The 111,483-nt window shown below is 67.5% G+C and carries 106 protein-coding genes, 1 tRNA gene, 2 pseudogenes and 1 riboswitch (1 of these 110 only partly in view); of the genes and pseudogenes, 52 read left to right on the forward strand and 57 right to left on the reverse strand.

Going from position 1 to position 111,483, the window contains the following annotated elements:
• The first annotated feature begins 501 nt into the window (after window positions 1–501).
• The 3 genes from ACVJ6E_RS20730 to ACVJ6E_RS20740 all read left to right on the forward strand — a co-directional run bounded on the left by ACVJ6E_RS20730 (window position 502) and on the right by ACVJ6E_RS20740 (window position 3,442).
• Entirely contained in the window at window positions 502–1,314 is an 813-nt protein-coding gene (locus tag ACVJ6E_RS20730; RefSeq protein ID WP_120268547.1) for a glycosyltransferase family 2 protein, read from the forward strand.
• A 65-nt stretch (window positions 1,315–1,379) separates the two neighbouring features.
• Window positions 1,380–2,153, forward strand: a complete 774-nt coding sequence (locus ACVJ6E_RS20735; protein ID WP_120268546.1) for an FkbM family methyltransferase — start codon at window positions 1,380–1,382, stop codon at window positions 2,151–2,153.
• A gap of 29 nt (window positions 2,154–2,182) precedes the next feature.
• Window positions 2,183–3,442: a TIGR03862 family flavoprotein gene (locus ACVJ6E_RS20740; protein WP_120268545.1), complete on the forward strand. Its 1,260-nt coding sequence runs from the start codon at window positions 2,183–2,185 to the stop codon at window positions 3,440–3,442.
• A 103-nt stretch (window positions 3,443–3,545) separates the two neighbouring features.
• Here the strand turns inward: ACVJ6E_RS20740 and ACVJ6E_RS20745 are convergent, their stop codons facing one another.
• Complete coding sequence (locus tag ACVJ6E_RS20745) at window positions 3,546–3,887, reverse strand: BA14K family protein (protein ID WP_120268544.1); 342 nt, start codon at window positions 3,885–3,887, stop codon at window positions 3,546–3,548.
• A 271-nt stretch (window positions 3,888–4,158) separates the two neighbouring features.
• On the opposite strand from ACVJ6E_RS20745, the gene ACVJ6E_RS20750 reads away from it, so the two are divergent.
• The 7 genes from ACVJ6E_RS20750 (at window position 4,159) to ACVJ6E_RS20780 (ending at window position 10,411) form a co-directional block, all read left to right on the forward strand.
• Window positions 4,159–5,355 (forward strand): substrate-binding domain-containing protein, encoded by a 1,197-nt coding sequence (locus tag ACVJ6E_RS20750; protein WP_120268543.1) that lies wholly within the window; start codon window positions 4,159–4,161, stop codon window positions 5,353–5,355.
• A 152-nt stretch (window positions 5,356–5,507) separates the two neighbouring features.
• Window positions 5,508–6,311, forward strand: coding sequence for an ABC transporter ATP-binding protein (locus ACVJ6E_RS20755; RefSeq protein ID WP_120268542.1), 804 nt, complete (start codon window positions 5,508–5,510; stop codon window positions 6,309–6,311).
• On the forward strand, window positions 6,304–7,029 hold the full coding sequence (locus tag ACVJ6E_RS20760) for a branched-chain amino acid ABC transporter ATP-binding protein (protein ID WP_120268541.1): 726 nt from the start codon (window positions 6,304–6,306) through the stop codon (window positions 7,027–7,029). The genes ACVJ6E_RS20755 and ACVJ6E_RS20760 overlap by 8 nt, the downstream gene beginning before the upstream one ends.
• Window positions 7,030–7,070: 41 nt before the next feature.
• A complete protein-coding gene (locus tag ACVJ6E_RS20765; RefSeq protein ID WP_199681191.1) occupies window positions 7,071–8,054 on the forward strand; it encodes a branched-chain amino acid ABC transporter permease in 984 nt (327 codons plus the stop codon).
• Between the two features lie 7 nt (window positions 8,055–8,061).
• Window positions 8,062–9,120 carry a branched-chain amino acid ABC transporter permease gene (locus tag ACVJ6E_RS20770; protein WP_120268539.1) on the forward strand — a complete coding sequence of 353 codons (1,059 nt, stop codon included), beginning with the start codon at window positions 8,062–8,064 and terminating at the stop codon, window positions 9,118–9,120.
• Window positions 9,117–9,941, forward strand: a complete 825-nt coding sequence (locus tag ACVJ6E_RS20775) for an alpha/beta fold hydrolase (protein ID WP_120268538.1) — start codon at window positions 9,117–9,119, stop codon at window positions 9,939–9,941. Before ACVJ6E_RS20770 ends, ACVJ6E_RS20775 begins: the two co-directional genes overlap by 4 nt.
• Window positions 9,942–10,198: 257 nt before the next feature.
• The gene (locus tag ACVJ6E_RS20780) at window positions 10,199–10,411 is read left to right on the forward strand and encodes a cold-shock protein (RefSeq protein WP_067220344.1); all 213 of its coding nucleotides are present in this window, start codon (window positions 10,199–10,201) and stop codon (window positions 10,409–10,411) included.
• Between the two features lie 79 nt (window positions 10,412–10,490).
• Here ACVJ6E_RS20780 and ACVJ6E_RS20785 read toward each other — a convergent pair whose 3' ends face one another.
• The 5 genes from ACVJ6E_RS20785 to ACVJ6E_RS20805 are packed head-to-tail and all read right to left on the reverse strand — an operon-like array spanning window position 10,491 to window position 14,350.
• Complete coding sequence (locus ACVJ6E_RS20785) at window positions 10,491–10,859, reverse strand: hotdog family protein (protein WP_120268537.1); 369 nt, start codon at window positions 10,857–10,859, stop codon at window positions 10,491–10,493.
• Entirely contained in the window at window positions 10,856–11,239 is a 384-nt protein-coding gene (locus tag ACVJ6E_RS20790; protein ID WP_120268536.1) for a MaoC/PaaZ C-terminal domain-containing protein, read from the reverse strand. Before ACVJ6E_RS20790 ends, ACVJ6E_RS20785 begins: the two co-directional genes overlap by 4 nt.
• Entirely contained in the window at window positions 11,236–12,774 is a 1,539-nt protein-coding gene (locus ACVJ6E_RS20795) for an AMP-binding protein (protein ID WP_199681141.1), read from the reverse strand. Before ACVJ6E_RS20795 ends, ACVJ6E_RS20790 begins: the two co-directional genes overlap by 4 nt.
• Window positions 12,771–13,580: an enoyl-CoA hydratase/isomerase family protein gene (locus ACVJ6E_RS20800; protein WP_120268535.1), complete on the reverse strand. Its 810-nt coding sequence runs from the start codon at window positions 13,578–13,580 to the stop codon at window positions 12,771–12,773. Before ACVJ6E_RS20800 ends, ACVJ6E_RS20795 begins: the two co-directional genes overlap by 4 nt.
• Window positions 13,577–14,350, reverse strand: a complete 774-nt coding sequence (locus ACVJ6E_RS20805) for a TetR/AcrR family transcriptional regulator (RefSeq protein WP_491676523.1) — start codon at window positions 14,348–14,350, stop codon at window positions 13,577–13,579. Before ACVJ6E_RS20805 ends, ACVJ6E_RS20800 begins: the two co-directional genes overlap by 4 nt.
• A 659-nt stretch (window positions 14,351–15,009) precedes the next feature.
• Here ACVJ6E_RS20805 and ACVJ6E_RS20810 point away from each other — a divergent pair.
• Window positions 15,010–15,495, forward strand: coding sequence for an Rrf2 family transcriptional regulator (locus tag ACVJ6E_RS20810; RefSeq protein WP_120269218.1), 486 nt, complete (start codon window positions 15,010–15,012; stop codon window positions 15,493–15,495).
• Window positions 15,496–15,622: 127 nt separating this feature from the next.
• Here ACVJ6E_RS20810 and ACVJ6E_RS20815 read toward each other — a convergent pair whose 3' ends face one another.
• The 8 genes from ACVJ6E_RS20815 to kynU all read right to left on the reverse strand — a co-directional run bounded on the left by ACVJ6E_RS20815 (window position 15,623) and on the right by kynU (window position 23,320).
• The gene (locus ACVJ6E_RS20815) at window positions 15,623–16,822 is read right to left on the reverse strand and encodes an ABC transporter substrate-binding protein (RefSeq protein ID WP_120268534.1); all 1,200 of its coding nucleotides are present in this window, start codon (window positions 16,820–16,822) and stop codon (window positions 15,623–15,625) included.
• 187 nt (window positions 16,823–17,009) lie between these two features.
• Window positions 17,010–17,993: a branched-chain amino acid ABC transporter permease gene (locus ACVJ6E_RS20820; protein WP_120268533.1), complete on the reverse strand. Its 984-nt coding sequence runs from the start codon at window positions 17,991–17,993 to the stop codon at window positions 17,010–17,012.
• Between the two features lie 14 nt (window positions 17,994–18,007).
• Window positions 18,008–18,880 carry a branched-chain amino acid ABC transporter permease gene (locus tag ACVJ6E_RS20825; protein ID WP_120268532.1) on the reverse strand — a complete coding sequence of 291 codons (873 nt, stop codon included), beginning with the start codon at window positions 18,878–18,880 and terminating at the stop codon, window positions 18,008–18,010.
• 5 nt (window positions 18,881–18,885) lie between these two features.
• A complete protein-coding gene (locus ACVJ6E_RS20830; RefSeq protein ID WP_120268531.1) occupies window positions 18,886–19,593 on the reverse strand; it encodes an ABC transporter ATP-binding protein in 708 nt (235 codons plus the stop codon).
• Window positions 19,590–20,360, reverse strand: coding sequence for an ABC transporter ATP-binding protein (locus ACVJ6E_RS20835; RefSeq protein ID WP_120268530.1), 771 nt, complete (start codon window positions 20,358–20,360; stop codon window positions 19,590–19,592). Before ACVJ6E_RS20835 ends, ACVJ6E_RS20830 begins: the two co-directional genes overlap by 4 nt.
• Window positions 20,361–20,472: 112 nt before the next feature.
• The gene (kynB, locus tag ACVJ6E_RS20840; RefSeq protein ID WP_120268529.1) at window positions 20,473–21,102 is read right to left on the reverse strand and encodes an arylformamidase; all 630 of its coding nucleotides are present in this window, start codon (window positions 21,100–21,102) and stop codon (window positions 20,473–20,475) included.
• A 79-nt stretch (window positions 21,103–21,181) separates the two neighbouring features.
• Window positions 21,182–22,039: a tryptophan 2,3-dioxygenase gene (gene kynA / locus ACVJ6E_RS20845; protein WP_199681139.1), complete on the reverse strand. Its 858-nt coding sequence runs from the start codon at window positions 22,037–22,039 to the stop codon at window positions 21,182–21,184.
• 18 nt (window positions 22,040–22,057) lie between these two features.
• A complete protein-coding gene (gene kynU, locus ACVJ6E_RS20850) occupies window positions 22,058–23,320 on the reverse strand; it encodes a kynureninase (protein WP_120268527.1) in 1,263 nt (420 codons plus the stop codon).
• A gap of 153 nt (window positions 23,321–23,473) precedes the next feature.
• Here kynU and ACVJ6E_RS20855 point away from each other — a divergent pair, with 153 nt between their 5' ends.
• The gene (locus ACVJ6E_RS20855; protein ID WP_120268526.1) at window positions 23,474–24,181 is read left to right on the forward strand and encodes a GntR family transcriptional regulator; all 708 of its coding nucleotides are present in this window, start codon (window positions 23,474–23,476) and stop codon (window positions 24,179–24,181) included.
• A 181-nt stretch (window positions 24,182–24,362) separates the two neighbouring features.
• Window positions 24,363–25,745 (forward strand): L-serine ammonia-lyase, encoded by a 1,383-nt coding sequence (locus ACVJ6E_RS20860; protein WP_120268525.1) that lies wholly within the window; start codon window positions 24,363–24,365, stop codon window positions 25,743–25,745.
• Window positions 25,746–25,756: 11 nt separating this feature from the next.
• On the opposite strand, the gene ACVJ6E_RS20865 is transcribed toward ACVJ6E_RS20860, so the two are convergent.
• On the reverse strand, window positions 25,757–27,100 hold the full coding sequence (locus tag ACVJ6E_RS20865) for a Gfo/Idh/MocA family oxidoreductase (RefSeq protein ID WP_120268524.1): 1,344 nt from the start codon (window positions 27,098–27,100) through the stop codon (window positions 25,757–25,759).
• Window positions 27,101–27,193: 93 nt separating this feature from the next.
• On the opposite strand from ACVJ6E_RS20865, the gene ACVJ6E_RS20870 reads away from it, so the two are divergent.
• Window positions 27,194–27,850, forward strand: coding sequence for a thiamine diphosphokinase (locus ACVJ6E_RS20870; protein WP_120268523.1), 657 nt, complete (start codon window positions 27,194–27,196; stop codon window positions 27,848–27,850).
• Here ACVJ6E_RS20870 and ACVJ6E_RS20875 read toward each other — a convergent pair.
• The 11 genes from ACVJ6E_RS20875 to ACVJ6E_RS20925 form a co-directional block, all read right to left on the reverse strand.
• A complete protein-coding gene (locus tag ACVJ6E_RS20875) occupies window positions 27,847–28,629 on the reverse strand; it encodes an ABC transporter permease (RefSeq protein WP_067220304.1) in 783 nt (260 codons plus the stop codon). The genes ACVJ6E_RS20870 and ACVJ6E_RS20875 overlap by 4 nt on opposite strands.
• Complete coding sequence (locus ACVJ6E_RS20880; protein ID WP_208996682.1) at window positions 28,626–29,390, reverse strand: ABC transporter ATP-binding protein; 765 nt, start codon at window positions 29,388–29,390, stop codon at window positions 28,626–28,628. The genes ACVJ6E_RS20875 and ACVJ6E_RS20880 overlap by 4 nt, the downstream gene beginning before the upstream one ends.
• Window positions 29,387–30,115, reverse strand: coding sequence for a TenA family protein (locus tag ACVJ6E_RS20885; RefSeq protein ID WP_120268522.1), 729 nt, complete (start codon window positions 30,113–30,115; stop codon window positions 29,387–29,389). The genes ACVJ6E_RS20880 and ACVJ6E_RS20885 overlap by 4 nt, the downstream gene beginning before the upstream one ends.
• The gene (locus ACVJ6E_RS20890) at window positions 30,112–31,047 is read right to left on the reverse strand and encodes an ABC transporter substrate-binding protein (protein ID WP_120269216.1); all 936 of its coding nucleotides are present in this window, start codon (window positions 31,045–31,047) and stop codon (window positions 30,112–30,114) included. The genes ACVJ6E_RS20885 and ACVJ6E_RS20890 overlap by 4 nt, the downstream gene beginning before the upstream one ends.
• A gap of 32 nt (window positions 31,048–31,079) precedes the next feature.
• A complete protein-coding gene (locus tag ACVJ6E_RS20895) occupies window positions 31,080–31,682 on the reverse strand; it encodes a thiamine phosphate synthase (protein ID WP_120268521.1) in 603 nt (200 codons plus the stop codon).
• Window positions 31,679–32,452 (reverse strand): thiazole synthase, encoded by a 774-nt coding sequence (locus ACVJ6E_RS20900; protein WP_120268520.1) that lies wholly within the window; start codon window positions 32,450–32,452, stop codon window positions 31,679–31,681. The genes ACVJ6E_RS20895 and ACVJ6E_RS20900 overlap by 4 nt, the downstream gene beginning before the upstream one ends.
• A gap of 3 nt (window positions 32,453–32,455) precedes the next feature.
• Window positions 32,456–32,653, reverse strand: coding sequence for a sulfur carrier protein ThiS (gene thiS / locus ACVJ6E_RS20905; RefSeq protein ID WP_097175695.1), 198 nt, complete (start codon window positions 32,651–32,653; stop codon window positions 32,456–32,458).
• Window positions 32,622–33,632, reverse strand: a complete 1,011-nt coding sequence (thiO, locus tag ACVJ6E_RS20910; protein WP_120268519.1) for a glycine oxidase ThiO — start codon at window positions 33,630–33,632, stop codon at window positions 32,622–32,624. Before thiO ends, thiS begins: the two co-directional genes overlap by 32 nt.
• Window positions 33,629–34,489 carry a bifunctional hydroxymethylpyrimidine kinase/phosphomethylpyrimidine kinase gene (gene thiD / locus ACVJ6E_RS20915; protein WP_120268518.1) on the reverse strand — a complete coding sequence of 287 codons (861 nt, stop codon included), beginning with the start codon at window positions 34,487–34,489 and terminating at the stop codon, window positions 33,629–33,631. The genes thiO and thiD overlap by 4 nt, the downstream gene beginning before the upstream one ends.
• 135 nt (window positions 34,490–34,624) lie before the next feature.
• Window positions 34,625–34,728, reverse strand: a riboswitch (TPP riboswitch).
• A 46-nt stretch (window positions 34,729–34,774) separates the two neighbouring features.
• On the reverse strand, window positions 34,775–36,115 hold the full coding sequence (locus ACVJ6E_RS20920) for an HlyD family type I secretion periplasmic adaptor subunit (RefSeq protein WP_120268517.1): 1,341 nt from the start codon (window positions 36,113–36,115) through the stop codon (window positions 34,775–34,777).
• A gap of 1 nt (window position 36,116) precedes the next feature.
• Window positions 36,117–37,829 carry a type I secretion system permease/ATPase gene (locus tag ACVJ6E_RS20925; protein ID WP_120268516.1) on the reverse strand — a complete coding sequence of 571 codons (1,713 nt, stop codon included), beginning with the start codon at window positions 37,827–37,829 and terminating at the stop codon, window positions 36,117–36,119.
• A gap of 229 nt (window positions 37,830–38,058) precedes the next feature.
• On the opposite strand from ACVJ6E_RS20925, the gene ACVJ6E_RS20930 reads away from it, so the two are divergent.
• The 6 genes from ACVJ6E_RS20930 (at window position 38,059) to ACVJ6E_RS20955 (ending at window position 46,053) form a co-directional block, all read left to right on the forward strand.
• Window positions 38,059–38,946 (forward strand): hypothetical protein, encoded by an 888-nt coding sequence (locus ACVJ6E_RS20930; RefSeq protein ID WP_147421847.1) that lies wholly within the window; start codon window positions 38,059–38,061, stop codon window positions 38,944–38,946.
• Complete coding sequence (locus tag ACVJ6E_RS20935; protein WP_120268514.1) at window positions 38,943–40,361, forward strand: hypothetical protein; 1,419 nt, start codon at window positions 38,943–38,945, stop codon at window positions 40,359–40,361. Before ACVJ6E_RS20930 ends, ACVJ6E_RS20935 begins: the two co-directional genes overlap by 4 nt.
• A 15-nt stretch (window positions 40,362–40,376) precedes the next feature.
• Complete coding sequence (locus tag ACVJ6E_RS20940; protein WP_120268513.1) at window positions 40,377–41,762, forward strand: hypothetical protein; 1,386 nt, start codon at window positions 40,377–40,379, stop codon at window positions 41,760–41,762.
• A gap of 8 nt (window positions 41,763–41,770) precedes the next feature.
• On the forward strand, window positions 41,771–43,069 hold the full coding sequence (locus ACVJ6E_RS20945) for a trypsin-like serine protease (protein ID WP_120268512.1): 1,299 nt from the start codon (window positions 41,771–41,773) through the stop codon (window positions 43,067–43,069).
• A 66-nt stretch (window positions 43,070–43,135) separates the two neighbouring features.
• Window positions 43,136–44,311, forward strand: coding sequence for a S1 family peptidase (locus tag ACVJ6E_RS20950; RefSeq protein ID WP_120268511.1), 1,176 nt, complete (start codon window positions 43,136–43,138; stop codon window positions 44,309–44,311).
• A gap of 2 nt (window positions 44,312–44,313) precedes the next feature.
• Window positions 44,314–46,053, forward strand: coding sequence for a hypothetical protein (locus ACVJ6E_RS20955; protein ID WP_120268510.1), 1,740 nt, complete (start codon window positions 44,314–44,316; stop codon window positions 46,051–46,053).
• Here the strand turns inward: ACVJ6E_RS20955 and ACVJ6E_RS20960 are convergent.
• The 11 genes from ACVJ6E_RS20960 to ACVJ6E_RS21010 form a co-directional block, all read right to left on the reverse strand.
• Window positions 46,050–49,082, reverse strand: coding sequence for an AMP-binding protein (locus tag ACVJ6E_RS20960; protein ID WP_120268509.1), 3,033 nt, complete (start codon window positions 49,080–49,082; stop codon window positions 46,050–46,052). The genes ACVJ6E_RS20955 and ACVJ6E_RS20960 overlap by 4 nt on opposite strands.
• 323 nt (window positions 49,083–49,405) lie before the next feature.
• On the reverse strand, window positions 49,406–50,308 hold the full coding sequence (locus tag ACVJ6E_RS20965; protein ID WP_147421846.1) for a Pnap_2097 family protein: 903 nt from the start codon (window positions 50,306–50,308) through the stop codon (window positions 49,406–49,408).
• A gap of 92 nt (window positions 50,309–50,400) precedes the next feature.
• Window positions 50,401–51,210: a class II aldolase/adducin family protein gene (locus ACVJ6E_RS20970; protein WP_120268507.1), complete on the reverse strand. Its 810-nt coding sequence runs from the start codon at window positions 51,208–51,210 to the stop codon at window positions 50,401–50,403.
• Between the two features lie 64 nt (window positions 51,211–51,274).
• On the reverse strand, window positions 51,275–52,300 hold the full coding sequence (locus tag ACVJ6E_RS20975; protein ID WP_120268506.1) for a TauD/TfdA family dioxygenase: 1,026 nt from the start codon (window positions 52,298–52,300) through the stop codon (window positions 51,275–51,277).
• Window positions 52,301–52,339: 39 nt separating this feature from the next.
• A complete protein-coding gene (locus ACVJ6E_RS20980; RefSeq protein WP_067220273.1) occupies window positions 52,340–52,765 on the reverse strand; it encodes a PaaI family thioesterase in 426 nt (141 codons plus the stop codon).
• 76 nt (window positions 52,766–52,841) lie between these two features.
• Window positions 52,842–54,641, reverse strand: coding sequence for a fatty acyl-AMP ligase (locus ACVJ6E_RS20985; protein WP_120268505.1), 1,800 nt, complete (start codon window positions 54,639–54,641; stop codon window positions 52,842–52,844).
• Window positions 54,617–55,447, reverse strand: a complete 831-nt coding sequence (locus ACVJ6E_RS20990) for an alpha/beta fold hydrolase (protein ID WP_120268504.1) — start codon at window positions 55,445–55,447, stop codon at window positions 54,617–54,619. The genes ACVJ6E_RS20985 and ACVJ6E_RS20990 overlap by 25 nt, the downstream gene beginning before the upstream one ends.
• A complete protein-coding gene (locus tag ACVJ6E_RS20995; protein WP_147421845.1) occupies window positions 55,444–56,736 on the reverse strand; it encodes a cytochrome P450 in 1,293 nt (430 codons plus the stop codon). Before ACVJ6E_RS20995 ends, ACVJ6E_RS20990 begins: the two co-directional genes overlap by 4 nt.
• Window positions 56,737–56,853: 117 nt before the next feature.
• Window positions 56,854–57,741, reverse strand: coding sequence for an SAM-dependent methyltransferase (locus ACVJ6E_RS21000; RefSeq protein WP_067220263.1), 888 nt, complete (start codon window positions 57,739–57,741; stop codon window positions 56,854–56,856).
• An 11-nt stretch (window positions 57,742–57,752) separates the two neighbouring features.
• A complete protein-coding gene (locus tag ACVJ6E_RS21005) occupies window positions 57,753–58,040 on the reverse strand; it encodes an acyl carrier protein (protein ID WP_097175684.1) in 288 nt (95 codons plus the stop codon).
• A gap of 33 nt (window positions 58,041–58,073) precedes the next feature.
• Complete coding sequence (locus tag ACVJ6E_RS21010) at window positions 58,074–59,051, reverse strand: acyl-CoA desaturase (protein ID WP_199681137.1); 978 nt, start codon at window positions 59,049–59,051, stop codon at window positions 58,074–58,076.
• Window positions 59,052–59,520: 469 nt separating this feature from the next.
• Here ACVJ6E_RS21010 and ACVJ6E_RS21015 point away from each other — a divergent pair, with 469 nt between their 5' ends.
• The gene (locus ACVJ6E_RS21015) at window positions 59,521–60,174 is read left to right on the forward strand and encodes a LysE family translocator (protein WP_120268502.1); all 654 of its coding nucleotides are present in this window, start codon (window positions 59,521–59,523) and stop codon (window positions 60,172–60,174) included.
• Between the two features lie 78 nt (window positions 60,175–60,252).
• Here the strand turns inward: ACVJ6E_RS21015 and ACVJ6E_RS21020 are convergent, their stop codons facing one another.
• Both ACVJ6E_RS21020 and ACVJ6E_RS21025 read right to left on the reverse strand, forming a co-directional pair.
• On the reverse strand, window positions 60,253–60,867 hold the full coding sequence (locus ACVJ6E_RS21020; RefSeq protein ID WP_120268501.1) for a glutathione S-transferase: 615 nt from the start codon (window positions 60,865–60,867) through the stop codon (window positions 60,253–60,255).
• Between the two features lie 20 nt (window positions 60,868–60,887).
• Window positions 60,888–61,631, reverse strand: coding sequence for a GntR family transcriptional regulator (locus tag ACVJ6E_RS21025; RefSeq protein ID WP_120268500.1), 744 nt, complete (start codon window positions 61,629–61,631; stop codon window positions 60,888–60,890).
• 141 nt (window positions 61,632–61,772) lie between these two features.
• Between ACVJ6E_RS21025 and ACVJ6E_RS21030 the strand changes: the two genes are divergently transcribed.
• From ACVJ6E_RS21030 to ACVJ6E_RS21060, 7 genes are all read left to right on the forward strand, one after another.
• On the forward strand, window positions 61,773–62,531 hold the full coding sequence (locus ACVJ6E_RS21030) for an SDR family oxidoreductase (RefSeq protein ID WP_120268499.1): 759 nt from the start codon (window positions 61,773–61,775) through the stop codon (window positions 62,529–62,531).
• Between the two features lie 2 nt (window positions 62,532–62,533).
• Window positions 62,534–63,058: a TRAP transporter small permease subunit gene (locus tag ACVJ6E_RS21035; protein ID WP_088946094.1), complete on the forward strand. Its 525-nt coding sequence runs from the start codon at window positions 62,534–62,536 to the stop codon at window positions 63,056–63,058.
• 10 nt (window positions 63,059–63,068) lie between these two features.
• Entirely contained in the window at window positions 63,069–64,373 is a 1,305-nt protein-coding gene (locus ACVJ6E_RS21040; protein ID WP_067220246.1) for a TRAP transporter large permease, read from the forward strand.
• Window positions 64,374–64,442: 69 nt separating this feature from the next.
• On the forward strand, window positions 64,443–65,564 hold the full coding sequence (locus ACVJ6E_RS21045; protein WP_120268498.1) for a C4-dicarboxylate TRAP transporter substrate-binding protein: 1,122 nt from the start codon (window positions 64,443–64,445) through the stop codon (window positions 65,562–65,564).
• An 83-nt stretch (window positions 65,565–65,647) separates the two neighbouring features.
• Window positions 65,648–66,382, forward strand: coding sequence for an SDR family NAD(P)-dependent oxidoreductase (locus tag ACVJ6E_RS21050; protein WP_120268497.1), 735 nt, complete (start codon window positions 65,648–65,650; stop codon window positions 66,380–66,382).
• 26 nt (window positions 66,383–66,408) lie between these two features.
• Window positions 66,409–67,170 (forward strand): SDR family oxidoreductase, encoded by a 762-nt coding sequence (locus ACVJ6E_RS21055; RefSeq protein ID WP_120268496.1) that lies wholly within the window; start codon window positions 66,409–66,411, stop codon window positions 67,168–67,170.
• Complete coding sequence (locus tag ACVJ6E_RS21060) at window positions 67,167–68,867, forward strand: FAD-dependent oxidoreductase (RefSeq protein WP_120268495.1); 1,701 nt, start codon at window positions 67,167–67,169, stop codon at window positions 68,865–68,867. Before ACVJ6E_RS21055 ends, ACVJ6E_RS21060 begins: the two co-directional genes overlap by 4 nt.
• Before the next feature lie 86 nt (window positions 68,868–68,953).
• Here ACVJ6E_RS21060 and ACVJ6E_RS21065 read toward each other — a convergent pair whose 3' ends face one another.
• From ACVJ6E_RS21065 to fahA, 3 genes are read right to left on the reverse strand one after another with little or no spacing between them, the layout of a single operon-like run.
• Window positions 68,954–69,649: a fumarylacetoacetate hydrolase family protein gene (locus ACVJ6E_RS21065; protein WP_120268494.1), complete on the reverse strand. Its 696-nt coding sequence runs from the start codon at window positions 69,647–69,649 to the stop codon at window positions 68,954–68,956.
• 26 nt (window positions 69,650–69,675) lie between these two features.
• On the reverse strand, window positions 69,676–70,527 hold the full coding sequence (locus ACVJ6E_RS21070; protein ID WP_120268493.1) for a fumarylacetoacetate hydrolase family protein: 852 nt from the start codon (window positions 70,525–70,527) through the stop codon (window positions 69,676–69,678).
• Window positions 70,524–71,804 carry a fumarylacetoacetase gene (fahA, locus tag ACVJ6E_RS21075; protein ID WP_120268492.1) on the reverse strand — a complete coding sequence of 427 codons (1,281 nt, stop codon included), beginning with the start codon at window positions 71,802–71,804 and terminating at the stop codon, window positions 70,524–70,526. Before fahA ends, ACVJ6E_RS21070 begins: the two co-directional genes overlap by 4 nt.
• A 259-nt stretch (window positions 71,805–72,063) precedes the next feature.
• Here fahA and ACVJ6E_RS21080 point away from each other — a divergent pair, with 259 nt between their 5' ends.
• The 7 genes from ACVJ6E_RS21080 to ACVJ6E_RS21110 all read left to right on the forward strand — a co-directional run bounded on the left by ACVJ6E_RS21080 (window position 72,064) and on the right by ACVJ6E_RS21110 (window position 79,788).
• Window positions 72,064–73,689 (forward strand): ABC transporter substrate-binding protein, encoded by a 1,626-nt coding sequence (locus ACVJ6E_RS21080; RefSeq protein ID WP_120268491.1) that lies wholly within the window; start codon window positions 72,064–72,066, stop codon window positions 73,687–73,689.
• Window positions 73,690–73,799: 110 nt separating this feature from the next.
• Window positions 73,800–74,765 (forward strand): ABC transporter permease, encoded by a 966-nt coding sequence (locus ACVJ6E_RS21085; RefSeq protein ID WP_120268490.1) that lies wholly within the window; start codon window positions 73,800–73,802, stop codon window positions 74,763–74,765.
• Window positions 74,762–75,667 (forward strand): ABC transporter permease, encoded by a 906-nt coding sequence (locus ACVJ6E_RS21090; RefSeq protein ID WP_120268489.1) that lies wholly within the window; start codon window positions 74,762–74,764, stop codon window positions 75,665–75,667. Before ACVJ6E_RS21085 ends, ACVJ6E_RS21090 begins: the two co-directional genes overlap by 4 nt.
• The gene (locus ACVJ6E_RS21095; protein WP_120268488.1) at window positions 75,667–76,770 is read left to right on the forward strand and encodes an ABC transporter ATP-binding protein; all 1,104 of its coding nucleotides are present in this window, start codon (window positions 75,667–75,669) and stop codon (window positions 76,768–76,770) included. The genes ACVJ6E_RS21090 and ACVJ6E_RS21095 overlap by 1 nt, the downstream gene beginning before the upstream one ends.
• On the forward strand, window positions 76,767–77,861 hold the full coding sequence (locus ACVJ6E_RS21100) for an oligopeptide/dipeptide ABC transporter ATP-binding protein (protein WP_120268487.1): 1,095 nt from the start codon (window positions 76,767–76,769) through the stop codon (window positions 77,859–77,861). Before ACVJ6E_RS21095 ends, ACVJ6E_RS21100 begins: the two co-directional genes overlap by 4 nt.
• An 18-nt stretch (window positions 77,862–77,879) precedes the next feature.
• Window positions 77,880–79,046, forward strand: a complete 1,167-nt coding sequence (locus ACVJ6E_RS21105; protein ID WP_120268486.1) for an alpha/beta hydrolase — start codon at window positions 77,880–77,882, stop codon at window positions 79,044–79,046.
• Window positions 79,047–79,068: 22 nt separating this feature from the next.
• Window positions 79,069–79,788: a GntR family transcriptional regulator gene (locus tag ACVJ6E_RS21110; protein ID WP_158592666.1), complete on the forward strand. Its 720-nt coding sequence runs from the start codon at window positions 79,069–79,071 to the stop codon at window positions 79,786–79,788.
• Window positions 79,789–79,840: 52 nt separating this feature from the next.
• Here ACVJ6E_RS21110 and ACVJ6E_RS21115 read toward each other — a convergent pair whose 3' ends face one another.
• Window positions 79,841–81,025: an MFS transporter gene (locus tag ACVJ6E_RS21115; protein ID WP_120269214.1), complete on the reverse strand. Its 1,185-nt coding sequence runs from the start codon at window positions 81,023–81,025 to the stop codon at window positions 79,841–79,843.
• A 187-nt stretch (window positions 81,026–81,212) separates the two neighbouring features.
• Here ACVJ6E_RS21115 and ACVJ6E_RS21120 point away from each other — a divergent pair, with 187 nt between their 5' ends.
• A complete protein-coding gene (locus tag ACVJ6E_RS21120; protein ID WP_120268484.1) occupies window positions 81,213–82,121 on the forward strand; it encodes a LysR family transcriptional regulator in 909 nt (302 codons plus the stop codon).
• A 14-nt stretch (window positions 82,122–82,135) separates the two neighbouring features.
• Here the strand turns inward: ACVJ6E_RS21120 and ACVJ6E_RS21125 are convergent, their stop codons facing one another.
• Both ACVJ6E_RS21125 and ACVJ6E_RS21130 read right to left on the reverse strand, forming a co-directional pair.
• Window positions 82,136–82,471: a hypothetical protein gene (locus tag ACVJ6E_RS21125; protein ID WP_120268483.1), complete on the reverse strand. Its 336-nt coding sequence runs from the start codon at window positions 82,469–82,471 to the stop codon at window positions 82,136–82,138.
• A gap of 29 nt (window positions 82,472–82,500) precedes the next feature.
• On the reverse strand, window positions 82,501–83,244 hold the full coding sequence (locus tag ACVJ6E_RS21130) for a sulfite exporter TauE/SafE family protein (RefSeq protein WP_120268482.1): 744 nt from the start codon (window positions 83,242–83,244) through the stop codon (window positions 82,501–82,503).
• A gap of 87 nt (window positions 83,245–83,331) precedes the next feature.
• On the opposite strand from ACVJ6E_RS21130, the gene ACVJ6E_RS21135 reads away from it, so the two are divergent.
• Window positions 83,332–84,228 (forward strand): LysR family transcriptional regulator, encoded by an 897-nt coding sequence (locus ACVJ6E_RS21135; RefSeq protein WP_120268481.1) that lies wholly within the window; start codon window positions 83,332–83,334, stop codon window positions 84,226–84,228.
• 135 nt (window positions 84,229–84,363) lie between these two features.
• Window positions 84,364–85,434 (forward strand): D-alanine--D-alanine ligase family protein, encoded by a 1,071-nt coding sequence (locus tag ACVJ6E_RS21140; protein ID WP_120268480.1) that lies wholly within the window; start codon window positions 84,364–84,366, stop codon window positions 85,432–85,434.
• Window positions 85,435–85,500: 66 nt separating this feature from the next.
• On the opposite strand, the gene ACVJ6E_RS21145 is transcribed toward ACVJ6E_RS21140, so the two are convergent.
• Window positions 85,501–86,178, reverse strand: a complete 678-nt coding sequence (locus ACVJ6E_RS21145) for a ZinT family metal-binding protein (protein ID WP_491676529.1) — start codon at window positions 86,176–86,178, stop codon at window positions 85,501–85,503.
• A 1,430-nt stretch (window positions 86,179–87,608) separates the two neighbouring features.
• Here ACVJ6E_RS21145 and ACVJ6E_RS21150 point away from each other — a divergent pair.
• Window positions 87,609–88,043 carry a hypothetical protein gene (locus ACVJ6E_RS21150; RefSeq protein WP_147421844.1) on the forward strand — a complete coding sequence of 145 codons (435 nt, stop codon included), beginning with the start codon at window positions 87,609–87,611 and terminating at the stop codon, window positions 88,041–88,043.
• Here ACVJ6E_RS21150 and ACVJ6E_RS21155 read toward each other — a convergent pair.
• Window positions 87,999–88,442, reverse strand: a complete 444-nt coding sequence (locus ACVJ6E_RS21155; protein ID WP_120268477.1) for an Rrf2 family transcriptional regulator — start codon at window positions 88,440–88,442, stop codon at window positions 87,999–88,001. The genes ACVJ6E_RS21150 and ACVJ6E_RS21155 overlap by 45 nt on opposite strands.
• Window positions 88,443–88,626: 184 nt before the next feature.
• Here ACVJ6E_RS21155 and ACVJ6E_RS21160 point away from each other — a divergent pair, with 184 nt between their 5' ends.
• Together ACVJ6E_RS21160 and ACVJ6E_RS21165 are read left to right on the forward strand one after the other, a co-directional pair.
• The gene (locus ACVJ6E_RS21160) at window positions 88,627–89,307 is read left to right on the forward strand and encodes a class I SAM-dependent methyltransferase (protein ID WP_120268476.1); all 681 of its coding nucleotides are present in this window, start codon (window positions 88,627–88,629) and stop codon (window positions 89,305–89,307) included.
• 159 nt (window positions 89,308–89,466) lie between these two features.
• A complete protein-coding gene (locus tag ACVJ6E_RS21165; RefSeq protein ID WP_120268475.1) occupies window positions 89,467–90,105 on the forward strand; it encodes a DNA alkylation repair protein in 639 nt (212 codons plus the stop codon).
• Between the two features lie 26 nt (window positions 90,106–90,131).
• Here ACVJ6E_RS21165 and ACVJ6E_RS21170 read toward each other — a convergent pair whose 3' ends face one another.
• Window positions 90,132–91,238, reverse strand: coding sequence for an ATP-binding protein (locus ACVJ6E_RS21170; RefSeq protein ID WP_120268474.1), 1,107 nt, complete (start codon window positions 91,236–91,238; stop codon window positions 90,132–90,134).
• 4 nt (window positions 91,239–91,242) lie between these two features.
• Window positions 91,243–91,914 carry a response regulator gene (locus ACVJ6E_RS21175; RefSeq protein ID WP_120269213.1) on the reverse strand — a complete coding sequence of 224 codons (672 nt, stop codon included), beginning with the start codon at window positions 91,912–91,914 and terminating at the stop codon, window positions 91,243–91,245.
• Window positions 91,915–92,079: 165 nt separating this feature from the next.
• Between ACVJ6E_RS21175 and ACVJ6E_RS21180 the strand changes: the two genes are divergently transcribed.
• The 3 genes from ACVJ6E_RS21180 to ACVJ6E_RS21190 are packed head-to-tail and all read left to right on the forward strand — an operon-like array spanning window position 92,080 to window position 96,995.
• Window positions 92,080–93,258, forward strand: coding sequence for an efflux RND transporter periplasmic adaptor subunit (locus ACVJ6E_RS21180; protein ID WP_491676524.1), 1,179 nt, complete (start codon window positions 92,080–92,082; stop codon window positions 93,256–93,258).
• Between the two features lie 12 nt (window positions 93,259–93,270).
• On the forward strand, window positions 93,271–96,438 hold the full coding sequence (locus tag ACVJ6E_RS21185) for a multidrug efflux RND transporter permease subunit (protein WP_120268472.1): 3,168 nt from the start codon (window positions 93,271–93,273) through the stop codon (window positions 96,436–96,438).
• Window positions 96,435–96,995, forward strand: a complete 561-nt coding sequence (locus tag ACVJ6E_RS21190; protein ID WP_120268471.1) for a GNAT family N-acetyltransferase — start codon at window positions 96,435–96,437, stop codon at window positions 96,993–96,995. The genes ACVJ6E_RS21185 and ACVJ6E_RS21190 overlap by 4 nt, the downstream gene beginning before the upstream one ends.
• Before the next feature lie 15 nt (window positions 96,996–97,010).
• Here the strand turns inward: ACVJ6E_RS21190 and ACVJ6E_RS21195 are convergent, their stop codons facing one another.
• The 8 genes and pseudogenes from ACVJ6E_RS21195 to ACVJ6E_RS21230 form a co-directional block, all read right to left on the reverse strand.
• Window positions 97,011–97,154 carry a hypothetical protein gene (locus ACVJ6E_RS21195; RefSeq protein WP_491676525.1) on the reverse strand — a complete coding sequence of 48 codons (144 nt, stop codon included), beginning with the start codon at window positions 97,152–97,154 and terminating at the stop codon, window positions 97,011–97,013.
• Window positions 97,155–97,205: 51 nt separating this feature from the next.
• A pseudogene (locus ACVJ6E_RS21200) lies at window positions 97,206–97,364 on the reverse strand (GNAT family N-acetyltransferase); the annotation flags it as partial.
• Window positions 97,349–97,897, reverse strand: a pseudogene (locus tag ACVJ6E_RS21205) (M24 family metallopeptidase); the annotation flags it as partial. The pseudogenes ACVJ6E_RS21205 and ACVJ6E_RS21200, both read right to left, overlap by 16 nt.
• A 299-nt stretch (window positions 97,898–98,196) precedes the next feature.
• Window positions 98,197–98,273, reverse strand: a tRNA-Arg gene (locus tag ACVJ6E_RS21210).
• A 190-nt stretch (window positions 98,274–98,463) separates the two neighbouring features.
• On the reverse strand, window positions 98,464–100,038 hold the full coding sequence (locus ACVJ6E_RS21215; protein WP_208996681.1) for a sensor histidine kinase: 1,575 nt from the start codon (window positions 100,036–100,038) through the stop codon (window positions 98,464–98,466).
• Window positions 100,039–100,142: 104 nt separating this feature from the next.
• Window positions 100,143–101,573, reverse strand: a complete 1,431-nt coding sequence (locus ACVJ6E_RS21220; RefSeq protein WP_120268470.1) for an FAD-dependent oxidoreductase — start codon at window positions 101,571–101,573, stop codon at window positions 100,143–100,145.
• A 60-nt stretch (window positions 101,574–101,633) separates the two neighbouring features.
• Window positions 101,634–102,428, reverse strand: coding sequence for a TVP38/TMEM64 family protein (locus tag ACVJ6E_RS21225; protein ID WP_120269211.1), 795 nt, complete (start codon window positions 102,426–102,428; stop codon window positions 101,634–101,636).
• 43 nt (window positions 102,429–102,471) lie between these two features.
• Window positions 102,472–103,308, reverse strand: coding sequence for a DUF547 domain-containing protein (locus ACVJ6E_RS21230; RefSeq protein ID WP_120268469.1), 837 nt, complete (start codon window positions 103,306–103,308; stop codon window positions 102,472–102,474).
• Window positions 103,309–103,709: 401 nt separating this feature from the next.
• Between ACVJ6E_RS21230 and rpmH the strand changes: the two genes are divergently transcribed.
• The 8 genes from rpmH to ACVJ6E_RS21270 form a co-directional block, all read left to right on the forward strand.
• On the forward strand, window positions 103,710–103,844 hold the full coding sequence (rpmH, locus tag ACVJ6E_RS21235) for a 50S ribosomal protein L34 (RefSeq protein ID WP_067220180.1): 135 nt from the start codon (window positions 103,710–103,712) through the stop codon (window positions 103,842–103,844).
• Between the two features lie 36 nt (window positions 103,845–103,880).
• A complete protein-coding gene (gene rnpA, locus ACVJ6E_RS21240) occupies window positions 103,881–104,327 on the forward strand; it encodes a ribonuclease P protein component (protein WP_491676526.1) in 447 nt (148 codons plus the stop codon).
• Window positions 104,328–104,345: 18 nt separating this feature from the next.
• Complete coding sequence (gene yidC / locus ACVJ6E_RS21245; RefSeq protein WP_120268468.1) at window positions 104,346–106,211, forward strand: membrane protein insertase YidC; 1,866 nt, start codon at window positions 104,346–104,348, stop codon at window positions 106,209–106,211.
• A 300-nt stretch (window positions 106,212–106,511) separates the two neighbouring features.
• Entirely contained in the window at window positions 106,512–107,150 is a 639-nt protein-coding gene (locus ACVJ6E_RS21250) for a CatB-related O-acetyltransferase (protein ID WP_120268467.1), read from the forward strand.
• Window positions 107,151–107,191: 41 nt separating this feature from the next.
• On the forward strand, window positions 107,192–107,902 hold the full coding sequence (gene yihA / locus ACVJ6E_RS21255) for a ribosome biogenesis GTP-binding protein YihA/YsxC (RefSeq protein ID WP_491676530.1): 711 nt from the start codon (window positions 107,192–107,194) through the stop codon (window positions 107,900–107,902).
• Between the two features lie 241 nt (window positions 107,903–108,143).
• On the forward strand, window positions 108,144–110,339 hold the full coding sequence (locus ACVJ6E_RS21260; protein WP_158592665.1) for a sensor domain-containing diguanylate cyclase: 2,196 nt from the start codon (window positions 108,144–108,146) through the stop codon (window positions 110,337–110,339).
• A gap of 112 nt (window positions 110,340–110,451) precedes the next feature.
• Window positions 110,452–111,366: an acetylglutamate kinase gene (argB, locus tag ACVJ6E_RS21265; RefSeq protein ID WP_371811344.1), complete on the forward strand. Its 915-nt coding sequence runs from the start codon at window positions 110,452–110,454 to the stop codon at window positions 111,364–111,366.
• Window positions 111,363–111,483, forward strand: the beginning of a protein-coding gene (locus tag ACVJ6E_RS21270) for a pyrimidine 5'-nucleotidase (RefSeq protein WP_120268464.1). It continues 617 nt past the right edge of the window; only the first 121 of its 738 coding nucleotides appear in the window; the start codon lies at window positions 111,363–111,365; its stop codon lies beyond the right edge, outside the window. The genes argB and ACVJ6E_RS21270 overlap by 4 nt, the downstream gene beginning before the upstream one ends.

The following is a 111,483-nucleotide window of genomic DNA, read 5'->3' on the forward strand; positions in this document are numbered from 1 at the left end:
ACCGGCTCCGGAGCCACCGGGAGATCGGCGGCCTGAGCGCCCGTGGCTGCCATGGCAGCAGCGGAAGCGCCGAGCAGGATGCTCTTGATGTTCATTTCCTGACCTCGTCGTTATTCCCTGTGTGACCTAGCGGCCAACGGGAGATGAAGAGTTGAGCAAGCTTCCCCGCGAGCTCGATCCTTTTCTAAGCGAGGCCGTCGGCGGCTAGCAACCGGCAAATACCCGAAAGCGGCACTCGACGGACACAGTGTGTCTTTGTGGTGACACCCCGTTAAGCCTCTGTTAGCAAATGACCGAGGTTTCCTGCGGTTCTGCCGTTTTCGGCCGCCGGCGCGGCTTTTCGGCCTTCCGCGCCATGCTGCGCTGCGAGAGCCTTGAAGCGGCCCCTCGCGACCCGTAAAGAGGGCCCGAATGCCGCATCGGCGTGCTTTTGCAGGCAGGCCCTGCCTCGATTCGTGGCAGTCAAGACGCCCACAGGGCTGGAAACGGGGACGTGAACGGATGCAGACGACAGCTGGCGGGACGCCCGTCGCCATATCGGTCTTCATCATTGCCCACAACGAGGCCGACCGCATCGCCCGCGCCATCGACAGCGTCGCCGGATTCGCCGACGAGGTCGTCGTGGTCGACAGCGGCTCCACCGACGGGACGCAGGACCTCGCGCGCGCGCATGGTGCGCGCGTCATAGAGAATGCCTGGCCGGGCTACGGACAACAGAAGCGCTTCGGCGAGGACCAGTGCCGCAACGACTGGATCTTCAACCTGGATGCGGACGAGGCGGCAACGCCCGCGCTGGCGCGCGAGATCGCGCAACTGGCCGCCTCCGGCGCGCTGACCTCGGCGCCGTTCTGGGACGTGGCGATCAAGGACGTCTTCGCCCATGAGGACGGTCCGGCGCCCTGGGCCTATGGCTATATCCAGATCCGCCTTTACGACCGGCGCGCGGGACGCTTTTCCGATTCGCCAGTGCACGACACGGTGCGCCCGCCGGACGGCGCAAGGCGCGCGCGCCTGAAGGGAGCGATGGAGCACCGTTCGATTCGCTCCGTCGCCTTCCACGTGGAGAAGATGAACCGCTACTCAACGATGCAGGCCGAGGACATGGCCGCGCGCGGCCGGCGGATCGCCCGCTGGCGCATCGCCACCGAATTCCCCCTCGCCTTCCTGAAGGCCTATGCGATCCGCCGCTATGCCCTCTATGGCTGGTGGGGGATCGTGATCTCCGTCAATTTCGCCTATACGAGGTTCCTGCGGCTTGCGAAGGCCTATGAGCGGGAGCTTTGCGAGCGGGCCGAACAGCGCCGGCGGAGCTGAGGCCCGCCCCTTCGGCGAGGCACCTTGCAGGACACATATAGATAAAGAGAGCCGGTGGCACCCAGATGCATAGCGTGACGATCCGCGACATTTCCTTCCAGGTGAACGATGCGCGCCCCGGCTTCTGGCGGCAGGCGGAAAACGGCAACTGGGAAAAGCCGACCTACGACATTCTCGACGCCTGCGTCGACGAGGACACCGTCTGCCTCGACTTCGGCGCCTGGGTCGGCCCGACCGTGCTCTACGAGGCGCAGCGCGCGCGCAAGGTCATCGCCTTCGAGCCGGACCCGGCGGCGGCCGACGAACTGGAGGCGAATCTCGCGCTCAACCCGGCGATCAAGGACAAGGTCACGGTTCTGCGCAAGGCGGTGTGGACGCAGAGCGGCAGCCGCAAGATGGCCGCCAAGACCGCGCCGGGCGATTCGATGTCCTCCTTCGTGCACAAGGACGCCAGCGTCACCTTCGACGTCGACTGCATCTCCGTGGAGGAGATCGCCGCGATGATCGGGCCGAAGGACAAGCTGTTCATCAAGATGGACATCGAGGGTGCGGAATACGACGTGGCGCCGATGCTGGCGCCGCTCCTGCAGCGCGAGCGGGTCGACTGCTTCGTCTCGTTCCATCCGCGCTTTGCGGCCGGCGGACATCCGCGCTTCCACAAGACCTTCGGCATGACGCGCCGGGTGTTCCAGACCTTCCGCGGCTTCAATCTCACCCGCGTCGGGCGCAAGTCGCTGCTGCCCGCCGGCGACGTAAAGCTGCTGGCAAAGCTCGGCCTGTGGCTGTTCGAGGCCAAGCGCGGCTTCCTGTTCTCCAAGGGCCGGGCACCGCTGCGCTGAGCGCACGGGCCGAAACGGGACACGCAGACATGAGCGAGAGCGGCACGCGGGCGGTCCCGCAGGTGGTCGTCGTCGGCGCCGGACCGGCCGGGCTGATCGCCGCCGACCGGCTGTCGGCAGCAGGCCTTGCCGTCACCATCGCTGAGCGCATGCCCTCGCCTGCGCGCAAGCTGCTGATGGCCGGGCGCGGCGGGCTGAACCTCACCCATGGCGAGGAGATGCCGGTCTTCCTCTCCCGCTACCGGGACGCGGAAGCGCAGCTGGCGCCGGCGATCGCCGCCTTCGACCCGGCAGCGCTGAGAGCCTGGTGCGCGGAGCTCGGCATCGAGACCTTCGTCGGTTCGAGCGGACGGGTGTTCCCGGTCCAGATGAAGGCCTCGCCGCTGGTGCGGGCGCTGCTGGCGCGGCTCGCCGCGCGCGGCGTGCAGCTCAACACACGCTGGACCTGGACGGGGCTGGAGAAGACAGGACCGGAGGCGAGCGCGGAAGCCCCGCCGCGCTGGCGCCTCTCCTTCGAAACGCCGGACGGGGCAAAGGACATCGAGGCCGATGCGGTACTGCTGGCGCTCGGCGGGGCAAGCTGGCCGCGCCTTGGCAGCGACGGCGGCTGGGTGCCGATGCTCAAACGGCACGGCGTGGCGGTGACGCCGCTGACGCCGGCGAATGCGGGCGTTCTCATCGACTGGTCGGAGCTGCTGAAGGAGCGCTTCGCCGGAACGCCGCTGAAGCGAATCGCGGTGAGCACGGGCGATACGCGCGTTGCCGGCGAGGCGATGATCACCGCGCGCGGGCTGGAGGGCGGCGCGGTCTATGCGCTGTCGGCGGAGCTGCGCGCAGCCTTCGAGGCACACGGGTCGGCGCAGCTGGTGCTCGACCTGCGCCCCGACCTCGACGAGGCGGCGCTCGCGACGCGGCTTGCCCGCCCGCGCGGCAAGCAGTCGCTCTCAAACCACCTGCGCAAGGTGGCCGGCCTGCCCCCAAGCGCCATCGCGCTGCTGTGGGAGACGGGCGAGCGCACCAGCGACCCGCTCGAGCTGGCCCGCCGGATCAAGGGGCTGGCGCTGACCGCGACGGGGTTCTCCGGCATGGACCGGGCGATCTCCACGGCCGGCGGCATCGCGTGGAGCGAGATCGGCGCGGATTTCGGCCTTAGCAAGCTGCCGGGCGTCCATGTCGCAGGCGAGATGATCGACTGGGAAGCCCCGACGGGCGGCTACCTGCTGCAGGCGTCCTTCGCCAGCGGCGTTGCGGCGGCGGACGGCATCGCCCGGACACTGGTTGGCCGGTAGCCCTCCCCTACGCAAAACGGAAAAAGGCCGGCAAAGGCCGGCCCTCTTCAGATCCCCAGCTAGGGGTGTTCCGCCTGGTGTGGCGAACTTCAGCTTCGGGTGACTAGCGGCAGAACTGGTAGCGCCCCGAATAGGTGCGGAAGTAGCCGGTGTCCGGGTTGAACGAACGGTACTTCGACGAGCAGTAGCTGTACCATTCCGGCGTCCACGGGGCCGGGCGACCATAGTAGACCGGGGCCGGTTCGTAGCGCGGGGCCGGCTCGTAGTAGCGCGGCTGCGACAGGGCGGAGCCGATCACCGCACCGGCAACGAATCCGCCGGCGGCGGCCCAGCCGTTATTGTGGTGCCAGCCCTTCTTGGCCTCGGCGCCGGTGGTGCCGGATGCCAGAACCGCACCGGTGGTCAGGGCGACTGCAAGACTTGTGGCTGCGATCTTCTTGAACATGACTTCATTCCCTCTGCTTGATGCTTCTTACTGATCCCTATGACGCCGCTTTTCCCTGCGTCCATGATCAGAAGATAGCCGGGTTTTGCCAAGACAACTGTGATGGCGATCACGGGATGACGCATCCCGGGAGCCGCCTTCTTCGCGGCCCTGCGAGGGCTGCCGCCCGGCTGAATTGACATGAAACATGAATCATGCGTCATATAACGATGGCGATACGGACCGGCGGGCTGGAGGAGCGGCCCGCGATCCGCGCCACAGGGAGGACACCATGATCAGACATGCCACCGCGGCCGCGCTGCTCGCCGCAGCCCTTGCCGCCGCGCCGCTGGGCGCCGGGGCACAGGCCGAGGACATCCGCATCGCCCATGTCTACGGCAAGACCGGCGCGCTGGAGGCCTATGCCAAGCAGTCGCATATCGGCTTCATGATGGGGCTGGAATACGCGACGGACGGGACGATGGAGATCGACGGCCGCAAGATCGTCGTCATCGAGAAGGACACCCAGCTGAAGCCGGATATCGGCCGCGCCGCGCTGGCCGAGGCCTATGGCGACGACGACGTGCATCTGGCCGTCGGCCCGGTGTCCTCGGGCGTCGCGCTGGCGATGCTGCCGGTCGCCGAGGAATACGGCAAGCTGCTCCTGGTCGAGCCGGCGGTGGCCGATTCCATCACCGGCGAGAACTGGAACCGCTACGTCTTCCGCACGGGACGCAACTCCTCGCAGGACGCCATCGCCAACGCGGTCGCGCTCGGCAAGGACGGCGTCACCATTGCCACGCTGGCGCAGGACTACGCCTTCGGCCGCGACGGCGTCGCCGCCTTCCGCGAGGCGCTGGCCGGTACCGGCGCCAAGCTCGCCTTCGAGGAATACGCCCCGACCGACACCCAGGACTTCACCGCCAGCGCCCAGCGCATCTTCGACGCGATGAAGGACATCGAGGGACGCAAGTTCCTGTTCGTGATCTGGGCCGGCGCCAACAACCCGATCGGCAAGATCAAGGCGATGGAGCCGGAGCGCTTCGGGATCGAGATCGCCACCGGCGGCAACATCCTGGCGGCGATGAAGGCCTACAAGGCGCTGCCGGGCATGGAGGGCGCCACCTATTACTACCACGACATCCCGAAGAACCCGGCGAACGACTGGCTGGTCTCCGAGCACGAGAAGCGCCACGGCTCGCCGCCGGACTTCTTCACCGCCGGCGGCATGTCGGCCGCCATCGCCGTCGTCGAGGGCATCCGCAAGGCGGGGTCGACCGACACGGAAGACCTGATCGCGGCGATGGAGGGCATGTCCTTCGAAACGCCGAAGGGCACGATGACCTTCCGCGCGGAGGATCACCAGGCGTTGCAGTCCATGTACCACTTCAAGATCCGGGTCGACCCGGAGGTCGAATGGGGCATTCCGGAACTGGTGCGCGAGCTGAAGATCGAGGACATGAACATCCCGATCCGCAACACGCGCTGACGCTCTGGCGTGGCGGGTTTGGAATACGCGCCGTTTCGGCGGCACTCCCAAAGCGTGTTCCAAAGTCCGCCACGCGAGGCGGCCCGGCCCCTTCGCCGCGGCCGGGCCGCCCGAACCTTCCAACACCGAGCCTTTCCCGGAGCCGCCCCCTCATGCGCGAACCGCCCGTTCTTGCGACCGAGGACCTGACGATCCGCTTCGGCGGCCATGTCGCGGTCGACGCGGTGACCTGCGCCTTCGAGCGCGGCACGCTGACCGCCATCGTCGGACCCAACGGTGCCGGCAAGACCACCTATTTCAACCTCGTCTCGGGCCAACTGAAGGCCAGCGCCGGCACGGTGCGCCTCAACGGCGAGGACATCACGCGCCTTGGTGTCGCCGACCGCTGCGAGCGCGGCATCGGCCGGGCGTTCCAGCTGACCAACCTGTTTCCCAGCCTCAGCGTGCGCGAGAACGTGCGGCTGGTGGCGCAATCGCGCGCGCGGCGCGGCTTCGACCTGTTCTCGCGGGCAAGCTCGCATGTGGAACTGATCGAGCGGGCCGAGCACGTGCTGGCCGAGGTCCGGCTCGCCGACAAGCGCGACGTCACCGTCTCCGCCTTGCCGCATGGCGACCAGCGCAAGCTGGAGGTCGCGCTGATGATCGCGCTCGGCGCGCAGGTGCTGATGTTCGACGAACCGACCGCCGGCATGAGCGTCGACGAGGTGCCGGTGATCCTCGACCTGATCCGGGAGCTGAAGGCCGACAAGGACCGAACGATCCTCCTCGTCGAGCACAAGATGGACGTGATCCGCACGCTGGCCGACCGCATCGTCGTGCTGCACAACGGCGCGCTGGTCGCCGACGGCGAGCCGGGCGAGGTGATGCGCTCGGCCATCGTGCAGGAAGCCTATCTCGGCAAGGCGCCAGATACCGCGACACCTGAAACAGCCGCAACGGAGACAGCCCATGGCTGACGCGCTGCTGACGCTGGAGGGCGTCCACACCCATATCGGCCCCTATCACATCCTGCATGAGGTGAGCTTCGCGGTGCCGCGCGGCGGGGTGACCATGCTGCTGGGGCGCAACGGCGCCGGCAAGTCGACGACGCTGCGCACCATCATGGGCCTGTGGAAGGCGAGCCGGGGCACCATCACGTTCGACGGGCGGCCGATCCAGGCGCTGGCAACCCCCGACATCGCCCGCGCCGGCATCGCCTATGTGCCGGAGAACATGGGCATCTTCGCCGACCTGACGGTGGCGGAGAACATGCGCCTTGCCGCCACGAGCGGGCCGTTCGACGAAAAGCGCCTCGCCTGGATCAAGGAGCTGTTTCCGCCCATCGGCACGTTCTGGGACAAGGCCGCCGGCACGCTGTCGGGCGGGCAGAAGCAGATGCTCTCGGTCGCCCGGGCGATCATCGAACCGCGCCGGCTGATCCTGATCGACGAACCGAGCAAGGGCCTGGCGCCGGCGATCATCGCCGCGATGACGGCGGCCCTGAAGCAACTGAAAGACACCGACACCACGATCCTGCTGGTGGAGCAGAACTTCGCCATGGCCTCGGCGCTCGGCGACACGGTGGCGGTGATGGATGACGGGCGCATCGTCCATGCGGGCGCGATGGCGGAGCTTGCCGCCGACGCGTCGCTGCAGGAAAAGCTGATGGGCCTCAGCCTGGAGGTGCACCAGTGAGCGAAACCGCGATCCGCCCCCGTCTGGTCGGGCCGACGGCGATGGAACGGCTCGGCAAAGCGGCGCCGCTGCTGCTGGCGCCGGTGCTGGCGCTCGTCGGGCTTGTCGCCGTCGGCGATCCGTCCGTCTGGCTGACGCTGACGGTCGCCGGGCTCGCCATGGGGTTGATGATCTTCATCATGGCCTCGGGGCTCACCGTCGTCTTCGGCCTGATGGACGTGATCAATTTCGGCCATGGCGCCTTCGTCTCGGTCGGCGCCTTCGTCGGCTTCACGGTGCTCGCCTGGCTGTCCGGCTGGACACAGAACCCGGCCGTGGTGCTGAACCTTGCCGCCGTGTTCCTGGCGATCCTCGCCTCCATGGCGGTGACGGGCGCGCTCGGGCTCGCCTTCGAGCGGGTGATCGTCAAGCCGGTCTACGGCCACCACCTGAAGCAGATCCTCGTCACCATGGGCGGACTGATCGTCGCCCAGCAGCTGATCCACGTGGTCTGGGGGCCGGACGCGATCCATGTCGCCCGCCCGCCCTCGCTGCAGGGCTCGTTCATCGTCGGCGAGGCGGCCATCGAGAAATACCGCATGCTGGCGGTGGCCATCGGGCTGGTGCTGTTCGTCGCCATGCGCCACGTGCTGCGGGCGACCAAGCTCGGCCTGCTGGTGCGGGCCGGGGTGGAAAACGGCGAAATGGTCGAGGCGCTCGGTTACCGGATCAACCGGCTGTTCCTGCTGGTGTTCATGGCAGGTTCCGCGCTCGCCGGCCTCGGCGGCATCATGTGGGGCCTCTATCAGGAGACGATCACCGCGCATATGGGCTCGGAGATCATGGTGCTGGTCTTCGTCGTGGTGATCATCGGCGGGCTCGGCTCCATCGAGGGCTGCTTCATCGGCGCGCTGCTGGTGGGTCTCCTGTCCAACTACATGGCGTTCCTGGCGCCCAAGGTGGCGCTGGTCTCCACCATCGCGCTGATGGTCGGCGTGCTGATGTGGCGGCCGCAGGGCCTCTACCCCGTGGTCAAGGCAAAGTAGGCGCAAGATGATCGACACCCTCCTTTCCGGCGACCGCCCGCACAGCCGGCCGCTCGCGCTGCTGCTGGTCGCAATCGGCCTCTGCCTTGCCTTTGCGCCGTTCCTGTTTCCCGGCACCAAGCCGCTGGATACGGCCGCGCGCATCTGCATCTTCATCGTGCTGGTGGCGAGCTACGACCTGCTGCTCGGCTATACCGGCATCGTCTCCTTCGCCCATACGATGTTCTTCGGCATAGGCGCCTATGGCGTGGCGCTGGCGCTCGGCAGTCTCGGCGCCTCGTTCCTGGCGATCCTCGTCGGCGTGCTGGCCGGAACGGTGCTGTCCTGCGCACTCGCGCTCGCCATCGGCCTGTTCTCCCTGCGGGTGAAGGCGATCTTCTTCGCCATGGTCACGCTGGCGGTCGCCAGCGCCTTCGCCGTGCTGGTCTCCCAGCTGTCGTCGATCACCGGCGGCGAGGACGGGTTGACCTACCGGATCCCGCGCGAGCTGACGCCGGCCTTTCGCCTGACCGACATGCGCATCTTCGACGTGCGGATCGACGGACGGTTGCTTGCCTATTACCTCGTCTTCTTCAGCGCCCTGGTGCTGTTCCTCGTGATGCTGCGCATCGTCAACTCGCCCTTCGGCTCCACGCTGAAGGCCGTGCGCGACAATGCCTTCCGCGCCGAGGCGATCGGCTACCGGGTGGTGCTCTATCGCACCACGGCGACGGTGCTGTCCGCCGCCATGGCGAGCCTTGCCGGCGCGCTGCTGGCGATCTGGATCCGCTACACGGGACCGGCGACGACCCTGTCCATGGAGATCATGATCGACATCCTCCTGATGGTGGTGATCGGCGGCATGGGCACCATGTACGGGGCGGTGATCGGCGCGAGCCTGTTCATTCTTGCCCAGACCTATCTGCAGAGCCTGATGGCCAGCGCCGAGGCGGCAACGCGCGGCCTGCCGCTGCTGCCCGACCTGGTGGCGCCGGAACGCTGGCTGCTGTGGCTCGGCACGCTGTTCATCCTGTCGGTCTATTTCTTCCCGGACGGCATCGTCGGCCGGCTGAGGAACCGTGGATGAGCAGGCTGCATCTGCACCGGGCCGGCCGGCGACGGCCGGGCGTGCCCATCCTGATCCTGCTGCACGGCTGGTCCTGCCATGGCGGCTTCTTCGCGCCGCAGCTGGAGGCCCTTGGCGGCCTCACCGAGGTGATTGCCCCCGACCTGCCCGGCCACGGCAAGACCGCCGATGCGGTGACGCCCAGCATCGAGGCGGGCGCGGACGCGCTGGCCACAACGATGCAGCAGGAGGGCATCGACGAGGCGGTGCTGGTCGGCTGGTCGATGGGCGCGCTCGTTGCCTGGTCGATGATCGAGCGCCACGGCAGCGACCGGCTGGCCACCCTGGTGGTGGAAGATATGGCGCCGCGGGTGATCAACGGGCCGGACTGGACGCTGGGCACGCTGAACGGCCTCGACGGGCCGCGCAACGCGGTGTTCCTCAAGGCCATCGAGAGCCAGTGGCCGCTGCTGGCGCCGGCGACCGCCCGGCGGAGCTTCGCGCTGGACGCGCAAAAGGAGCTGGTCGAGTTCGCCGAGAGAGAGATGCGCAAGGCGAGCCCGCGGCTGCTCGCGGCCATGTGGCGCTCGCTCACCACCCAGGATTTCCGCCCGCTGACGCCGCGCATCGACGTGCCCGTGGTGCTGGCGCGGGGCGCGCGCAGCCAGCTCTACAGCCTCGCCGCCGCCGAGTGGCAGGCGGCGCACCTGCCCCATGCCCGCATCGAGACCTTCGCGCAGTCCGGCCACTCGCCGCATCTGGAGGAAGCGAGCAGGTTCAATGACATGCTGGCGGGCCTGATCGAGCGCCGGGGACGCGCGCAAGGCGCTGCAAACGCATGACGAACCGCTGCGGACGCTGCGGCGGCGCTTGCCGGTCTCAGGGTTTTCGCATACACTTCGCCCGGTCGGTTTTCGGACCGGCCCCAGCGGGCTTGAAAATTCGAACCCGGTTAAGAAAGTTTCGGTATGCGGCGCTTCCTGGTCCAGTCGACCGGTTCTGTCGAACAGAACTGCCTTTCCCGTTTCTGAATGCCACGCTCGCGCAAGCAAGCGCGCTTACTTGCGCTTAACTATCGACACGGGACAGGAGTTCTCCCATGCGCCAGACCGGCACCCTGAAGTTCTTCAACCATGATCGTGGCTTCGGCTTCGTGACCCCGGCCGAGGGCGGCAAGGACGTGTTCGTCCACATCACCGCTTTCGAGCGTTCGGGCCTGGCCGTGCCGGCCGAGGGCACCACGCTCACCTTCGTGACCGAGGAAGACCGTCGCGGTCGCGGCCTCCAGGCCGCCCAGCTCGAGCTCGCCTAACGACGAGACGGGCCGTTCCGCGAGGAACCGGTTTTAACGCCGCCGGCACCGCCGGCGGCGTTTTTCGTTGTGGAGGCCCTCAGGCGGCAACCGCATCCTCGACATAGACCAGCGCGCGGCCCTCGCACACGCGCCGCCCGTCCTCGCCGAGGCACACGGTCTCAAGGTCGACGAGGTGCTTTTCCGGGCGCAGGCGCGTGACCGTGACGCGTGCCGTCAGCATCTCGCCGAAGCCCGCGGGCGAGAGGAACCGCATCTCCTGCTTCAGGTAGTTGGTGCCGAAGCCCGGCAGCCGGACGCCGAGCAGATAGGAGAAGAGCCCGCCGATCAGCGGCTGCGGCACCTCCTGCGGGAGCGTGTCCATGCCGGCAAGACCGGCGAAGACGGCAGCATCCGAGGCCGGGAAGCGGCGGCTCACCTCGGCGCTGCGGCCGATTTCCAGCTTCATCGTCCCGCCTCCAGCCTGCACTGACCGACAAGCACGGGTGCCCCGTCTGCAACCCGCGAAATGGTGATCGCGACCTCGCCGGCCTCGCCGGTACCGGCTTGCGAGAAGGCGAGTTCCAGCTCCTCCTCCGCATAGGCGGGATTGGGGAACATCAGCGCCTGCACCACGTGGCGGTGCTCCGGATAGCGCTGCCGCAGCAGGGCCCAGAGGCGCGAATAGAGCAGCATGCCGTGCGAGACGGTGCGCCCGAAGCGGGTGCGCGCCGAAAACTCCGCATCGACATGGATCGGGTTGTCGTCGCCCGACAGTTCCGCGAAAGCGTCGAAATCCGCCTGTGTCGGCACCCAGCGCGCCGTCCATTCGTCCCTTGCCGTGGTCACCGGCCACTCTCCCCATGCAGCGTTCTCAGGATGTGTTTCTGCACCTTGCCGGCGGCGGTGCGCGGCAGGTCGTCCACGACCTGGAAGCTGCGCGGCACCTTGTAGCCGGCGAGCCGCTCGCGGCACCAACGGGTCAGCGCGGCGACATCGATCGCCACGCCGGGGCGGGCGATCAGCCAGGCGGCGCCGACCTCGCCCCACTTCTCGTCCGGCACGCCGATCACCACCGCGTCGAGCACGTCCTCATGGGCGACCAGCACCCGCTCGACCTCGGCCGGATAGACGTTCTCGCCGCCGGAGATGTACATGTCCTTGATGCGGTCGACGATGTAGTAGTAGCCGTCGGCATCGCGGCGGGCGACATCGCCCGACAGCAGCCAGCCGCCCGGCGCGAAGGCCGCGGCGCTTGCCTGCGGATTGCCGAAATAGCCGGGCGTGACGCCGGGCCCGCGGATCTGCAGCTCGCCCTCGCCTTCCCCTTCGACCACATCGCCGGTGACGGAAACAAGGCGCACCTCGGCCAGGATCTGCGCCTTGCCGACGGAGCCGATCTTGCGCGGCGCATTCTCCGGATCGGACAGGAACACCGTCGGCCCGGTCTCGGTCATGCCCATGCCGTTGCACACGGTGACGCCCCGCGCCAGATAGGTCTCAAGCAAGGGCGCGGGCATCGGCGCGCCGCCGCAGCCGAGCGAGCGCAGGGCGGAAAAGTCCGTTTCGCCAAAGCCCGGCTCCAGCGCGATCGCCTGATAGATCGCCGGCACGCCGAAGAAGGCGGTGAGCCGGCCGGCACCGATCAACCGCAGCACCGCCGGGGCATCGAACTTGCGCAGGACGATGCTCTCGCCGCCGGCAAGGAACAGCGGCAGGGTCATCAGATTGATGCCGGCCGTGTGGAACAGCGGCAGGAAGTTGACCGCGCGGTCGGTGCCGGAAAGGCCGGTCGCCTGGGTGTAGTTGACCGCATTGGCCCAGGCCATTTCCGCCGTCTGGATCACCAGTTTCGGCGTGCCGGTGGTGCCGGAGGTGGCCAGCAGGTACCAGGGCCGGCCGGCCTCGACCCGCATGTCGCCGAGCGGCGCCCAGGAAAGGTCTGCGGCAAGCCCGTCGAGATGCAGCGCCTCGCCCGCAACGGGCGCATCGGCAAAGCCGACAAGATCCAGCCCGAGACCACCGGCAAGCGCCTGAGCGGTCGCCGCCGTTGCGTCGTCATGCAGCAGCAGCCGCGCGCCGGAGGCGGCAACGACCGGCGCAAGCTCGGCCGGCGGCTGGCGCCAGTTGAGCGGCAGCAGCACGATGCCGGTCTTCTGCGCGGCGAAGAGCAGGACGAAGAAATCCGCATGATTGTGGCTCAGGACGGCGACACGCTCGCCGGCAGCAATCCCGCGCGCCAGCAGGGCGCGGGCGGAGCGGTTGGCCTTTGCCTCGACCTCGGCGAAGGTCAGCTGCGCGCCGGTCTCGTGATCGGTGAAGGCGATGCGCGCGGGCGTCAGCTCGGCGCGCTTGGCCGCCATGTCGGTGACCCAGGACATCATCGCCGCCCCTCCCTGGCCATCATCGCCAGCGCGAGGAAGGCCTCCATCCGCGCCCGCGTTTCGGGACGGGCGATCAGCGCCAGGAAGCCCTGAAGCTCGCGCTCCAGCGCCTCGGCGGCGGCGGCCCGGCGCTCCCTGTTCCAGACATTGGCGCGGGTCATGGCGAGGGTGCCGGGGTCCATTTCGGTAAGGGAGGCGGTCAGCGCAGCGACGCGCGCCTCCAGCTCGGCGCGCGGGCAGATCTCGCTCGCCAGACCAAGGCGCAGGCAATCGGAGGCGGTGAGGCGCTGGTTGCGATACTGCACCTCCAGCGCCCGCGCGGTGCCGATGCGGCCCGGCAGCAGCGCGGTCCAGCCGCCATCGGGCGCAAAGCCCATCTGCGCATAATAGGGCTGGAGAAACGCGTCCTCGCTCATCACCACCATGTCGGCGGCCAGCATCAGGCCGGCCGAGCCGCCGGTGACCGGACCGTTCACGGCGGCGATCACCGGCATGGGAAAGGCGAGAAGATCGAGGATCGCCGCATTGAGCGCGCCGACGATCTCGCGCGCGAAGCGCAGCAGGGCCTCGCGGTCGCAGGCAAGCTCGGCGAAGCGGGCAACATCGCCGCCGGCGGAAAAGGCCCGGCCGTGCCCGGTCAACACGAGTGCCGGGGCCTCGGCCCGCCGTGCCTCGTCGATCCGTTCGCGCAAGGCGGCCAGCAGTTCGGGCACCAGCGCATTGCCGCGCCCGGGACGGTCCAGCGTCAGCCAGACGGCATCCTCCCGCCGGTCGAAATGCACCGGGGCGGCAGCGGCGGCGCTCATTCGCCGTCCCTTGCGCCGACCTTCAGGCCGTTCTCGATGAGATCGTGGGCCACCTCGACCATGGTGTCGACCGGAATGTCGCCGCCGAACACAACCTGGAACTCGCCGAGCGAGCGGGCGATGCCCATCAGCGTCCAGGCGCGGATCTCGGCATCGCCGGGGCGGATGGTGCCGGCGCTTGCGGCTCGCTCCAGCCCCTCGCGATAACCTTCGGCGAAGGTGCGAAAGTAGGCGAGATAGGCGTCGCGGTCGACGAACTGCGCCTCCTGGACGATGCGGTAAAGCTCGGGATGGGCGGAGACGAAGGCGAGGAAGGCGCGCAGGCCCTCGCGCTCGGCCTGAAGACGGTCCGCGTAACCGGACGTGGCCTCGCTGATCGCATGGCGCAGCATGCGGCCCATTTCGGCGACGAGTTCGGAGAAGACCTCGTCCTTGCTGGCGAAATAGATGTAGAACGTGCCCTGCGCGACGCCGGCCTCACGGGTGATGGAGCCGATGGAAGCCTCGTTGAAGCCCTGACGGCCGATGACACGCTCGGCAGCCTCGAGGATCGCCCGACGGGTGGCCGCACCGCGCGCGGTTTTCGGCATGCCGGAGGCGGCCTCCTCGCCGCCGGTGGCGACGGCACTTGCCGGAACAGCTCCCGTTGCGTCATTCTTGGGCGCGCGCGGCTTGCCGACGCCCGCCCCGGCCGGAGCCTTGCGTCCACGCGCGGCGGTGCCGCGGCCTGCGGCCTGCCCCGCGCCCCTGCCCGTTCTCGCTTCGCCCACGACGTCCCCCCCGTGTAATATGAATTATGAATCACTATTCATGTTCTGGGAGCGAGTTTCAAGCGCAAAGCAAGGGAGAGGATGGAGCGAGGGAACGGTGGAAACGATCCTCCGACGTGAACCCTACCCGCAGGATGTCATCCCGGTTTCGGCGAAGTCGAAGACCGGGATCCAGTAATCCCGGAACGGTTTTGCCCGAGCCTCGGCGCTGCCGCTGGACCACCGGTGGCGGCTGGCTTGGCGCCGCCATCTGTTCCGGCGGATACTGGATACCTGCCTTCGCAGGTATGACAGCCTTGGGGATGGCAATGCGTTCCCGCCTCACCCCGGCTGAGGGTGCCAATGGGTCCCGGGTCGCGGCTGCGCCTTGCCCGGGATGACCTTCCGAGGCAGAGGCACGGCCTCGCATCCCTTCTGCCGTCACCCCGGACGAGCATCGCGAGATCGGGGCCTATGGGCTTCCAGAGCGAAGGAGAGCCGCATCACCCTTCACATTATTTCGCGTTCTGTAGACTACACTGCCCTTCCCTCACTCTCCCGTCCCCTCCCACCCCAATCGGACGTAGCGGCATAAAGGCGTTGCAAAAGTTGAATTACATCGTCATGTTTTTCCATCAAAGCCGTTGACGTTCCCGCCCCGGCACCGCATATCTATGCACATGCGCCTGACCCAGCAGACCAACTACGCTGTCCGCACCCTCATCTACTGTGCGGCAAATCCCGGATCCCCGAGCCGTGTCGCGGATATCGCGGCCAGCTTCGAGATGTCGGAGACGCATCTCTTCAAGATCCTGAAGGTTCTTGTCGACGGTGGCTTCGTGCGCACCCTGCGCGGCCGCAACGGCGGCATCCTGCTCGCGCGCCCGGCGGCGGAAATTTCCGTCGGCGAGGTGGTGCGCGCAGCGGAAGAGAGCTTCCTGCTCGCGGAGTGCTTCGAATCGGGCCGCAAGGACTGCCCGCTGATCACGTCCTGCGGCTTCAACGGGTTGCTGCACGAGGCGCTCGAAGCCTTCATGATGGTGCTCGATTCCCACACCATCGCCGAGCTGGCCGAGGACCGCACCGAGATCCGCTTCCTGCTGAAGATGGATGGCGAGATCGCAACCTCCGGCAAGATGGCGAGCCTGCAGGGCGCCGGCGCCTGAGGCGCATAACAATTTCCTGATCGCGAAATGAAAACGGCGGCCCCTCGCAGGGCCGCCGTTTCGCGTTTCTACTCCCCGCCAAGGGGAGGATCCGACCGGGACGCGAGCGCCCCGGTCGGACGAAGGCTTACTTCATCTCCGAGACGACCTCGAACGCGTTGCCCGACACCTTGAACAGGGCATAGGCGCCCGGAACGTCGCCGGCCTCGTCGAAGTTGTGGTCGCCGGCCGCGCCCTTGTAGTCGATGGCCTTGCCGGCCGCGATCAGCTCCTTGGCCTTGGCCCATTCGCCCGGCAGGATCGGCTCGCCTTCGCCGTTGGAGATCTCGCGCAGGGAAGCGGCCACCTTGGCCTTGTCGCCGCCCGCCTTCTCGATGGCGAGCGCCAGCATGAAGGCCGCATCGTAGGACGTGGTCACGAAGATCGCGCTCGGGTCGCCGCCGACATCGGAGAAGGCCTTGCTGAAGGCATCCAGCGACGTGGACTGCTCGCCGACCGGAGCCGAGGCGAGGAAGGTCTCGAGGTTCTCGGCGCCGAGCTCCTTGATCGGCGCATCGGACTTCATGCCGTCGGCGCCGATGAAGTTCTCGAAAAAGCCGTTTTCCAGCGCCTGGCGCAGCATGGTCAGGCCCGAGCCGTCGCCGTAGTCGAGGATGACCAGCGTGTCGGCGCCGCCGGATGCCAGATCCGCAAGGTTCGAGCGGTAGGAGGCCTTCTCGCCCTCATGCGCGGCGAAACCGGCGATCTCGCCGCCCTTCTCCTCGAACTCGGCGCGGAACGACTCGGCAAGGCCCTTGCCGTAATCGTTGTTGAGATAGGCGACCGCCACCTTCTTGGTGCCGCGCTCCAGCAGGGTGCGGGCGAGCGCCCGGCCCTGATAGTCGTCGGAGGGCACGGTGCGGAACACGGTGTCGTTGTCCTGCAGCGAGGTGATCTCCGGCGAGGTGCCGGACGGGGTGACGATGGCTATGCCGGCCGGGATCGTCACCGAGTTGGCGGCGGCGAGCACCGCGCCCGAGCAATGCGGGCCGACGATGGCGACGACGCCCTCGATGTTGACCGCTTTGGTGGCCGCGTCGGTGGCGTTCTGCGGGTTGCAGGCGCTGTCGCCGACCACGCCGACCAGCTTCTGGCCGTCGAGAACGCCGCCGGCATCGTTCACCTGCTTGATGGCGAGATTGGCGCTGTCGATCATCGCCGGCGCCATCGCCGCGATCGGACCGGAAACACCGCCGAGCAGACCGATCTTCACGTCCGCATGGGCGGGCGCCGCGAGCGCCGTCGCTCCCAGGAGAGCCGCAGCCGCGGCAATACGGAACGTCCTCATGATAAACCTCCACCTTATGGTTATCCGCCCGGGATGAAATCTCCCCGGCCGTTCTCTGTCTCGCGGCAGGCGCTCCCCGCGGGCCATGCGGCCCTGCCCGGAACGGCGCCTTCCGCGCTTGCGGCAGCCGGAGGCCCGGCTGCCCGGTGGCGGCAGTTTCAACCGAAACGCGCCGCCCTCACAAGCCTCAATCGGACGCCGCCGGCGGGCGTGCACCGCTTGCCGCAGGGTCCGGCTTGCGGCCCCTCCCCTGCGGTTCGGGCAAAAGCCCCTCGGGCCGGAAGCGCAGCACCACCTGCAGCATCAGGCCGATCAGGAAGACGCGCAGGTACTTGGCCTTCACGGCATATTCGTGCGGCAAACGGTCCGTGACGATCTCCGACATGGACCAGATGATCCAGACCACCGCAACGCCGAGGATGGCGCCGCGATTGTTGCCCGACCCGCCGAGGATCAGCATGATCCACACGAGGAAGGTCGCGACCATCGGGTCGATCGCCTCGGGCGTGATCGTGCGGTTGAAATGGGCGAAGAGCGCGCCGCCCAGCCCCATCAGCGCCGAGCCGAAGATGAAGGCCTCGAGCCGCCGGTAGGGCACGTCCTTGCCCATGGCGCGGGCGGCGTCCTCGTTGTCGCGGATGGCACGCATCATCCGCCCCCAGGGCGAGGCGAACTGCCGCTCGACCAAGAGGTAGGCGACGAGCAGCACGCCGGCGACGATGGCGAGATAGGCCAGCTGCGACATGGTGTAGGCCAGATCGCCGAAGGGACGCGGGATGTTGGTGATGCCGCGCGCGGCGTTGGTCAGCCAGCCTTCCGACTTGACGACGAGGCGGATGATCTCGGCGACGCCGATGGTGGCAATGGCCAGATAGTCGGAGCGCAGGCGCAGACAGATCTTGCCGATGGGCCAGGCGATCAGGCCGGCGGCCACCATCGCCCCCAGCCAGCCGACCGGAACCGGCAGATCGAAGCCGCCGACGCGCCCGTCCACGAAGGGCGTGGTCAGGATCGCCGAGGTGTAGGCGCCGACGGCGAAGAAGCCGGCGATGCCCGCGTTGAAGAGGCCGGTATAGCCCCACTGGATGTTCAGCCCCAGCGCCAGCAGCGCATAGATGCCGATGAAGATCGCCATGAAGACGGCGTAGTTGACGAAGCCGAGCCATTCCATCGCGCGCGACCTCCTTACAGGACCTTGCCCTTGAGCAGGCCGGTCGGCCGCACAAGGAGCATCAACAGCAGGATGGCGAAGGCGGTGGCCGCCTTGTACTCGGTCGGCAGGAACAGGGCCGACATTTCCTCGGCGATGCCGACGATCAGGCCGCCGAGCACCGCGCCCTCGACCCGGCCGACACCACCCAGGATCGCCGCGGCGAACATCGGCAGCAGCATGGTCCAGCCCATCATCGCCTTCAGCTCGTAATTGAGGCCGAGGAAGACGCCGGCCGCGCCGCACAGCCCGCCGACGATGAGCCAGGTCAGCACCACGACCTTGCGGTTGTCGACGCCCGACAGGAGCGCAAGGTCCGGATTGTCGGACATGGCCCGCATGGCCTTGCCCCACTTGCTGTACTTGAGGAAGAGCTGCAGGGCCGCGACGAGAGCGATCATCGCCAGCACGGTGACGATCTCGCGGTCGCGAATGCGGATGCCGAACCAGTTCTCGGGCCGCACGATGCCGCGCGTATAGGTCTGGGAATCGACGCCCCACACGATCTGCACCACGGCGCGCACCATCAGGGCGACGCCGAGCGAGGCCATCACCGTGACGATCTTCGGACGCTCCCGCAGATAGGCGTAGAACGCCTTGTCGATGCCGACGGCAACGGCGGCGGTCGCCAGCACTGCAATCGGCAGCGCGACATAGGGAGACACGCCGCCCAGCGTGACCACGGCCAGCGCCAGGAAAGCGCCGAGGGTGGCCAGGTCGCCATGGGCGAGATGCGCATAGCGCAGGATCGCGAAGACCAGCGTGATGCCGACCGCGCCGAGCGCATAGATCGAGCCGACGACGATGCCCGGCACCAGATAGAAGTTGATCAGTTCCATCGCATCCATGTCGGTCAGCCTCCCAGGAACATGGCGGCGACATCCTCGTCGGCGAGGAGTTCGGCGCCCGTCCCCTCGTGACGGTTGGCGCCGGCGGCCAGCACATAGCCGCGGTCGGCGAAGGCCAGCGCCTGCTTGGCGTGCTGCTCGACAAGCAGGATCGTCACCCCGGTGTCGCGCACGTCGCGGCAGATCTGGAAGATCTGCTCCATGTATTTCGGCGAAAGCCCCGCCGTCGGCTCGTCGAGCAGCAGCAGCTTGGGCTCCAGCATGAGCGCCCGGCCCATGGCGACCATCTGGCGCTGGCCGCCGGACAGGTTGCCGGCGAGCGCCTTGCGCCGCTCCTTCAGGTCCGGGAACAGGGCATAGACCCGGTCATAGGCGGCCGACAGGTCGCCGGAGCGCAGGAAGGCGCCCATTTCCAGGTTCTCGTGCACCGTCATCTCGCGGAAGACGTTGTTGACCTGCGGCACGTAGCAGACGCCGGCCTCGACGATGCGGTTGGGTTCAAGGCCGGTGATGTCGGCGCCGTCCACGCGGATCGAGCCGCCGCGCACATGCAGCAGGCCGAAGATCGCCTTCATCGCCGTCGACTTGCCGGCCCCGTTCGGGCCGACGATGACGACGATCTCGGAATTCGCCGCGCGCAGGGTCACGCCCTGCAGGATGTCCGCCTCGCCATAGCCGCCGACGACATCGCGCATGTCGAGAATGTCGTTCATGCGGCGTCTCCCACGCTCTCGCCGAGATAGGCTTCCAGCACCCGCGGGTCGGAGCGAACGGAGGAGAAGTCGCCCTGGATCAGCACGCGCCCCTCGGCCATGCAGATGACCGGGTCGCAGAGCTTCTCGATCATCTCCATGTCGTGTTCGATGAGGACGAAGGTGTAGCCGCGCTCGCGGTTGAGAATGGCGATCTTCTCCTCCAGCTTGCGCAGCAGCGTGCGGTTGACGCCGGCGGCCGGCTCGTCGAGCAGCACCAGCTTGGCATCCGTCATCATGGTGCGGCCGAGCTCCAGCAGCTTCTTCTGGCCGCCCGACAGGTTGCCGGCGCGCTCGTCCGCAACATGGGAGAGCTCCAGGAAGGCCAGCGTCTCGATCGCGCGGGCACGCACGCGCTCCTCGTCGGCGCGCACCCGGCCCGGCGACAGCCAGTTGGCCAGCAGGCCCTCGCCCGACTGGCGCGGCGGCACCATCATCAGGTTCTCCAGCGCCGTCAGCCGGTGAAACTCGTGCGGGATCTGGAAGGTGCGCACCAGGCCGAGATGGAACCGCCGGTCGGTGGAAAGATCGGTGACGTCGCGCCCGAGATAGCGGATGCGCCCGGATGTCGGCGGGAAGGCGCCGGCCACCAGATTGAACATCGTCGTCTTGCCGGCGCCATTGGGACCGATCAGCCCGGTGATCGTCCCCTCGCGCACGGAAAAGGAGCACCCGTCGACGGCCCTGAAGCCGCCATAGGTCATCACGAGGTCCTCGACCTCAAGCATCGTGTCCTGTCCGCTCATCGTACCCTCGCCAGGACCTCCCCGGTCCGATGTGGCGGCCTTTCCGGCCGCTCTCCCTGCCGGTGTTTTTTCCGCGCGCCCCTGGGTCAAGCCCCTAGAGGCGCCGCAACAGGGCGCGCACCGGCGCCGCGTCCAGCCCTTCTAGCTTCAATGGCAGGGCGATCAACTCATAATCCCCGGTTTCGACATGCCGTAGGGCGAGATTCTCCAGAATCCGCATGTCGTGACGCCGAAATGCCATATGGGCCGGCAGGTCCTTCGAGGTCTCGGGATCGACCGAAGGGACATCGACGCCGACAAGGCGCACGCCGCGGGAGGCAAGCAGCTCCACCGTCTCGGGGCTGAGCGCACGAAAGCCCTCGGGCCAGATCTGCGGATCGAGCGACTCGGCAAGGCGCAGCAGCACGCGCGGCGGCGCGCCGTCCAGATGTTCCTCGATTTCCCGGGGCAGGCAGAGCGGGCCCTCCCCCCGCGCATCGATCACCCGCGCGGGACCGATGAAGTCCTCCAGCGGCAGGGCGTCGATGGAGGCCCCGTCCGCATCGTAATGGAGCGGCGCATCGGCATGGGCGCCGCAATGGGTGGAGAAGGAAACCGACGTGACATTGACCGGACAGCCGGGGCCGATGGCGAAGGTTCTCTCCACCCGGTAGGGCGCATCGCCCGGAAACACCGCAGCACCAGGGCGCAGCGGCGGCGTGATGTCGATCAGTCCCGTCGGCATGAAGTCCTCCCCATGACCCCGTCCCCATCGGCCTCTCCCAAGGCCGGCCTTGCCTGATACGGCATATAGCGCGCCGTTCTCACATGTCGGCGCGGATCTCCCACAATTCCGGAAACAGCACCACTTCCAGCATGCGGCGCAGATACATGACGCCGGACGTGCCTCCGGTGCCGCGCTTGAAGCCGATGATGCGTTCGACCGTGGTGACGTGATTGAAGCGCCAGCGACGGAAATAGTCCTCGAAGTCCACCAGCTTCTCGGCAAGGTCGTAGAGCGACCAATAGCGATGCGGGTCGCGATAGACCTCCAGCCAGGCGAGGCGGACGCTGTCGTTGCGCTCGTAGGGCTGCGAGATGTCGCGGGTCAGATGCGCCTCGTCGATCGGCAGGCCCGAACGCGCAAGCAGGCGGATCGCCTCGTCGTAGATGCTGGTGTCGCGGCGGATCTGGTCGAGCCAGTGGTGCACGCGCGGCACATGCGCATGCGGGCGCATCATCGCCGCGTTCTTGTTGCCGGCGAGAAACTCGATGGCCCGGTACTGGTGCGACTGGAAGCCGGAGGACTGGCCGAGGTCGCCGCGGAACAGGGTGTATTCCGAGGGCGTCATGGTGCGCAGGACCTGCCAGGCGCCGGTCAGCTGTTCGAAGATCCGCGAGACGCGGGTCAGCATCTTGAAGGCCGGCTGCAGGTCGTCGGCGGCAATGCGCCCCTTGGCCGCGGCCAGCTCGTGGATGGCGAGCTTCATCCACAGTTCCGAGGTCTGATGCTGGATGATGAACAGCATCTCGTCATGGGCCTCGGACAGCGGGTTCTGCGCCGTCAGGATGCGACTCAGGCTGAGATAGTCGCCATAGGACATGCGACCGTCGAATTCCATCTCCGCGCCGTCCTCGGCCGGATCGAAAGGCCCGCTCGCGTAAGGACTACCCGTCGTCATCTCTCCCCCCCTTCCCGCTCATGTGACCTTGGCCCGCCGGTGGAACTCCGGCCGGTCCCAGGCCCGCGTCTCCACGATCTCCTGAAGGATGTCGCAAGCGGCCATCACGTCGGCATGGGAGAGGTAGAGCGGGGTGAAGCCGAAGCGGGCGATGTCGGGCGCACGGAAATCGCCGATGACGCCGCGGGCGATCAGTGCCTGCATCAGGGCATAGCCATGCTCGAAACGGAACGAGACCTGGCTGCCGCGCGCCTGCGGATCGCGCGGGCTGGCCAGTTCCAGCTCCGGACAGCGGCGCTCGACCTCGGCGCGGAACAGCTCGGACAGCGAGATCGACTTGGCGCGCAGCACGCCCATATCGACGCCGTCGAAGGCGGCAAGCGCCGCCTCCAGCGCCACCAGCGAGAGGATCGGCGGCGTGCCGACCCGCATGCGGCCGATGCCGGCATCGGCGCGGTAGTCGAGATCGAAGGCGAAGGGCGCGGCGTGGCCCATCCAGCCGGTCAGCGGCGGTGCGACATGATCGAGATGGCGCTGCGCGACATAGAGGAAGGCCGGGGCGCCGGGACCGCCGTTCAGATATTTGTAGCCGCAACCGACAGCGAAATCCGCGCCGGCTGCATCCAGCTCCACCGGCAGGGCACCGGCCGAGTGGGCAAGATCCCAGATGGTCAGCGCGCCGGCGGCATGCGCCATCGCGGTGATCGCCGCCATGTCGTGCAGGCGGCCGCTGCGATAGTCGACCTGGGTCAGCATGACGACGGCGACATCCTCGCCGATGGCCGCCTCGACCTCTTCCGGCGCGACGATCTTCAGCTCGTGGCCCTGGCCGAGCAAGTCGCGCAGGCCCTGCGCCATGTAAAGGTCGGTCGGGAAATTGCCGCTGTCAGAGAGGATCACCTTGCGGTCAGGGCGCAGCGCCAGCGCAGCGGCCAAAACCTTGAACACGTTGACCGAGGTGCTGTCGCAGGCCGTCACCTGTCCCGGCGCAGCGCCAATGATGCGCGCGATACGGTCGCCGACGCGCTGCGGCAGGTCGATCCAACCATGCTCGTTCCAGGCGCGGATAAGGCTCTCGCCCCATTCCTTCGTCACCGCCTCGGCAAGGCGGGCGGGCACGGCCCTGGGCAGCACGCCGAGGGAATTGCCGTCGAGATAGATCACACCCTCGGGTATCGAAAAGAGCTCGCGCCTGTCCTTAAGCGGGTCGTTGCGATCGAGTGCGGCGATGTCGGGAGCCTTCCCAAAGGCTCCGCCGGCCGCGTCCTGGCCTGTCAGCATGTCCGTCTCCTGTCGCCTCGCAGAAAAGGCGCTCCGTTCTGTCGCCGGCGATCCTAACAGTGTGGACGAGGAGTGCCAAGAATTATATATAATTGTATTGATTATATCGAAGTGCCGATCCACCCCGGATCCGGCGACAGAGCGCGGGAGCCCATGGCGAAGACCGAGGAAGCCTACGAGCGGCTGAAGGCCGACCTGCTGCGCAGCCGCATCGCGCCGGGCGCGCCGCTTGTCGTTGCCGGCCTGAAGGCGCGCTACGGCCTCGGCTGGACGCCGCTGCGCGAGGCGCTGTCGCGGCTGGAGGCGGAAGGGCTGGTGATCTCCGAGCACAATCGCGGCTACCGGGTCGCACCGGTCTCCGCCGCCGCGATCCGCGACCTGCAGCTCGCCCGCCGCACGGTGGAAGAGGCGCTGCTGGTGCGCTCCATCGAGGCGGGCGATGCGGACTGGGAGGCGCGGATCGTCGCCGCCCATCACCGCCTGTCGCTGACGCCCGCGCCCCAACCCGGCATCGACGATGCCGGCATGTCGCTGTGGGAAGAGCGGCACGACGCCTTCCACGCCGCGCTGCTGTCGGCCGGGCGCTCCGAGAGCCTGTCGCGTTTCCAGCAGCAGATCACCGAGCAGCTGCAGCGCCATCACCGGCACATGCTGTTCGACCCGCAAACCCGCCACGGCCTGCCGCAGGCGGCGATGGCCGACTTCCGCGCCCTGGTAGAACGCACGCTCGGCCTTGCCCATCACACGGCCTTGATGGAGGCGGCGCTGGCGCGCGACAGCGCCCGTGCGGTGGCGCTGCTGGCCGAGCACATCGGCTTTTCGCTGGCCGTCTACGCCTTCCTGTGGCCTGAAGACGCCTGAGGGGGACGCCTGAGCCGCGACACGCGGCCTTGCGAAAGCGACAGCGATTTTGCCTTAACCGTCACCGCCCCCGGCAACGGGTGACACGAGCCGCTTCCCGACGCATGATCGCGACCGCGCGACGGGTTCGGGAGAGGCTTGCGCGCACCGGCGACACCGCCGGCGGTTTCGGGAGGATCAATTGTTCATCAGCGTCTTCGACATCTTCAAGATCGGGATCGGCCCGTCGTCCTCGCACACGATGGGGCCTATGGTGGCAGGGGCCCGCTTCCTCGATCTGCTGCGCGCGCAGGGCTTGAAGCCGGCGCGTCTTGCCGTGTCGCTGCACGGCTCGCTCGCCTTCACCGGCAAGGGCCACGCCAGCGACCGGGCGATCTGCCTCGGACTGCTCGGCCATGATCCCGCGACCATCGACCCCGACTGCGTGGAGGAGGAGATCGCCCGGCTGACGCAGGACAAGCGCCTGGCCGTCGAAGGCGTCGGCCACATGGACTTCGATCCGGCCACCGATCTCGTCTTCGACTACGGCCCGCCGCTGCCGGGCCATGCCAACGGCATGATCTTCCGCGCCTTCGATGCGGACGGCGCCGTGCTGGCGGAGGAAACGCTCTATTCGGTCGGCGGCGGCTTCGTCGTCAGCGAAGCGGAGCTTGCCGCGCAGAACGAGCCGATGGCCGCGACGGTGGAAACGGGCGTCCCCTTCCCCTTCAAGAGCGCAGCGGAAATGCTGCAAATGGGCCGCGACAGCGGTCTGCCCATCGCCGAGATGAAGCGGCGCAACGAGGTGGCACGTACCCCCGACGGCGACCTGGATGCCGGGCTCGACCGCATCTGGAGCGTGATGAACGCCTGCCTGGAGCGCGGGCTGTCGCGCGGCGGCACCCTGCCCGGCGGACTGAACGTCAAGCGCCGGGCGCACCAGATCCACGCCAAGCTGGTGGGCGAGGCCGGGCAGAACCGCCCCTTCCAGCATACGGTGATGGACTGGCTGGGCGTCTATGCGATGGCGGTGAACGAGGAAAATGCGGCCGGCGGAACGCTGGTCACCGCGCCGACGAACGGGGCGGCGGGCGTGGTGCCGGCGGTGCTGCGCTACTATCTCGACCACTGCCCGGACTGCAATCAGGAAGGCATCCGCTCCTTCCTGCTGGTGGCGGCCGCGATCGGCGGCATCATCAAGGCGAATGCCTCGATCTCGGGGGCGGAGGTCGGCTGCCAGGGCGAGGTCGGATCGGCCTCGGCGATGGCCGCGGCAGGCCTGTGCGCGGCGCTCGGCGGCACCAACGAGCAGGTGGAGAACGCGGCCGAGATCGCGCTCGAGCACCATCTCGGCATGACCTGCGATCCTATCGGCGGGCTGGTGCAGGTGCCCTGCATCGAGCGCAACGCCTTCGGCGCGGTCAAGGCGGTGACCGCCGCCTCCCTGTCCCTGAGGGGCGACGGCGTCCATTTCGTGCCGCTGGACAGCTGCATCGAGACGATGCGGCAGACCGGCCTCGACATGACCGACAAGTACAAGGAAACCTCGAAAGGCGGACTTGCGGTCAATGTCGTGGCCTGCTGAGGGCCGACGCGTCAGCCGGCGCTGAAGGCCGCTTCCATCTCGCGGCGGATGCGAACGGCGGTCTGGGTCGTGTCGATGGCGACATCGTCCCAGCGCAGCATCTCGCCTTCGGCGATGTCGCGCACCAGCTTGACATGAGCGGCAAGGCCGAGCGGCAGCAGCCCGCGATCCAGCGACACGGAGGCCGGCTGCTGCTTGCCCCACACGGTCGCGCCGCCCTCGCCGTCCAGCATCTCGCCGGCCTTGAGGTTGCGCTTGGCGGTCGCCACCACGTCGGCGACGAAGCCGCGCGGCATGCCGGTCGGCTCCTTGCGCAGCACGGCGGAGGCGACCGACAGGCCGAGCTCCATGCCGATCATGTGGGTCGGGCGATAGAGCGCGGCATAGCGGCCGGTCTCGTCCTCCAGCATGTGATATTCGCGGAAACACTGGCGGGCGTAGTCCGTCTCGCCCTCGATCACCACGAAGGTGCCCATGGCCAGGTGATGCGGCACGTCGGCGCCATCGCGCGTCAGCGAGGAGACGACCTCGGTGGTGCCGGTGATCGGCAGGGTGCCACCGGCTTCCTTAGGCCGCAGCACGGTGGACAGCTCGAAGCGGCTGGCCGGCGGGAAGGACAATCCGTCCGGCTGGGGCAACAGGCCGGTGGCGTTGCAAACCGCCGTCATCTCGATGCCCGACTTGGTGCCGTCGAGGAACGAGTTGAACATCTTCGGATTGATCAGGCTGCGGTCGGTGATGCCGAGATACTGGACCAGAACGTCCCAGACCGTCTCCGGCGTCAGCTGGTGATAGGTCGGAAGGTAGCGGGTGCCCTTGCCCGCGCACACGACCTTGAAGCCGCAGGCGCGCGCCCAGTCGACATGTTCGCAGATCAGCGCCGGCTGGTCGCCCCAGGCCAGCGAGTAGACGACGCCGGCCTGCTCGGCCCGGCGGGCGAGCAGCGGTCCGGCCAGCACGTCGGCCTCGACATTGACCATCACCACATGCTTGCCGGCCTCGATCACCGCCAGCGCATGGCGGATGCCGACCGACGGATCGCCGGTCGCCTCGATCACCACCTCGATGCGCCCGTCGGCGAGCACGGCGGCAAGATCGTCGGTGACGAAGGTTGCACCGCTGGTGCAGGCATCGTCCAGCGACATCGCCCGCGACTGCTCGTCCGGCCAGCCGCAGGTCGCCAGCGTGCGGCGCGCGCGCGCAGGATCCAGATCGACGATGGCGGTGACATGGACACCGACCGTCAGGCGCGCCTGGGTCAGGTACATGGAGCCGAACTTTCCGGCGCCGATCAGCGCGACACGCACCGGACGGCCCGTCTCCGCGCGGTGGGCAAGCATGTTGGACAGATTCATGAAGTCCTCCCTTTTGCGCGAGCATGGACGGGAAAAAACCGATAATACAAGGCTGATTTCGCAATAAGTCATATCGGACAGGAGGCTTGACCGATGATCGGAACGATGCCGTTCCTGATCCTGCTCGGCGGGGATCTCGACCCGACGCCGCGGCTTCTGCGGCAGATCGCCGGCGCGCGCACCATTGCGGCCGACGGCGGCATCCGTCATGCGGGACCTCTCGGCGTGCGCCCGGAGCTGTGGGTCGGCGACTTCGACTCCAGCGGCAGCGACATGGCGGCCGCGTGGCGCGACGTGCCGCGCCAGAGCCACCCGCCGGCAAAAGACATGACCGACGGCGAGCTGGCGGCGGCGGAGGCCATCGCCCGCGGCGCCAGCGGGCTGGTGATCGCCGGCGTCTTCGGCGGCGCGCGCTCGGACCACGCCATGGGCAACCTGCTGCAGGGGGCCGCGCTCCGGGCCCGCGGCATTCCCGTACTGATGACCAGCGGCGACGAGGAAGGCTGGCCGCTGCTGCCGGGCGAGCAGGAGATCGACCTGCCCGCCGGCTCGCTGTTTTCGGTGCTCGCGCTGTCAGATCTGGCCGGCCTGACGCTGCGCGGCGTCGAGTGGCCGCTCACGAGCCGCGACGTGCCGATGGGCTCGTCCCTCACCCTCTCCAACCGGGTGGCGGGAAGCGAGGGCCTGAGGGTCGGGCTCGGGCGCGGCAACGCGGTGTTGCTCGCCCGGCCCCATCCGGACGGTCTTTAGAGCGTATCGAGGCTCTCGCGCGACCAGGACGTCATCCGCCGCGTTGCCCACGAGACCAGCGCGTAGAGCGCCACCGCGAAGGCCGCCAGCACGAAGAGGCTGGCGAACATCAGGTCGGTCTTCGCGCGCCCATTGGCCAGCAGCATCAGGTAGCCGAGGCCGTTGGACGCCCCCACCCATTCGCCGATCACCGCGCCGATGGGCGCATAGACGGCGGCAAGCCGGAGCCCCGACCCGAAGGCCGGCAGACCCGCCGGCAGGCGGATGTGCAGCAGGGTGCGCGTGGGTGTTGCGCCCATGGTGCGGGCAAGGTCGAGCAGGCCCGGATCGGTGCGGCGCAACCCGTCATAGAAGGTGGAGACCACCGGGAAATAGATGATCAGCAGCGCCATGGCAATCTTCGAGGCCATGCCGTAGCCGAGCCACAGGGTCAGCAGCGGCGCCAGCGCGAAGACCGGCACGGCCTGGCTGAACACCATGATCGGCAAGGCGATACGGCGCGCGGCCGGCGAGACCATCAGATGCAGCGCCGTGGCGGCGCCGAGCAGGGCGCCGAAGACGAGGCCGATCAGCACCTCGGCGATGGTGACCAGCGCGTGGTCGGCAATCAGGCCGATATTGTCGGCAAGCGTCACCGCCACCCGCCAGGGGCCCGGCAGGATGAAGGGCGGGACGCCGCTCATCCAGACGATGGCCTGCCACAGCGACAGGGCCACCGCGACCGCGACGAGCGCATCGCGCAGCCGTTGCATCGGCGTCAGACGGCTGGGTGCGCTCATGCCGGCCTCCCCCGCAAGGCGTGGAACAGGCGCGCCTGCATTTCCATCGTCTCGGGCGCGTCCACCTCGCGGATCGGCGGCGAGGCGGGGGCCTCGACCCGCGCCAGCCCCTCCTCGGAGAGGATGAAGAGATGGTGGCCGAGACGAACGGCCTCGGCCGGATCGTGGGTGACGAGCAACACGGTGCGACCTTCCAGAACCTCGAAGGCAAGTTCCTGCATCTCGGCCCGCGTGCGGGCGTCGAGCGCGGCGAACGGTTCGTCGAGCAGCACGATGGGCCGGTCTTCCATCAACACGCGGGCAAGCGCCACGCGCTGGCGCATGCCGCCGGAAAGGCTCGCCGGGCGCTTGTCGACATGGCCGGCAAGGCCGACGCGCTCGATCAGGGCGCGGGCGCGGGCAAGGTCGGGCGCCTCGCCGCGCAGCCGCGCGCCGAGCGTCACATTGCCGAGCACATCGAGCCAGGGCGCCAGAAGATCGGACTGGGCCATGAAGGCGATGCGGGTTGCGACCGGAGCGCCGTCGCTCGCCGAGAGTTCCCCCTCGAACGTGCCGCCGGTGTCGAGCCCCGCAAGCAGGCGCAGGACCGTAGACTTGCCGACGCCGGACGGGCCGAGCAGGCAGGTCCAGCTGCCGGCAGAGATCGGGAGATCGAGACCGGAGAACAGCGGCCGCCCGGCGTGGTGGAAGTCGCCCGTCAGCCGCAGCGCCGGCGCCGAAGCGGGCGCCGGAGCCTGAGCGGGCGCGGGTGCCTTGCTCACGTCAGATCCGGGGCGACGGTCGGGCCGCGCAGCCCCATTTCCCAGAAGCCGATTTCCAGCCGCGTAGCGGTGCGGAAGCGCTTCGACAGGCTGGCCCAGCGCGGCAGGGCGGCAGGAGCATCGCCGAGCCGCCCGCGCACGGAGGTCTCGATCAATTCGCCGACGCTGGCGCAAAGGCCCTGGTAGTCCTCACCCGCATAGGTGTCGATCCACTGCCGGTACGGCGTGTCGGCTGCCCCCTCGCGGGCAAGCCGCGCGCCGATCTCGCCATAGCCCATGACGCAAGGCGCCAGCGCAGCGACGAGATCGAGGAAGTCACCCGACATGCCGGCATCCAGCACGAAGCGCGTATAAGCGAGGTTCTCCCGCTCCTCGGCGGCGGCAAGCAGGGCCGCCTCCGAGATGCCGGCCTTGCCGCAGATGTCGACATGCAGGCTCATCTCGGTGTTCATCAGCCCGTCGACGATGGAGGAGGCAAAGCGCGCTTCAGCAATCGTCTCGGACTTCACCACCGCCAGCGCCCAAGCGCGGGCGAAGTGGAACAGGAAGATGTAGTCCTGCGTCAGGTAGTGCAGGAAGATCTCCCGCGGCAGCGTGCCGGCGCCGAGCTGCTCGACGAAGGCATGGTGCGTGTAGGCCTGCCAGTCGCCGGCCGCCTCCTGGCGCCAGGCGCCGTAGACCGGCGAGCCGTAGGCCGCCTCAACGATCCTCTCCGCGCCGCTCATTGGACGTTCACGTCGATGGCGAGGTCGGACACCGGGCGGATAGTCTCGATCAGGCCGTGCTCCTTGAGGAACTCCTCGAAACGGGCGTAGCGGCCATGGTCGAGCGCGGCCGGACGCAGGGCGAAGCGACGGATCGTGTCGGCCCAGGAGCGCTTGTTGAGCTCGTCGTTCAGCTCCGGCGCGGTGCCGGCATAAATCTCGAAGCTCTCTTCCGGATGGTTGACGATGTACTGGGTGGCGCGCTCGGTCGCGGCGAGGAAGCGGACGATCTTCGCCTTGTCCATCAGCTCCGGATTGGCAACGTAGATCAACTCGTCATAGGACGGCATGCCCTCTTCCTCGATGAAGAAGCAGCGGCCCTTCACGCCCTCGATGGCCATCTGGTGCAGCTCGACATTGCGATAGGCGCCGATGACCGCGTCGACCTGCCCGGACATGACGGACGGGGCGAGCGACCAGTTGACGTTGACCATCTCGATGTCGTCCATCGTCAGCCCGTGGCGGGAGAGCACGGCGCGCATCTGCGCCTCCTCGACGCCGGCGACGGAGTAGCCGACCTTGCGGCCCTTGAGGTCGGCGATGGTCTTCACCGGGCCGTCGTCCTTGACCATCAGGCAGTTGAGCGGCGAGGCGATCAGCGTGCCGACGCGCTTGAGCGGCAGGCCTTCGGCGACCTGCAGGTGGATCTGCGGCTGGTAGGAGACCGCAAGGTCCGCCTTGCCGGCGGCGACCAGCTTCGGCGGCGCAGACGGATCCGCCGGGGCGACGACCTCGACGTCGAGGCCTTCGTCGGCGAAGAAGCCTTTCTCCTTAGCGATGATGATCGGGCCGTGATCGGGGTTCACGTACCAGTCGAGCAGCAGCGTCATCTTGTCGGCGGCAACGGCCGGCAGGGCGACGAGAAGGGCGAGAACGAAAGTCAGGATACGCATTGGTGACGAACCTCGGCTGAAGGTGTGCAAGATCAGGCGCGCGTTGCCGCGAGCCATTGCCGGACCCGGTCCTCGGGATCCTGGTTGAGGGTGATGTCGGTGACGACGGAGACGATGTCGGCACCGGCGGCGAAGGCACCGGCGGCGCGCTCCACGCTCATGCCGCCGATGGCGACGAGCGGGATGTCGCCGATCCGGCGCTTCCAGTCGCCGAGCTTTTCCAGCCCCTGCGGCGCCCACTTCATCTTCTTCAGGATGGTCGGATAGACCGGCCCGAGCGCGATGTAGTCCGGCGAAACGGCAAGCGCGGTTTCAAGCTCTTCACCGTCATGGCTGGAGAGGCCAAGGCCGAGCCCGGCGCGGCGGATCGAGCCGACATCGGCATCGGCAAGGTCTTCCTGGCCGAGATGAACGAAGCGGCAGCCCTCCTCGATAGCGAGCTGCCAATAGTCGTTGACCACCAGCAGACAGTCATTCGCAAGGCAGGTCGCTTCAGCGGCACGGATCTGCGCGCGCAGTTCCGCCGGGCTGCGGTCCTTGATCCGCAGCTGCACGAGCCGCACGCCGAGCGGCACGATGCGGTCGATCCAGGCGGCGCTGTCGACGATGGGATAGAAGCGGTCGAAGGCGGTCATTCCAGAAAAGCCTTTCCGAGAACCGGCGTGGACGGGGCGGCCATGTCGCGCGGCTCCATCGCCCCGGCCGTGTAGGCGAGGCGTCCGGCCTCCACGGCCTGTGCGAAGGCACGAGCCATGGCGACCGGATCGCCGGCCTTGGCCACCGCCGTGTTGAGCAGCACCGCGTCGTAGCCGAGCTCCATGGCGGCCGCCGCATGGGAGGGCACGCCGAGGCCGGCATCGACCACCAGCGGAATGTCCGGGAAATGCGCGCGAAGGGAGCGCAGGCCGTAGACGTTGTTGAGCCCGCGGGCCGAGCCGATGGGCGCGCCCCAGGGCATCAGGACCTCGCAGCCGGCCTCGACGAGCCGCTCGGCAACGCCGAGATCCTCGGTGCAGTAGGGGAACACCTGGAACCCCTCGCCCGAGAGGATGCGCGCCGCCTCGACAAGGCCGAAGACGTCGGGGGCCAGCGTCTCTGCGTCATGGATGACCTCGAGCTTGATCCAGGGCGTGCCGAACACCTCACGCGCCATCTTTGCCGTGGTTACCGCCTCGCGCACCGAATGGCAGCCGGCGGTGTTGGGCAGGACGCGCACGCCGAGGTCGCGGATGAAGCCCCAGAAATCCTGCCCCGCGCGGGCCGAGCCGGACTCGCGCCGCAGCGATACGGTGACGATATCGCAGGCAGAGGCCCGCACCGCCTCGGCCATGATCGCCGGGGAGGGATAGAGCGAGGTGCCGAGCAGCATCGGGCTCTCGATGGTTTCGCCATAGAAGACGGGCATGGGTCAGCCTCCCTGCATGGGGGCGAGGATCTCGACCCGGTCGCCGTCGCGCACCTGCGTGTCGGCGCGCTCCTCTGCCGGGACGAAATCGCCATTGAGGGCGGTGGCGACGATGGCGTCGCCATAGTCAAGCGCCTCGAGGATCGCGGCCAGCGACCCCGGCGCAAGCTCAAGCGGAGCGCCGTTGACGGTTATGGCCATGGAAGAACTCCGGTTCGATTTCAGGGTGGAGAAGCAGATCGGCCGCCTGCTGGGCCAGTGCCGGCGACAGCAGATAGCCGTGCCGATAGGTGCCGTTGGCCCGCAGGATGCGGCCGTCGCGCAACAGGCGCGGCAGGTTGTCGGGGAAGGCCGGGCGCGCATCGACGCCGGTCTCCAGGATCTCGGCCTCGGCGAAGGCCGGCGTCAGCGTGTAGGCGGAGCCGAGCAGCTCCATCATCGAGCGGGCGGTGATGCGCCAGCGCTCGCCGCTTTCGATCATGGTGGCACCGACCATGAAGACGCCCTCGCCGCGCGGCACTACGTAAAGCGGGATGCGCGGATGCAGCAGGCGCACGGGCCGGGACAGCGACACGTCCGGCGCATGCAGGACCAGCATCTCGCCCTTGACCCCGCGCAGTTCCGGCACGTCGGCCGCAGCGCCCAGGCCCCGGCAATCGATCACGCGGTCGCCCGGCGCATCCTGCGGCAGCATGTCCGTCGCAAAGCGCAGGTCGGCGCCCAGCCCCTGCAGCCGAGCCACGAGATCGGCCAGCGCCCGGCGCGGATCGAGATGTCCTTCGCCGGCAAAGAACAGCCCCTGGCGGAAGCGGCCCGCAAGGTCCGGCTCCAGCTCGGCGATGCGCTCGCCGTCGACCGCCTCATGGCATTCGGTCATCCGTGCGAAGCGGCGCAGGTCCGCCGTATCGCGCGGCGGGGCAACCACCAGGCTGCCGTTGAGGACGACGCCGCCGACGCGCTGCGACCACCAGGAGATGGCGTCGCGGCCGAGCCGCACCACCGGCTCCTCGGCGCTCTCGCCCTCGCACCAGGGGGCGAGCATGCCGCCCGCCCACCAGGAGCAGGAGGTCGGGCCCGGTGCCTCGGCACGTTCGAACAGCGTCACCTCCTGCCCGCGCTCGGCAAGTACGGTGGCAACGCAGAGGCCGACGACGCCGCCGCCGATGACAGAGATCTTCATCGTGCATCCTCCCGCCACAGGGCATGGAAGTGATGCACCGGGCCGTGGCCGGAGCCGACGTGCAGCGTGTCGGCGGCGGCGATGGCCGCGTGCAGCCAGGAATGAGCTTCGGCGACAGCACGGGCGAGCGGAAGGCCTCTGGCCAGACCGGCGGCGATGGCCGAGGAGAGCGTGCAGCCGGTCCCATGGGTGTTGCGGGTGTGAAGCCGCTCCGCCGTGAAGGCGAGCGGCGGCTCGCCGGCGGCGAGCAGGAGGTCGGTGCACTCGGCCCCTTCCCCGTGGCCACCCTTCATCAGGACGGCGCCGGGACCGAGCGCCAGCAGCGCGCGGCCCTGGCGCTCCGCCTCGCCGGTGTCGCGCAGCGGTGCCTCGCCGAGCAGGCTGGCGGCTTCCGGCAGGTTCGGCGTGATCAGCGTTGCGCGCGGCAGCAGCTGCTCCTTCAGCGCGGCGATCGCTTCCTCGCGCAGGAGCTTGGCGCCGGACTTGGCGACGATGACCGGATCGACGACCACGGGTCCCGCATAGCCGGCAAGCGCGGCGGCCACACAGGTGACGATCTCCGGCGAGGACAGCATGCCGATCTTCACCGCGCCGACGTCGAGATCATCGAGAACGGCGACGATCTGTCCGGTGACCACGTCGAGCGGGATGTCGTGGATATGGGTCACGGCGCGGGTGTTCTGCGCAGTGATCGCCGTGATCGCGCTGGCGCCATAAACGCCGAGTGCGGAAAAGGTCTTGAGATCCGCCTGAATGCCGGCGCCGCCGCTGCTGTCCGAGCCGGCGATGGTCAGCGCGATGGCCGGGCCCTTGCCCGATCCGCCCGCGGCGTAGTCCGGTTTCGTGTCCCTTGCCACGACGTTCCCCGTTCCTGCCGGGCGCGGCTCCGACGAAGGGAAGCGACGCGCCGCGTGAAAGGCACGATCCGGACTGCGGTTTCGGGAAGACGGATGGCCGCGACGATCTTGCGGCAGAGCCCGGCCTTGCGGCCGTTCGGGCTTGCATTCGTTCCCTACGCCGGCATGACCCGGATCAGGTTCAGTGGGTTGACGCGGTTCGCGTCTCTCAGCCGGTTAAGGCACCCCAACGAATTTTGCGGCACGATAGGAGGGAAGGAAGGGGACGTCAAGCGGGGGGCGGGCTCACCGCTCGCGAAGGGCGTGGGCGATCTGATCGGTCACCGGACGCACCAGATAGGACAGTACCGTGCGGTCCTCGGTCGTGATGAAGGCCTCCGCCGGCATGCCGGGCACCAGAAGCTCGCCATCGAGACGCGCCAGCTCCTCGTCCGGAATGACGAGACGGGCGATGAAGTAGCGGGCGCCGGTCACATTGTCCCGGGCCAGATCGGCCGAGATGGTGCGCACGCGGGCGGCAAGCTCAGGCGTCGTGCGCTGGTCGAAGCCGGGAAAGCGGACACGCGCCTCCTGCCCCGGCACGATCTGCGAGATGTCGCGCGGCTGCACCTGCGCCTCGATCACCAGAAGGTCTCCCTGTGGCACGATCAGCATCAAGGTCTCGCCCTGGCCGACGACGCCGCCGATCGTGTGCACCGCGAGTTGGTGGACCGTGCCGGCGTGGGGACTGCGCACCTCGACGCGGCGGAGCTGGTCCTCAGCCGCGATCTTCTGCTCCTCCAGCCGGGCGATGCGGGCACGGGTGTCCTGCAGCTGTTCCAGCACCTCGGCGCGGGACTGCTCGTCGATCTGCAGCATCAGGATGCGCCGCTCGCTGATCGCCTCGTTGACCTCGGCGATCTTGGCGACGAGGCCGCCATGCTCGCCCTTGAGCCGCGTGCGGTCGCGCTGCAGGGCAGTGACGCGGGCACGCGCGACGAGGCGCTTTTCGAGAAGCCCCATGAGGTCCTTCAGCTCGTCCTCGATGAGGGCGATCTCCTCGCCCTTGGCGGCAAGCTGCGCGTCAAGCCCCTCGATCTGCCGACGATACTGGACGATCTGCTCGCCCAGCTGGTCCTTGCGGCCGCTGACGGACTTGCGCCGTGCGTCCATCAGGCTCTTCTGGCTGTCCTCGACAAGCGCCAGCTGGTCCTCGTCGACAAGCTCGCGAGCCCGTTCGTTGAAGGCGATTTCCTCGCTCTCGTCGCGCTCGGCGACCAGGCGGGCTTCCTGCGCATACAGGTCGACAAGCTGGCGCGTCACCACGGCCAGATTGGCGCGGGTCACCGTGTCGTCGAGACGCACCAGGAGATCGCCGGCCGAAACGCGGTCGCCGTTCTGCACGGCGATCTCGCGGACAATGCCGCCTTCCTGATGCTGGATACGGCGAACATTCGTTTCCACCACGACGACGGCGGGCGCGACCACCGCGCCGGAAATGCGGGCGAGTGCCGCCCATCCGCCGAACCCGCCGAGCAGCAGCACGGCGACCAGCAGCGAGACGAGCAGATGGCGGCGGACGCTGCGGCTCAGCTGGCGGTCGACATGACCGGCACCGGCAGAGCGGTCGGTTTCGCGAGGGGCCATCTCACGCCACTCCCGACTGCGGCACCGGCGCGACGACGCGCTTCAGCACCTCGTCCTTCGGGCCGAAGGCCGCCATGCGGCCATCGCGCAGGCACAGAACCTTGTCGACAGCGGCGATCGCACTGGGCCGATGGGCGATGACGACGACGACGGACCCCGCGGCGCGCATGTCGCGCATCGCCCGCGTCAGGGCCGCCTCGCCGTCGGAATCAAGGTTCGAATTGGGCTCGTCGAGAACCACCAGGAACGGCTTGCGGAACAGCGCGCGGGCGAGCGCGATGCGCTGCTGCTGTCCGCCGGACAGGACCATGCCTTCCGAGCCGATGAGCGTGTTGTAGCCTTCCGGCAGGCCGGTGATGAAGTCGTGGATGTCGGCCATGCGGGCCGCCTCGATCACCGCCTCGTCTTCCCCCTCCTGCTCGAAACGGGCGATGTTCTCCGCCACCGTCCCGTCGAACAGCTGCACGTCCTGCGGCAGATATCCGATGATGCGGCCCCGTCGAGACGGCGGCCATTGCGAAAGCTCCGCGCCATCGAGGCGAACGGAGCCATGCAGCGGCGGCACCAGGCCGACAAGGGCGCGGGCCAGCGTGGACTTGCCCGACCCGGAGGGGCCGATGATGCCGAGCCCGTCGCCGGCGGAAAGCTCCAGCGCGACGCCCTGCACCACGGGACGCGGCACGCCCGCCGGGCCGCAGGCGAGCTGCTCGACCGTCAGGGAACGCTGCGGCAGCGGCAGCTCCAGGCGCTCGATCTCCGGCTCCGACAGTTGGGCGAACACCTCGCGCAGGCGGCGACGGCCAAGACGGGCCGCTGCGAAGGGGCGCCATTGGGCCACCGCCTGCTCCACCGGGGCAAGCGCGCGGGAGGTGAGAATGGACCCGGCGATGACGACGCCCGGCGTCACCTCGCCCAGGATCGCCAGCCAGGCACCGAGACCGAGCACAGCGGATTGCAGCAGGAAGCGTACGGTCTTGATCGCCGTTGCGAAGAAGCCGGACCAGTCCTGCGCCCGGCGCTGGACATCGAGAAAGGCCTCGTTCTCCCGCTCCCAGCGCTGCGTCAGGGGGCCATCCATCGCCATGGCGCCCAGCGCCTCGGCATTGCGGCGGCCGGCCTCCTCGACCGCCGCACGGCGGCTGGCGGCGCGCGCGGCCTCCGTGGCCGGCTTGCGCGAGGTCGCCTCGTTGAGGCCGATCAGGACGCAGATCAGTGCGGCACCGCCGACGGCGAGCCAGCCGAGCAGCGGGTGAAACAGGAAAAGCAGGGCAAAATAGACCGGCATCCAGGGCAGGTCGAAGATCGCCGCCGGTCCGGGGCCGGACATGAATGTGCGAACGGCGTCGAGATCCTGCACCGGCCGCAGTTTCGCCGCGCCGGCGCCCATGCGCAGCGGCAGCCGGGACGAGATCGCGAAGGCGAGGCCGGAAAGCTGGGCATCGATCCGCTGGCCGATGCGCGCCAGGATACGGGAGCGCAGCCCCTCCAGAATGCCGAAAACGGCATAGAGCACCAGCGCGAACCCGCTGATCACCAGCAGCGTCGGCACGGAACCGCTGGCCAGGACCCGATCATAGACCTGCAGCATGTAAACGGGGCCGGTCAGCATCAGGAGGTTGACCAGAAGACTGACCACCGCCACGCCGAAAAGCGCAGACCTCACGCTGCGGAAGACCCGGTCCACCACCGTTGCGCCCGCCGGCGCCCGCGTCATCGACTTTTCCTTACGCAAGTTCCAGCCCCAGCCCACGTCACTATAGCACCCGATATCGTGGTCGCATGCCACGCTATCCGACGGGAAACTAGCACTTTCTGGCCGCAACCGGGGGCATTTTTTAGGCCCTCTCGGCAACCGCCCCTTCCGGATGGGCAAGAGATTCAGATTGAGTTTTCACCACAAACTGACCTAGGGTTGCGCATTGCACTTTAAGGATTTGTTTACCATGGCGCTACGGGGGGTGGTTGCCGGCGTCTTTTTTCTGGCCGTTCTTAACGGCAACGCCGGTGCAAACGACGACAAAGACTGCGCGCCGCCGGACGTGCGGGCGGTGGTCTGCGACGAACAGTCGAAGAAATACAGGGAAGCGCGAAACGACGCCGGGCCCGCTCAGGCCACGGGCGCGAAAGCTCCCGATGCGCCGCCGGCCGAGCCTGCGAGCCCGCCGCCACCCGCGAAGACGGCTGGGCCGCTGACGGGGCTTGCCGAAGCCGGCGCGCTGATGGTGCGGCTCAAGGAAGGCTCGGCCCGCGCCCAGGCCTGCCACAACGATATCATCAAGCTGCTGACCCCGTCGGAGGCGGCGTTCGCCGCCAGTTGCAAATGCGAGGGAACGAGCGAGATCAAGGCCGACGCCCCAGCCGACGAAAAACTCTCCAAGCGATTGTCGAACCTGCAGCTTCTCTCCGCGTGCCTGGAGGACGCGACGCAGAACACCCATGCTCTTGCGGCCAGCCTTGCAACTGGCGCCCCTCCTCCCCCCGCCGATCTCCTCCCGCCTCAACTGGAAATTCTCGGCGCCTGGGCCGGCGACCGGGCCATCCAGAACCTCAGATGCGAGAGCTCCACGGTGACCAACTGGGTGCGCTCGAAGTGCCTTTTCGACCCGGTCAAGCCGGGCGGCGACGTCAGCAGCAGCAATGCCTTGAAACGACGGACCGAGGTTGCGGCCTGCCAGATCGCCAATGTCGACATCACCACCGTGTGCGGAGGCTATGACCCCAATCCGCAAGGCGAACGGCTCATCAGCGTCTTCTTCCGCTGCGGCCCCGGAGGCCAGCAGCTCAGAGCCAGCATCGTCAGCGGCGGCACCTTGACACTGGTCTGCCCATGAGCGGGACCGAAACCACCTGGAGCGCGCGCTTGGCGCGCGACGGATGCGCGGCGCCCGCGCGCCGGTGGCGCCTTGCCGCGCTGCTGGTCGCGACAGCCGCCGCCCTTTCCGGCTGCGCCGTCGCGGGATCGCAGTTTCTCGACGAGACGCATGCCGTCGCCTGCCGCTCGGCGAGCCTTGGCAGCTACGCGCTGCCGCGCTCCGTGCTGCAGATCGCCGTGGTCGAGACGACGGACGGCGGAGGGAAACAACGCATCCTGGATGGTCCGAATGTGCGGGCCGTTGCCGATCCGCGCCATGTCTACTGCCTCGACTATCTCGCGAGCCCGACCTCCGACGACATCGTCGACGTGAAGAAGACCAATGGCGGCCTGCTGACGCTTGTTGCCACCGACATCATCGACAGGAGCCGCGAGATCGCCGTCACCCTGACGCGGGCGGCCTTCACGCTCGCCACGGGTCTGCGGTCGCAGACGCTGGGCTCCGATACAACGCGCAGCGTGCCATTCCGCTACGAGGTCGACCCGTTCGACCATGCCGACATGGCGGCGATGAACGAGCGGCTTTCCTCGCTCGGCTTCTGCCTGATCAATCCGGGCTGGTCCTTCGACCCGGACCGGGCCGGCATCGACGCCTATTGCGACGCGCCGGAAAAGACGGCGCGACACGCTCCGCCGAAATGGGTCGCGGCCCAGAGGCGGCAGGGCGCAGGACGTCGCGGCGCCCTTTTGCCGACCACGCCACTGGCGCCGAAGGTGACCGACACGAGGCTGCTGTCCGGCATCCTCTACCGGCCGCGCCTCGATCATACGCTGCTGGTACTGGAAAAGCGCGCGCATCGCCGCTGGGAGCTGACCCGGCGCGAGCGGCTGTTGCTGGAAAACGTCTCGCCGATCCTCTCGGTCGGGGTGAGCCGCGCCTTCTTCTCCGACCGGATCACGATATTGCGGTTCGACAACGGCGTGCTCGGCAATGTCTGCATCTACAAGGGCAGCGAACTGGAAGCGGCCGCGACCGTCCCGTTCCTGGTGGCGAGCGCCCTCGTCGCCCTGCCGGCGACGCTGATCCAGGTGAAGATCAACACCGCGCAGGACCGCGAACGGCTGGCCGAGCTCGAGACTTACCTTGCCGAGTTGCAGACCGAGATGATCGCCGCTCTGGCGGAAGACCGCGAACCGCGACTGGGCTCCGCCCCCTCCACCGGAAGCGCCAGCGCTTTGCCGACGGCGGTCGCGGACGCGAAATTCAACGAAATCCTGAAAGCCGCGAAACTGGACGGAGAGCGCAAGACCGCCCGCGAGAAATGGCGGAAGCAGGCGTTCTTCTCCGACAAGGCGACGGATTACTACGGCTGCCCCGCGGCACTCGCCGGCCCATCGGTCGATCCGGTGGCCGGCTTTTCGAACCCGAAATGACAGGCGAGGCACAGGATGATTTCCACTCGCATATTCGCAAGGGCGCAGGAACAGGGACACGGTCGACGCCTGATCATCAGTGCCCTTGCCGCTCTTGCCGCGCTCGCGACCGCCGCCTGCAGCATGGTCGGCACGCAGGACTATGAGACCGGCGGCGCCACCGCCACGAACGGGTGCCACGGCAGCGCGGGCTCGTATTTCCTGCCGAAGACCTACCTCAACATCTCGGTCGAGGAGACGGGTCCGACCGACGTGCGCGTCCAGACGCTCACGCCCGTGCGGCTTCCGGACCGGCGGCGCAGCTACTGCCTCGACTTTCTCGGCTCACCGACCTCCAACGACAAGCTCGCCATCGTCAAGACAGCAAGCCAGCTCCTGTCCAAGATCACCGCGAATGCCGAGGACAGGTCGGAAGAGATCCTCAAGACGATCGCCGACACCGGCTTTGCGCTGGCCAAGGCCGCGGCCCTGCGCAGCGAAGCGGGACTTCAGGCAGCCGGGCTGAAACGCAGATACAAGGATACGTTCGACCCGTTCGATCCGGCATCCATGCGGGTGCTCAACGACAACCTCAGGAGCTTCGGCCTGTGCGTCGTCGTGCCCGGACAGGACGAGGTCGTGTCGCTCGCGCATCTGTCGTCCGTGTGCGAGCGCAAGCTCAGCCGCCGCGAGCGCGACCGGCTTCTGCTCGGCTCAGGCAGCACGGGCGAACTTGCCTACCGGGAAGGCGGCGGCGCCGCGCTGCCGGCCGCCAGCTACAATCGCGGCATCCTCTATCGGCCTCGCCTGCCCTATGCGGTCTATGTGCTGACGCAGAAGAACCGCAAGCTCGCCGGCGGCTGGCAGATCCTCGACAAGTCGATGATCGCCATGGAGAACGAGGCGCCGATCCTGTCCGTCGGCGTCAATCGCACCTTCTTCGCGACCCGCACCACCACCCTGGATTTCGAAGAGGGAATGCTGCGGGACGTTACAATCGAAAAGACCAGCGAGCTTGAATCCTTCGTCAAGGTTCCGCTCCACATCGCCCAGGCCATCGTCAACCTGCCGGCCCAGATCATCCAGCTTAAGATCAATATCGGGAGCGGCGAGGCAAACCTCATTCGTGCGCGTGCCGATCTCATCTCCGCGGAAGCGCAACTGATCACCGCCCTTGCGGCCCTCAGGGAAGCGCGAGAGGGAACCGGTGGAAGCGGCAGCGGAGGCGGTGGAGCGACCGACGCGCAGACGGTGGCCGCCGGGCTGGCCCTGTCCTCGGGGGGAGGCGTGCAGGCCTGCATCGCGCGCTGCAGCAGCTTTGGCGGCAGCGACAGCTGCGAGGCGATCTGCGCGTGCCAGCTGCTGTGCTCTGGGCGCGGCGACACGCCGGACTGCGCCCGCTATTGCTCGGTCGGACAGTAGGGGTTGCGATGGCCGGCCCCGCCCTCCTGCGTCTGGTGTGCTGCGTCGCGGCGATTGCCGGCGGGGCTTTGCTGCCGAGCGGGCCGGCACGGGCGCAAATGTCGGTCGAGCGAGAATTCCGCGACACTCTTGGCGACCTGAACGCACTGAGAGACCAGTTGGGCGAGGACTACGCGTCCGGCGCGCAGAAGATCGAGACATTCTCGGATCGTGGAAGCCAGACATTCACCAGCCCCGAGACCTACAGGGCGATATTCAACGACTGGATGAAACGGGGGGGACCAAGCCAGGGGCGCGACATCGAGACCGCGCTCGACCGCGATCCGCTGGTGCAGAACCGTCTGAGCGCGCCGCGGGACAGCAGCCTCACCCCCTTTGTCGTCGGCATCGGGGCTCGCATCGTCGGGCAAAATGCACAGACGGCAGGACAGCGGTTCCGCGAAACCGTGGCCATTCTCCAGACACGGGGCGCCGGCGAGGACGATGCCGCGCTTTCCGGTCTTTGCACCGGCGTGCTGGTGAGCGATCTGACTGTGCTGACCGCCGCCCATTGCGTCTGCGATCTCGATCTGCTGTCGGCGGATGGCCGGGCGACTGCCGTGGTCGTCTACGATTCCGTTGCCGACCGGCGCGGCAAGTATCTGCTTGCCCCGATCGCCAAGCCTCGGTCCCGCTACGAGTACGGGCCATTGCTGGCGGGCCAGCGGTCGAGCCGTATCGACCGTACCCGGCAACCTGCCCTGCTCGACCCCGCCTTTTGCGCAGCGCTCTCGCAGGGGCGCCTGCTGAAGGGGAGCGACCTGGCGCTGATCTATCTCGATCCCGACCGGACGGCCATGGACAGCCCCGCGGACAAGCCGGAATTCGTCGATCTCATCCACGATCGCGCAAAGGCCCATTTCGCCCCGCTGGAGCTGCTGACCTCCCCCGCCCTGCAGCACATGACCGTCGTGGGCTTCGGGATCTCCGATTTCATCTCCGACGACCGCCGCTACTGGGGAAAGGTCGGGGTACGCGTGCCGGTCGCGGATCCGACCTGTGGCAGGGCCTATGCCCAGGCCAACTACGACTGCGCGCCGGGGCGGGAGGCCGTGCTCGTCGACGGACATACCGGCGGCGATACGTGTCAGGGAGACAGCGGCGGGCCGGCCTTCATCCGGTATTTCGGAGCCTATTACGTTGCCGGGATCACCTCGCGCGCCGCCACAGGAGGACGGTGCGGTGAAGGCGGCATCTACACGTTGATCACGCCGCAGGTGATGGCCTGGATCAACTGGCGCAAGCGCGTCGGCGATCCGGCGTTCTGACCGGCAAGCTGGGCGGATATCGAGACAGGGAACGGAAACCGCGAGACAGCGCAAAGGGGGATCGCAATGGACGCGGAAAGGACATCGGCATGCGGGCTGAAACGTGTTGTTGCGGCCCTGCTTCTGGCGACCTTGTTTCCGGCTGCAAGCGCGACGGCCAACGGGACGGGCAATACCGAAAAGGCCCCCTCGACCGAACCACCGCTCGTCCTCGCGCTGGATGCCTTCCTGGAGCGCGAGCGGTCCCGGCCGGAGGCGGACCTGCCCAGCGCGGCCTTCGCCCCGCCCTTGCCCGATCCGACGGATTTCACGCCCCTGCCGCCGGCTCCGGGCATGACGATCATCGGCGGACTGCCCGCACAGCCGGGCAGCCTGCGGGACATGGTCCGCCTGACGATGGTGCTGAAACATGGAGCCAGTCCCGCCAGGGAAGCGACAGAGTGCAGCGGCGTGCTGGTGCACCCGCAACTGGTGCTGACCGCCGCCCATTGCCTGATCCCGAAAGACCTCAACTTCTATCTCAGCGAAGTCACCGTCTGGTACGGACACCACCGCCGGGACCAGCAGCGCGCGCTTTCGCTCCCTCACCCGGCATCCTCGATGCTGATCGCCGGGCGCTACAGGCGACTTCAGCCGGAGCTGGGTTTCGATCTTGCGGCGCTCCACCTGCCGGAACCGCTTTCCGGCTCCGAAGTCATGCCGGTGCGCCTCGCCGATGACGAGATGCTGGAGAAGGACAGGCTGCATTTCTTCACCGCCGGCTGGGGCAAGACAGTGGAGACGGACAACGACCGGCTGACGAGCCCGCAGTGGCTTCTCTATGCCCGGCTGATGCTGCTGGATGCCGGCGAGCAGCCGGTCCCGCCCCATCAGCGGGACACGTGGCTGGAGCTGCTGTCCGGACCGCTTGTCAGCGGCGGCAGCGGGTCGGACGAGCCGATGTCTCGCGCCTGTGTCGGCGACAGCGGAGGCGGCTTTTATGCGGCACCGGTCCAGGATATCGGCCCCGCCATCGCCGCCGCCGCCGGACCGCGCCTGATCGGCCTGACCAGCTTCGGACGAAACGCGGATTTTTCGCCCGGAACAGGCGCGGCAGGCGATGACCCGAGCTTCTGCCTGCACCCACGCACGCTCAGCCACTTCACCAACCTCCTGGCCTACCATTCCGAGATCGCAGGAATGGCATCCGCTTTCGGCATCGATCCCAGCGAGATCGGGCTTGCTGGCGGGACGGAGCAATGACCATGAAGATCTTCAGGGACTACCCTCGTCGTCTGCTTCCGCCCGTCATCGTCATGAGCGTGCTTGTCCTGCTGCTCGGTGCCGGACGTGCTGCGGGCCAGGAGCAATTCCGCCAGGAGCTGCAAAACACCCGACAGTTCCAGGAGCAACTCCGGGAGCTGCGCGAACTGCGGGGCCTGGAAGGGTTGCGAAACCCCGGAGCCCTGCCCGGCCTCAATGGGAGCAGCGCGCAGCCCTGGCTGCAGAACGGCTGGCAGCCGCCTGCCGTCGTCGGGCAGCACGGCCAGCTGCTGCCGCAAACGGAGAGCTTGCGCCAGCAGAGCGAGACCTTGCTGCAGCGGCTCGATCCGCAACTGGCCCGCCGGCTGAGCAATTTCCCTTCCGCGGAACCGGGCCTCGACCGGCTGTCGCAATTCCGCGTCCGGCTCGAGGAACACCTGCAGCTGCAAGACGAGCCGGAGCGGGCGTTGCGGCTGACCGCGGCCGACTTTGCCCGGGAGGGCTTCTCGTTGCGGCGCGAGGGGCTGTTGCCTTCGGCCTCCGCCCCGCTCGACAATCGCGAGATCGCCAATCTCCTTGCCGCGTCCGGCCCGCGTCAGGTCACCGTCGGCGAGTATCACGAGTTCCTGCGCCAGGTGCTCCAGGCAGAGCCCGGAACACCGGTCCTGGAGCAGCTCGGTCCCGACGGGTTTCCCTTCGCGGACGCAAGGTATTTCTCGATCATCGGCACAGTCGACATCCACAAGATGATCATCGGCGACGACGGCATTGCCGGTGTCGCCATGGAAGGTTCCGCCCGAATGGCTGCCGCCGCGACGTTCGGCGAGATAACCGCCTGCGACGTCGGTGCAACGACGAGCTATCGTATCGCCTGTCCGGGCCCGAGCCACGCGGAACGCCTGCAGCGGATGGCCGGCGCGGTGGCCCTCGTCACCGAGGCCGGTTTCGTGCGCCGCTCAGGCGGCGACATGCTGCTCGACCTGCTGCCTGCCGAACACTGCAAGTTCCAGTCGCGCAGCCATTGCTCGGGCTTTCTCGATGTCGACCGCAGGCACGTTTGGACCGCAGCGCATTGCCTCGCCAATCTTCATCTGATCGACACCCCGGGAACCGGCCGCAGCGAGCTGCCGGACATCGGCGAAACCATCGCCTGTCCGCCCGGAGCAGGCTTTCGGGCCGTGTTCGGCCTTGCCGCGCGAATCGGCGAGGAGCAGCCGCTTGCGCCCGGCAGCGTCTATGGCTGCCGGGCGGTGACGCGCACGAGCCACGATACGGTCAAGGTCCAGCTCGATACGGACACGGACGTCCCGCAGCAGCTCGCGGCCTCCGGCATGCCCGTCTATTCCGCGCAACGCGCGGCCGGCGGCGATATTCCGCCGGGCACGCGGCTGGCCGGCTTCGGCTTCCCCCATACCGCCCGTCTCGCCATGCTGGCCAACGGCGCGGTGCACCCATCGTCCTCCTGCACGGCGACGATCTCGTCCAACAGTTCCAAGGATCGCGAGAACCCGCTGCCGATCGACAGCCAGAAACCCGAGGCCGACTACCTGTGCATCTCCACCGACACGCTCTCGGGGGCCTCCGGCGGGCCGGTGCTGGCCGCCCTGCCGGACGGCGAGGTCGCGGTGGTGGGGATCGTGTCGCGGGCCTACCGGGTGGAACTGGCGGAAGAGTGCAAGAGCACGAGCGAGGAGAGCGACCGGCTCAACCTCGCCTCCCGGATTTTCCCCCTGCCGCGCTAGGAGCACTGCGCCGCGCGGCGACCCATCTCGATTTCCGCCAGGTCCTCGCTTTCGGCCTCCGCCAGTTCCCGCGAGATCGTTTCGCGCATATGCGCGGCAATCGACTGGATGTCGCTGTCGGAAAACGCCTTGGAGCGGTAGAGAAACCGCAGCACGCAGCCATCGCTGTAGGTCCGCGCGAAGACCAGCGCCTCATGCGGCAGCGAGGCGCGGATAACCTGCGAACGCGCATCGAGGGAAAGACCGGCGGGCATCGCCTCGCTGACGTCGTAGCCATCGAGCGCGAAGCTGACGCCCGTGACCGGGTGGACATGCTCGTCTTCCGGCTCGCCGACCAGACGGGCAAGATCGCGGAAGCACACGTCCTGATGCCCGGGCGCGGCCTCCAGCATGCGCGACAGCTTGGCGACAATGGTCGACGTGCTCTGCCCCGCCCCGTTGATCCGCAGCGGGACGGCGCTGAACAGCAGGCCCAGCGTGTCGAGCAGTTCGGGGCGATAGCGCCCATGGGTGGTGACCCGGATGATCAGGTCCGAGACCCCGGAATGGGCGGCCATCGCCCGGTAGAAATGCGCCATCAGATAGGGAAAGACGCTTGCGTTGAGCGCACGAGCGCGGGCAAGCAGCGCGCCGTGATCAACGCCGAGCGGCAAGGTCAGCATACGCGCCGAGAGATTCCTGCGGTCGAGGCCGGAGACGAAGCGCGGCATCGGCGGTGCACCGTCGATATGCGCGTGCCAGAAGGCGGTGGCGCGGGCCCGGCTCTCGCCAGCCTCGGCGGCGATGGCCGCGCGGAAGGGGCTGCGCACCGGCACCGGCGCCCCGGCCAGCGCATCCTCGATGTCGCGGCGGATATATTCGCGCGACATGCCGTCGCTGATGAGGTGATGCATGGACAGGACGAGACGTCCCGCGCCCGAGGGGCTGGTCAGCAGCAGGATCCGGAAGGGCCGCACCCCGTCGAGATCGAAGGTCCGCTCGCCGAAGGCAGTAGACAGAGGATCGAACTCGGCATCGTCGGCCGTGACCTCCTCGAAATCGGCCGGGCCGAAACCGTTCGAGACCATGGTCTGCAGCAGCGTGTCGCCATCCCGGCGGAAGCGCAGGTGGAAGCAGTCGTTGAGTTCGATGAGGCGCAGCAAGACGCGCTTCAGCCGCTCGGCCTCGGCAGCACGGAACGGCATCTGCAGGGTCATGTTGATGGCAGCGCCGAAGATGTCCTTGCAGAAGATGTCGTAGATCGTCTGCTGACGGCTGGTGAGCGGCCGGTGGTCCCCGTCCGCCACGTCGAAGGATGCGGGGGCTTGGACCTCGTTCCCGTCTGCCGTCCCCTCACGCAGCTCCCCGCCATTGGCGAGGAGCCAGGCGGCAATGGCTCGCGGCGTGCCCGCCTCGTAGAAGCGCGACTGGGGAATGGCGATGCCGAAGGCCGTCTCCAGCTGCAAGGCGATCAGGCCGAACATCAGCGAATTGCCGCCAAGGCCGATGAAATCCGTATCGAGGCCGCAGGGGCGGCGCAGCACCCGCGAGATCACCTTCTGGACGTGGCGCTCGGCCGGGTCGCCATGGATGTCGCCGGAGAGGTCTCCTTGTCCGGCCGCGAGCAAGGCGGCTGCGTCCGCGACGAGCGCCTTGCGGTCGACCTTGCCGTTCAAGGTGACGGGGAAGCTGGCAAGATGCGTGTAGAGCGAGGGCATCACCGCCGGATGCAAAGCGTCCGAAAGGCGCGCGCGCAGGGCCGGTTCCCGGTCCGGGGCGCCCTGCCAGAACAGGGCCAGCGTCTCGCCCGGCACCTCGGGGGGCGACAGCTTGACCGCGACCGCCCGCTCGACACCCTCGCATCCTTCGGCAAGGCGCTCCACCTCGCCGGCCTCGATGCGAATGCCGTTGACCTTCATCTGGTTGTCGAGACGGCCGAGCAGGAAGAGATCACCGCCGATGACCTCGCCCCGGTCGCCCGTACGATAGGCGTACCAGCCGGGCCGGACCTGCGGAAACGGATCGGCGCCGCCGTCGCGCTGGCGATAGCCGTTGGTCAGATGCGGCGAGGCGAGCACGATCTCGCCGTTGTCGGCGAGTTCGAACGTCACGTCGTCGGCGATGGGGCGGCCCACGGGATAGAGCGTCCCGTTTGTCGGACAGTCTTCGTCGATCAGGCGGCAGAACTTCGCCATCGTGCCCTCGGACGGGCCGTAGAGATTGTAGATGCGTCCGCCATAGCGGCCGCGCAAAGCGGCAACCAGCGGCACTTTCAGCGGCTCGCCGGCGAAGAACAGCGCCTTGACGTCGAGCTTCGGCAGATCGCCGGAGGTAAGCCACGCGGACACGATTGACGGCACCACATGGGCGATGTCGATCCGCTCGCTCGTCAGCCATTGCCAGCCGGAGGCGATGTTGAACCCGGCTTCCGCATCCGGAATGACCAGCGTGCCCCCCGTCACCAGCGGCAACAGCAGGTCGCGATACATCACGTCGAAGGACAGCGGCGTCAGCCAGGAGACGCGCGGCACCTCGCAGAAGCTGCCGACAAGACCCGACTGCCAGGCCATGAAATGGTCGATGCCCTCCATCGTGCCCTCGATGGCCTTGGGCTCGCCGGTGGTGCCGGAGGTGAAGGCGATGTAGGCGGCCTGACGCGGGGCGCGCGGCGCGATGCAGCCGCGCGCGTCCGGCTTCGGCGCCTTGCCGTCCAGCTCGGCGACGATGCCGGCGATCTCCTGGTGGTCGCTCAAGGCGTCGCACCAGTCGAGAAGGGCCTGCTGGCGGGCGAGCGGCAAGCGCCCGTCGACCGGAACGGCAACATCGCCCGATGCCATGGCGGCGAGAATGCCGACGCCGGACTCGATCGAGGGGCGCCCATTTATCCCGACAAGCCCGCGGGCCGAGCGGGACAGACCCTGGCGGCCGGCCCTGCGGATCGCCTCGTACAGGCCGGCATAGGTCAGCTGGCGGGCGCCCTCTTCCATCGCGACGCGGTCACCTTGACCGAAGGCAAGCTCCTCGATCCGCCGCAACACCGAATATGTCATGCCCTTCTCCCGATGACCGCAACCAAACCCTTCTGCAGGACGTAGGAAACCGCGATGCAAGACGGCATCAATTCGGCCCTCAAGCGCTCTGAACGGGTTTTTTCTTGAAAGAGTTTGAGATTACAGATGTTCCGCACTTATGCCGGATCTGAAGAGGGGTATCACGACAACGTGGCGATGTAAATTTTCCCTATCACCAACCGTTGTTCGCACTCCGTATTTCAGGAAATGCAACTTCTGGATGGGAACAAAGCCCCCCTGCCGGGCGAGCGCGCCGTTCGCCTGGCCGCTCCTCGCCCGGGTGCCCTTGTCCGGTCAGATGGTCAACAGTCGGGCCGGTCGGCGCAGCCGACTTCCTGCCGGGCGGCCACGCGCCGCGATCCGGCCACTTCGACGCGGCTGCGCACGCTCAGGACATCCGCCATGTGCTTGCCGTCGGTCGCCCGGGTGACCCGGCAACGGTGCCGCCACAACAGGTCGTCCCGCTCGAAGTCGACGAGCTCGATGGAGATGGCTTCGCCGGGATCGATATTGGCGTGATAGGCGACACTGCGCCAACGGGTGATGGCGTTGCGCGCAAAGTCCGGGTCGACGTTCCACTCCGCCCGGTCCACGAAGGCCGGGACATTGGCGAAGTAGAGAAAGCCAGCCCCGTTGAAGTCCTGCGAGGGACAGGGGAAGAACAGTTGCGGCCGATGATCGGCGGCAACGATCGCCCCCTCGTCCCAGGCCCACAAGGTGCCGTCGACACCGCCGTTCGCCAGGTCCGGCTTGCTGGCCTCGGAGACCGGCGGCAGACCCTGGATCTCGACGCGGACCACCGACCGGTTCGACGTCTGGCCGTTGCGGTGAACGAAGACCGAGACCATGCGCACCACACCGAGCAGGGCACCGCCGATGCTCAGCCGGTGTTCGCTCTGCACCTGGGTGCGCGACAGGCGGAACAGGCTGGAGCGGATCACCAGCGTGTCGTTTTCCTTGGCCAGATCGAAGCGCGCGCCCTCGATCCGCACGGAGCGGAACGCGGCATAGACCGTGTGCCCGGCCTCGTCATAGAAGTCGGGAAAGTCGTATTCCGCCATGCGCGCGAGCTGGATCCAGTGGCGATGGCCCAGCTCCTTCAGCAGCCAGGCCTCCGACAGTCCGCTGAAGGCCAGATGCGGCATGCCGAGATGGACCCGGTGGGTGCTCGCCCAGCCTGTCGCCCGTTCCCGGTGGGACGCCACCCCTGGCCCGGACCGGGGCCGGTTTCTCTCTTGCAGTGTCACGGGACATGATCCTCCGCGATTTCGGGGTCGGCAGGCCGGCGGGACGCCGCCTATTCGAGCCGGTCGGTTCCGGTATCCCTGGCCCAGAGCGGGCCACGATCACGGCGCACCTTGCGCACCATCGCGTCGAAGAGCTTGGCGGCGAAGGCATCGCCCGCGACCAGCTCTTCTGCCGCCGCCGCGCTGCGGAGCCGCACCTCGTCGGTGAGAGGGGTATTGGCACCGGGCAGCATGCCGGCCTGGCACTGGATCTCGGCCGCGCGCTGCGCGTTGTAGAGCAGCCAGAAGGTGCGCGGCACGTCGCGCTCGCCGACCGCAATGCCGTGGTTGCGGAGCACCAGAACGTTCTTGTCGCCAAGGCTGGCGACCATGCGCGGACGCTCGTCGGCAAAGACCGTCACGCCCTCGAAGGCGTGGTAGCCAACGCGGCCGAAGAGCTGCGCACCATAGAAGTCGTCATAGGTGAAGCCGCCTTCCTTCAGCGCGATCGCGGAAATCGGCGTCGTGTGCGTGTGGGCGATGCAGTGGATGTCGTCGCGCGCCTCGTGGATCGCCCCGTGCAGGGCAAAGCCCGTCCGGTTGGCCGGATAGTCCGACGGCTCGACCAGGTTGCCCTCCACGTCGACCTTCACGAGATTGTCCGGCGTGATCTCCTCGTAGTGCAGCCCGAAGGGATTGACGAGGTAGTGGCGGTTGGGGCCCGGAACACGCAAGGAGATGTGGTTGAAGATCATCTCGGTCCAGCCGAGATAGGCAACGAGATGATAGAACTCGGCAAGCTGGACGCGCATGCGCCGCTCCTCGGCGGCCATCTCGTCCTGCGCCTCGCCGGATTTTGTGCTGGAAACCGTCTTCAGCATGGCTGTCTCCCGTTCGGATGGGGCTCGACCCGGCGGGCGCGCCGCCGGACCTTGGGCACGAGGGTCAGTGGGCGTGCTGGATCAGCGCGGTCAGAACGCTGCGGTCGCCGGAGAAGCGCTTGCGGCCATGAGCGACAAGGATGTTGTCGAGGACGAGCACGTCGCCCTTCTGCCACTGCACCGGCTTCTCGTTCTCCAGCAGCACGTCGTAGATGTGCAGCACGTCCTCGGCCGCGATCTCCGTGCCGTCGCCGTAACGCATGTGGTCGAGAAGCTGCGGCGCCTCCTCGAGCGCGCGGGCCAACCGGTCGGCGGCCTCGGTGCGGCCGTCGAGCCGGGCCCATTTCAGCGCGGAGACGGGCGAGAAGATGTGCACCTGGTTGAACCAGACATCGTCGCCGGAGCGCGGGTGCTGCCGGGTGGTGGGCCGCACCTCCTGCCACAGCTGCATCGATCCGTCGTCCAGCCACTCGTAGCGCCAGCCAGACTTGGCGGCGACCTTCTCGGCGTCCTCGCGCCTGTCGGTGGCGAAAACCTCGTGCCAGGTCTTGGGCACGCCCGGCCGGGAGGCGACCTTCTCCGGCAGCGGCAGGTTGCGGCAGAGCTGCACGCCGCCATGGACCTCGAAGCGCTCGCGGACCTTCGGGTCGATGGCCCGGGTGATCGCGCGCATGTCGCCGATGGTCGTCTGCCCGCCCTCTTCCGGCGGCCGCTCGCAGAAGAAGGAGATGCGGTCGGGCGAATTGTCCGTGTAGGACATTTCCTGGTGCAGCGGGATCGAGTAGGACCCGGGGATCTCGGTCGCGGTCATGATCCGGCCGTTGACGACCTTGCGCGGCGAGGTGCCGCCGACATAGTCCATCAGATCGGGCGCGACCACGTCGAGGACCTTCTGGTAGTCGCTGGACGTGTGAACGCAGTCGAACCCGCGCAGCAGGACGCCGCCGTTCTCGTCGAGCTGGGCGGAAATCCGCTCCTTGGATTCGGCAAGATAGGCGGCGAGCTCGTCGAGGCTGAAACGGGCGCCGTCGCGCGGCGACCAGACCACGATCGGGACATCGGGACCGAGAGTGCTTTCAACGTGCTGCATGACGCGAACTCCTGGTTGGGGTGGGTCGGAAGGCCGGCCTTACGGCTTGACCTGGAAGATCGTGGCGAGCGCCGTCGCCACCAGCTTCTTGCGCGTGCCCGAAAGGGCGTAGACATCGGCGCGGCAGACGGCATGGCGTCCGCCGTAGTTGAGGACCTGGCCGTGGCCGACCAGCGTCTGGCCGACGGCGGGAGCGAACATGTTGAGCTTGTATTCGGAGGTCACGACATCGCCGGCGACGGAGGCGGCCGCCCAGGCGCAGGCGCTGTCGGCCAGAAACCCGATGATGGCGCCATGGCCGAAGCCGTGATGCTGGGTCAGCTCGCGGCGCATGGGAATGCTGATTTCCACCTCGCCGTAGCGATAGGTATCGAGGCTCGCCCCGACCCATACCGCGAAAGGCGTCTTGCCGATCACCGCTCCAATCTCGTCGCGCGAGAGAACCGGCAGTTTTTCCTCGGACATGGACCTGTCTTCACCTCGTCACGTTTGCAAAAAATCCGCGGACCGGACGGGCCTTGCCGGCCCGGTCCGCATTCGGTCAGTCGTCGCCGCTCGCCGCCTTTGCCGGTTCGGCCTCGGCAGCCTGGGACGGCCGGCGGGCAAGGATCGCGAGCGTCTCGTCGAGGTAGCGCTTGCGGGTCTCGGCCCGGCGGATCTTGCCGCTCGAGGTCTTGGGGATGGAGCCCGGCTCCAGCAGGATGATCTTGTGGAAGGTGACATCGGCCTCGCGCAGGATCTCCTGGCGGATCGCCCGCGTCGCCGCGTCGATATCGATCGACTGGCGATTGCCGATCCGCACTTCCTGGGCAAGCACCAAGGTCTGAATGCCGCTGTCGGGATCCTCGACCGCGAAGGCTGCGCCGGAATTGTTCTTCAGGCCCGGCCAGGCACGCTCCGCCACATATTCGATGTCCTGCGGGTAGACGTTGTGGCCGCGGACGATGATCAGGTCCTTGTGGCGGCCCGTGACATAGAGCTCGCCCTCCAGCACGAAGCCGAGGTCGCCGGTGCGAAGATAGCGCTCGCCGTCTTCCTCGCCGGCAATTCGGGCATGGAAGGTGCGCTGCGAGACCTCCTCATTGTCGAAATATCCGAGCGGCACATGCGGGCCGGCGACCCAGATCTCGCCGATCTCGCCATCGGGCATGGCGTCGAAGGTCTCCGGATCGACGATGCGCAGCGTCTCGTCGCGCAGCGCCCTGCCGCAGCCGATCGCCTGCGTCTCGTCCTTCTCGTCGCTCGGTGCGGCGGCCGCGCCCCGCGCCAGTCCCACCCGGCTCACCGGCCGCAGGATCGGCACCTCGCTCCGGCTGCCGCCGGTGATCAGCAGCGTCGCCTCCGCCATACCGAAGCAGGGGTAGAAGGTCTCGGGACGGAAGCCGATGCCGGAAAAGGCCTCGGTGAAGCGCTGCAGGGTGCCGGCGCGCACCGGCTCGGCGCTGTTGAACGCAAGCTTCCACGACGACAGGTCGAGGCCGGCATCGATGATCAGGTCGCGGCGCTCGATGCACAGATCGTAGGCGTAGTTCGGCCCGCCGCTGACCACCGCGCGATAATCGCTGATCGCCTTCGGCCACAGCCAGGGCCGGTGGGCGAAGAGATTGGGTGACATCAGGATGCAGAACGTGCCGAGATAGAACGGCTCCAGCACGTTCGCGATCAGCCCCATGTCGTGATAGAGCGGCGCCCAGCCGACATAGGTCGGATTGTCGTCGTTGCCGAAGGCCTCGGCCATCATCTCCAGGTTGGCAGCCAGATTGGCATGGCTGACCATCACGCCGCGCGGCACCGAGGTGGAGCCGGACGTGTACTGGATGAAGGCGAGTTCGTGCGGCAGCGCCTCATGCGGGTCGGCGGTTGGCGCAGACCCGCCTTCATCGAGATCGATGGCAATGAAGGTAGCGTCCCGGTAGCTCGGCAGCGGGCTCAACTGGGCGCGGACGAGCGAGGCCTGGTCGAGATTGCTGAACACCACGGCGGCGGCGGCATTCTCGGCGATGGCATGCACCGTGTTGCGCAGGCGCGAGCCCTTGAGAGGCACCATCGGCACCGGCACCACGCCGGCGAAATGGCAAGCGAAGAAGGCAACCACGAAGGCAAGTCCGGTCGGGAACATCAGGATCGCCCGGTCGCCGGGGCGCGTGTGCTGCCGTAGGCGCTGGCCGTAGATGCGCGCCAGCCGGTGCAGCTCGGCGTAGGTCAGCGCCTCCTGCTCGACATTCTCCGGGCCGAGATAGAGGAAGGCCCGGTCGTCCGGCCGCGCGGCCGCGTAGGAATCGAGGAGCCCCCAAAGGGTGGGAACGCTGACGCTGCTCAGATCCCGGCTCTTGTCCAGCATGGTCTCTCCTCCGGAAGGGGCATGGGGCGGGCGGACGTGCCCGCGGGTTCGAATTCGGCCCAGCGGGCCAGGGTCCTGATTAGGATCGCCTCAAGGCGGCGCGTCCCGTCGGCATCGAAGAAATGCGCGCCCGGCAGCTCGCCGCAGGTGAAACTGCCGGTGGTGTGGGCCGACCACTCGATGAGCTCGCGCAGCGACATGATCGGATCGTCGGAGCCCTTCACCGCCAGCATCGGGCAGTCGAGCGGCGGCTGGCCGGCATAGCGATAGATGTCGGACAGCTGCAGGTCGGCGCGAATGACGGGCAGCACCTGACGCAGCCAGTCCTCCTTGCCGCGCATATGCTCCGGCACGCCGCCAAGGCGATGGAGCGCGGCAACCAGCTCATCATCGGGAAGACTGAACAGCTCGCCGTGGCTGAGCTGGCAATGGGGCGCGCGGCGACTGGCGACGACAAGGCCGGCGGGCATGTCCTCGCCGATCAGCCGCAGGAAGCGGGTCAGCTCGAAGGCGATCAGCGCACCTAAGCTGTGACCGTAGAAGACGAAAGGCCGCCGGGATCCCGCGCGGGATTTCAGGAAGTTGCGGACCAGGCCGGGGACCAGGGCACCGGCCCATTTCGGCAGGACGTGGCAGGTCTCCGCCGTACGACCGGGAAGCTGCACCCGGTGCAGCGCGACTTCCGCGGGAAACTTCGACTGCCAGGCCGCAAAGGAGTGGCGGCTGCCACCGGCATGGTGGAACACGTAGAGATCGACCGCCGCCCGTGCGCGGTCGCTGACAAAGATTTCGGCCCTCGCGCTCACGCCGTCCCCCGTTGCGTGGAGAAGCGGATGTCCAGCCGCTCAGGGCCGCGCAGGATCAGGCTGTTGGCCTGCCAGCGGCGCTCGGGATCGACGCGCTCGAAATCGCCGTAGCCGTTCAGCAGCACCTTGAGGAAGGCATCGCCCTGGACACGGGCGAGCAGTGCGCCGAGGCAGGAATGCATGCCGAAGCCGAAGCCGATATGCGCCGTGCCCTTGCGGTCGAAGCGCAGCTCGTCGGGAGCCTCGAACACCTCGCCGTCGCGATTGGCCGAGCCGAGGCAGAGCAGGATCTGCTCGCCGGCGGAGATGTCGATGCCGCCGACCGTGCAGTCCTCGACGGCGAGGCGTTTGGTGAACTGCAGCGGCGTCTCGTAGCGGGTGACTTCCTCGATCGCGGAGCGGATCGACGCCGCATCGTCTCCCAGCGCCTCGAACTTTTCGCGGTGATCGAGGATGGCATCGACGAGATTGCCGATGAGGCACTGGGTCGTCTCGGTGCCGGCGACGAAGGACATGACGCAGGCGAAGGCGATCTCCTCCTCCGTCAGGCCGGCGCCATCCACCTGCGCCTCGCACAGGCGGGCGATGATCGTGTCCTTGCCCGACTTGCGGATGCGGGCCGCATGCTCGCCGAAGTAGCCGGTCAGCTCGCGCATGCTGCTCGCCGCCTTCTGGAAGGCGGAGCGGTTCATCATGCCCGGGTCGAGCAGGTAGCGCACGGCGTGGACCTTCTCGGCAATGCCGGGGCGGGCCTCATCATCCACCGCCATCCAGTCGCACAGGATGTCGATGGGCAGCGGCACGGCGATGTCCGCCATGATGTCGCAGCCGCCGCGGGCGGCATGGGTCGCAAGCAGGCGCTCGATCCGGTCGGTCAGCACCGGCAGGAGAGCGTTGATCGCCTCGTTGGAATAGGCCTGGTTGACCAGCCGGCGCAGGCGCATGTGCTCCGGATTGTCCGTGAAGACGATGGAGGTCTGCAGGAAGCGCAGCATCTGGCCATAGTCCTCGAACCGAAGGCGGGCGGCCTGCTTGACCACCGTGTCGGGGATCAGGCGGACGCTGAACTTGCGGCTGCGCATGACGGCGAGCACGTCCTCGTAGCGCGACAGGATGAGCGTGCCCTTGGTGCGCAGGATCGGAGCCTCGCGGCGCAGGCGCGCATAGACCGGATAGGGATCGGCACGGAAGGCCGGGTCGAGCGGGTTGAAGACGATGTCCTGGCCTGCCGGCACGCGGGCAGCAGCGCTGCCTGCACGGGGTTCTGCTGCTGGGGCGGTGACGGTCATGGCACGGTTCCCTGTTGCTGGACGCGGGCAAGACGGGGTCGCCCGGCGGCACGGCTTGCGCCGCCGGTGGTGTTCGACGCGGGCAGCGGGCCGGCGAATAGGCCGGCCCGGTTCCACTCACATCCTCGAGGTTTCGGAAACCGGACGGTCGGTCGGACGCAGCGAGATGCGCAGCAGGCCGATCTTGCCCGTGTAGAAGCCGATGGAGGTCTGCTTGAGATAACGCTCGTAGCGCTCGGTGACGGTCTCGCCGACCAGCTTCACCGCCTCGTCGCGCCGCCGGCGCAGGTTGCGCGCCCACGCATCGTAGGTGCGGGCATAGTGCAGGCGGTGGTTGACCAGATAGGTCACCTCCATCACCCCGTCCGCCGCCGCGGCGATCTCGTCCAGCCGCGGCAGGTCGGCGGCCGGGAAGATCTCCTCGTTGATGAACTGGCTGGCTTCCTCGTTGCGCATGGTGCCGTAGACGAAGGTCTGCAGCGACATGCGCCCGCCGGGCGTCAGCCACTTGGAACAGGTGGCGAAGAAGTCGCGATAGGTCTCGATCTTCACCTCGCGGCTGTCCTCGGGCTTGGCGAAATGCTCGAAGGCGCCGACAGAGATGATGCTGTCATAGGGACGGTCGGGCTTGTGCTGGGTCCAGCTCTCGAGGCGCACCTCGATCTGCGGGATGCCGAAGCTGCGCACATTGTCCGCCTGGTCCTCGCTCAGCGTCAGGCCGACGATCCGCTTCAGGCCGGAATAGCTGCTGGCCTTGCGCACCAGCGCGCCCCAGCCGCAGCCGACGTCGAGCAGGGATTCCGCCTTGTCCGCCCGGGCTTCGCGCAGGTGATGGTCGATCTTGCGCTGCTGGGCGGCGGCCAGCGTGTCGTCCTCACCCTCCCACAGGGCGCTGGAGTAGGTGAGCGACTCGTCGAGCCACAGGCGGTAGAAGTCGCGGCTGACATCGTAGTGGTACTGGACCGCGGCCATCGAGCCGCCGTAGTCGGGCTGTTCCGTCTTCATGGTCTCTGCCCTCATCCTGCCGTAGCGTGCTGGCGCTCGGCCTCACGGGCGACACCGGAGGCGATGTTGTCGAGCGTTTCCGCCTCGAACAGGATCGCCAGCGGGATCTCGACGCCGAGCCAGGTCTCCAGGTCCATCGCCAACGCCGTGGTCAGGGCGGAGTCGAGACCGAGGGAATCGAGGCCGTCGCTGCCCTTGATGGACGCCTGGTCCATTCCGAGCACGTTGGAGATGTAGGTCTTGAGCCAGGCAAATACGGCGGCCTCGTCGACCTTTTCCGCGATCTGAACGTGATCCATTGGAACTCCTCCTCTTCCTGCAAGTGCGTCGGGTCAGGCGCTGCGAATTTCCCGGCGCTCGATCTGCTCCTTCGTCGGGACCTTGATGTCCCAGGCCTGACCGAAGAGAGCGAGCAAGCGGATGACCCAGTAACCGGGATCGATGCGGTACCAGGCGAGCCCGAAGGACGCGGAACCGGGGAAGGCGTGGTGGTTGTGGTGCCAGGACTCGCCGAAGATGAAGGGGGCGAGCCAGCTGATGTTGGTGCTCTGGTCGTCGGTGACGAAGCGGCGGCGGCCAATCAGGTGGCACAGAGAGTTGAGCGCGAAGATGCCCTGCTCGACGATGAACATGCGCACCATGCCGCCCCACAGGAAGCCGGTCAGGGCCCCCATCCAGGACTGGCTCACCAGCCCGCCGATCACGGTCGGAATGAGCAGGCCGAGGATGATCCAAGTGTAGTAATGACGGTTCACCCAGATCATCACCCGGTCCTTGAGCAGGTCCGGCGCGTAGTGCACGACATTGGGATAGGGATGCGCCACCATCCAGGTGAAGTGCGCATGGATGAAGCCCTTGATCTTCCCCGAAAAACCGCTGCCATGCAGGTTCGGCGAATGCAGGTCGCCTTCCTGGTCGCCCAGCTCGTGGTGACGCCGGTGCATCGCTGTCCAGGAGATCACGCCGCCCTGCCCCGCCATCGAGCCGAAGATGCCGAGAGCGGCGCGAACAGGCGCCGACGCCTTGAAGCTGCGATGGGTGAAGAGGCGGTGGTAGCCGATCGAGATCCCGAGCCCGCTCAGCGTCCAGAACACGAAGAACAGCGTCAGGTCGGCGGTCGTGATCGGGTGAAAGAACAGCAACACGATCGCACAGGCGGTACCGAGGATCGGCAGCACATCGAACAGGAAAAAGTGCATCCTCTGCATCTTGTGCAGGTGCGGACTGTCGATGACCTTCTGGCGCGGCTGCCCGGGCAGTTGCGCCTGCTGGAACATCTGATGAGCGATCTGGTCGCCTCTGTTGAGCATCACTCTTCCTCCAATCGCAGCCCGCAAGTCGCCGGAACGGACCGTCGGATGACCTGTGTACATGAAGTATTTCTCGCACAAATACATCGTATTCGAACGAAAAATAGCTATTTATCACTTGATCACGCTAACAGTGAGGATGTTTTTGCCGAAATTCTTTAAATATATCGAGTGAGTCACTTCAAATATGAAGACCATTACAAGAAAGTTGAAGAATGATTCCTTACGTAAATTTATCAATATCGTCATTATTTACGATATTGATTTCTTCTTTGTCGCGAAGAAGTGTTTCACGCGTCACGCGATGCAGCCCCCACCCCGCGATCGGACCGCGTAGAGAAACGAGCCGGCCATCAAGCCACGCGAACAAGAGAAACACCGCAATCCAGGCTTGCATCAACCGCTGGCAGCCCTGTAAAGCAGGCGCCGCGGAACGCCCCTTCCTCCCGCTCGAGAGCTCCGGCCGGCCATGACTTACGATGACGCGAACATGCTCTCGGCGTTTCTCATCTATATCGTCGGAGCGGCCAGCCCCGGGCTCGGCAACATGACGATCGCGACCACGGCGATCCGGCAGGGTCGCCCCTCGGGCTTTGCGGTAATGGCCGGGGTGATGGCCGCCGGGCAGACCTGGGCGCTGCTTGCGGCCTTCGGCCTGTCCTCGGTGCTGGTCGCCATGCCGGCGGCGATGATGGCCGTGGGCGTGGCCGGCGGCGGTTATCTCGTCTGGCTGGCGTGGAAGACCTTTCGCCAGTGGAAACCCTCGACGGGACCGACCCGGGATCAGGAGGCGGGGCAGAACGGCGCCCGGATCGGGCTCGCCGGCCATTTCCGGCGCGGTTTCCTGATCCAGATCCTCAATCCCAAGGCGAGCGTCGGCTGGATCCTCATCATCACAGCCGGGGTACGGCCGGAGTCGCCCTGGTACGCGCCCCTGGTGATCGTGCTCGGCTGTCTCGTCCTCGGCCTGTGTATCTTCTCGGCCTATGTGCTGCTGTTTTCCTCGCGCGTGCTGAACCGCGAGGAAGTCGCGAACTCGACCGGCTTCCGCTATGCGCTGGCGGCCGTCTACGGCCTGTCCGGCCTGTGGCTGATCGTCGACAGCCTGAAAATCTCAGCCTGACACAACAAAAAAGGCGCGGACCGTTTCCGGATCCGCGCCCCTGATCGATGAGCCGGCGGTGCGCCAGCGCTTGTGGGCTCAGCCCTTCGGCATCGTCGCCTGCATGGATGGGCGCTCCGAGACGATCTTGAACCACGCCGCAAGGCCCGGATGGGCGCTGCGCCAATCCTTGTCCGGGAACCGGAAGTCGAGATAGCCGAGGGTGCAGGCCGCGGCGATCGACCCCATCGACAGCGGTCCCTGCAGGTGCGACAGCCAGGTCGTCTCCAGCGCATCGAGGCCGCTGTCGATCTTCTCCATCTGGCCGCGATGCCAGTCGTCCCAGTAGAGCGCTTCGGGCCGCATGATCTTCTCGTAGCGGGCGAGCAGCGCCGCATCGAGGATCGAATCGGCCAGCGCCTCCAGCGTCATGACGGCAAAGCGCTCGTTGCCCTCGGTCGGCACCAGCACCGGCGAGGCGGCCTGCGCATCCACATAGGCGCAAATCACGCGGCTGTCGTAGATCGCGGACCCGTCGTCCAGCAGCATGGTCGGCACCTTGCCGGACGGGTTGCTGGCGACGATGGTCTTGTCGCGGTTGACCGGGTTGGCCGCCGAGCCGAGCAGTTCGATCCGGTCCACGACGCCCTTCTCGTGGGCAACGACCATGACCTTACGCACATAAGGCGAGGCGGGGGAGAAATAGAGCTTCATCAACACTCTCCAGTAGGGTTTCAGAAATGTCCGGCCTGTGCCTGGCTCGCCTGGCGCAGCGCGGCTTCCGGGTCGGCCTCCAGCCGGTCGGCAAGGAGCTGGCCGGCGAATATGACATGTTCGCTCATCAGGTTCTGCGCCCGCGTACCGTCCCTGTCGCCCAGCGCCTTGAGAATACGGCGGTGGTCGTCGTGGGAGCGGTGGATGACCTCGAAATCGTCCCAGAGAATCACGCGGTCGGAAACGAGCGGCACGTTGTGAGACTGATGGACGAAGCGGCCGATCCAGCGGTTGCCGGCCGCGCCGATGATGGTCTCGTGGAACTCCACGTTCATGCGTCGGTAGGACGGCAGCTGATCGGGATCGAGCCGCCCGACGGACAGGATCGCATCGCCCTCGTCGACCAGCGCCTCCATACGCACGAGCTGCGCCTTGTTCAGCCCCGCCTCCGCCGCCAGCCGGCAGGCAAGCCCTTCCAGGTTCGCCCGGACGGTGAAGGCCTGGCGGATGTCGGCGACCAGGAAACGGCGGATGCGATAGCCGCGATTGGGTTCGTAGTCGATCAGGCCGTCCTGGGCGAGCCGGGCCAGCGCGGTGCGCAGGGGCGTGCGCGAAACGCCAAGAATTTCCGCGAGCTGGTCCTGATGCAGCCGTTCGCCGGGCGCGAAGCGGCCTTCCAGGATCATCTCGCGAATGGCGGTCGCCGCTGCATCCGCGCTGGTGACGTCGGCTGTCGGTGCCGGTGCCTGATCGAGTGGTGTCATGGATCCAAAATGACCTGTTTCACGCGACGTGACAAGCGTGACCTCTCAGGAATTTATCCAAAACAATCGAAAATCGGCTGAAACTAGATTGACAGTCGCGATAATGTATCCAATCCTGAGGCGAAATAAGGGAGGGTACGGATGGCACTCACAGCGTTCGTCACCGGCGCGGCAGGCGGTATAGGCCGCGCTGTCGCCAAGCGGCTCGCCGCAGACGGTTTCTCGATCATTGCCACCGACATGGATGCCGACCGGGCGCACGAGCTTGTCGCCTCGCTGCCGGGCGCCGGCCATGTCGGGCTCGCGCTCGACGTCAGCAGCGAAGAGGCGGTGATCGCCTGTCTTCGCGAGGTCGAAGCGGACATCGCACCGGTCAACGTGCTGGTGGCCGCCGCCGGCATCCTGATCCTCGACGAAAACGGCCAGCGCCGCCCACTCACCGAGACCAGCTTCGAGGAGTGGGACAAGACGCAGACGATCAACAGCACCGGCACGTTCCTGCTGCTGCGCGAATATCTGCGCCACCGCACCCGTGCCCCGCTGGATCACGCGCGCTTCGTCGGCTTTTCCTCCGTCGCGGCACAGCTCGGCGGCTACCGCTCCAGCTCGGCCTATATCGCCAGCAAGAGCGCGATCCTCGGCCTCATCAAGGCCGGTGCCCGCGAGGCGGCGCCCCTCGGCGTCACCGTCAACGCGGTCGCTCCCGGCCTGATCGACGCGCCGATGCTGCGCCTGTCGCTCGATCCTTCCCAGGACGCTGAGATTTCCCGCAACATCCCGATGGGCCGGATCGGCACGCCGGAGGATGTGGCCGGAGCCGTCTCCTATCTCGCCGGTCCGGACGGTGCCTATGTGACCGGCGCCACGCTGGACATCAACGGCGGCTACCGGATGCAATGACCATGCTGGAGCGCGCCCTCAACCAGATCGCAGCCCTGCTTGCCGGGCTCGCAGCCCTCGCCCTGCTGGCGATGATGCTGCACGTGACGGCGGACGTCGCGGGCAAGTACTTCCTCAACGCCCCGATCCCGGGCACCGCCGAGGTCGTGGCCAGCTACTACATGATCTCGGTCGTGTTCCTGCCGCTGGCCTGGCTTGAGGTGAAGAACGGCCCGATCGTCGTGGAGCTGTTCTTCGACATGGCCAACCCCACGGCGCGGCGCGTGATGCTGCTGCTCGGCACGCTGCTGTCGCTTGCCGTCTACGGGCTGATCGCCTGGCTTTCCTGGCAGCCGGCCATCTATGCCTGGGAAATCGGCGAGATCGTCGAAGGCGCATGGAAGGTCGTCGTCTGGCCGACCAAGTTCCTGCTGCCGCTCGGCCTCGGCCTTGCGTGCCTTGCCCAGTTCACCCGCCTCGTGCTGATCCTCTCCGGCCGCGATGTCCTGCCGGCGGAAGACCAGCCCCAGCACGCAGATCCAGTCTGAGGCCCCGATCATGGACCGTCTCGAAATCGGTTTCGTCGGCATCGTCCTGACGCTCGTCCTCATCGGCCTGCGCGTTCCCATCGGCGTTGCCATGGGCGCGGTCGCCATCGGCGGCATCTTCGCCATGCTCGGTGCCATGCCGGCCATCGGCATCGTCAAGGCCGTGCCTTACGAGCTCGTCGGCGACTGGAACCTGTCGGCAGTGCCGATGTTCCTGCTGATGGGCTACATCGCCTCGGGCGCCGGGCTCACCAAGGGCCTGTTCGCCGCGGCCCGCGTGTTCCTCAACCGGGTGCCGGGCGGTCTCGCCTCCGCGACCGTCGCCTCCAGCGCGCTGTTCGCCTCGGCCAGCGGGTCGAGCGTCGCAACCGCCGCCGCCTTCTCGCGCATCGCCATCCCGGAAATGCTGAAGGCCGGCTATGCTCCCTCGCTCGCGGCCGGTTCGGTCGCGGCCGCCGGCACGCTGGGGTCGCTGATCCCGCCGAGCGTCCTGCTGATCGTCTTCGGCCTGATGATGGACGTGTCGATCAGCGAGCTGTTCATCGCCGGCCTCATCCCCGGCCTGCTGTCGGCCGTGATGTTCGTCGGCATGATCTCGCTGCGCACCATGCTCAATCCCCAGCTGGCGCCCAAGAGCGACGAGGTCTACAGCTGGGCGGAGAAGCTCGAGCTGATCAAGGACGTGTGGCCGCTGCCGGTGCTGATCGCCGGCGTGCTCGGCGGCATCTTCACCGGCATCTTCACGGCCACCGAGGCCGGCGCCATCGGCGCGTTCCTCGCCTGCATCATCGCCGCGGCCCGTCGCCAGCTCGATATCCGGGTGATGCGCTGCGCGCTGATCGACACCGCACTCGGCACCGCGGCGATCTTCATCATCGTCGTCGGCGCGGCCCTGTTCGCCCGCTTCATCGCCCTGTCGACGGTGCCGGTCTGGGTCACCAACTTCTTCGACGGCTACAGCGCCCTCACCGTGATCCTGATGATCGGCGCGCTCTACCTGGTGCTCGGCTGCTTCCTGGAAAGCATCTCGATCATGCTGCTGACCCTGCCGGTGCTGGCGCCGATGCTGGCCCTGCTCGGCGTCGACCTGATCTGGTTCGGCATCCTGACCGTCAAGCTGCTGGAGATCGGCCTCGTCACGCCGCCGGTCGGGATGAACGTCTACGTCATCCGATCCAGTCTCGGCAGCACCATACCCCTCGGCCAGATCTTTGCCGGCGTCAGCTGGTTCATCCTGGCCGACTTCATCACGCTGGCCCTGCTGATCGCCTTCCCGGCCATCAGCCTGTGGCTGCCCGCAATCATGGCGAACTGACCCCCAAACACCTCGTTCGCCTGATCCGATCGGCGCCCGACAAGAAGCGCCGGAACATGGGAGGAAGACATGAAGAAACTGCTCGCCCTTGCGACCCTGACTGCCGGCCTGATGGGCTCGGCCGCCTATGCGGACGTGTACCAGGCCACCAACTGGATGGCTCCGGTCCACATCCTCAACGAGGAGACCTACCAGAAGTTCTCCAAGGACGTGGCGGCCGCGACCGATAGCGCCATCACCTTCGAGGTCTATTCCAGCGGCGCGCTGGTGCCGGCCAAGTCGACCATGCAGGCGATCCGCGACGGCGTCGCCCAGCTCGGCATCGTCTATCCGGGCTACACCCCCTCGGAGCTGCCGCTCAACAACGTGCTCAACGACCTCGTCTTCGTTTCCGATGACGATATCGCCTCGGCCTTCGCCTATACCGAAATGGGCATGACCAACGCGCGCATCGTCGGCGAGTGGAAGAAGAACGGCGGCATCTTCGCCGGCGGCTACTCCACCCCGGTCTACAACTTCATCTGCGTGAAGCCGATCCGCGCGGCCGCCGATGCCAAGGGCCTGAAGATCCGCACCGCCGGCGGCGCCCAGACTTCCTGGGTCGAAAATCTCGGCGGCGTTCCGGTCTCCGTGCCGATCGGCGACGTCTATTCCGGCCTCAGCCGCGGCTCCATCGACTGCACCATGTCGGACCCGACCAACCTCGACAAGGGCAACAAGTTCTGGGAAGTCGCCAAGTCCGTGACGACCCTGCCGATGGGCGTGGTGCTGGGCGCCAACTACGTGATCAACCCGGGCTTCTGGAAGGGGCTTGCCCCCGAACAGCGCCGCGTGCTGCTCGACAACATGGCCATTGGCAATGCCCGTGCGCAGGTCGCCTATCACGTCGGCGTCGCCGCGGCGATGAAAGGCTCCAAGGAGCGCGGCCTTGAGATCATCGAGCCGTCCGAGGACCTCAGCGCCAAGCTGAAGGAGTTCCAGACCAACTTCGTCGCAGGCCTGCCGAAGAAGTCCATGGACGACCGCAAGGTCGAGGATCCGACCGACCTCATCGAGGAGTTCCAGGCACTTCAGACGAAGTGGAAGGGGCTGCTTGAAGGGGTCGACCGCACCGACGCCGACGCGCTGGCCAAGATCCTCCAGGAGAACCTGTACTCGAAGATCGACGAGAACAGCTTCGGCCTGAACTGACGCTCCTGCGGCGGGTGCCGGACCTCTCCCCACGGTGCCCGCCGCTTTTTTGCCTCCCCTTTCGACCTGACGGATCATTGCCAATGACACAGAACCCCATCGCCATCGTGACCGGCGGCGGCGCGGGAATTGGCGCGGCCATTTCCCGTGTCCTTGCCGAGAACGGCCATCAGGTCATCGTCGCCGATCTTGCCGCGGACAACGCGGAAGCCGTCGCCTCCGCCATCCGCGCAAGCGGCGGCAGCGCCCGCGCCCATGCGCTGGACGTCACGGATGCGGCTGCCGTCGCCCGCCTCGCCGAGGAGGCCGGCGACGTGCGCCTGCTCGTCAATAATGCCGGCATCTTCAACGTGAAGGGCTTCTTCGAGCTGGCGCCCGATGATTTCCGGCGGATGTACGAGGTCAACCTCGTCGCCCTGTTCGACCTGTCGCAGAAGATCGCCGCGCGCATGCAACCGGGCGGCGCCATCGTCAACATCGCCTCGCGGGCGATGCTGGGCGCGCGCCACTACGCCCATTACGTCGCCTCCAAGGCGGCCGTCGCAGGCCTGACCCGCGCCATGGCGCTCGACCTTTCCGAACGCAAGATCCGCGTCAACGCGGTCGCCCCCGGCGTCATCGAGACCGACATGCTGAAGGCGCGCTCGGACACCGACCTTGACGGTCTGCGGGCGCAGCAGCCGATGGGCCAGCTCGGCGCGCCGGACGACATCGCCCATGCCGTCGCCTTTCTCGGCTCGCCTCAGGCGGGCTTCATCACGGGTCAGGTGCTGCTTGTCGACGGTGGCCGCTCGCTCGGCGGCACCACCAGCTTCTGACCATCCCCCGACCCGAGGACGGGATCATGGACACCAATCGTTTCTCTGGCCGCCTGGCCATCGTCACGGGCGCAGCCTCCGGCATCGGCTTCGCCATCGCCGAACGCCTTGCCGCGCAAGGAGCAACCGTCATCGCCGTCGACCGCGACGCGGACGGTCTGTCCCGACTGCCGGAAGGCATCGAGACGGTGACGGCCGACGTCACCGATCCGGCGCTGCCCGACACTCTTTCCAATGCTCTTGCCGGGCGCCCGCTCGCCATTCTGGTCAACAATGCCGGAGTGGGCGGGGGCGGCCGCGCCGACGAGACCAGCGCCGAGGACGTGCGGCGCTATTTCGAGATCAACGTGCTGCCGGTCTTCATGCTCAGCAAGTTCGCAATCGGCGAGATGCGCCGCACCGGCGGCGGTGCCATCGTCAACATCGCCTCGATCTACGCCATCGTCGGAGCGACCGGCAGCGCCGGCTACAGCACCAGCAAGGCCGCCGTCGACGGCATGACCCGCCAGATGGCGACCGACTTCGGGCCGGAGAACATCCGCGTCAACGCGGTCGCTCCCGGCCTCATCGAAACGCCGCTGACCGCCGAGCGGATCCGCACGGAGACCTGGCGCAAGCATGTCTTCATCGAGCAGGCGCCGCTGCGCCGGGTCGGAACGCCGGGCGAGGTGGCCGACGCCGTCGCCTTCCTCGCCAGCGACGAAGCCGCCTTCATCACCGGCGCGACGCTTCGCGTCGACGGCGGCTGGGCCGTCGGCCGCTACCCCCGCCCGGGAGATGTCGCATGACACGGAACGATCCGGTCCTGAAGGATGCGTACGACCTGATCGTCGTCGGCTCGGGGGCCGCCGGCATGGCGGCCGCCATCGCCGCACGGCTTGCCGGGCTCGAGGTTGCGATCATCGAGAAATCGGCCCATTTCGGCGGCTCGACGGCGGTTTCCGGCGGGGCGATCTGGATCCCCGACAATCCGAAGATGCGCGCCGGCGGCATGAGTGACGACAGGCAGGAGGCCTTCCGCTACATCGAGGCCGAGACCGGCAACCGGCTCAACGCCGATGTCGTACACGCCTTTCTCGACAACGGCCCGCGCATGGTCGACTTCTTCGAGAAGCACACCGCCCTGCAGTTCGACTACCGGGCCTACTCGCCCGACTATCATCCGGACACGCCGGGCGCCGCGCTCGGCGGCCGCGTGCTGGACGCCAAGGACTATGACGGCCGCCGGCTCGGCCGCTGGTTCGCGAAGCTGCGCCCGCCCATCGCCGATTTCACCATCTTCGGCGGGCTGCTGCTGAACCGCTTCGACATCGGCCATTTCATGAAGATGACGCGCTCGCTGCCTTCCGCGATGCATGCAGCGCGGCTGATGGCCCGGCATCTTCGCGACCGGCTGACCCATCCGCGCGGCACCCGTCTGGTGCTCGGGCAGGCCGTCGCCGGCCGGCTGGCCGAAAGCGTGCTGGCGCTCGACATCCCGATCTTCCTGGAAACGCCGCTTGCCGGTATCCGCCGCACCGACGGCCGGGTCGACGGCGTGGACGTCACCCATGACGGCGCAACACGCACGCTCACCGCGCGGCGCGGCGTGGTGCTGGCGGCCGGCGGGTTTCCGCAGAACGCGGCCCGGCGCAAGCAGGTGATGCCGCATGTCGCAGCCGGCGCCCCGCACTATTCCATGTCCCCCGCCGACAGCACCGGCGACACGCTGGACCTTGCAACGAAGGTCGGCGCTGCGATCACCGAAGGCAACAGCAACGCCGCGTTCTGGACGCCGGTCTCGCTGCTGCCGGGCAAGGGCGGCCCCCGCCCCTTCCCTCACCTCTTTCTCGACCGGGCAAAGCCCGGCGTCATCGCGGTGGGTCCCGACGGCAAGCGCTTCGCCAACGAGGCGACGTCCTATCACGACTTCGTCCAGGCGATGCTGTCGAGCGGCAATACCTCGGCCTGGCTGGTCTGCGATCACCGTGCGCTGCGGCGCTACGGCATGGGCGCGGTGCGTCCGTTCCCCGCACCGTTCGGCCATCACCTGCGCTCAGGCTACCTGAAGCGCGGCCGCGATGCGGCGGAGCTCGCCCGCGCCATGAACGTGCAGGAAGCCGCGCTGGCTCAGACCATCGCCGGCTTCAACACGGATGCGGCCGAGGGCACCGACCGTGCGTTCGGCAAGGGATCGACCGCCTACCAGACCTATCTGGGCGATGCGGAAAACGCTCCCAATCCCTGCCTGCGACCGCTCGACCAGACGCCCCTCTATGCCATCGAGATCTTCCCCGGCGACATCGGCACCAGCATCGGCCTGTCGGCGAACGGGCGCGGCGAGGTTCTCGCCACCGACGGCACGCCGATCCCCGGCCTCTATACCTGCGGCAACGACATGAACTCGATCATGGCCGGCAGCTATCCAGGTGCGGGCATCACGCTCGGCCCCGCCCTCACCTTCGGCTATATCGTCGGCCACACCGCGGCTGGGCTGGAGCCCTGAGCGGCTCGGCAAGACGCTGAAACGACTGCGGCCTGCCCCGGTTTCCGGAGCAGGCCGCAATGCGTTCGGGCAGACTGTGGCTGCGTTCAGCCGCGCGGTCCGATTGTCGTCGTCACCGGCGCAAGGCCGGAAATCTCGACACGGCAGACATCGCCCGGCACCATCGCGCCGACGCCGGCCGGCGTGCCGGTGTAGACGAGATCGCCGGGGCGGATGGTCACGGACGAAGACAGTGCGGCGATGATCTCCGGCACCGACCAGATCAGCAGGTCGAGCGTTGCATCCTGGCGGGTCTCGCCGTTGACCGTGAGCTGCACGCGGGTCTCGTCCGGCAGCGCCTTGCCCGGCATCGGAGTGATCTCGCCGCAAACGGCGGAACGATCGAACGCCTTGCTCCAGTCCCACGGGCGACCGCGGTCGCGCAGCGCGATCTGGATGTCGCGGCGTGTCAGGTCGTTGCCGGTCGCATAGCCGTAGACATGCTCCAGCGCCTTTTCGACCGGAATGTCCGCGCCTTCCTTGCCGATGGCGATCACCAGTTCGGCCTCGTGGTGGAAGTTCTCGGTCAGCGGCGGATAAGCGACCGTCTCGCCGTCCTGCACCAGCGCATCGGCCGGCTTGGTGAAGAAAAACGGCGGCTCGCGCTCCGGCTGAAAGCCCATCTCGCGAATGTGGTCGGCGTAGTTGCGGCCGACACAGAAGATCCGGCGTACCGGAAACCGCCCAGCCTCACCGGCGACCGGCAGGCTGCTGACCGGTGTCGGCTCAAAGATGTAATCCATGGTCTTTCCTTCCCTCGTCATCGCGGTCAGCGGACCGCGACCGTCATGGTTCCGATGCTGCTGATCTTGGCGCGCATCTCGTCGCCGGCCTTCACCTCGCTGACGCCTTCGGGCGTGCCGGTGAACAGCAGGTCGCCCGGCATCAGGGTGTAGAAGGACGAGGCGCGCTCGATCAGCGTCGCAAGATCGCGGATGAGGTCCGCGGTGCGGGCCTTCTGGCGCGTCACGCCGTTCACGCTCAGCTCCAGGTCCAGGTCGGACGGGTCGGCGATCTCGTCCGCCGTCACCATCCAGGGGCCGAGCACCGAGTAGCTGTCGCAGGACTTGCGCATGCTGCGCTCCTGCGTGCCGCGCACGGTCATGTCCAGCCCGATCGCATAGCCGGCGACATGGTCCAGCGCGGTCTCCCGCGACACCCGGTCGGCCTTGCGGCCGATTACCGCGACCAGTTCGACCTCGTGGTCGTTGCGGACCTCCGGGAACCGGATCGTCACCGGCTCGCCGGCGCCGATCAGCGAGCTCGTTGCCTTGAGGAAGAGGCCCGCCTTGTCGATCGGCATGATGTTGGTGCCGTGATGGATGTTCGGGTCTTCCAGCGCCTCGTCGAGATGCAGGCGGTAGTTCACCGGCGCGCCGATGATCTTGCGCGGCGAAGCGACCGGCGGCAGCAGGCGCACGCTGGCGAGCGGCACGGCAGGCGTCTCGTCGGCCAGCGCCTCCATCTTCGGGCGCAGCCCGTCCAGCGCGGCGATCAGCGGGTCATGATCGGGCAGCGGATAGGTGTGGGACGGCAGGTCCTCCAGCACGGCGGAGACGTCGTGAACGCCCTCTCCACGCACCACGCCCAGGCGGTTTTCTCCAAAACGACACAGTTTCATTGTCCGGTCCTCCCGACCTTTTGCGGCGCGGGCAGGATCGTTCCCTCGCACCGTCCGAATCCGATCCGCTGGCCGTTCACCTCGCCCCAGCCGGTCAGCGTCACGCTGTCGCCGTCCTCCAGGAAGACACGCGAGCCGCCGGCGGACAGCTCCACCGGGTCGCGGCCGCCCCAGGTCTGTTCCATCAGGCAGCCGAAGGCCTCGCGCTCCGGCCCGGAGATGGTGCCGGATCCGAGCAGGTCGCCGGTCTGCATCCGGCAGCCGCACAGGGCGTGATGGGTCAGCAGTTGCGGTGCGCAGTAGTAGAGATGCCTGGTGTTGGTGCGCACGATACGACTCGGCGCACCGCCCTCGGGCGTCAGATGCGCCTCCAGCGTCAGGTCGAAGAAATAGTCCTCCGGCTCCTGCAGATAGGGCAGAAGCGGGGTGTCGCGCTCAGGCGGGCCGCAGCGGAACGGCTCGAGCGCCGCACGGGTCACGACCCAGGGGCTGATCGAGGTGGCGAAGGCCTTGGACTGGAACGGCCCGAGCGGCTGGCCCTCCCAGCGCTGGATGTCGCGCGCCGACCAGTCGTTGAGCAGCACGAAGCCGAACAGGTGCTCCCACGCCTCGGCGACCGACAGGGTCTCGCCCATCTGCGTCGGCAGGGCCACGACGGCACCGAACTCGACCTCGATGTCCAGCCGGCGGCAGGCGGTCAGCTCGGGCATCTCGGCGCCCTCGCTCCGCACCTGGCCAAGCGGCCGGCGCACCGGCGTGCCCGAGACGACGACGGTGGACACCCGGCCGTTGTAGCCGATGGGCATGTGCGGCCAGTTCGGCGTCAGCGCATTCTGCGGGCCGCGCAGGATCGAGCCGGAATTGAAGGCGTGCTGGCGACCGGCATAGAAATCCGTGTAGCCGGTGACGCGGAACGGCAGATGCATGCGCACCTCGCTCATCAGCGGAAGGGCCGAGGCGCGGAGCGCCGCATTGTCGCGCAGGTCCGGCGAGCCGTCCTCGGCGAGCAGGTCGGTCAGGCGGGCGCGCAGGGCAGCCCAGGCCTTCGGACCGGCCGCCATGAAGCTGTTGATGCCAGGCTCGTCAAGACCCCAGCCGCCGGCGGCCTCGCCGAGCAGGCCGGATGCCGCCAGCGCGGCAAGGTCGACCACATGATCGCCGATGGCGACACCGCAGCGCGGAGCGTCCCCGCCACGCGAAAACACCCCGTATGGCAGATTCGCCAAGGGAAAGTCTCCTGAGGGCGAATTGGCCCCAGGCACCCAAGAAGATTGCATTTTTTCCTCCCAAAGACGCTGCCCAAAGGGTGTTTGCCCCCTGTCCGTCCTCCGGCTTGCGCCAGCTGGCAACGTTGTATTGCATTCACTTTTGACATTGATGGCAGGAAATCAAGATCGAAATCATTGACAGTCGGCATTTTCGTATACACTTTTGATCAGCACCTACCGAAACGAGGGATCCGAAACGCGCGGCAAAGCCGCAACGTTCCGGTCTCGAGGAGGAAACAAGGCAAGGTGCGTGGGAGGAAACAACGCTATGACTGCCAAGATCAGGCGGTTGGCCGCGACGCTGTCGCTGTCGACCGGTATTGCTGCGCTTTGCGCGCCCGCCATGGCCCAGGATCTCGGAGAGCCGGTTCCCCAGCTCCAGATCGCCTATTACGCGGCCGACATGGGCCCGATGTACGAACAGTCCGCACGCGTTCTGAGCGAGGAGTGGGCCAAGCTCGGCCTGTCCTTCCAGATGCAGCCGGTCCAGTTCAGCAGCTTCATCTCCAACATCATGGTCGGCGGCGGCCTCGAGGACATGGCCGTCTTCACCGTCGGCGCGGACCCGGATCGCGTGGATCCAACCTATTGGCTTCATGACCTCGGCGCCTGCGGCGCCCGGCGCAACGGCGCCAAGTGGTGCGACGAAGCCTATACCGAGATGGTCAAGAAGCAGCGCGAACTGGTGAACCAGGACGAGCGCCTGGCGCTGGTGCACGAGGCCCAGAAGTATTTCCACGATGTCGCGCCCTGGTGGCCGGCGACGAACACCGTCTACGGCATCCTGTGGAACAGCGACAAGTGGGACAACGTCACCAGCCCGGCGCCGGTCGCCGCGCATGAGGGCCTGGTCGATCCGTGGCTTTCGGCCAAGCCGAAGACCGACGACCGCATCCTCGACTGGGCGCATTACGAGGACGTGACCACCTACAACCCGATGGCCGAAGAAGGCGCCGTGGGCTGGGTGCGTTTCATCTTCGACACGTTCGCCAAGAACAACTCCAAGGGCGAGACCGTGCCGTGGGCCGCCGCCGCATGGGAGTTCACCGATCCCCAGACGGTGAAGGTCACCTTGCGCGAAGGCATGAAGTTCCACGATGGCGAGGCCGTGAACGCGGATGACGCCGTCTTCACGATCAACACCGTGGTCGAGCTGCAGCCGCCGGCAATGTCCTCGCGCATCGCCAACCTGGCCGGCGCGGAGAAGGTCGACGATCTCACCTTCAACGTGAAGCTGAAGGCTCCTGACGCGTCCTTCGTGACGACCGTCCTCACCTACCTGTTCATCCTGCCCGAGCATCACTGGGCGAACTATGAAGGCGACAAGGTCGCTCGCGATGTCGTCGCCGACGGCGCCGTGATCGGCTCCGGTCCCTTCAAGTTCAAGAGCTGGCGGGTCAACGAGACGCATGAGCTCGAGACCTTCACCGAGCACTTCCACGCTGCCGAATATGACGGCGTGCGTCGTCTGGCGCTCGGCCAGGCGGATGCGATCCGCTCGGCCATGCTCTCGGGCACCGGCGATATCGCCAGCATGGTGCTGCCGGTTGCCGCGATGAGCGACCTTGCCGCGCAGAACAACCATCTCGACTTCCTCGAGATCCCCTCGCACGGCTCCATGCTCATCTGGCTGAACAACCAGAAGGCCCCGTTCACCGACCCTGCGTTCCGCAAGGCGTTGCGCGTTGCCACCGCCAAGCAGCGGGCTGCGATCGAAGGCTGGCTCGGCTTCGCCGTCCCGGCCGGCGAAGGCCCGGTGCCGGTCCAGCTCGGCATGTGGCACAACTCCGAGCTGCCGCAGGTTCCCTTCGACGTCGACGCCGCCCGCAAGATCCTCGAGGACGCGGGTTACGGCTGGGACGGACAGGGCCGCCTGCACTTCCCCAAGAAGTAAGCCATCCCGGACCGGGGCGTTCCGCGCCCCGGCTCCCCGACTGACTTGACCACCCCGCCGCGCCCTGTCGCGGCGGGGCACGGTCCCGCACAAGCCAGCCCGAGTAAGCCATGCGCGCCTATATCCTTCGACGTCTCGCCCAGAGCGTGCTCGTCGTATGGGCCGTCACGACGATCATGTTCTTCATGTTCCGCGTGATGCCCGCCGACCCGACCGCGATCCTGCTGGAGCGCGGCCTCACCGACGAAGCGCGCCAGGCGCTGCTGGAACAGTGGGGCCTGACCGGCACCATGTGGGACCAGTATCTCGCCTATCTGGGCAACCTTCTCCAGGGCGATTTCGGCTCCTCCTTCTTCTACCGCAAGCCGGTGTGGGAAGTTCTGTGGCCGCTGATCGTCAACACCCTGTGGATCGCCGTTCCCGGCCTGCTGCTGGGCGCCGCCCTCGGCGCGGCCATCGGCACGGCCGTCGGCTGGGCCCGGCGCGGCGGCAAGCTGGAGCGCTCAGGCATCTTTCTTGCCACCGTCATCCGCGGCGTGCCCAACTTCGTCATCGGCATCGCGCTGCTCACCGTGTTTTCCTCGACGCTCGGCTGGTTCCCCGGCTTCGGCATGGGCGATCCGGGCGAGACGACGGGTTTTGCCCGCTACTTCACCCTCGACTTCCTGCATCACCTGGCGCTGCCGCTGATCGCGGTCATCATCTACTTCATGCCCGAGAACCTGCTGTTGATGCGCTCGGGCGTCGTGGAGAACCGGACGGAGGACTATATCGAGCTGGTCCGCGCCAAGGGCGTGCCGCAGCGGCGTGTCGCCTGGCATGCCGCGCGCAACTCGATGCTGCCGCTGATCACCTGGCTGTTTCCGGCACTGGCCGAGACCATCGCCGGCATCGTGGTCATCGAGATCGTCTTCTCCTGGCCGGGCGTGGGACGCGAGCTCGTGCTCGCCGTGACCCGCCAGGACTACCCGCTCGCCCAGGCGGCCTTCTTCCTTCTCGCCGTGATGATCGTGCTGGCCAACCTCGCCGCCGACCTCGTCTACGGCAAGCTCGATCCCAGGGTTGTCTACAAATGACGCAAGTTCCCGATCAGGGCGCCATTCGAGGGCGCAGCCTCTTCAGCTCGGCGCGAGAGTCGTTCCGCCTGCTGATGGAGGACAATTTCGCGGTCGTGGGCGTGGCGATCCTCGCGATCTTCATCCTGCTGGCCATCATCGGCCCCTGGCTCGCGCCGTTCGAGCCGTTCAAGGCGATGATGACCGAAAGCGGACGGCTCAACCGCCTGTCGCCGCCCAATGCCACCCATCTGCTCGGCACCACCGCCTTCGGCAACGACGTGCTCAGCCAGTTCCTGCACGGCTTCCGCGTGGCGCTGATCGTCGGCCTGGTCGCGGCCGTCGCCGTCGGGTTCATCTCCACGGTGTTCGGCGTGCTGTCGGGCTATTTCGGCGGCTATGTCGACGACTTCCTGATGCGCCTCACCGACATCGCGCTGTCGATCCCGACCCTGCCCTTCGCCATCGTCGCGGTGGCTCTGCTGGGGCCGAGCATCGAGAACATCATTCTCGTCATCACGATCCTGTTCTGGCGCAACGGCGCGCGCATCATCCGCTCCGCCGTCCTGACGGAGCGCGAGCGCGTCTACGTGAAATGGGCGCGCGCCGCCGGTGCATCGCACTTCCACATCATCATGCGGCACATCCTGCCGAACATCGTGCGCATCGTCTTCCTGTGGGTGACGATGTCGGTCGCCTTCGCGATCCTGACGGAGGCGAGCCTCTCCTTTCTCGGCCTCGGCGACCCGACGGTGGTGAGCTGGGGGCAGATGCTGAACACCGCCTTCAGCAGCGGCAACCTGCGCACCGCCTGGTGGTGGGTGGTGCCGCCGTCGCTGGCGCTGGTGCTGCTCGTCTCCTCGCTCTACCTCATCGGCCGCGCCTATGAGGAACAGACCAACCCGCGGCTGAGGAGGCGCTGATGGCCGGATCCGCCAACACCCGCTCCCCCGCGCTCGCGAAGGATCTTGCCCGGCTCGACGAACGGCTTTCGGCAAAGCCGGCCGCCCACCTGAAGGTGAACGGCCTGTCCATCGGCTACTCGACCCTGCGCGGACGCTTCCACGCGGTGGAGGATGTCAGCTTCGAGGTACGCGCCGGCACCAATCTCGGCCTTGTCGGCGAGAGCGGCTGCGGTAAGAGCACCGTGGTCAAGGCCCTGATGGGCCTCTTGCCGGAGTTCACCGGCATTTCCGGCGAGGCGCTGCTCGACGGCGAGAACATCCTCGGCCTGTCGGATGCGGAGCTCGAGCCCATCCGCTGGAACCGCATCTCGCTCATCACCCAGAGTGCGATGAACTCGCTCGACCCCGTCTATTGCATCGGCGACCAGATCTGCGAGGCGATCCTCGCGCATGAGAAGGTCGGCAAGGCGGTCGCCTGGGCGCGGGCGGAAGAGATGTTCGCCCTCGTCGGCCTGCCGGCGGCACGCCTCTACGAGTTCCCGCACCAGTTCTCCGGCGGCATGCGCCAGCGCGCGGTCATCGCCATGGCGCTGGCGCTCAATGCCGGCATGCTGCTGGCCGACGAGCCGACCACCGCGCTCGACCCGATCATGCAGTCGCAGATCATGTCGCGCATCCGCGGCATCCACGAGCACATGCGCCGCTCGATGATCCTCGTCACCCACGACATCGCCGTGGTGGCGGAGACCTGCGAGACGGTCGTGGTGATGTATGCGGGCAAGGTCGCGGAGAGCGGGCCGACGGCCGACGTGCTGGAGCGCCCCTTGCACCCCTACACAATGGGCCTGCAGAACGCCTTCCCGCGTCTGCCGGTGCGCGGCCAGCCGCGCCAGCCGCTGATCTCGATCCCCGGCACGGTGCCGAACCTGCTGCTGCCGCCCTCGGGCTGCCGCTTCGCCAGCCGCTGCCCGTTCGCGACGGACCTGTGCCGCACCACGGCACCGCAAGTCCACAAGGTCGGCGAGCAGTCGGCGGCATGCCATTACACCGACCGGGCCGACGAGTTCCGCGCGGCCGCTGCCCGCCCCGAAACCTGGCGCAACATGAGGGTAGGCGCATGACCGACACCACCGCCACTCGCCCGGTGATCGAGGCCCGCAACCTCAAGACCCATTTCCAGGGCCGCACCGGCATCTTCACCGCTTTGGCCGGCGTCACGCCGCCGGTCGCCCGGGCGCTCGACGGCGTCGACATCGCCATCCGCGAGAAGGAGATCGTCGGCCTGGTCGGGGAATCGGGTTGCGGCAAGTCCACGCTCGGCATGTCGCTGGTGCGCATGTACCAGCCCACCTCCGGCAGCATCACCTTCCGCGAGGATGACATCACCCATGTCGAGGGGCGCAAGCTGAAGGACTACCGCCGCCAGGCGCAGATCATCTTCCAGGATCCCTACAGCTCGCTCAATCCGCGCCTGACCATCGGCCAGATCATCGAAGAGCCGCTCGTCATCCACGGCATCGGCTCGGCAGCAGAACGCCGTACCAAGGTCGAGCGGGCGCTCGATCTGGTGCGGATTCCGGCAGCGGAAAACATCCACCGCTTCCCCAGCGATCTGTCGGGCGGCCAGCGCCAGCGCATCGCCATCGCCCGGGCGCTCGTGCTCGAGCCGCGCTTCATCGTCGCCGACGAGCCGGTGTCGATGCTGGACGTGTCGATCCAGGCGAGCGTGCTGGAACTGCTCGACGAGCTGTCGCGCGAGCTTGGCCTTGCCGTTCTTTACATTTCCCACGACATCGCGACCGTCGGCTACATCTGCAAGCATGTGGCGGTGATGTATCTCGGCCGCATCGTCGAGGAAGGCCGGGCCGAGGACATTCTGGCCCAGCCGCTGCATCCCTACACCCAGCGCTTGATGGCGGCGATCCCGCGCATGGACCCGGCCGAAGCGCCCGAGCGGGTGGAACTGCGCGGCGATGTTCCCTCGCCGATGAACGTGCCGCCGGGCTGCCGCTTCTCGTCCCGCTGCCCCTATGCGACCGAGCTGTGCCGGGCGGTGGAGCCGGACCTCACCGACCAGCCGGGCGGTCAGCGGGTGCGCTGCCACATCCACGACGACAGCGCTGCCAAGGCCCGGCCGGAGCTGGAACGCCCGCAAGCGGGCCGCATCACCGAAACGGAAGATGCCGGACTGCTGGCGCAGACCGCCGGCTGAGCGACAGGACAAGAAGCGATGAGCAACCTCGCCTTCGACTGGAAACACATCGCCTTCACGGCGAAGCAGGCCTTCACCGAAACCTACGGCTTCAACGGCTCGCAGGGCATGACCCATCTGGAAGGAGTGCTGATCCGCCCGGTGGATCGTCCCTCGCGCACGCTGCTCGTCTTCATGCACCCCTCCTCCACCCTGCAGTTGCTGCCGCTGCCGCGGGCCATGGCCGAGCTCGGCTTCCATGTCCTGTGTGCCGGCAGCCGCTACCAGCGCAACGACACCGCGCTGATCATGGAAAACGTGCTGCTCGATCTCGGTGCCTATATCCGTGCGGCCAGGGAAGACTGGGGTTATGAGCGCATCGTCCTGTGCGGATGGAGCGGCGGCGGATCGCTGACCATGCTCTACCAGTCGCAGGCCGAGCGGCCGACCATCACGCACACGCCGGCCGGCGATCCCGTCGACGTGGCCGGCGCCGGGCTGATCCCGGCCGATGCGGTGCTCAGCCTTGCCGCCCACGCCTCGCGCGCGGTGCTGCTGCAGGAATGGCTCGACCCGTCGATGCGCAACGAGACCGATCCCGACGACCGCGACCCGGAACTCGACCTCTACCTGCCGGGCTACGAGGCCCGCACCGAGCCTTATTCGCCGGAGTTCGTCGCCCGCTACCGGGCCGCGCAGGCCGCGCGCATGGAGCGCATCACCAACGGCGTGCTGGAGCGGCTCGATGACCTGCGCCGGCGCGGCGGCAAGGAGATGGAGCGCGCCTTCGTCACCTACCGCACCATGGCCGACCCGCGCTTCCTCGACCCGACGCTTGAGCCGAACGGTCGCAAGCCGGGCTGGAGCTATCTCGGCCACCCGGAAACGGTGAACAGCGGCCCGGCGGGCCTTGGCCGGTTCTCGACCCTGCGCAGCTGGCTGTCGCAATGGTCGCCGGCCCATTCGCGGGCCAACTCGCTGATCACCGCCCGTCATATCAGCGTGCCGTTCCTTGCCATCGAATGCGGCGCGGACGATGCCGTGCCACAGCCCCACACGGCCGCGGTCTTTGCCGCCGTCGGCTCCGCCGACCGCGAGATGAAGCTCGTGGAGGGCGCCAATCATTACTTCGTCAATCAGCCCGAAAGGCTTGCCACAGCAACCGGCATCGTGTCGGAATGGCTGAGGACGCGAGGTTACGACTAGCTACAACCGGATCGGAATGGCCATGGCGGGCGATATCTACGACAGGATCAGGGCGCTGATCGCCTCCGGGGCCTATCTCGGCGGCGATGTCCTTCCCGAAAGCGAGCTTGCCGCCCGCCTCGGCGTCAGTCGCACGCCCATCCGCGAGGCGTTGCGCCGCCTGCAGGCCGAGGGCGTGATCCGGCGCGAGGCCTATCGCCGGGCGGTGGTGGTCGATGTCGACCCCAACGAGGTCATCCATATCTTCACCGCCCGCGCCTCGCTGGAGCCGATTGCCGTGGGCATGGCGGCGCGCCACACCGACGAGGCCTTCCTGAAGGAGCTGCGCGAGCTTCACGAAGGCATGGACGAGGCGATCCACGAGAGCGAGCCCGACCGGCGCCTCTATCGCGACCTCAACGCCCGGTTCCACCGGGTGATCTGGGCGCAAGGGGGCAATGCCTTCTTCGCCGAGCTGGTCAATCTGGTGGCCCGCAAGCCGGTCGTCAGCCCGACCTTCAACAGCTGGACGCGAACCGAGCTGATGCGCAGCAACCGCCAGCACGGCGATCTGGTGGAGGCCTTGTCGGCGGGCGATGCGGAATGGGCGGAGGCTGCAATGCGCGCCCACCTTCTGTCCTCGCGCGCCACCTATCGCCGGATCAGCGCCGACACGCCCGAGACAGCCCCGCGCAAGCAGGACTGGATGTTCCCCGATCCGGGCACCGTGGACGCCAAGGCCGAGACCGCCTCGGTGCGCTGAGCGCGTGCACGCGGCAGCCGGACCGGAAAACCCGGCCCGGCCACCCGCCGCGTCACACGGGGCAGGCGAGTGCGGCCAGTCTTCTGCGCCCGATCCAGACCAGCCCCAGCGCCGAGGCGGCAAGCAGGCCGCCGGCAATCGGCACGGCGGCATAGCCGAGACCGAGGCTGATCACCGCACCGCCGACGGCTGCGCCGATGGCATTGCCGAGATTGAACGCACCGATATTGATCGACGAGGCAAGGCCCGGCGCATCGGCCGCCGCCTGCATCACCCGCATCTGCACCGGCGGCACGATGGCGAAGGCCGCCGCGCCCCAGGCCAGCAGGGTGACCGCCGCCACGCTCTGGCTACCCATCAGAACCGGCATTGCCAGCATGATCGCGGCCAGCGCGGCAAGGAAGATCGCCGTCGCCCCGTCCAACGACCAGTCGGCGACGCGCCCGCCCAGCCAGTTGCCGATGGTGAAACCGAGCCCGACCAGCACGAGAGCAAGGGTCAGGAAGGTGGCCGAGGCCCCGGTCAGCACGTCCAGCAGCGGCGCGACATAGGTGTAGAGCGTGAACATCGCGCTGGAACTCAGCACGGTGGTCAGCAGTGCGATCAGCACCTGCGGCTGCACCAGCACCCGCAGCTCGCGCCCCACATCGGGGCGCAGACCCGGCGCCCCCTTCGGCAGGGCCAGCCAGAGCGCGGCGATGGTGACGAGGCCGAGCACCGCTGTGCCCGCGAACGCCTCGCGCCAGCCGATCTGCTGGCCGACCCAGGTCGCCAGCGGCACACCGCCGACATTGGCGATCGTCAGGCCCATGAACATCGTCGCAACGGCACTTGCCTGCCGCTCGCGCGGCACGACGCTCGCGGCCACCACCGCGCCGAGACCGAAGAACGCCCCGTGGTTGAGGCTGGTGACGACACGCGAGGCCAGCAGCGTCCAGTAGTCGGGCGAGAGCGCCGACATGAGGTTGCCGAGCGTGAAGATCGCCATCAGGCACATCAGCGCCGTCCGCTTGCCGAAGCGGGCGAAGAGCAGCGTCATCACCGGCGCACCGGCCATCACGCCCATGGCATAGGCGCTCACCAACAGGCCGGCGGTGGGGATCGAGACATCCACCCCGTCGGCGATCACCGGCAGCAGGCCCATGGGAGAAAATTCGGTCGTGCCGATGCCGAAGGCGCCGATCGCCAGCGCCAGCAACGGCCAGCGCGAACCGCGCTGGTCGGGAATTGCGGTCATGGTTCTGTCCTCATGCGGAAGCGGCCGGCGCTGCCGCCAGGGCGTGCGCTTGGCCGGGATCACGGCAGCGTAGCCCACCGGATCCGTTCCTCGTTTTCATGGGTGAAGTCATACGACCGGCAAAAGCGCTTGATAATCGCCCGTGAAAGCACATCATCCGTGAACTTGTTTCATAGATGAGGCCGTCATGGATAACCGCGTGGGGGAAATGCAGGTCTTCCTGCGAGTGGTGAAAAGCGGCAGCTTCTCCGCCGCGGCCCGGCAGATGCAGATGACCCCGTCGACCGTTTCCAAGCTGATCGGCCGGATCGAGACGCGGCTCGGCGTGCGACTGCTCGAGCGCTCGACCCGGCACCTGTCGCTGACGGCGGAGGGCCGGGCCTATTACGAGCGCAGCCAGGCGCTGCTGGCGGACCTGGAGGAGATCGAGCGCGACCTGACGCAAGGCTCGGCGAGCCCCCATGGCACGGTGCGGGTCAGCGCCTCGGTCGGCTTCGGCATCGTCGCGCTGGAGCCGCTTCTGCCTGCCTTCTGGGCCGAATATCCCAATGTGGTGATCGATCTCTCGCTCTCCGACGAGATCGTCGACCTCTATCTCGACCGCACGGACGTCGCCTTTCGCGTCGGCACCCTTGCGAATTCCAGCCTGACGGCCCGCAAGCTCGGCACCGCGCCGCGCAAGATCATCGCCTCGCCCGCCTATCTGGCACGGCACGGCGTGCCCAGGACAATCGAGGACCTTGCCCAGCACAATTGCATCGGCTTCAACTTTCGCCGCTCCGCGCCCGTCTGGCCGCTGCGCGAAGGCGGGCGGATGATCGAGCGGAACGTCGCCGGCACGCTGCTTGCCAACAATGGCGAGAGCGTGCGGCGCATGGTTCTTGCCGGCGTCGGGCTCGGGCGGATGGGCGAGTTCCATGTGCGCGAGGACCTGAAATCCGGGGCGCTGGTCGAGGTGCTGGCCGATGCGGTGGAAGGCGACACGGAGGACATCCATGCCCTGTTTCTCGGCGGCGACCGGCTGCCCCACCGCCTGCGTGCGTTTCTCGACTTCATGACGCCGCGCCTGCGCGCGTTCCTGGCCGAGGGGCACTGAAGCCATAGGAGAGGCTACAGAACGGCTCGCGTTCCTGCCGCCAGAAGCACGATCCGCACGTCCGACGGCGTCAGGCCGAAGCCCTTCACGGCAGCAAACACGGCGCGGCGAAGATCGGCGGCCTCCTCCCCCCGCCCGCCGGCGGCAAACGCGATCTCGATGCGGGTGAAGACGGAGCGGCCGGGCACGGGCGGCACGAAGCAGTCCTCGTCATACTCCAACAGACGGACGGATGGTGCCTGCACGGCCGGGGCAAGCGCGGCGGCGACCGCGCCGCCCACACTGTCGAGGAAGGCCGCCCGGTCCCTTGCCAGCCAGCCGCGCCGGGTCTCGATCAGAATATCGGCCAACCCGTCCTCCCCTGGCAAAGGGCTGCCGGTCACACGAGCAGCGGCTGGACGATCAGCCAGATGCCAAGTGCGAACAGGCCACCGAGGAAGGCCTTTCGAAAGGTCGCCACCGGCATGCGCCGGCGTGCGGCCTGCCCGAGATACATGCCGATGCAGGCCGCCACCAGCGCCAGCGGTGCAAGCGGCATCATCGTGGCGGAAACCACACCGCTCGCTGCGATGTTCACAGCAAGAGCCGCTGTCGAGACGACGAAGAACAGGCCCAGCGCCTGCACCAGGCGGGTCTTTTCCAGCCCGAGCGCCTGCATGTAGGGCACGGCGGGAATGACGAACACGCCGGTCGTCGCGTTGAGCAGGCCGGTGGCGATCCCGACCACAAGGCTGGTGATCCGTTCGTGCCGGCGCGGCACGGTCAGCTTCAGCGAGGCCAGCGTCACCAGTGCATAGAGACAGACGACGATGCCTAGCACGGAGGTGCCGTAGCGCCCGGCCGCCCCTTCCATCCAGCCCATGCCCGACCAGGTGCCGATGCACAGGCCAACCAACATCGGCCAGAGCTTCCTGGCCAGTTCGCCCAGCGCCCCGCCTTGCAGCATCTGCCAGATGTTGGTGACGAAGGACGGCAGCAGCATGATCGCCGCCGCCTGGGTGGGCGGCATCACCATGGCCAGCAACCCGATGGAGATGGTCGGCAGGCCGAAGCCGACGACGCCCTTGGCAAAGCCGGCGAGCACGAAGGCGACGGCAACGAGCAGGAGAAGCGAGATTGTCATGCGGCGAACCTGCGCCAAACGCCGCGGGCTCGCAATGCGGAGGTTTCAAAGTTAGGCTTTGGCAAATCCATAAGCTGGGGATGACCCATGCGTTTCGATCTGGTCGACCTTCGCCTGTTCCTCAACATCGTTTCCGCCGGCAGCATCACCCATGGCGCCGAGCTGTCGAACCTAACGGTCGGCTCCGCCAGCGCCCGAATCCGTGCCATGGAGGATACGCTCGGTGCGCCGCTGCTTGTGCGCCAGCGCCACGGCGTCATTACCGCACAGGCGGGCGAGTGCCTTGCCGGGCACGCGCGGCTGATCCTGCGGCAGGCGGAGGCGATGCGCAGCGAGCTCGCCCCCTTCGCCCGCGGGCTGACCGGGACGCTGCGGCTCGTTTCCAACACCGCCGCCTTGAGCGAGCACCTGCCGGAGCTGCTTGCCGGGTTCCTGCGCGCCAATCCGGCGATCAGCGTCGACGTGGAGGAGATGGAGAGCGCAGCCATCGGCGCGGCGATTTCCGCCGGCGACGCGGATATCGGCATCGCCTCGGCGTCCGAGCTTCCCGAAGCCCTGGAAAAGCTCCCCTTTCGCGAGGATCGGCTGGTCGTCGCCTTCGCGGCATCGGAGGCGGCCGGCTCCGGCGAAACCGCGCTCGCCTTTGCCGATATCGTCGTGCGCCCCTTCGTCTGTCTGTCGCGCGGCAGCGCGCTGCAACGGCATATCGCAAGTCAGGCGGCGCGCATCGGCAAGACGCTGAAGGTGCGCGCCCGCGTCACCAGCTTCGACGCCATGTGCCAGATGGTCGGCGCGGGCGCCGGCATCGCCATCCTGCCCGAGGCGGCTGCGCACCGGCACAAGGCGGGCACGGGCATCGCCGTGCTGCCGCTGTCCGACGGCTGGGCCCGGCGCGATCTCGCCATCTGCGTCAGCACGACCAGCCGGCTGCCGGATGCGGCGCAGCGCCTCGCCCGGCACCTGCATGACCAGGGCCGGCGTTGACTTTCCACCGGCAAGATCCGTCTGAACAGGCACCGAAGCACATCCGCTGCCCGCCTGCCTTGCATTTGACCCGATCGGCGGACAGGCTGACCATCATCGCAACTCCTGCCCCTTACCGATTTTCTGGAGCCATACGTGGGATCTTCTTCAAACAAGCTGCGCATCGCCGTGCTCTTCGGCGGACGTTCCGCCGAACATGACGTTTCCATCCTGTCGGCGACCAACGTGATGAGCGCCCTGGATCCTGCGAAATACGATGCCGTGCCGGTTTACGTCTCGCCCCAGGGCACGTGGTTGCTGAGCCGCTTCGAGGACGGAAAGGTCGCCCTGCCCGAAACCGGCATGCAGCTTTGCCTGGTTCCCGGCGGCAAGGGCCGGTTGCTGGCGCTTCCCCCCGAGGGCGGCGCGCTCGACATGCCCGCCATCGACATCCTGTTCCCGGTGCTGCACGGGTTGCACGGCGAGGACGGCTCCGTGCAGGGCCTTGCCGAGGTCGCCGACGTGCCGCTGGCCGGCTGCGGCATCCTCGGCTCGGCCACCGCGCTCGACAAGGATATCGCCAAGCGGCTGTTCCGCGACGCCGGGCTTTCGGCTGCCCGCTCGCTGACCCTGCATCCGGGCGCAGTGCCCTCGTTCGAAGAACTCACCGAAGCGCTCGGCCTGCCGGTCTTCCTCAAGCCGGCCCGCCAGGGCTCGTCCGTCGGCGTCAGCAAGGTCACCAGCGCCGAAGGCTACGCGGCAGCGCTTCAGGAAGGCTTCCGGCACGACCGCAAGCTGCTGGCCGAGGAGTTCATCCAGGGCCGCGAGATCGAGTGCGCCGTGCTGGAGCGGCCCGACGGCACGCTGTTCGTCTCCCGTCCGGGCGAGATCGTGCCGGCCGAAAGCCACGGCTTCTACAGCTACGACGCCAAGTATATCGACGCGGACGGGGCCGCCCTGATGGTGCCGACCGAACTTCCCGAGCAGGTCGAGGCCGAGATGCTGGACATGGCCGCACGCGCCTTCCGTGCGCTTGGCTGCGACGGCATGGCCCGCGCGGACTTCTTCGTCACCGCCGACCTGCGCATCCTCGTCAACGAGCTCAACACCATCCCAGGCTTCACCGATATCAGCATGTATTCCAAGGTGATGGCGGCCAGCGGCGTACCTTACGCCGAGCTGATCGACCGGCTGGTCGAGCACGGCCTTGCCCGCGCGGGTCGCTAGACGTTTCCTGAACGAAAACGCCCGGCCGTTGCCGGCCGGGCGCAACAGGCGTGAGACGCACCGCGATCAGTGCGCGGTCATCTCCCGGACGATCTCCCCGGCCGAAAGCCCGGACGGATAGTAGGTCGGCCAGTTCGTCAGCTCTTCCAGAACGGCGGCGCGATCCTCTCCCCAATACAGGTGATAGTGATCGGTCTTTGCCGGCGCGATCCGGTGGTCGCTGAACTGGATGTATTGCGGCGCCGCCTCGTCGCCTTCGCTCTTCTTGAAGATAAAGCGCACGCCGCGATTGCCCTTCTTGTAGGTCAGCACCTCATAGCCGTCGCTGGCATAGCGGGCCGATGTCGGCTTGCCGTTCCTGTAGAAGGTGACCGTATCGCCTTCGATGGTGATCCGCTCGACGTCGGTGCGGTAGCCCACCTCGTAATAGGCCTTGTACTCCTCGGCGCTTTTGTCGCCGCTTTCGGCCTTGTGCACCATCACCGGGTCCAGCGTGCCGTCCTGCAGGTAGGGATAGACCGACTGCCAGTCGCCGGCATAGTCGGACAGCGGGCGATCCGCGATCTGGCTGTCCTCGAAGTAGCCCTTGTAGATCTGCTCGTCGCCATGGCTGTGGCCTTGCGCATGGGCGTGATCATCTCCACCCTCGCCGTGCGCCTTGCCGCTGCCGCCGACGACGGCGATGTTGTAGGGCATGCCCTCGACCGCGACCGTGCCGATCTCCGCAAGCGTGTCCTTGGAGATCCGGCGGACCAGGGCAGCCCTCGGATCGCTGATGACGATCTCGTCGCCGGCCATGGCGATCCGCGGGCGAGGATCGTTCCAGTGCCCGTCTATGGAATAGGGCTCGGTCACCTTTGCGCCCTCGATCAGCGCGGCGCCCAGCATGTCGAGCCGGTGCAGCGTGCCGTCCTCCGTCAAGACATAGCCGTAGCGGGCGTCGGCCGGATCGAGCGCGAAGTCGATGCGGCGGAACGGCAAGGCGACATGACGGAAATGCGGCTCGTCGACCGGATCGATGACGACAAGACCGTCCGCGCCGTAATTGCCGAGGAAGGCCTGCATGCTCTTCGCCCCGAGCAGCGTGCCCGTGGTCTTGCCGGCCGGCAGGTCGACCGGATAGTCCAGCATCTCGAATTTCAGCCCGTCGCGGCCGGGCGTCGCCGTCAGCACACCTTCCTTGCAGCCGGCCGCCAGATAGGCGCCGGAAAAGGCCTCGCCGTGAATGCCGGTGCAGGTCGCGACCTCGCCGACAGGCGTGCCGTCGGCCGCAATCGCCTGCAGGCCGAGGCGTGCCGGAGCCGCATCGCCTTCGACCGGCGCATCGGAGGCGACCGTCGTCACCCATCCCTTGCCGAGAGGCGCGACGAAGCCGTGATGGGCGCGCGCCTGCGGGATACGGCGGCTCTCCAACTCGCCATGGGACAGCTCGTTGGCCACGACGATCTCGGCATAGCCGCCACGGTCGAAATTGATCGCCAGCTTGCCGTGATGGTCGATCAGGTGGAACGGACGCGGCCCGCTCAAGGTCTCCTCAAGCGCCGCCGGATCGGTGATCTCGATGTCGGAATGGTCGCCGTGGGAGTCGAGTTTAATGCCGCTCTTGAAGAAATGCACCACATCGCTGTCGGACTGGATGGCGACGACGGCCGCGCCGTTGTTCACGCCGTAGAGCTTGTTCTGGCCGCTTGTCTCGAAGCTCCAGCGATTGTCGGGCTTGTCGAGGTCGAAGGCCGTCACCTTCGCATCGGCATGATCGCCCACGAAGACGCGATAGAGCGTCACGTCCTCCGGATCCTTCGGCGCATCCTGCGCCAGGGCCGCGCCCGTGAGTACGAGCGCAACGCCCGTGGTGAAGCCTAGTCGTCGCAACATGTCGTGTCTCCTTCGGTGACCGGCTGTTCGGTGGCTGGCCGTCTGGGGAACCGGCCTTTCGGTACCTGCCCGGGGAGGCGCCGTGCGGCGCCTTCATGACCGACTATGTTATGTTATTACGTCCGTCAATGATGTTATACCGTTACAAACACAATTCACCGATGCCGCTTTCCTGAAACGGGCCGGCGCGGAACGGACGAGATGTCTTGGGAAAGCGAAAAAATCGGGCGATTGCCTCGATATATCAGATACCTGCCTTTATGCTCCCGGCGAACTCGCCTGGTTTGAGGAGCGTAATATTGGCGGCAAGGGACTGGACGGCGTACCGGCATTGGCACGACCTGCTGGATGCGCTGTGTAGGGAGTGCGGTTATCTCGACAACATGCACCTGGCCGATGCGCTGTACGCGGCGAGCGGCAACCGGACCCCGGCCGCCTTCGTCACGGCGGTGAAGAACCTGCGTAACTGGCGGCAGGGCATCCACATTCCCCAGCGCCGGAATTTCCTGCTGCTCGGCAAGATCCTCAAGGTGGGCGAGCACGACGGCCTGCGGAACCATTGGAACCGGCTCTATCACCAGGCAAGGGCCAAGCCGGCCGGCGGCGCTGAGCAGATCCTTGCCGATCAAGTGCGCCGCGCGCCGGCAAGCCCCCGCTTGCCGACCCGCTCGCGCAGTGTATCCAAACGCTCAGGCCGGCCCGGCCCCATGGACGGCCAGCGGCGCCGGCCGTGACGGCGCCAGCATATCCAGCGTCACTTCGGCGAACCGTGCGAGGAACAGGGCCTCGGCCTGCCTCATCGTGTCCGAAAGCGCGGTGTTTACGGTCTTCTGCACCAGGCAGTCGGGATGATCGCTGCGGTTTCCCATCGCGAACAAGGTCGGGCGGCCGAGCGCCTCGTAGACCGCGAGCAAGGTGATCTCCTTGAGCGGGCGCGCCAGCTGCCAGCCGCCGCCATGGCCCTTTCCCGACTTGACGTAGCCCGCGTCCCGCAGGCCCGCCATCGTCCTGCGAAACACTGCAGGGTTCGTCCCCATGCTTCTGGCCAGCACATCCGAGGTCAGCGCTTCGTCGAACTGCCCCATATGCAGCAGCACATGCAGCACGTCCGAGAGCCTGGTGTCCTTGTTCATGTCTTCCCCGCCTCCGTGCTCGCGCGCAGCTTGCACCCCCTCGAGATCCCGAGAATATCATGTAACAGATCTTGATACATGAGATGCCCGCAATTATGTATCTTCAACTGATACGTTTGACGCCCTCGCCATCGGCGGCGGCGGCTTTGGCGATGTATCGGCCGGTGGTCTTCGAGGCACAATCATGAGCACATACTCCACGCCGTTCACGAACCCGGCCGCCGTCGCCAGCTATCCCGAGGAAACCCTGGCCAAGGTGCCGGGACTGGCCGATCTCCACCGAATGACGGCCCTTCTGCTCAGCGAGCGTGCGCCGGGCCCGGCGCGTATCCTGGTGATCGGTGCAGGCGGCGGTCTGGAGCTCGATGCGATGGCCCAGGCGCGGCCCGACTGGCGCTTCACGGGCGTAGATCCCTCGCCCGCCATGCTCGACATCGCACGGCGGACATGCACTGCCCATGCCGACCGCGTCGAGCTTGTGGAAAGTACGGTCGACGGGGCACCGGCCGGTCCCTTCGGCGGCGCGACATGCCTGCTGACGCTGCACTTTCTGGATCGGACCGAGCGGTTGCACACGCTCCGGGAAATCCGCCGGCGGCTGACACCTGGAGCCGCACTCGTCACCGCACATCACGCCGCGCCGGACGGGGATGCGGAGCGTTGGCTGGCGCGCTCGATCGCTTTTCCAAGGCGGGGCGGCGCGGAGCCTGAGCAGGGCCTCTCCTCGGCGAAGACCATGGCCGCCCGCCTGCCGCTGCTTTCCCCGACCGAGGAGGAAGCGCTCTTGCGCCAGGCCGGCTTTGCGGCGCCGGCGCTCTTCTATGCCGCCTTCTCGTTTCGCGGCTGGGTCGCATTTGCCGACTGAGCGCCGTCCCTGGCCTGCCGTCCGCGCTTCCGCATCGAGGATCCCTCCACCATTCGACATGGATCAATCGCCCTGTCCCCTGCGCGGTGTAGGATGCACAGATCGAGGCCGGACTTTGCAGACGGGCCCGCCAGCACCACCACAGGAACCTTCAAGCACATGCAGACCGTTCAGCAGCTCGTGGAGCGCTCGAGGAAAACCCAGCATGGCTTCAAGGACCTGGAGGCGGCGGCCGACGAGATCCACGCACGCTCCTCCGTTGCGGAGGCCAGGGACGTGGCTCTTCAGCTGCTGAGCTCGGATGTCGCGCAGGCGCGCTGCATCGGAACATTCCTCCTCGGCAGGCAGGCGGCCTCGGACCAGCAGGCGCTGCAGATCTTGAGGGAGCAGGTCAGTCTCGACAGCGACTGGCGGGTTCAGGAAATCCTCGCCAAGGCCTTCGACCGCTATTGCTCGGACAGGGGATACGAGGCCGCCCTTCCCGTCATCGCCGACTGGCTCGCCGATCCATCCGCCAATGTGCGCCGCGCGGTGACGGAAGGGCTCCGGATCTGGACGGGCCGCCCCTACTTCCGCGATCATCCGGAGGTCGCCATCGGGTTCCTCTGCCGGTTCCGGAACGATGACAGCGAGTATCTCAGGAAGTCGGCCGGAAACGCGCTGCGGGACATCAGCAAGAAGCATCCCGCGCTGGTCGAACGAGCCGTTGCCGACTGGAACCTCGACGAGCGGGGGACCAGGCAGACCCACAAGCTGGCGACCCGGCTGCTGGCGGGGGCGAAGGCCAAAACCGGCTGAGCCGTGCAAGATCCCACCGGGCCGCCTCAATTGCGGGCGGGCGCGGTCTCTCCGGTTCTCGTGCCGGTGGCCTGGGCGGCGGCCTTGAAGACCATCTCGAACAGCGCGCCGCCGCTTGCCGAGGGACGGTAGCGCAACCGCCCGCCATGGGCCTCCACGATCGCGCGCACCACCGACAGGCCGAGCCCGCTGCCTCCCAGCTCGCGGGAGCGCGTCGGATCTCCGCGCACGAAGGGGTCGAAGACGCGTGTCGCCATCTCGGGCTCGAGGCCCGGCCCCTCGTCCGCAACGCCCAGCACCGTCTCGCCTTCCCTTTCCGCAAGAGTGATCGTGATCGCGCCCCGGTTGGCGTAGCGCCGCGCATTGGTGACCAGAGCCAGCAAAGCCTGGCGGATGCGCGTCGGATCGACCGCGACGGTCACGTCCTCCAGGTCGAGCTTCAGGTGGAACCCGGCTTCGTGCAGGTCGTGCGCCAGCAGCTCCGCGATCTGCTCGATCTCCCGCGCAAGACGTATCGGCTCGATGTTGAGGTCCAGATGCCCGCTATCGGCGAGCGTGACCGTCCGCAGGTCCTCCACCAGCCTCGCCAGACTGTCGACCTGGAGGATCAGGCCGCGGAGCGAGCGCTCGTCCGGTTCGAACACCCCGTCGATCATGCCTTGGAGGCGGCCTTTCAGGATGGTGAGCGGCGTGCGCAGCTCGTGCGCGATGGTCGCGTTCCACAGCGCCATGTCCGTTGCCATGTCCTCCAGCCGTTGGGCCATGGAATTGAAGTCGTCGATCAGGCCGGCGGTCTCACCAAGCGAGCGGTCGCCGGGCTGGACCCGCACCGACAGGTCGCCGTCGGCGATCCGCCGGGCACTTTGGGCCAGCGTTTCCAGGGGCTCCAATATGCGGCGGGCAAGACGCATGGCCACGACGGCGGCAATCGGCAGGGCAACGAGGATGGCGGCGCCCAGGATCGTGAGATCCGTTGCCGTGAGCCACTCGCTCTCCGTGTCGAGCCGGGGATAGAAGGCGATGATCGCCGTGTAGGCGAGATAGGTGCCGAAGAAGACCAGCAGCCCGGCCACCACGGTGATGGCGGACATGGCCAGGAGGATCTGTCGGCTCAGGCCCGCGCGCATCTTCATGGCATCAGGCCGAGAGGCGATAGCCGACGCCGCGCACGCCCGGCAGCAGGCCGAGCGCGCCCGCTTGCTCCAGCTTCCGCCGCAGCTTGCTGAGATGGCTGTCCACCGTCCGGTCGAGCGCATCCGAGCCCGGCAGGCAGGCGTCCAGCAGTTCGTCGCGCGTGAAGACCCTGGTCGGGTTGCGTGCCATGTGCGCGAGAATCCGGAACTCGGTCAGCGTCAGCGGAACCGGCACCTCGTCGAAACTCGCCCGGTAGGCGTCGAGATCGATTGCCAGGCCGCCGACGCGCAGCACGCCCGCCGCACTGGCCAAGCCCGACCGGCGGAGCACCGCCTTCGCCCGCGCGACGACCTCGATCGGGTTGAAGGGCTTGACCACATAGTCGTCCGCGCCGATGCGCAGGCCCTGCAGCCGGTCGATGTCCTGGTCGAGCGCGGTGATCATGATGGCAGGCGTAGAGCCGCGTCGCCGCAGTTCCGCCAGAACCTCCCATCCGTCGAGGCGCGGCATGGTGACGTCGAGAAGAACGAGATCCGGCTTCAAGGCGAGGTGCAGTTCCAGCGCCGTGCGCCCGTCGCGCGCCTGCACCGTCCGGAATCCTTCGCGCACGAGATAGGCGTCGAGGATCGCTGAAATCTCCTGGTCGTCTTCGGCTATCAGTACGAGTGCTGCCATCGCGTTCTCCATGGACAAGGCATGCCATCAGGCGCGGCCCGCGTCGAGTATCCCTCGCACTCCTCCATCAAATCGCAACACAACCTCCACATGGCGCCAACCCGATGGACGGATAAGGCGAACTCGCCCGAACCGGCACGCCCCCTTCGATGGATGATCGCACCGATGCGCCTACGCCCGCTCCTGACGCTCGCCCTCCTCGCCGCGGCGGCAGTCGCCCTTGCCGCCTGCATGGAGAGCGGCGACGACACGACGACCGATGCCGACAAGGGGCAACAGGAAGAAAGCGCCCCCATCCGCGTCTCCGTCCTCACCGTGCAGCCGCGCCGGGTGATCGTCTATGACGAGCTGCCCGGCCGCGTCTCGGCGCTGCGCACGGCCGAGATCCGTCCGCAGGTCAGCGGGATCATCCAGAAGGTGACCTTCACGGAGGGAGCGGAGGTCTCCGCCGGCGAGCCTCTGTTCGAGATCGATCCCGCGCCCTTTGCCGCCGATGTCGAGGCGGCGTCAGCCGTGCTGGCACGGGCAGAGGCCGATCTCGTCAACGCAACGCTCAAGCATGAGCGGATCTCGGCCCTGGCCGCAACGCAGACCGCAAGCGCCGCAGCCCTCGGCGATGCCAGGGCGGCACTGGCGCAAGCCCGTGCGAGCGTCGCCGAGGCCAAGGCCAACCTGACGCGCCGCCAGCTCGAACTGTCGCACGCGACCGTGCGAAGCCCGATTGCCGGACAGATCGGCCAGGCGCTGACGAGCGAAGGCGGCCTTGCATCCGTCGGCACCGCCAACGCCCTCGCCGTCGTCCGGCAGCTCGGCAGCGTCTATCTCGATGTACGCCGGCCCTCGATCCGGTGGGAACAGCTGGAAGAGGCGCTGGAAAGCGACGGCAGCGAGGATGCCCGCGCCCTTCCGGTCGACATTTTCACCATCACCGGAAGGCCCTACGCGTTCCAGGGCAAGCTGCTGTTCTCCGACAGCACGGTCGACCCCGGCACGGGCAACATCGCGCTGCGCGTGAAGGTGCCGAACCCGCATCGCCAGTTGCTGCCGGGCATGTATCTGCGCGCCAGAGTGCCCAGCGCCATCTACGCCGATGCCCTGACGGTGCCGCAGGAAGCCGTGCTCCGCGACACCTCGGGGCGGCCGCACCTCACGATCATAGCCGGCGACAAGACCGCCAGCCGCCGCGAGGTGGAACTCGGGGCGCTCATAGACAGGCAGTACGTCGTCCTGTCGGGGTTGAAGCCGGGCGAGACGGTCGTGGTCCAGGGACAGGACCGCACGCGCGCAGGGCAGCCGCTCGAGCTCGTCCCCTATCGCCGGGCCTTGCCCGAGAGCGGCTCCTGAGGAGACCATCCGATGCCTCAATTCTTCATCGAGCGGCCGGTGTTTGCCTGGGTCATCGCGATCTTCGTGGTGATGGCCGGTCTCGTCGCGATCCCCCAGCTTCCGGTCTCGCGCTTCCCGGTGATCGCGCCGCCGAGCGTCAGCATCTACGCCACCTATACCGGCGCCAGCCCGCAGACGATCAACGACAGCCTCACGGCCCCGATCGAGCGTGAGCTGGCGGCCGTGAAGAACGTGCTCTACTTCGAATCCTCGTCCGACTCGGCCGGCAACGCCAGCATCACCGTGACCTTCAAGCCCGGGACCGACCCGGAGCTCGCCCAGATCGATGTCCAGAACCGGCTCAAGGCGGTCGAGCCGCGCCTGCCCGAGCCCGTGCGGCGTTCCGGCCTGTCCGTCGAGGGCGTCACGTCGGGCTTCCTGATGATCGTCTCGCTGCGCTCCGACGACGGCAAGGCCGATTCACTGGCGCTCGAGGACTATATGGTGCGCGGCCTGGCCCCGGAGCTGAAGCGCGTGCCCGGCGTCGGCCGGGTGCAGTCCTTCGGCTCGGAGACCGCCATGCGCATCTGGGTCGACCCGGCCCTGCTCGTTTCCTACGCGGTCTCGATGGCCGAGATCGTCCAGGCCATCCAGTCCCAGAACGTCCAGGGAGCGCCCGGCCGCCTCGGCGAGGCGCCGACGGTACCCGGCCAAATGATCAGCGTGCCGCTCACCCTCGACGGGCAGTTGCGAACGCCCGAGGAGTTCGCCGCTATCGTCCTGCGCTCCAATCCCGACGGCTCGAAGCTGACGCTCGGCGATGTCGCCAAGGTCGAGATCGGCGCCCAGACGATGGGCTTCTCGATCTTCGACGGGGGCAAGCCCGCAACGGCGGCGGCCATCCAGCTCGCTCCCGGCGCCAATGCGGTCTCGACCTCGGAGGGCGTCAAGGCGCGCCTTGCCGAACTCGCCGCTTCGATGCCGGAGGGCATCGTCCATGCCGTCTCCTACGACACGGCGCCCTTCGTGAAGCTGTCGATTTCCAAGGTGGTGATGACGCTCGCCGAAGCCATGGTGCTGGTGTTCCTCATCATGCTCCTCTTCCTCCAGAACATCCGCTACACGCTGATCCCGGCCATCGTCGCGCCGATCGCGCTGCTGGGCACGTTCGCCGTGATGTGGGCCATCGGCTATTCGATCAATGTGCTGACGATGTTCGGCATGGTGCTGGCGATCGGCATCATCGTCGACGATGCCATCGTCGTCGTAGAGAATGTCGAACGGTTGATGGCCAGCGAGGGCCTGTCGCCGCGCGAGGCAACGCGCCGCGCCATGCGCGAGATCACCGGCGCGGTGATCGGCATCACGCTGGTGCTGACGGCCGTCTTCCTGCCCATGGGCCTCGCCGGCGGTTCGGTCGGCGCGATCTACCGCCAGTTCACGGTCTCGCTCGCCGTCTCGATCCTGTTCTCCGCCTTCCTGGCGCTCAGCCTGACACCCGCGCTCTGCGCGACGATCCTCAAACCCGTGCCGCCGCAACACGACCGCAAGGGCTTCTTTGCCTGGTTCAATCGCGGCTTCGACCGGCTCACCGGGCGGTATACGGCCTGGGTCGGCTGGCTGCTGAAGCGGCCGGGCCGCGTCATGCTGGTCTACGGCGCCCTCGTCGGCGCGCTGGCGACGGGCTACGGCACGCTGCCTACCGCCTTCGTCCCGGACGAGGACCAGGGCACGTTCATGACATCCTTCACGCTGCCCGCCGATGCCACCGCAGAGCGGACCAAGGCGCTTGTCGAGCACTTCGACCGTCACGCCGCGGCGCGACCCGACATCGTCAACAACCTCTCGATCATAGGCTTCGGCTTTTCCGGCTCGGGTCCCAACGCGGCAATGTCGTTCACGACGCTGCGGGACTTCGATGCACGCAGCGGCAGCACCGCGCTGGAGATCGCAGCGGCCGAGGAGGCGATGCGCGAGACGACGGAAGGCGAGGTCCTCGTGATGAAGCCGCCTGCCATCGAGGAACTGGGCAGCACATCGGGTCTCTCGCTGCGTCTCGTCGACCGCGCGGCGCGCGACGCGGGCGCGCTGCTGGGCGCCGCCGACAAGCTGGTCGCGCTCGCCGGCCAGAGCGCCTTTTTGCGCAACGTGCGCGTCGACGGCCTGCCCGACGGGCCGAGCGTCAACCTGCGCGTGGATCGCCAGAAGGCCGGCGCGCTGGGGGTGTCGTTCTCGGCGATCAGCGACATGCTCGCCTCGACCACCGGCTCCACCTATGTGAACGACTTTCCCCGCGCCGGGATCCTGCAGCAGGTCATCGTCCAGGCACAGGCGAAGGACCGCATGCAGGTCGAGCATGTGCTGAAGCTGCATGTGCGCAACGATCAGGGGGGCATGGTTCCCCTTTACGAAGTGGTGACGCCGGAATGGTCGGTCGGTCCGCTGCAGCTCAATCGCTACAACGGCTATCCCTCGCTCAGCATCTCCGCGGACGCCGCCCCCGGCGTTTCGAGCGGCAGCGCGATGGACGAGATCGAACGCATCGCCGCGCAGCTTCCGTCCGGCTTCGCCGTGGAATGGACCGGCCAGTCGTTCCAGGAGCGCCAGTCCGGCGCGCAGGCGCCCCTTCTGGTCGCCTTCTCCATGGTTGTGGTGTTCCTGGTGCTGGCTGCCCTCTACGAGAGCTGGGCCATTCCCGTTTCCGTCATGCTGGTGGTGCCGCTCGGCATCCTCGGCGCGGTGGCGGCCGTCTATCTGCGCGGGCTGGAGAACGACGTGTTCTTCAAGGTCGGCATGATCACGCTGATCGGCCTGTCGGCCAAGAATGCGGTGCTGATCGTCGAGTTTGCGCGCAAACTGCTCGACGAGGGGCACACGCTGCGCGAGGCGGCCGTGGAAGCGGCCCGGTTGCGGCTGCGCCCCATCGTCATGACCTCCCTCGCCTTCACGCTGGGCATCGTCCCTCTCGTGATCGCCAAGGGGCCGAGTTCGGAGACGCAGAACGCTTTGGGTACCGGCCTGTTCGGCGGCATGATCTCGGCCACCGTCCTTGCCGTCCTCTTCGTGCCGGTCTTCTTCGCGCTCGTGATGCGCCTTGCCGACCGCAAGCTCAAGGACCCGGCCGAGGCACGCCCTGCATCGGCCGAACGCTCCCTGACGTCGTCCCCCATCGAAGCAACATCTGGGAAACAGCCATGACCGCCTCCCCGACCGGCCACATCACCCTCGACCTTGCCAGCCCCGCCGACCTTCCCCGCTTTCGCAAGGAGCTTCAGGAGGCCTTCGCGATAGCGGTGAAGGAAACATTCGGGCCGGCCGACGACGGGCCGATCCCGTCGGACGAGGATGTTGCGGCATCCTTCGAAGCTCCGAACGCCGTCGTTCACCGCATCCTGGAAGATGGCCGGTGGGTCGGCGGGGCCGTCGTCTCCATCGACGTCGCGACGGGGCACAACTCGCTCGACTTCTTCTACGTGCGGGCCGGCGAACTCGGCCGCGGCATCGGCCGAAAGGCCTGGGCCGCCATCGAGGCCGCCTATCCCGATACCAAGGTCTGGACCACGCACACGCCCTACTTCGAGAAGCGCAACATCCACTTCTACGTCAATGTCTGCGGGTTCCACATCGTCGAGTACCACAACGCCCGTCATCCGGACCCCAACCACCCGGAGCCCAACCACCCGGAGCCCGGCAACCCGGACCAGCAAAAGCTCCCGGACGATGGCGGGATGTTCCGCTTCGAAAAGCGTTTTTGACCCGCAAGGCGGGCATCAGCCCATCATGCCGGCAGCCGCCCCGCCGGACATCCACTCGCGGCGCAGGAGGGCGTATTGCAGGGTGTTTTCGTAGATCGGACTGCCGTCCTTGTCCCTGGTGAACGAGACGAACTCCACGAACACGCCCTCCCGGCGCATGCCCAGCTTTTCGCAAAGGCGCTGCGAGGGCGTGTTGTGATCCTCGACATAGGCGTAGAGCCGGCGAAAGCCTCTTGCCCGGAAGAGGTCGTCGAACAGGGCCCTTGCGGCTTCGAACGCATATCCGCGGCCACCGAACTGCGGATTGAGGTTCCAGCCGACCGAGGACGTCTCGTCCTCCTCCCCCTCCTTCGCTACCGCCGAACAGATCGCCGATGACCTGGCCGGTCTGCTTCAGGCAGATCGCGCCAGGTCGTGGGCAGGCGCCCGATCGAGCCGTACGCCGATGCTTCGGGTAGGGATTCCGGTCCGGGAGCCGAACCGAAGCCGATCGGGCCGTAGGGATTGATGCTATGAATCAGGGGGTGGACATGCCAGCCGCCGGAGGCGAGCAGGGGCGATTCCATGATGTCCACCACTTCGCCGAATGTGCGTCCGGGCCGCAGGACCCGCAGTTCTTCTTCGTAACAGGCTCGGGCAACGGCTGCAGCCCGCTCAAACTCCGGATGCGCCGTTCCCACCGTTATGGCGGGCTGGTGTTGGGTTTCGTACATGCCGTAGAAAGCGAAAACTTCGGCAAGCACGACGTCACCCTCTTCGATGATCCTGGGCGGTTGGGCACGATAGGTCCATGCAGCAGGGCCCCAGCCGATGAATTCGCGTCCGGATCCGAAAAGAACCTCTGCTGTAAAGCCGGCATTGCGCAGGCATTCCGCTGTGGTCGCGGCCACGATATCGGCTTCGGTTGATGCTGGGGCCGATGCTGGGCGCGCACGCCATCATCCCGGATTGTCCTGAGATTGCAATCGCCCGACAGTTGGTTTGACGGGTTCAATCGACCGAGATCACACTCCGCACTCAGCGGCCTCTCACCCCTCGTCAGGGTGAAGGAGCTTCCGAGAACTCACGGTTCGCGCAACGCGTCGAGGTCGCCCACACCGTGGCTCGCATCATCTTGTCGAATTCGGAACTGCCTTGAACGCTGGTCGCCGCTTCTGGCGCGGAAACGGCGGAGTTAGGCGTTCATGGGTCTGTTGGGAAATGGCGCACCGGGGAAGATTCGAACTCCCGACCCCCAGATTCGTAGTCTGGTGCTCTATCCAGCTGAGCTACCGGTGCTTAGGCCATCATGCCGCCGCATCAGACGAGAAGTGTCAGACACGAGGCGAGGCGGTCCGTCCGCGGCATCGCCTCCGGACAGGGCGCAATCTCTACTCTGGTCCTACGCCGATTGCAAGCGACCGCACGCGTTTTTTCTTCGACTTTTTTGCGTATCCCCACAGCCTGTTGATAAGCTGCCGGGACGCTCTCATCCGCTTGTGTCGAGAGAAGCTGCAACGCGGCCGGATTCCGCCATTTCCCTGTCCTGCCCGCCACTTGCCGGATCGTCCGGGGCGCTGCGCGGCAGGCGGATTTCGAACTCCGCGCCCGGCCCCGCCCGCTCCACTAGGCAGATATCGCCGCCATGGGCGCGCACCAGCTCGGCAGCAATGGCCAGCCCCAGGCCGGTGCCGCCGCGCCGGGCGGCGGACTGGAACGGACGAAAGAGCTTCTCGCGCAGGGCCGGCGGCACGCCGGGTCCGGTGTCGCGCACCCGCACCACCACCTCCCCTGCCCGGCAATCGGCCTCGACGATCACCCGGCGCACCAGCATGTCGGAGCCGGACTGCTCCAGCGCCTGCACCGCGTTGCGGCACAGGTTCATCAGCACGCGGAACAGCTGCTCGGGATCGGCCTCCACCTCCGCCCCCTCGCCGACACGGTTCTCGAAGGCGACAGCCCCGTCCGCCGACAGGCCCAGCACCTCGCCCACATCGCGCACCAGCAGATCGAGCCGCACCAGCCGGCGGCGCAGCGGCGCCTCGCGGGCACTGCCATAGGCCAGCACCGAGCTGGTGTAGCCGACGGCGCGGTCGAGCGTCGCCAGGATCTTCGGTGCCAGCCGCTGCACAGTCGGGTCGGCGACATGCTCCAGGCGCTCGGAAAACAGCTGCGCGGAGGCAAGAAGGTTGCGCAGGTCGTGGTTGATCTTCGAGACGGCAAGGCCGAGATCGGCGAGCTGCCGGCGGCTTTTCAGCGTCTCGGTCAGCGTCGCCTGCATCGCCGCAAGGCTGTGTTCGGCATCGCCCACCTCGTCGTCGCGGCGCGAGGGCGCGATGATCAGGGTGGGATCCTCGGGCGAGGCCTGGAAGCGGGCCATGGAGCGGGTCAGCCGCTGCATCGGCCGCACCAGGAGCCAGCGCAGCGACAGATAGACCAGCGCCGCCGTGATCGCCGAGATCACCAGCGACAGCGCCAGGATGCGCACCGAAAAGGCCCACATCGCGTTGCGCAGACTGGCCTCCGGCATGACGATGTCGACCCGCCCGCCGATGCCCATCTGCGTGGGGCCGATGACGCGCATCTGTCCGTCGCCGGAGGACAGCAGGATGGCGAAACTCTCCAGCACCGACGTCATCGCATCGGCCTTGCCCATGTCGACCGTGCGGTCGATCTCGCCCGGCGTCTCGACCATGGCGATGAGGCGGCGGCGCTCTCCCTCGTCGAGGGCGACGGCCAGCGCGCCGGTGGCGCGCAGCAGCTCCGCTTGCACCGCCGGGGACACCATGTCGGCCTCCACCAGCACGCTGGCGGCAACGCCGGCGATGGTCAGCTTGTCGGTAAGCCAGGTATTGCGGAAATTGGCGACGGACGGCACGAAGATCAGCACTTCGCTCAGCATCACGAAGAGCACGGTGAGAATCAGCAGCTTGCCCGACAGGCCGCCCCAGCGGCGGCGGCGGCCTGTGCCTTCCGGGGCCGCGCGCACGGGATCGGGCGACGCGGACCGGCCTCGCGCCGCTGCGTCCCCGCGGGACGTCTCGTCATGATGCGGTGCGCTCAATGGCCACCCTGTCGCTGTCTTGCCGTCCCGCCTGCCCGCCGGTCGGCCAAAACGCCACGCCCCGTTTCCGGCGCAGTCCCGGCCTGCCCGCCGTGCCCCTCGCCTCAGCCGAACCGGGCTAGAAAGCGGATGAGGCGGCGAATCCACGGGTTGCGCGCACTGTCAGCATAATAGGAAATCGCCGCGCGGCGAACCGCTTCCGAAAGGGACGGATAGGGAGAGACGAAACCAGCCAGGTCGCGCACGCCCAGCTTGCGGGCGACGACGAGCGACAGAAGGTTGGTCATCTCGCCCGCCCCCGCCCCCACGACGCTCGCCCCGAGGATGCGCCCGCCGCGCCCGGCGACCAGCCGCACCAGCCCGTCCGTGCGCGCTTCGGCCTGCGCCCGGTCGTTGCCGGCAAAGGCGGCTTCCAGCACCCGCACACGCGCTGTTCCGAAGCGGGCCCGCGCCTCCTCCGCGCTCAGGCCGACATGGCCGATCTGCGGATCGGTGAAGGTCACCCGCGGGATGATCTCGCGGTTCTCCTTCGCCGGCAGCCGGAACAGCAGCGCCCGGATGACCACCCCGGCGTGATAGCCTGCGACATGGGTGAATTGCAGGCCACCGGCGACGTCGCCGATGGCATAGACCCGGCGGTTGGAGCTGCGCAGATCCGCGCCCACGGTGATGCCACGCCGGTCGAACGCGATGCCCGCCTCCTCCAGGCCCAGCCCCTCGACATTGGCCTTGCGGCCGACGGCCAGCAACAGATGCGTGCCCTCGATCTCCCGCGCCGTATCGCCCTCGCCCAGCGTTAGCCGGATCGCGCCGGCCGTGCCGGACACGGCGGTGACGCTCGCCCCCTCGATCAGCTCGACGCCCTCTGCGCGCATCCGCTCCAGCACGAGCGCGGCCAGTTCCGGGTCCTCGCGCGGCATGGCGCGGGCCGCTTCGACGACGGTGACGCGGGCGCCGAGCCGGCGATGGGCCTGCGCCAGTTCCAGGCCGATCGGCCCGCCGCCGATCACCAGGAGATGGCCCGGACATTCGCGCAAGGTGAAGATCGTCTCGTTGGTGTGCCAGGGCACCCCCTCGAGACCCGGGATCGGCGGCACCAGCGGTGAGGAGCCGGTGGCGACAACGAAGCGCCGGGCGCGGATTTCCGCCTCTCCCGCCACCACCGTGGTGGCATCGCGAAAGCGCGCGGGCGCACGGATCACCGTGACGCCCAGCCCCTCGAAACGCTCCTGCGAATCATGCGGGGTGATCGTGGCGATGACCTTGCGGACATGGTCGTTGACCGCGGCGAAATCGACATCGACGCGCGGCACGGTGATGCCGAAGCGCTCGGCCTCCTCAGCATGGCGCGCCGCCTTGCCGGCGGCGATCAGCGCCTTGGAGGGCACGCAGCCGTAGTTCAGGCAGTCGCCGCCCATCTCCCCCTTTTCGATCAGCACGGTGTCGACGCCGAAGGCGGCAGCCGCCGCCGCGACGGAGAGCCCGCCGCTGCCGGCACCGATGACGCAGATATCGGGAGTGAGGAGACGGGACATCGGTTGGGCCCTTGCTAACAGGAAGGAAACACGAAACGGGCGGACGATCGGTTGGCGGTGTCAGGTGCCGGGCGGTTTTGCTCGGCCGCGCCACTTTCGCAAGGCAACGGGAATGAGTGCCGCCAGCCCGAGCGCTGCAAAGGCCAGCACCAGCTCGCGGGTCACCAGCGCGGAAAGCTCGATGCTGCAGGTGCCGGCCGCCGCGCAGCCGGGCGCGGCCGCCTCCTGCGCCGCGATCACGCTGTCGAGCCCGGCGCCGATGAAGGCATAGGCATAGGTGCCCGGCAGGATGCCGACGAAGGTCGCGAGCAGGTAGGGCCGCAGCCGCATGCCGAAGACCGCGGGGGCGACATTGACCAGCCAGAACGGGAAGACCGGGGCAAGGCGCAGGAACAGGAGATAATGGAACGCATCCTCGCGAAAGCCTTCCGCCAGGCGCGACAGGAAGGGCCCGGCGCGCGCCGCCAGCGTCTCGCCCAGCGACATGCGCGCGGCCAGGAAGATCAGCCCCGCGCCAATGGTCGCGGCAAAGGCGACCACGGTGCCGCCGAGGGCCCAGCCGAACAGGAAGCCGCCGAGCACGGTCAGCAGCGAGGCGCCGGGAAAGGACAGCGCCACCGCCGACACATAGACGGCTGCGAAGCCGGCAACGGCGAGCCACAGATTTTCGGAAACGAGCTCGGCGAGCTCGGCCCGGCGGCGGATCAGCTCGGACAGGCTCAGATGTTCGTGCAGGCCGAAGGCATAGCCGAGCGCCATTGCCACCAGGATCACCGCCAGCGGCAGGAAACGGCGCAGCGAAGGGCGGCGTACCGCCCCGCCCGTCTTTCCCGTCCCGCCCTTGCCGCTGTCCATGGGTGTCTTCCCCCCGTCCGCCGCGACCGCCGAGGTCTCCGCCTCAGCGCGCATCGTTCAGCCTCCAGTCGTAGTCGTAACCGATGACCGGCGGGTTAGCATCGAGCCTTGCGGCGAGCGTTGCGTCCGCATGGCTGCGCCAGTGGCGGCGCAGGTCGCGCTCGCTGCCGAAGTCCTCGTCGAACCAGCTGTAGATGCGCGACACGCGCAAGCCGCCCTCGCGTGCCTCCACCCCGCGCGGGTGGTTGATATAGGCGCGCGCGCCCTCGTCCAGCATCCGCTCCAGGTCGCGGGCGCGATAGGCCCGCCGCCCCAGGTTGGGGCAGCCAATCGAGGCGCAGTTGACGGCATAGTGCACGCGCGGCTCGCGCCAGCGCTTTCGCAGGATCTCGTGCTCGATGTCGTCGAGCGACAGGTCCCGCCCCTCCACGCGCACCAGGGCCTTGCGCCAGGGCCCGCGGGAGAAGAAGCCCCCGCCGAGGTCGATGTCGCGGATCGAGGCGACCGGATAGTGGGCGAGCACCACCTGCAGCGTGACCGCATTGTAGAGATTGACCCAATAGGCGAAGGCCTCGCCGCGCGGCAGGCGCGAGGCGGCGACCCCGGCAAGGCTCTCGATATAGCGGTCGAGCGCTGCGCGCCCCTCCTCGCGGAAGCGGGCATAGCGGACCCAGTTGAGGCCGTCGCCGCCCGCCACCACGTAGCGCTGCAGCAATTCGGTGAAGGCCTCGTGCGAGGGTTCGGCCGCCTCGGCGCGTGGCGAGCGGGCAAGGGCTGCTGCGCCGATTCCCGCGATCACCACGCGGCGCGACAGACGCGTACCGCCGGCATCGTTTGCGGCATCCGCCTGCGTCTTTACGGTTTGTCGCCTCCACGCCATCGCGCTTCTCCCCTTGGCCTTGCTGGAGTTCTAACGCCGATATGGGGCCGGCAGGTCGCAGAATCGGTTGCTCTCACCGGGAATTGAACCTGCAGGCGGGGCCCGTGAGGCCCGCGTGAGCCGATCCTGAGCCGGCCATGAGCCGGGAGCGGGCGCCGACGAAGCGGAAACTTGCGCAAAGAGGGGAAAACCTGCGCTTCCTGCGCGCTCCCGACGCACCGCTTGTCGTTGACTTCATCCGGTTCGGCCCGTATAAGCCCGGCAATCGGGTCGTGCTGACTTATGCGGCGCCCACGACGCCTCCGTCTGACCGGTCTTGAGGACCTGGGCCGGCCGGGGTCGACCACCAGAAAAATTCGATAACCAGGGCCGCGCGCCCCTCAGCGCGCGGGAAGAAGACAATGAAGCGCACCTATCAGCCGAGCCGCCTCGTCCGCAAGCGCCGCCACGGCTTCCGCAGCCGGATGGCCACGAAGAACGGCCGCCAGGTTCTCGCCCGCCGTCGCGCCAAGGGCCGCAAGCGGCTGAGCGCGTAAAGCAGGCCTGGGCGGGCGGGCAAAGGAGTCGTTTCGGTGATCCAGCCCCCGCCGCGCACAACATTGCCGACGCTGAAGAAGCGCGCCGAGTTCCTGGCCGTCGCAAAGGGCGGCCGGACCTCTCGGCGTGCTTTTGTCATGCAGGCCGCCGCCAGCGAGGACGGCCCGCGCATCGGCTACACGGTCACCAAGAAGACCGGCAACGCGGTGGAGCGCAATCGCATCCGCCGCAGGTTTCGTGCTGCCGTGCGCGCCGCCGCTGAGCAGGCGCGCGGCGATGTCGACTATGTGCTGGTCGGCCGGCGCGGAGCCCTGTCCGCCGATTTCGGCGACCTTGTGCGGGAGATCGGGCAGTGCCTGGCCCGCGCGCCGCTTTCGGGCGGAGACGTGCCGCGGCCACGCCACCGCAAGCGCCCTTCCCCGGCAAATCCCGAACAGCGTCGTGGCGGCAGCGACCGCCGCAGCGAAACTTCCAGCGAATAACGAAGGTGAACGCCGACAATGGCCGAAAACCGTAACACGATCCTGGCTATCGTCCTGTCGTTGATCGTCCTGCTGGGCTGGCAGTATTTCGTCGCCCAGCCGCAGCTCGACAAGCAGCGTGAGCTTGCCCAGCAGCAGGCGTCCCAGAGCGAGCAGGCCACGGCCGACGGAACCCCGGCCCCGCAGACGCCCGGCGCGGCTCCCGCCGCCGGCCAGGGCGGCGCGAGCGTTCCCGGCAGCGCCGGCCCGGTCGCCACCGGGCTTACCCGCGAACAGGCGCTGGAAACCTCCTCGCGCGTTGCCATCGACACCCCGCGCGTCGGCGGCTCGATCAATCTCGTCGGCGGCCGCATCGACGATATCCGCCTGAAGGACTATCGCGAGACCGTCGACCCGGACAGCCCGACCATCGTGCTGTTCTCGCCCAAGGGCGCACCGAACCCCTACTATGCCGATTTCGGCCTCACCGCCGATCCGGGTGCCTCCGTCGCCCTGCCGGACGCCAACACCGTGTGGCAGGCTCCGCAAGGCGCGACGCTGACGCCGCAGACCCCGGTGACGCTGACCTTCGACAATGGCGCAGGCCTTGTCTTCGAGCGGGTCATCTCCATCGACGCGGACTACATGTTCACCGTCGAGCAGCGCGTGCGCAACACCGGCGCCGAGGCCGTGCAGGTCTATCCGTACGGCATGATCGTGCGCAACGGCACGCCGCACACCGCTGGCTTCTACATTCTCCATGAGGGCCTGATCGGCGTGTTCGGCGATGCCGGCCTGTCCGAGGTCGACTACGACGACCTGCAGGAGAGCGGCCGCATCCGTCCGGCCGCCGTCAACCAGGGCTGGCTCGGCATCACCGACAAGTACTGGGCAGCAGCCCTCGTTCCCACGGGCGACGGCGACTTCCAGCCGCAGTTCTCCTATGCCCAGGCGACCGACAACTTCCAGGCCGACTATCTGGGTGCGGCCCTGCGTGTCGAGCCGGGCGCTGCGGCGAGCGCCACCACGCGCCTGTTCGCCGGCGCCAAGGAGACGGCCAAGCTCGACGCCTACGAGGAGAACCTCGGCATCAAGCAGTTCGAGCTGCTGATCGACTGGGGCTGGTTCTACTTCCTGACCAAGCCGCTGTTCTTCTTCATCGACTACCTGTTCCGCCTGGTCGGCAACTTCGGCGTGGCGATCCTGCTGGTGACCGTCGTCATCAAGGCGATCTTCTTCCCGCTTGCCAACAAGTCCTACGTCTCCATGAGCAAGATGAAGCTCGTGCAGCCGCAGATGGTCGAGATCCGCGACCGCTACAAGGACGACAAGCAGAAGCAGCAGCAAGCCCTGATGGAGCTGTACAAGAAGGAGAAGATCAACCCGCTGGCAGGCTGTCTGCCGGTGCTGGTGCAGATCCCGGTCTTCTTCGCGCTCTACAAGGTGCTGTTCGTCACCATCGAGATGCGGCACGCGCCGTTCTTCGGCTGGATCCAGGACCTTTCGGCGCCCGATCCCACGTCGCTGTTCAACCTGTTCGGCCTGATCCCCTGGGATCCGCCGCAGATGCTGATGCTCGGCATCTGGCCGCTGATCATGGGCGTCACCATGTTCGTCCAGATGAAGATGAACCCGGCCCCGCCGGACCCGACCCAGCAGATGATCTTCACCTGGATGCCGGTCCTGTTCACCTTCATGCTGGCCTCGTTCCCGGCCGGTCTGGTGATCTACTGGGCCTGGAACAACTCCCTGTCGATCACCCAGCAGTGGATCATCATGCGCCGTCAGGGCGTCAAGGTGGAGCTCTGGGACAACCTGCGGGGCACCTTCGGACGAAAGAAGGACGAGCCGGCGGAAAAGCCCGCGGCAGATAAGGCCAAGGCCGACAAGCCCAAGGCGAAGTAATCCGCCCGCCATCGCAGGCACCGCAAGATAGAAGTGTGGCCCCGGAGCAACCCTCCGGGGCCATCTTCGTTCCTCTCGCCGCACAAGGGTTGCGGCGGCGGCACGGGACACCCATTAAATCGGAACCAATTTCGGGGAGAGGGTCGATGAACAGGATCGCCTGAAGATGGCGCGAGCAGCTGCCGAGGACGGCGGCTCCGCGCCCGGACATTGCCGAAACGCTGCGCCAGGGCCCTTTCCGGGCCGAGGCACGCTGCGCCAAGGCTGAGCGAGACCTGATTTCATCCCGGAGACATCCCCATGCACGGACCGAACCCGCGCACGCGCCATCCCCTGTCGGGAGAGGCCCACACCGTCTTTCTGAACACGGTGATCACCCGCCCGAACATCCAGGTCGGCGACTACACCTATTATCACGACGAGGACCACGCGGCGGAGTTCGAGACCCGCAACGTGCTCTATCACTTCGACTTTATCGGCGACCGTCTGCTGATCGGCCGCTTCTGCGCGCTGGCCACCGGTGCCCGTTTCGTCATGAACGGTGCCAACCATCCCATGCACGGCTTCTCGACCTATCCCTTCGCCATCTTCGGCGAGGGCTGGTCGGACGGTTTCGACATGGCGGAGCTGGGCGTGGGCTATCGCGGCGACACCATCGTCGGCAACGACGTGTGGATCGGCCGCGAGGCGATGATCCTGCCCGGCGTCACGATCTGCGACGGGGCAGTGATCGGTGCCGGGGCGGTGGTCGCCTGCGACGTGCCCCCTTACGCGATTGCCGTCGGCAATCCGGCGCGCGTCATCCGACTGCGCTTTCCCGAAGAGGTGATCGAACGGCTGCTCGCCATCGCCTGGTGGGACTGGCCGGCGGACAAGATCTCCCGGAATCTCGGTGCGATCCGCGGCGCGGACCTCGACAAGCTGGAGCGAGCCGTCTAGAGCATCCGGACTGGGCGGCGCTGCCGCCGCCCGGTCCGCGCATCCAGCGCCGCCACCGCACGCAAGCCGAGACAGACGCCGCCATGAGCCAGCCGGACGACCGCTCCGACGCAGACAGTCCCCACACCCCGGAGGACATCGAGGCCGGCCGCCTGCTGTTCCGCCGCCCCTGGGGGTTCGTCACGAGCGTCGCGCATCTGGAACAGTTGCCGCCGGAGGGCGAGATCGAGGTCGCCTTCGCCGGGCGGTCGAATGTCGGCAAGTCGAGCCTGATCAACGCCATCACCGGCGTCAACGGACTGGCGCGCACGTCGAACACGCCGGGCCGCACCCAGATGCTCAACTTCTTCGCCGCGCCGGAAAGCGCGGTGACCCTGGTCGACATGCCCGGCTACGGCTATGCGCAGGCGCCGAAGTCGCTGGTCGATGCCTGGACCGATCTCGTCTTCACCTACCTGCAGGGCCGCGCGAGGCTGCGCCGTGTCTTCGTGCTGATCGACAGCCGACACGGGCTGAAGGCGAACGACCTTGAGGTGATGGGCCTGCTCGACAAGGCGGCGGTCAACTACCAGATCGTGCTGACCAAGATCGACAAGATCAAGCCCGGCCAGTTGAAGCGGGTCATCGACGAAACGGCCGAAAAGATCCGCAAGCGCCCGGCTGCGCATCCGCAGATCATCGTCACGTCGTCGGAAAAATCGACCGGCCTTGGCGAAATTCGCGCGGAAATCCTCAAGCTTTCCGCAGGCTGAGCCCCAATCGGACAGCGGGCCGCTCGCAGCCTCTTGCCGACCTGCGAAAAATCAGGATGCTGTGGCTCCGTTGCAGGGGCTGCTGTCGACTCGGATCGCGAATCTTCTCATTTTTTAACGCTACGTAAAGTCACGTGCGCTATGCCTGCGGAATCGAGGGGACAACCGCATGCAAGTGGAAAGCGGGAATGCCGCGGACAGGAAGTCCGGCAAGGCAGAGCGACAACCCGGGGATGCCCGGTTGCGCGCTGAGCTGGCCAGTCTGCACCTCGTCGGCCATTCTCCCGATCCAGCCCTGGACGAGATCGTCCGCCTCGCCGCCCGCATCACCCGCTGCCGCAAGTCCTTCGTCACCTTCGTGCATGATGACGAGGTTTTCGTGCTGGCCGGCACCGGCAGCGATGCGACGCGGGTTCCAGCCGCCACCTCGGTTTGCGGCGTCGCCTACCGGGCCGACCAGCCGCTCGTCGTTCCCGACCTGACCGCCGACCCGCGCTTCAAGAACTTTCCCTATGTCGAGATGGACGGCGGCAACCGCTTTTACGCCGGCTGTCCCGTCAGGCTGGAAAACGGCTTTCCCATCGGCACACTCTGCGTCATCGACGACAAGATCCGCCCGCAAGGGCTGAGCGAGGACGAGCTGGCCAGCCTCGCCCATCTCACCGACCTCACCGTGCGCCTGCTGGAGAGCCGCAGGCGCGATGCGCGCTTCTCCAACTATCTGGAGATCGCCTCCGACTGGATCTGGGAGCAGGACGCGGAGTTCCGCTTCACCTATCTGTCGCCCAGCGCCGACCGGTATCTGCTCCAGGTGGAGAACTTCATCGGCAAGACCCGCTGGGAAGCCCCGTCCGGCAACGGCGAAAGCCCCGAGTTCTGGACCGAGCACCGCCGGATGCTGGAGGCCCACCAGCCCTTCCGCGACGTGCGCTTCCGTTGCCACCGGGAAGGCAAGGAACGCTTCCACTCGATCAGCGGCCGGCCGGTCTTCGGCGCCGACGGGACCTTCCTCGGCTATCGCGGCACGGCGCGCGACATCACAGACATCGAGACGGCGACCCGCGAGCTGGAGCATCTTGCCCGCCACGATCCGCTGACCGGGCTTGCCAACCGCGCGACCTTCGAGACCCGCGTCACCGATGCCTTCCGCCGCTGGGAGGAGACCGGCGAGGAAGCGACGCTGTTCCTGCTCGATCTCGATCATTTCAAGCTGGTCAACGACACGTTCGGCCATTCCAGCGGCGACCGGCTCCTGATGGAAACGGCGCGGCGCCTGTGCGCCCATGCCGGGCCGCAAGCCACGGTCGCCCGGCTCGGCGGCGACGAGTTCGCCATTCTCGAGCCCTCGCTCGCCCGCGACGGGGCGATCGCCGAATATGCCGCCGGGCTTGCCCAGGCGATCTCGGTCCCGGTCGGGGGAGCGCATGCGCATGAGGGCTCGGAATGCGGCTGCAGCATGGGCATCGCCGTGCTGCCGGACCATGGCGGGTCGTTCAGCCAGTTGATGGGCAATGCCGACCTCGCTCTTTACGAGGCCAAGAGCAAGGGCCGCGGGCGCTTCATGGTGTTCGACACGACCATGCGGCGCGAGGCGGACGAGCGCAACACGCTGGCGCGCGAGCTGGTCGACGCGGTCGAGCAGCAGCAGTTCCAGCTGCTCTATCAGCCGGTGGTGCGCATCAGCGACGAGGCGGTGATCGGGGCCGAGGCCCTGATGCGCTGGAACCATCCCACGCGCGGCATGCTGCCGCCCGGGGCCTTCATCGCCGCACTCGACGGCAGCCGCCAGGCGGCCGATGTCGGCTACTGGGTGCTGGAGGAGGCCTGCCGCACCGCCCATCCCTGGGTGCTGGCGTCGCCGAACGGCTTCCGCCTGTCGGTCAACCTGTTCTCGGGGCAGCTGCGCGACCCGCGGCTGGTCAACCGGGTCCGCTCGATCCTGGAGCGCACCGGCTTCGACGGGCGCAATCTCGACCTGGAGGTCACCGAGAACATCCTTCTGGCTCCGGGCGGCGACGTTGCCGACACGCTGCGCAAGCTGAAGCTGCTCGGCGTTGCCATCGTGCTCGACGATTTCGGCACCGGCTACGGCTCGCTCAACCATCTGCTGCAGTTCCCCATCGACCGGATCAAGGTCGACCGGCAGTTCGTGCGCGGGCTCGGCGAGAAGGTCGACTACAACACCGTCACCCACGCGGTGGTGAAGCTGGCCGTCGATCTCGGGCTGAAGGTGACCGCCGAGGGCATCGAGACCGAGGAGCAGAAGAGCTTCCTGGCGCTGATCGGCTGCAACGACCTGCAGGGCTTTCATTTCTCGCGGCCCGTCGCGGCCGAACGCATTGCCGAGCTGATCGGCGCGAGCGAGGCGCTCCCCGCGCTGCAGGCCGCGGCCATTGCCGGGGGCACGTCCTCGCAGTTCAAGGCGAGCGTCGCCTGACGCCTTTCCCACGGCTTTCGCATCGCGCGCCTTTGCCGGGCCGCAATTGAGCCCATATCGGAAAGCAGCTATAGACCTTCGTCGATGCGCGGATATCCGTCCGCCGTTCCTCATGTCCAGCCGAGGTGCCACTGCGTCCATGACCGAAACCGCCCCGATCAATCCCGCCAAGGTCATCTCCACCGCCCTGCCGCACATGCTGCGCTACGACGATCAGGTCGTGGTGGTGAAATACGGCGGCCACGCCATGGGCGATCCGGCCCTGGGCAATGCCTTCGCCCGCGACATCACCCTGCTGCGCCTTGCCGGCGTGCTGCCGGTGGTCGTGCATGGCGGCGGCCCGCAGATCGGCACGATGCTCGACCGGCTCGGCATCAAGAGCGAGTTCCGCAACGGCCTGCGCGTCACCGACAAGGCGACGGTCGAGATCGTCGAGATGGTCCTCGCCGGCTCGATCAACAAGGAAATCGTCCACCTGATCAATGCCGAGGGCGGCAAGGCGGTCGGCCTGTGCGGCAAGGACGGCAACATGGTCACGGCCGAGAAGCTGCAGCGGCGGGTGCGCGATCCCAATTCGGCGATCGAGCAGATCCTCGACCTCGGCTTCGTCGGCGAGCCGGCGGAGGTCAACCCGACCGTGCTGCGCCTGGTCATGAAGGAAGAGCTGATCCCGGTGGTCGCGCCGGTTGCCCCCGGCGTCGACGGCGAGACCTACAACATCAATGCCGACACCTTCGCCGGCGCCATAGCCGGCGCGCTCGATGCCAAGCGGCTGCTGTTCCTCACGGACGTTCCGGGCGTGCTCGACGCCAACGGCAAGCTGATCAAGGAGCTCACGGTCTCGCAGGCGCGCGCGCTGATCGAGGACGGCACGATCTCCGGCGGCATGATCCCGAAGGTCGAGACCTGCATCGAGGCGCTGGAGCGCGGCGTCGAGGGCGTCGTCATCCTCAACGGCAAAGTGCCGCACGCGGTGCTTCTGGAGCTGTTCACCGACCAGGGCGCCGGGACCTTGCTGCGTCCATGAGCATCACGGCAGGCGAAGGCCCCCACGCGCACGAGCAGGATCTTCGGGTCTTCATGGGCGTGGAGGCGTGGGTCTTCGACCTCGACAACACGCTCTATCCGCCGAGCTCCGACCTGT

The sequence above is a fragment of the Stappia sp. G46H5W genome, assembly GCF_058448995.1.

Excerpts from the sequence above, each read along its gene's own strand:
- ACVJ6E_RS20730 (WP_120268547.1), top strand. The coding sequence starts at position 502 with ATGCAGACGACAGCTGGCGGGACGCCCGTCGCCATATCGGTCTTCATC.
- ACVJ6E_RS20735 (WP_120268546.1), top strand. The coding sequence starts at position 1,380 with ATGCATAGCGTGACGATCCGCGACATTTCCTTCCAGGTGAACGATGCG.
- ACVJ6E_RS20740 (WP_120268545.1), top strand. The coding sequence starts at position 2,183 with ATGAGCGAGAGCGGCACGCGGGCGGTCCCGCAGGTGGTCGTCGTCGGC.
- ACVJ6E_RS20745 (WP_120268544.1), bottom strand. The coding sequence starts at position 3,887 with ATGTTCAAGAAGATCGCAGCCACAAGTCTTGCAGTCGCCCTGACCACC.
- ACVJ6E_RS20750 (WP_120268543.1), top strand. The coding sequence starts at position 4,159 with ATGATCAGACATGCCACCGCGGCCGCGCTGCTCGCCGCAGCCCTTGCC.
- ACVJ6E_RS20755 (WP_120268542.1), top strand. The coding sequence starts at position 5,508 with ATGCGCGAACCGCCCGTTCTTGCGACCGAGGACCTGACGATCCGCTTC.
- ACVJ6E_RS20760 (WP_120268541.1), top strand. The coding sequence starts at position 6,304 with ATGGCTGACGCGCTGCTGACGCTGGAGGGCGTCCACACCCATATCGGC.
- ACVJ6E_RS20765 (WP_199681191.1), top strand. The coding sequence starts at position 7,071 with ATGGAACGGCTCGGCAAAGCGGCGCCGCTGCTGCTGGCGCCGGTGCTG.
- ACVJ6E_RS20770 (WP_120268539.1), top strand. The coding sequence starts at position 8,062 with ATGATCGACACCCTCCTTTCCGGCGACCGCCCGCACAGCCGGCCGCTC.
- ACVJ6E_RS20775 (WP_120268538.1), top strand. The coding sequence starts at position 9,117 with ATGAGCAGGCTGCATCTGCACCGGGCCGGCCGGCGACGGCCGGGCGTG.
- ACVJ6E_RS20780 (WP_067220344.1), top strand. The coding sequence starts at position 10,199 with ATGCGCCAGACCGGCACCCTGAAGTTCTTCAACCATGATCGTGGCTTC.
- ACVJ6E_RS20785 (WP_120268537.1), bottom strand. The coding sequence starts at position 10,859 with ATGAAGCTGGAAATCGGCCGCAGCGCCGAGGTGAGCCGCCGCTTCCCG.
- ACVJ6E_RS20795 (WP_199681141.1), bottom strand. The coding sequence starts at position 12,774 with ATGATGTCCTGGGTCACCGACATGGCGGCCAAGCGCGCCGAGCTGACG.
- ACVJ6E_RS20800 (WP_120268535.1), bottom strand. The coding sequence starts at position 13,580 with ATGAGCGCCGCCGCTGCCGCCCCGGTGCATTTCGACCGGCGGGAGGAT.
- ACVJ6E_RS20810 (WP_120269218.1), top strand. The coding sequence starts at position 15,010 with ATGCGCCTGACCCAGCAGACCAACTACGCTGTCCGCACCCTCATCTAC.
- ACVJ6E_RS20815 (WP_120268534.1), bottom strand. The coding sequence starts at position 16,822 with ATGAGGACGTTCCGTATTGCCGCGGCTGCGGCTCTCCTGGGAGCGACG.
- ACVJ6E_RS20820 (WP_120268533.1), bottom strand. The coding sequence starts at position 17,993 with ATGGAATGGCTCGGCTTCGTCAACTACGCCGTCTTCATGGCGATCTTC.
- ACVJ6E_RS20825 (WP_120268532.1), bottom strand. The coding sequence starts at position 18,880 with ATGGATGCGATGGAACTGATCAACTTCTATCTGGTGCCGGGCATCGTC.
- ACVJ6E_RS20830 (WP_120268531.1), bottom strand. The coding sequence starts at position 19,593 with ATGAACGACATTCTCGACATGCGCGATGTCGTCGGCGGCTATGGCGAG.
- ACVJ6E_RS20835 (WP_120268530.1), bottom strand. The coding sequence starts at position 20,360 with ATGCTTGAGGTCGAGGACCTCGTGATGACCTATGGCGGCTTCAGGGCC.
- kynB (WP_120268529.1), bottom strand. The coding sequence starts at position 21,102 with ATGCCGACGGGACTGATCGACATCACGCCGCCGCTGCGCCCTGGTGCT.
- kynA (WP_199681139.1), bottom strand. The coding sequence starts at position 22,039 with ATGACGACGGGTAGTCCTTACGCGAGCGGGCCTTTCGATCCGGCCGAG.
- kynU (WP_120268527.1), bottom strand. The coding sequence starts at position 23,320 with ATGCTGACAGGCCAGGACGCGGCCGGCGGAGCCTTTGGGAAGGCTCCC.
- ACVJ6E_RS20855 (WP_120268526.1), top strand. The coding sequence starts at position 23,474 with ATGGCGAAGACCGAGGAAGCCTACGAGCGGCTGAAGGCCGACCTGCTG.
- ACVJ6E_RS20865 (WP_120268524.1), bottom strand. The coding sequence starts at position 27,100 with ATGAATCTGTCCAACATGCTTGCCCACCGCGCGGAGACGGGCCGTCCG.
- ACVJ6E_RS20870 (WP_120268523.1), top strand. The coding sequence starts at position 27,194 with ATGATCGGAACGATGCCGTTCCTGATCCTGCTCGGCGGGGATCTCGAC.
- ACVJ6E_RS20875 (WP_067220304.1), bottom strand. The coding sequence starts at position 28,629 with ATGAGCGCACCCAGCCGTCTGACGCCGATGCAACGGCTGCGCGATGCG.
- ACVJ6E_RS20885 (WP_120268522.1), bottom strand. The coding sequence starts at position 30,115 with ATGAGCGGCGCGGAGAGGATCGTTGAGGCGGCCTACGGCTCGCCGGTC.
- ACVJ6E_RS20890 (WP_120269216.1), bottom strand. The coding sequence starts at position 31,047 with ATGCGTATCCTGACTTTCGTTCTCGCCCTTCTCGTCGCCCTGCCGGCC.
- ACVJ6E_RS20895 (WP_120268521.1), bottom strand. The coding sequence starts at position 31,682 with ATGACCGCCTTCGACCGCTTCTATCCCATCGTCGACAGCGCCGCCTGG.
- ACVJ6E_RS20900 (WP_120268520.1), bottom strand. The coding sequence starts at position 32,452 with ATGCCCGTCTTCTATGGCGAAACCATCGAGAGCCCGATGCTGCTCGGC.
- thiS (WP_097175695.1), bottom strand. The coding sequence starts at position 32,653 with ATGGCCATAACCGTCAACGGCGCTCCGCTTGAGCTTGCGCCGGGGTCG.
- thiO (WP_120268519.1), bottom strand. The coding sequence starts at position 33,632 with ATGAAGATCTCTGTCATCGGCGGCGGCGTCGTCGGCCTCTGCGTTGCC.
- ACVJ6E_RS20920 (WP_120268517.1), bottom strand. The coding sequence starts at position 36,115 with ATGGCCCCTCGCGAAACCGACCGCTCTGCCGGTGCCGGTCATGTCGAC.
- ACVJ6E_RS20925 (WP_120268516.1), bottom strand. The coding sequence starts at position 37,829 with ATGACGCGGGCGCCGGCGGGCGCAACGGTGGTGGACCGGGTCTTCCGC.
- ACVJ6E_RS20930 (WP_147421847.1), top strand. The coding sequence starts at position 38,059 with ATGGCGCTACGGGGGGTGGTTGCCGGCGTCTTTTTTCTGGCCGTTCTT.
- ACVJ6E_RS20935 (WP_120268514.1), top strand. The coding sequence starts at position 38,943 with ATGAGCGGGACCGAAACCACCTGGAGCGCGCGCTTGGCGCGCGACGGA.
- ACVJ6E_RS20940 (WP_120268513.1), top strand. The coding sequence starts at position 40,377 with ATGATTTCCACTCGCATATTCGCAAGGGCGCAGGAACAGGGACACGGT.
- ACVJ6E_RS20945 (WP_120268512.1), top strand. The coding sequence starts at position 41,771 with ATGGCCGGCCCCGCCCTCCTGCGTCTGGTGTGCTGCGTCGCGGCGATT.
- ACVJ6E_RS20950 (WP_120268511.1), top strand. The coding sequence starts at position 43,136 with ATGGACGCGGAAAGGACATCGGCATGCGGGCTGAAACGTGTTGTTGCG.
- ACVJ6E_RS20955 (WP_120268510.1), top strand. The coding sequence starts at position 44,314 with ATGAAGATCTTCAGGGACTACCCTCGTCGTCTGCTTCCGCCCGTCATC.
- ACVJ6E_RS20960 (WP_120268509.1), bottom strand. The coding sequence starts at position 49,082 with ATGACATATTCGGTGTTGCGGCGGATCGAGGAGCTTGCCTTCGGTCAA.
- ACVJ6E_RS20970 (WP_120268507.1), bottom strand. The coding sequence starts at position 51,210 with ATGCTGAAGACGGTTTCCAGCACAAAATCCGGCGAGGCGCAGGACGAG.
- ACVJ6E_RS20975 (WP_120268506.1), bottom strand. The coding sequence starts at position 52,300 with ATGCAGCACGTTGAAAGCACTCTCGGTCCCGATGTCCCGATCGTGGTC.
- ACVJ6E_RS20980 (WP_067220273.1), bottom strand. The coding sequence starts at position 52,765 with ATGTCCGAGGAAAAACTGCCGGTTCTCTCGCGCGACGAGATTGGAGCG.
- ACVJ6E_RS20985 (WP_120268505.1), bottom strand. The coding sequence starts at position 54,641 with ATGCTGGACAAGAGCCGGGATCTGAGCAGCGTCAGCGTTCCCACCCTT.
- ACVJ6E_RS20995 (WP_147421845.1), bottom strand. The coding sequence starts at position 56,736 with ATGACCGTCACCGCCCCAGCAGCAGAACCCCGTGCAGGCAGCGCTGCT.
- ACVJ6E_RS21000 (WP_067220263.1), bottom strand. The coding sequence starts at position 57,741 with ATGAAGACGGAACAGCCCGACTACGGCGGCTCGATGGCCGCGGTCCAG.
- ACVJ6E_RS21005 (WP_097175684.1), bottom strand. The coding sequence starts at position 58,040 with ATGGATCACGTTCAGATCGCGGAAAAGGTCGACGAGGCCGCCGTATTT.
- ACVJ6E_RS21010 (WP_199681137.1), bottom strand. The coding sequence starts at position 59,051 with ATGCTCAACAGAGGCGACCAGATCGCTCATCAGATGTTCCAGCAGGCG.
- ACVJ6E_RS21015 (WP_120268502.1), top strand. The coding sequence starts at position 59,521 with ATGACTTACGATGACGCGAACATGCTCTCGGCGTTTCTCATCTATATC.
- ACVJ6E_RS21020 (WP_120268501.1), bottom strand. The coding sequence starts at position 60,867 with ATGAAGCTCTATTTCTCCCCCGCCTCGCCTTATGTGCGTAAGGTCATG.
- ACVJ6E_RS21025 (WP_120268500.1), bottom strand. The coding sequence starts at position 61,631 with ATGACACCACTCGATCAGGCACCGGCACCGACAGCCGACGTCACCAGC.
- ACVJ6E_RS21030 (WP_120268499.1), top strand. The coding sequence starts at position 61,773 with ATGGCACTCACAGCGTTCGTCACCGGCGCGGCAGGCGGTATAGGCCGC.
- ACVJ6E_RS21035 (WP_088946094.1), top strand. The coding sequence starts at position 62,534 with ATGCTGGAGCGCGCCCTCAACCAGATCGCAGCCCTGCTTGCCGGGCTC.
- ACVJ6E_RS21040 (WP_067220246.1), top strand. The coding sequence starts at position 63,069 with ATGGACCGTCTCGAAATCGGTTTCGTCGGCATCGTCCTGACGCTCGTC.
- ACVJ6E_RS21045 (WP_120268498.1), top strand. The coding sequence starts at position 64,443 with ATGAAGAAACTGCTCGCCCTTGCGACCCTGACTGCCGGCCTGATGGGC.
- ACVJ6E_RS21050 (WP_120268497.1), top strand. The coding sequence starts at position 65,648 with ATGACACAGAACCCCATCGCCATCGTGACCGGCGGCGGCGCGGGAATT.
- ACVJ6E_RS21055 (WP_120268496.1), top strand. The coding sequence starts at position 66,409 with ATGGACACCAATCGTTTCTCTGGCCGCCTGGCCATCGTCACGGGCGCA.
- ACVJ6E_RS21060 (WP_120268495.1), top strand. The coding sequence starts at position 67,167 with ATGACACGGAACGATCCGGTCCTGAAGGATGCGTACGACCTGATCGTC.
- ACVJ6E_RS21065 (WP_120268494.1), bottom strand. The coding sequence starts at position 69,649 with ATGGATTACATCTTTGAGCCGACACCGGTCAGCAGCCTGCCGGTCGCC.
- ACVJ6E_RS21070 (WP_120268493.1), bottom strand. The coding sequence starts at position 70,527 with ATGAAACTGTGTCGTTTTGGAGAAAACCGCCTGGGCGTGGTGCGTGGA.
- fahA (WP_120268492.1), bottom strand. The coding sequence starts at position 71,804 with ATGCAATCTTCTTGGGTGCCTGGGGCCAATTCGCCCTCAGGAGACTTT.
- ACVJ6E_RS21080 (WP_120268491.1), top strand. The coding sequence starts at position 72,064 with ATGACTGCCAAGATCAGGCGGTTGGCCGCGACGCTGTCGCTGTCGACC.
- ACVJ6E_RS21085 (WP_120268490.1), top strand. The coding sequence starts at position 73,800 with ATGCGCGCCTATATCCTTCGACGTCTCGCCCAGAGCGTGCTCGTCGTA.
- ACVJ6E_RS21090 (WP_120268489.1), top strand. The coding sequence starts at position 74,762 with ATGACGCAAGTTCCCGATCAGGGCGCCATTCGAGGGCGCAGCCTCTTC.
- ACVJ6E_RS21095 (WP_120268488.1), top strand. The coding sequence starts at position 75,667 with ATGGCCGGATCCGCCAACACCCGCTCCCCCGCGCTCGCGAAGGATCTT.
- ACVJ6E_RS21100 (WP_120268487.1), top strand. The coding sequence starts at position 76,767 with ATGACCGACACCACCGCCACTCGCCCGGTGATCGAGGCCCGCAACCTC.
- ACVJ6E_RS21105 (WP_120268486.1), top strand. The coding sequence starts at position 77,880 with ATGAGCAACCTCGCCTTCGACTGGAAACACATCGCCTTCACGGCGAAG.
- ACVJ6E_RS21110 (WP_158592666.1), top strand. The coding sequence starts at position 79,069 with ATGGCGGGCGATATCTACGACAGGATCAGGGCGCTGATCGCCTCCGGG.
- ACVJ6E_RS21115 (WP_120269214.1), bottom strand. The coding sequence starts at position 81,025 with ATGACCGCAATTCCCGACCAGCGCGGTTCGCGCTGGCCGTTGCTGGCG.
- ACVJ6E_RS21120 (WP_120268484.1), top strand. The coding sequence starts at position 81,213 with ATGGATAACCGCGTGGGGGAAATGCAGGTCTTCCTGCGAGTGGTGAAA.
- ACVJ6E_RS21130 (WP_120268482.1), bottom strand. The coding sequence starts at position 83,244 with ATGACAATCTCGCTTCTCCTGCTCGTTGCCGTCGCCTTCGTGCTCGCC.
- ACVJ6E_RS21135 (WP_120268481.1), top strand. The coding sequence starts at position 83,332 with ATGCGTTTCGATCTGGTCGACCTTCGCCTGTTCCTCAACATCGTTTCC.
- ACVJ6E_RS21155 (WP_120268477.1), bottom strand. The coding sequence starts at position 88,442 with ATGAACAAGGACACCAGGCTCTCGGACGTGCTGCATGTGCTGCTGCAT.
- ACVJ6E_RS21160 (WP_120268476.1), top strand. The coding sequence starts at position 88,627 with ATGAGCACATACTCCACGCCGTTCACGAACCCGGCCGCCGTCGCCAGC.
- ACVJ6E_RS21165 (WP_120268475.1), top strand. The coding sequence starts at position 89,467 with ATGCAGACCGTTCAGCAGCTCGTGGAGCGCTCGAGGAAAACCCAGCAT.
- ACVJ6E_RS21170 (WP_120268474.1), bottom strand. The coding sequence starts at position 91,238 with ATGAAGATGCGCGCGGGCCTGAGCCGACAGATCCTCCTGGCCATGTCC.
- ACVJ6E_RS21175 (WP_120269213.1), bottom strand. The coding sequence starts at position 91,914 with ATGGCAGCACTCGTACTGATAGCCGAAGACGACCAGGAGATTTCAGCG.
- ACVJ6E_RS21180 (WP_491676524.1), top strand. The coding sequence starts at position 92,080 with ATGCGCCTACGCCCGCTCCTGACGCTCGCCCTCCTCGCCGCGGCGGCA.
- ACVJ6E_RS21185 (WP_120268472.1), top strand. The coding sequence starts at position 93,271 with ATGCCTCAATTCTTCATCGAGCGGCCGGTGTTTGCCTGGGTCATCGCG.
- ACVJ6E_RS21190 (WP_120268471.1), top strand. The coding sequence starts at position 96,435 with ATGACCGCCTCCCCGACCGGCCACATCACCCTCGACCTTGCCAGCCCC.
- ACVJ6E_RS21195 (WP_491676525.1), bottom strand. The coding sequence starts at position 97,154 with ATGCGCCGGGAGGGCGTGTTCGTGGAGTTCGTCTCGTTCACCAGGGAC.
- ACVJ6E_RS21220 (WP_120268470.1), bottom strand. The coding sequence starts at position 101,573 with ATGTCCCGTCTCCTCACTCCCGATATCTGCGTCATCGGTGCCGGCAGC.
- ACVJ6E_RS21225 (WP_120269211.1), bottom strand. The coding sequence starts at position 102,428 with ATGGACAGCGGCAAGGGCGGGACGGGAAAGACGGGCGGGGCGGTACGC.
- ACVJ6E_RS21230 (WP_120268469.1), bottom strand. The coding sequence starts at position 103,308 with ATGGCGTGGAGGCGACAAACCGTAAAGACGCAGGCGGATGCCGCAAAC.
- rpmH (WP_067220180.1), top strand. The coding sequence starts at position 103,710 with ATGAAGCGCACCTATCAGCCGAGCCGCCTCGTCCGCAAGCGCCGCCAC.
- yidC (WP_120268468.1), top strand. The coding sequence starts at position 104,346 with ATGGCCGAAAACCGTAACACGATCCTGGCTATCGTCCTGTCGTTGATC.
- ACVJ6E_RS21250 (WP_120268467.1), top strand. The coding sequence starts at position 106,512 with ATGCACGGACCGAACCCGCGCACGCGCCATCCCCTGTCGGGAGAGGCC.
- argB (WP_371811344.1), top strand. The coding sequence starts at position 110,452 with ATGTCCAGCCGAGGTGCCACTGCGTCCATGACCGAAACCGCCCCGATC.